The sequence below is a fragment of the Zunongwangia sp. L-65 genome (assembly GCF_056859415.1).
Genome location: NZ_JBSXOK010000064.1, coordinates 115,344 through 230,686 on the forward strand (window position 1 = coordinate 115,344; position 115,343 = coordinate 230,686).

105 protein-coding genes, 1 pseudogene and 2 riboswitches (2 of these 108 cut by a window edge) are annotated in these 115,343 nt (G+C 35.7%); of the genes and pseudogenes, 55 read left to right on the top strand and 51 right to left on the bottom strand.

All coding sequences use genetic code 11. From position 1 onward, the window contains the following. The 4 genes from AC13DP_RS12060 to AC13DP_RS12075 form a co-directional block, all read left to right on the top strand. Positions 1–1,967, top strand: partial view of a SusC/RagA family TonB-linked outer membrane protein gene (locus AC13DP_RS12060; protein ID WP_483067882.1) — the 3' portion only. Its footprint begins 1,060 nt before the window's first position; the window shows 1,967 of its 3,027 coding nt (coding positions 1,061–3,027); its start codon lies off the left edge, out of view; it ends in the stop codon at positions 1,965–1,967. An 18-nt stretch (positions 1,968–1,985) separates the two neighbouring features. Next, entirely contained in the window at positions 1,986–3,794 is a 1,809-nt protein-coding gene (locus tag AC13DP_RS12065; protein ID WP_273299885.1) for a RagB/SusD family nutrient uptake outer membrane protein, read from the top strand. Between the two features lie 70 nt (positions 3,795–3,864). Continuing rightward, positions 3,865–4,980: an alkaline phosphatase gene (locus tag AC13DP_RS12070; RefSeq protein WP_483067883.1), complete on the top strand. Its 1,116-nt coding sequence runs from the start codon at positions 3,865–3,867 to the stop codon at positions 4,978–4,980. Next, the gene (locus AC13DP_RS12075; protein WP_483067884.1) at positions 4,970–6,739 is read left to right on the top strand and encodes an alkaline phosphatase; all 1,770 of its coding nucleotides are present in this window, start codon (positions 4,970–4,972) and stop codon (positions 6,737–6,739) included. Before AC13DP_RS12070 ends, AC13DP_RS12075 begins: the two co-directional genes overlap by 11 nt. A 400-nt stretch (positions 6,740–7,139) precedes the next feature. Here the strand turns inward: AC13DP_RS12075 and AC13DP_RS12080 are convergent, their stop codons facing one another. Beyond that, a complete protein-coding gene (locus tag AC13DP_RS12080; protein ID WP_483067885.1) occupies positions 7,140–8,909 on the bottom strand; it encodes a metallophosphoesterase family protein in 1,770 nt (589 codons plus the stop codon). A gap of 74 nt (positions 8,910–8,983) precedes the next feature. After that, positions 8,984–10,060: a glycosyltransferase gene (locus AC13DP_RS12085; protein ID WP_228251089.1), complete on the bottom strand. Its 1,077-nt coding sequence runs from the start codon at positions 10,058–10,060 to the stop codon at positions 8,984–8,986. Positions 10,061–10,470: 410 nt separating this feature from the next. On the opposite strand from AC13DP_RS12085, the gene AC13DP_RS12090 reads away from it, so the two are divergent. Both AC13DP_RS12090 and AC13DP_RS12095 read left to right on the top strand, forming a co-directional pair. After that, positions 10,471–11,493, top strand: a complete 1,023-nt coding sequence (locus AC13DP_RS12090) for a helix-turn-helix transcriptional regulator (RefSeq protein WP_347407586.1) — start codon at positions 10,471–10,473, stop codon at positions 11,491–11,493. A 77-nt stretch (positions 11,494–11,570) separates the two neighbouring features. Beyond that, positions 11,571–12,422, top strand: a complete 852-nt coding sequence (locus tag AC13DP_RS12095; RefSeq protein ID WP_013071400.1) for a universal stress protein — start codon at positions 11,571–11,573, stop codon at positions 12,420–12,422. Here AC13DP_RS12095 and tenA read toward each other — a convergent pair whose 3' ends face one another. Genes tenA through thiM form a run of 4 tightly spaced genes read right to left on the bottom strand, consistent with a single transcriptional unit; the run spans position 12,423 to position 15,318 of the window. Continuing rightward, complete coding sequence (gene tenA, locus AC13DP_RS12100) at positions 12,423–13,070, bottom strand: thiaminase II (protein WP_347407585.1); 648 nt, start codon at positions 13,068–13,070, stop codon at positions 12,423–12,425. After that, positions 13,057–13,890, bottom strand: a complete 834-nt coding sequence (thiD, locus tag AC13DP_RS12105; protein WP_013071402.1) for a bifunctional hydroxymethylpyrimidine kinase/phosphomethylpyrimidine kinase — start codon at positions 13,888–13,890, stop codon at positions 13,057–13,059. Before thiD ends, tenA begins: the two co-directional genes overlap by 14 nt. Beyond that, a complete protein-coding gene (gene thiE, locus AC13DP_RS12110; protein ID WP_347407584.1) occupies positions 13,877–14,524 on the bottom strand; it encodes a thiamine phosphate synthase in 648 nt (215 codons plus the stop codon). Before thiE ends, thiD begins: the two co-directional genes overlap by 14 nt. Beyond that, positions 14,524–15,318 carry a hydroxyethylthiazole kinase gene (gene thiM / locus AC13DP_RS12115; RefSeq protein WP_347407583.1) on the bottom strand — a complete coding sequence of 265 codons (795 nt, stop codon included), beginning with the start codon at positions 15,316–15,318 and terminating at the stop codon, positions 14,524–14,526. The genes thiE and thiM overlap by 1 nt, the downstream gene beginning before the upstream one ends. A gap of 54 nt (positions 15,319–15,372) precedes the next feature. After that, positions 15,373–15,465, bottom strand: a riboswitch (TPP riboswitch). Positions 15,466–15,671: 206 nt separating this feature from the next. On the opposite strand from thiM, the gene AC13DP_RS12120 reads away from it, so the two are divergent. Beyond that, positions 15,672–16,556 carry a sugar phosphate isomerase/epimerase family protein gene (locus AC13DP_RS12120; protein WP_347407582.1) on the top strand — a complete coding sequence of 295 codons (885 nt, stop codon included), beginning with the start codon at positions 15,672–15,674 and terminating at the stop codon, positions 16,554–16,556. Positions 16,557–16,668: 112 nt separating this feature from the next. On the opposite strand, the gene AC13DP_RS12125 is transcribed toward AC13DP_RS12120, so the two are convergent. Then, on the bottom strand, positions 16,669–17,316 hold the full coding sequence (locus AC13DP_RS12125) for a DUF2652 domain-containing protein (RefSeq protein ID WP_347407581.1): 648 nt from the start codon (positions 17,314–17,316) through the stop codon (positions 16,669–16,671). Between the two features lie 202 nt (positions 17,317–17,518). Here AC13DP_RS12125 and AC13DP_RS12130 point away from each other — a divergent pair, with 202 nt between their 5' ends. From AC13DP_RS12130 to AC13DP_RS12170, 9 genes are all read left to right on the top strand, one after another. Then, positions 17,519–17,869, top strand: a complete 351-nt coding sequence (locus AC13DP_RS12130) for a winged helix-turn-helix transcriptional regulator (protein ID WP_013071407.1) — start codon at positions 17,519–17,521, stop codon at positions 17,867–17,869. Positions 17,870–18,481: 612 nt separating this feature from the next. Further along, positions 18,482–20,158 carry an arylsulfatase gene (locus tag AC13DP_RS12135; protein ID WP_347407580.1) on the top strand — a complete coding sequence of 559 codons (1,677 nt, stop codon included), beginning with the start codon at positions 18,482–18,484 and terminating at the stop codon, positions 20,156–20,158. Positions 20,159–20,265: 107 nt separating this feature from the next. Then, a complete protein-coding gene (locus tag AC13DP_RS12140; RefSeq protein ID WP_347407579.1) occupies positions 20,266–22,338 on the top strand; it encodes a glycoside hydrolase domain-containing protein in 2,073 nt (690 codons plus the stop codon). A 216-nt stretch (positions 22,339–22,554) separates the two neighbouring features. Continuing rightward, positions 22,555–23,199, top strand: a complete 645-nt coding sequence (locus AC13DP_RS12145) for an HD domain-containing protein (RefSeq protein ID WP_083759756.1) — start codon at positions 22,555–22,557, stop codon at positions 23,197–23,199. Between the two features lie 70 nt (positions 23,200–23,269). Further along, positions 23,270–23,902: a Crp/Fnr family transcriptional regulator gene (locus AC13DP_RS12150; RefSeq protein WP_013071411.1), complete on the top strand. Its 633-nt coding sequence runs from the start codon at positions 23,270–23,272 to the stop codon at positions 23,900–23,902. 89 nt (positions 23,903–23,991) lie between these two features. Then, a complete protein-coding gene (locus AC13DP_RS12155; protein ID WP_347407578.1) occupies positions 23,992–24,807 on the top strand; it encodes a sulfite exporter TauE/SafE family protein in 816 nt (271 codons plus the stop codon). Positions 24,808–25,016: 209 nt separating this feature from the next. Continuing rightward, the gene (locus AC13DP_RS12160) at positions 25,017–26,318 is read left to right on the top strand and encodes a cytochrome ubiquinol oxidase subunit I (protein ID WP_272958589.1); all 1,302 of its coding nucleotides are present in this window, start codon (positions 25,017–25,019) and stop codon (positions 26,316–26,318) included. 2 nt (positions 26,319–26,320) lie between these two features. Next, on the top strand, positions 26,321–27,361 hold the full coding sequence (locus tag AC13DP_RS12165; protein ID WP_347407577.1) for a cytochrome d ubiquinol oxidase subunit II: 1,041 nt from the start codon (positions 26,321–26,323) through the stop codon (positions 27,359–27,361). A gap of 80 nt (positions 27,362–27,441) precedes the next feature. Beyond that, on the top strand, positions 27,442–28,497 hold the full coding sequence (locus tag AC13DP_RS12170; RefSeq protein WP_347407576.1) for a glycoside hydrolase family 43 protein: 1,056 nt from the start codon (positions 27,442–27,444) through the stop codon (positions 28,495–28,497). A 47-nt stretch (positions 28,498–28,544) separates the two neighbouring features. Here the strand turns inward: AC13DP_RS12170 and AC13DP_RS12175 are convergent, their stop codons facing one another. Both AC13DP_RS12175 and AC13DP_RS12180 read right to left on the bottom strand, forming a co-directional pair. Next, the gene (locus tag AC13DP_RS12175) at positions 28,545–28,739 is read right to left on the bottom strand and encodes a helix-turn-helix transcriptional regulator (protein WP_013071416.1); all 195 of its coding nucleotides are present in this window, start codon (positions 28,737–28,739) and stop codon (positions 28,545–28,547) included. Next, the gene (locus AC13DP_RS12180) at positions 28,736–29,149 is read right to left on the bottom strand and encodes a hypothetical protein (protein WP_013071417.1); all 414 of its coding nucleotides are present in this window, start codon (positions 29,147–29,149) and stop codon (positions 28,736–28,738) included. Before AC13DP_RS12180 ends, AC13DP_RS12175 begins: the two co-directional genes overlap by 4 nt. A gap of 175 nt (positions 29,150–29,324) precedes the next feature. Here AC13DP_RS12180 and AC13DP_RS12185 point away from each other — a divergent pair, with 175 nt between their 5' ends. Then, positions 29,325–30,356, top strand: coding sequence for an MBL fold metallo-hydrolase (locus AC13DP_RS12185; RefSeq protein ID WP_347407575.1), 1,032 nt, complete (start codon positions 29,325–29,327; stop codon positions 30,354–30,356). A gap of 171 nt (positions 30,357–30,527) precedes the next feature. After that, entirely contained in the window at positions 30,528–31,133 is a 606-nt protein-coding gene (locus tag AC13DP_RS12190; RefSeq protein ID WP_483067886.1) for a hypothetical protein, read from the top strand. 178 nt (positions 31,134–31,311) lie between these two features. Here the strand turns inward: AC13DP_RS12190 and AC13DP_RS12195 are convergent, their stop codons facing one another. Further along, complete coding sequence (locus AC13DP_RS12195) at positions 31,312–32,874, bottom strand: M1 family metallopeptidase (protein ID WP_347407574.1); 1,563 nt, start codon at positions 32,872–32,874, stop codon at positions 31,312–31,314. A 316-nt stretch (positions 32,875–33,190) separates the two neighbouring features. Between AC13DP_RS12195 and AC13DP_RS12200 the strand changes: the two genes are divergently transcribed. Then, positions 33,191–33,589: a hypothetical protein gene (locus AC13DP_RS12200; RefSeq protein ID WP_347407573.1), complete on the top strand. Its 399-nt coding sequence runs from the start codon at positions 33,191–33,193 to the stop codon at positions 33,587–33,589. A 50-nt stretch (positions 33,590–33,639) separates the two neighbouring features. Here the strand turns inward: AC13DP_RS12200 and AC13DP_RS12205 are convergent, their stop codons facing one another. Next, positions 33,640–34,632, bottom strand: coding sequence for an aldo/keto reductase (locus tag AC13DP_RS12205; RefSeq protein ID WP_347407572.1), 993 nt, complete (start codon positions 34,630–34,632; stop codon positions 33,640–33,642). 210 nt (positions 34,633–34,842) lie between these two features. On the opposite strand from AC13DP_RS12205, the gene AC13DP_RS12210 reads away from it, so the two are divergent. The 8 genes from AC13DP_RS12210 (at position 34,843) to AC13DP_RS12245 (ending at position 44,307) form a co-directional block, all read left to right on the top strand. Continuing rightward, complete coding sequence (locus AC13DP_RS12210) at positions 34,843–35,712, top strand: sterol desaturase family protein (RefSeq protein WP_272957332.1); 870 nt, start codon at positions 34,843–34,845, stop codon at positions 35,710–35,712. A gap of 30 nt (positions 35,713–35,742) precedes the next feature. Continuing rightward, positions 35,743–37,080, top strand: coding sequence for an MBL fold metallo-hydrolase (locus tag AC13DP_RS12215; RefSeq protein WP_228251108.1), 1,338 nt, complete (start codon positions 35,743–35,745; stop codon positions 37,078–37,080). 202 nt (positions 37,081–37,282) lie between these two features. After that, entirely contained in the window at positions 37,283–37,768 is a 486-nt protein-coding gene (locus tag AC13DP_RS12220) for an acetyl-CoA carboxylase biotin carboxyl carrier protein subunit (RefSeq protein WP_272958398.1), read from the top strand. Positions 37,769–37,795: 27 nt separating this feature from the next. Further along, positions 37,796–39,250, top strand: a complete 1,455-nt coding sequence (gene accC, locus AC13DP_RS12225) for an acetyl-CoA carboxylase biotin carboxylase subunit (protein WP_483067887.1) — start codon at positions 37,796–37,798, stop codon at positions 39,248–39,250. 501 nt (positions 39,251–39,751) lie between these two features. After that, positions 39,752–41,296 carry an acyl-CoA carboxylase subunit beta gene (locus AC13DP_RS12230; RefSeq protein WP_483067888.1) on the top strand — a complete coding sequence of 515 codons (1,545 nt, stop codon included), beginning with the start codon at positions 39,752–39,754 and terminating at the stop codon, positions 41,294–41,296. Positions 41,297–42,278: 982 nt separating this feature from the next. Next, positions 42,279–43,034: an imidazole glycerol phosphate synthase subunit HisF gene (gene hisF, locus AC13DP_RS12235; RefSeq protein ID WP_347407567.1), complete on the top strand. Its 756-nt coding sequence runs from the start codon at positions 42,279–42,281 to the stop codon at positions 43,032–43,034. 10 nt (positions 43,035–43,044) lie between these two features. Beyond that, a complete protein-coding gene (gene hisIE / locus AC13DP_RS12240) occupies positions 43,045–43,662 on the top strand; it encodes a bifunctional phosphoribosyl-AMP cyclohydrolase/phosphoribosyl-ATP diphosphatase HisIE (protein ID WP_347407566.1) in 618 nt (205 codons plus the stop codon). Continuing rightward, complete coding sequence (locus AC13DP_RS12245; protein WP_013071430.1) at positions 43,663–44,307, top strand: thiamine diphosphokinase; 645 nt, start codon at positions 43,663–43,665, stop codon at positions 44,305–44,307. Positions 44,308–44,392: 85 nt separating this feature from the next. Here AC13DP_RS12245 and AC13DP_RS12250 read toward each other — a convergent pair whose 3' ends face one another. Continuing rightward, positions 44,393–45,247, bottom strand: a complete 855-nt coding sequence (locus AC13DP_RS12250) for a pirin family protein (protein ID WP_013071431.1) — start codon at positions 45,245–45,247, stop codon at positions 44,393–44,395. An 81-nt stretch (positions 45,248–45,328) separates the two neighbouring features. Continuing rightward, on the bottom strand, positions 45,329–46,069 hold the full coding sequence (locus AC13DP_RS12255; RefSeq protein WP_013071432.1) for an NYN domain-containing protein: 741 nt from the start codon (positions 46,067–46,069) through the stop codon (positions 45,329–45,331). 372 nt (positions 46,070–46,441) lie between these two features. Between AC13DP_RS12255 and AC13DP_RS12260 the strand changes: the two genes are divergently transcribed. Continuing rightward, entirely contained in the window at positions 46,442–46,849 is a 408-nt protein-coding gene (locus tag AC13DP_RS12260; protein WP_347407565.1) for a tautomerase family protein, read from the top strand. Positions 46,850–46,947: 98 nt separating this feature from the next. Here AC13DP_RS12260 and AC13DP_RS12265 read toward each other — a convergent pair whose 3' ends face one another. Both AC13DP_RS12265 and AC13DP_RS12270 read right to left on the bottom strand, forming a co-directional pair. Beyond that, complete coding sequence (locus AC13DP_RS12265; RefSeq protein WP_041578818.1) at positions 46,948–47,835, bottom strand: cation diffusion facilitator family transporter; 888 nt, start codon at positions 47,833–47,835, stop codon at positions 46,948–46,950. A gap of 384 nt (positions 47,836–48,219) precedes the next feature. Continuing rightward, positions 48,220–49,092 (bottom strand): DUF1853 family protein, encoded by an 873-nt coding sequence (locus AC13DP_RS12270; RefSeq protein ID WP_347407564.1) that lies wholly within the window; start codon positions 49,090–49,092, stop codon positions 48,220–48,222. Positions 49,093–49,264: 172 nt separating this feature from the next. On the opposite strand from AC13DP_RS12270, the gene truA reads away from it, so the two are divergent. After that, entirely contained in the window at positions 49,265–50,053 is a 789-nt protein-coding gene (gene truA, locus AC13DP_RS12275; RefSeq protein WP_272958869.1) for a tRNA pseudouridine(38-40) synthase TruA, read from the top strand. 2 nt (positions 50,054–50,055) lie between these two features. Here truA and recQ read toward each other — a convergent pair whose 3' ends face one another. Continuing rightward, positions 50,056–52,164: a DNA helicase RecQ gene (gene recQ, locus AC13DP_RS12280; protein WP_347407563.1), complete on the bottom strand. Its 2,109-nt coding sequence runs from the start codon at positions 52,162–52,164 to the stop codon at positions 50,056–50,058. A gap of 99 nt (positions 52,165–52,263) precedes the next feature. On the opposite strand from recQ, the gene corA reads away from it, so the two are divergent. From corA to AC13DP_RS12315, 7 genes are all read left to right on the top strand, one after another. Further along, complete coding sequence (gene corA, locus AC13DP_RS12285) at positions 52,264–53,352, top strand: magnesium/cobalt transporter CorA (protein WP_347407562.1); 1,089 nt, start codon at positions 52,264–52,266, stop codon at positions 53,350–53,352. Positions 53,353–53,383: 31 nt separating this feature from the next. Next, the gene (locus AC13DP_RS12290) at positions 53,384–54,559 is read left to right on the top strand and encodes a lactonase family protein (RefSeq protein WP_347407561.1); all 1,176 of its coding nucleotides are present in this window, start codon (positions 53,384–53,386) and stop codon (positions 54,557–54,559) included. 9 nt (positions 54,560–54,568) lie between these two features. Beyond that, a complete protein-coding gene (locus AC13DP_RS12295; RefSeq protein ID WP_013071440.1) occupies positions 54,569–54,733 on the top strand; it encodes a hypothetical protein in 165 nt (54 codons plus the stop codon). 929 nt (positions 54,734–55,662) lie between these two features. Continuing rightward, the gene (locus AC13DP_RS12300; protein ID WP_013071441.1) at positions 55,663–56,100 is read left to right on the top strand and encodes a cold-shock protein; all 438 of its coding nucleotides are present in this window, start codon (positions 55,663–55,665) and stop codon (positions 56,098–56,100) included. A 161-nt stretch (positions 56,101–56,261) separates the two neighbouring features. Continuing rightward, entirely contained in the window at positions 56,262–57,485 is a 1,224-nt protein-coding gene (locus AC13DP_RS12305; RefSeq protein WP_347407560.1) for a PAS domain-containing sensor histidine kinase, read from the top strand. Positions 57,486–57,619: 134 nt separating this feature from the next. After that, positions 57,620–58,666 (top strand): response regulator, encoded by a 1,047-nt coding sequence (locus tag AC13DP_RS12310; RefSeq protein ID WP_347407559.1) that lies wholly within the window; start codon positions 57,620–57,622, stop codon positions 58,664–58,666. Positions 58,667–58,827: 161 nt separating this feature from the next. Beyond that, positions 58,828–59,628, top strand: coding sequence for a universal stress protein (locus tag AC13DP_RS12315; RefSeq protein ID WP_272957138.1), 801 nt, complete (start codon positions 58,828–58,830; stop codon positions 59,626–59,628). A 138-nt stretch (positions 59,629–59,766) separates the two neighbouring features. On the opposite strand, the gene AC13DP_RS12320 is transcribed toward AC13DP_RS12315, so the two are convergent. The 5 genes from AC13DP_RS12320 to AC13DP_RS12340 form a co-directional block, all read right to left on the bottom strand. Continuing rightward, positions 59,767–61,581: a mechanosensitive ion channel family protein gene (locus tag AC13DP_RS12320; protein ID WP_273299581.1), complete on the bottom strand. Its 1,815-nt coding sequence runs from the start codon at positions 61,579–61,581 to the stop codon at positions 59,767–59,769. A 334-nt stretch (positions 61,582–61,915) separates the two neighbouring features. Further along, the gene (locus AC13DP_RS12325) at positions 61,916–62,953 is read right to left on the bottom strand and encodes an agmatine deiminase family protein (RefSeq protein WP_272957136.1); all 1,038 of its coding nucleotides are present in this window, start codon (positions 62,951–62,953) and stop codon (positions 61,916–61,918) included. A gap of 3 nt (positions 62,954–62,956) precedes the next feature. Beyond that, positions 62,957–63,844, bottom strand: a complete 888-nt coding sequence (locus AC13DP_RS12330; RefSeq protein WP_273299579.1) for a carbon-nitrogen hydrolase — start codon at positions 63,842–63,844, stop codon at positions 62,957–62,959. Positions 63,845–64,161: 317 nt separating this feature from the next. Further along, positions 64,162–64,623 (bottom strand): FKBP-type peptidyl-prolyl cis-trans isomerase, encoded by a 462-nt coding sequence (locus tag AC13DP_RS12335; protein WP_228251126.1) that lies wholly within the window; start codon positions 64,621–64,623, stop codon positions 64,162–64,164. A 298-nt stretch (positions 64,624–64,921) separates the two neighbouring features. Further along, a complete protein-coding gene (locus AC13DP_RS12340) occupies positions 64,922–65,284 on the bottom strand; it encodes a hypothetical protein (RefSeq protein ID WP_228251127.1) in 363 nt (120 codons plus the stop codon). 125 nt (positions 65,285–65,409) lie between these two features. Here AC13DP_RS12340 and AC13DP_RS12345 point away from each other — a divergent pair, with 125 nt between their 5' ends. Then, positions 65,410–65,676 carry a hypothetical protein gene (locus AC13DP_RS12345; RefSeq protein WP_272957595.1) on the top strand — a complete coding sequence of 89 codons (267 nt, stop codon included), beginning with the start codon at positions 65,410–65,412 and terminating at the stop codon, positions 65,674–65,676. Positions 65,677–66,334: 658 nt separating this feature from the next. Here the strand turns inward: AC13DP_RS12345 and AC13DP_RS12350 are convergent. Then, positions 66,335–67,570, bottom strand: a complete 1,236-nt coding sequence (locus AC13DP_RS12350; RefSeq protein WP_272957594.1) for an RsmB/NOP family class I SAM-dependent RNA methyltransferase — start codon at positions 67,568–67,570, stop codon at positions 66,335–66,337. A gap of 82 nt (positions 67,571–67,652) precedes the next feature. Here AC13DP_RS12350 and AC13DP_RS12355 point away from each other — a divergent pair, with 82 nt between their 5' ends. Then, positions 67,653–68,729, top strand: a complete 1,077-nt coding sequence (locus AC13DP_RS12355; RefSeq protein WP_272959599.1) for a WD40/YVTN/BNR-like repeat-containing protein — start codon at positions 67,653–67,655, stop codon at positions 68,727–68,729. Between the two features lie 146 nt (positions 68,730–68,875). Here the strand turns inward: AC13DP_RS12355 and AC13DP_RS12360 are convergent, their stop codons facing one another. The 7 genes from AC13DP_RS12360 to AC13DP_RS12390 form a co-directional block, all read right to left on the bottom strand. Continuing rightward, on the bottom strand, positions 68,876–69,328 hold the full coding sequence (locus AC13DP_RS12360; protein ID WP_272957592.1) for a hypothetical protein: 453 nt from the start codon (positions 69,326–69,328) through the stop codon (positions 68,876–68,878). A 5-nt stretch (positions 69,329–69,333) separates the two neighbouring features. Beyond that, on the bottom strand, positions 69,334–69,864 hold the full coding sequence (locus AC13DP_RS12365) for a hypothetical protein (RefSeq protein WP_272957591.1): 531 nt from the start codon (positions 69,862–69,864) through the stop codon (positions 69,334–69,336). A 33-nt stretch (positions 69,865–69,897) separates the two neighbouring features. Then, positions 69,898–70,443, bottom strand: a complete 546-nt coding sequence (locus AC13DP_RS12370) for an RNA polymerase sigma factor (RefSeq protein ID WP_013071456.1) — start codon at positions 70,441–70,443, stop codon at positions 69,898–69,900. Between the two features lie 399 nt (positions 70,444–70,842). Continuing rightward, positions 70,843–72,672, bottom strand: a complete 1,830-nt coding sequence (locus AC13DP_RS12375; RefSeq protein ID WP_273299573.1) for an ABC transporter ATP-binding protein — start codon at positions 72,670–72,672, stop codon at positions 70,843–70,845. Positions 72,673–72,687: 15 nt separating this feature from the next. Next, positions 72,688–74,418, bottom strand: coding sequence for a phospho-sugar mutase (locus AC13DP_RS12380; RefSeq protein WP_272957522.1), 1,731 nt, complete (start codon positions 74,416–74,418; stop codon positions 72,688–72,690). A 67-nt stretch (positions 74,419–74,485) separates the two neighbouring features. Then, the gene (locus tag AC13DP_RS12385; RefSeq protein WP_272957521.1) at positions 74,486–75,445 is read right to left on the bottom strand and encodes a glycosyltransferase family 2 protein; all 960 of its coding nucleotides are present in this window, start codon (positions 75,443–75,445) and stop codon (positions 74,486–74,488) included. Between the two features lie 6 nt (positions 75,446–75,451). Beyond that, on the bottom strand, positions 75,452–75,991 hold the full coding sequence (locus AC13DP_RS12390; RefSeq protein ID WP_272957520.1) for a DUF4199 domain-containing protein: 540 nt from the start codon (positions 75,989–75,991) through the stop codon (positions 75,452–75,454). 148 nt (positions 75,992–76,139) lie between these two features. On the opposite strand from AC13DP_RS12390, the gene AC13DP_RS12395 reads away from it, so the two are divergent. Both AC13DP_RS12395 and AC13DP_RS12400 read left to right on the top strand, forming a co-directional pair. After that, positions 76,140–76,397: a type B 50S ribosomal protein L31 gene (locus AC13DP_RS12395; protein WP_013071461.1), complete on the top strand. Its 258-nt coding sequence runs from the start codon at positions 76,140–76,142 to the stop codon at positions 76,395–76,397. Between the two features lie 142 nt (positions 76,398–76,539). Next, on the top strand, positions 76,540–77,712 hold the full coding sequence (locus tag AC13DP_RS12400; RefSeq protein ID WP_273299570.1) for a GlmU family protein: 1,173 nt from the start codon (positions 76,540–76,542) through the stop codon (positions 77,710–77,712). 467 nt (positions 77,713–78,179) lie between these two features. Here the strand turns inward: AC13DP_RS12400 and AC13DP_RS12405 are convergent, their stop codons facing one another. Together AC13DP_RS12405 and AC13DP_RS12410 are read right to left on the bottom strand one after the other, a co-directional pair. Next, complete coding sequence (locus tag AC13DP_RS12405; protein WP_228250142.1) at positions 78,180–78,563, bottom strand: DUF3037 domain-containing protein; 384 nt, start codon at positions 78,561–78,563, stop codon at positions 78,180–78,182. After that, the gene (locus AC13DP_RS12410; protein WP_272957248.1) at positions 78,541–79,338 is read right to left on the bottom strand and encodes a HipA family kinase; all 798 of its coding nucleotides are present in this window, start codon (positions 79,336–79,338) and stop codon (positions 78,541–78,543) included. Before AC13DP_RS12410 ends, AC13DP_RS12405 begins: the two co-directional genes overlap by 23 nt. 316 nt (positions 79,339–79,654) lie before the next feature. Here AC13DP_RS12410 and mtaB point away from each other — a divergent pair, with 316 nt between their 5' ends. Next, positions 79,655–80,992, top strand: coding sequence for a tRNA (N(6)-L-threonylcarbamoyladenosine(37)-C(2))-methylthiotransferase MtaB (gene mtaB / locus AC13DP_RS12415; RefSeq protein ID WP_272959086.1), 1,338 nt, complete (start codon positions 79,655–79,657; stop codon positions 80,990–80,992). On the opposite strand, the gene AC13DP_RS12420 is transcribed toward mtaB, so the two are convergent. Both AC13DP_RS12420 and AC13DP_RS12425 read right to left on the bottom strand, forming a co-directional pair. Next, positions 80,989–81,294, bottom strand: a complete 306-nt coding sequence (locus AC13DP_RS12420) for a hypothetical protein (RefSeq protein WP_013071467.1) — start codon at positions 81,292–81,294, stop codon at positions 80,989–80,991. The two genes, mtaB and AC13DP_RS12420, sit on opposite strands and share 4 nt — an antisense overlap. Before the next feature lie 59 nt (positions 81,295–81,353). Further along, entirely contained in the window at positions 81,354–82,070 is a 717-nt protein-coding gene (locus AC13DP_RS12425) for a pirin family protein (RefSeq protein WP_347407557.1), read from the bottom strand. 214 nt (positions 82,071–82,284) lie between these two features. On the opposite strand from AC13DP_RS12425, the gene AC13DP_RS12430 reads away from it, so the two are divergent. From AC13DP_RS12430 to AC13DP_RS12440, 3 genes are read left to right on the top strand one after another with little or no spacing between them, the layout of a single operon-like run. Beyond that, entirely contained in the window at positions 82,285–82,998 is a 714-nt protein-coding gene (locus AC13DP_RS12430; RefSeq protein WP_148211699.1) for an alpha/beta fold hydrolase, read from the top strand. Between the two features lies 1 nt (position 82,999). Beyond that, positions 83,000–83,944 (top strand): lytic transglycosylase domain-containing protein, encoded by a 945-nt coding sequence (locus AC13DP_RS12435; protein ID WP_272957237.1) that lies wholly within the window; start codon positions 83,000–83,002, stop codon positions 83,942–83,944. A gap of 26 nt (positions 83,945–83,970) precedes the next feature. Further along, positions 83,971–84,894 carry a M28 family metallopeptidase gene (locus AC13DP_RS12440; RefSeq protein ID WP_272959085.1) on the top strand — a complete coding sequence of 308 codons (924 nt, stop codon included), beginning with the start codon at positions 83,971–83,973 and terminating at the stop codon, positions 84,892–84,894. A gap of 70 nt (positions 84,895–84,964) precedes the next feature. Here AC13DP_RS12440 and AC13DP_RS12445 read toward each other — a convergent pair whose 3' ends face one another. Further along, positions 84,965–85,708: a TlpA family protein disulfide reductase gene (locus AC13DP_RS12445; RefSeq protein WP_339811605.1), complete on the bottom strand. Its 744-nt coding sequence runs from the start codon at positions 85,706–85,708 to the stop codon at positions 84,965–84,967. Positions 85,709–85,827: 119 nt separating this feature from the next. Next, positions 85,828–86,343 carry a DUF2892 domain-containing protein gene (locus AC13DP_RS12450; RefSeq protein WP_228250148.1) on the bottom strand — a complete coding sequence of 172 codons (516 nt, stop codon included), beginning with the start codon at positions 86,341–86,343 and terminating at the stop codon, positions 85,828–85,830. Positions 86,344–86,496: 153 nt separating this feature from the next. On the opposite strand from AC13DP_RS12450, the gene rpmH reads away from it, so the two are divergent. The 3 genes from rpmH (at position 86,497) to AC13DP_RS12465 (ending at position 90,168) form a co-directional block, all read left to right on the top strand. Beyond that, entirely contained in the window at positions 86,497–86,655 is a 159-nt protein-coding gene (rpmH, locus tag AC13DP_RS12455; RefSeq protein ID WP_013071475.1) for a 50S ribosomal protein L34, read from the top strand. 103 nt (positions 86,656–86,758) lie between these two features. Then, positions 86,759–89,611 carry a carbamoyl-phosphate synthase large subunit gene (gene carB / locus AC13DP_RS12460; protein WP_013071476.1) on the top strand — a complete coding sequence of 951 codons (2,853 nt, stop codon included), beginning with the start codon at positions 86,759–86,761 and terminating at the stop codon, positions 89,609–89,611. A gap of 152 nt (positions 89,612–89,763) precedes the next feature. Next, complete coding sequence (locus AC13DP_RS12465) at positions 89,764–90,168, top strand: DUF423 domain-containing protein (protein ID WP_347407556.1); 405 nt, start codon at positions 89,764–89,766, stop codon at positions 90,166–90,168. A 10-nt stretch (positions 90,169–90,178) separates the two neighbouring features. Here the strand turns inward: AC13DP_RS12465 and AC13DP_RS12470 are convergent, their stop codons facing one another. From AC13DP_RS12470 to AC13DP_RS12510, 9 genes are all read right to left on the bottom strand, one after another. Further along, positions 90,179–90,637, bottom strand: coding sequence for a hypothetical protein (locus AC13DP_RS12470; RefSeq protein ID WP_347407555.1), 459 nt, complete (start codon positions 90,635–90,637; stop codon positions 90,179–90,181). 181 nt (positions 90,638–90,818) lie between these two features. After that, positions 90,819–91,781: a bile acid:sodium symporter family protein gene (locus AC13DP_RS12475; protein WP_272957240.1), complete on the bottom strand. Its 963-nt coding sequence runs from the start codon at positions 91,779–91,781 to the stop codon at positions 90,819–90,821. A 2-nt stretch (positions 91,782–91,783) separates the two neighbouring features. Beyond that, a complete protein-coding gene (locus AC13DP_RS12480) occupies positions 91,784–92,335 on the bottom strand; it encodes an acyl-CoA thioesterase (RefSeq protein ID WP_228250150.1) in 552 nt (183 codons plus the stop codon). Next, positions 92,332–92,700: a hypothetical protein gene (locus AC13DP_RS12485; protein WP_013071482.1), complete on the bottom strand. Its 369-nt coding sequence runs from the start codon at positions 92,698–92,700 to the stop codon at positions 92,332–92,334. The genes AC13DP_RS12480 and AC13DP_RS12485 overlap by 4 nt, the downstream gene beginning before the upstream one ends. Position 92,701: 1 nt before the next feature. Further along, positions 92,702–93,844 (bottom strand): serine hydrolase domain-containing protein, encoded by a 1,143-nt coding sequence (locus AC13DP_RS12490; RefSeq protein WP_483067890.1) that lies wholly within the window; start codon positions 93,842–93,844, stop codon positions 92,702–92,704. Then, positions 93,841–95,241 carry a DNA recombination protein RmuC gene (locus tag AC13DP_RS12495; RefSeq protein ID WP_347407553.1) on the bottom strand — a complete coding sequence of 467 codons (1,401 nt, stop codon included), beginning with the start codon at positions 95,239–95,241 and terminating at the stop codon, positions 93,841–93,843. The genes AC13DP_RS12490 and AC13DP_RS12495 overlap by 4 nt, the downstream gene beginning before the upstream one ends. A 311-nt stretch (positions 95,242–95,552) precedes the next feature. Beyond that, entirely contained in the window at positions 95,553–96,353 is an 801-nt protein-coding gene (locus AC13DP_RS12500) for an ABC transporter ATP-binding protein (protein WP_228250153.1), read from the bottom strand. After that, positions 96,354–97,385, bottom strand: a complete 1,032-nt coding sequence (locus AC13DP_RS12505) for an iron ABC transporter permease (protein ID WP_272957244.1) — start codon at positions 97,383–97,385, stop codon at positions 96,354–96,356. Continuing rightward, a complete protein-coding gene (locus AC13DP_RS12510; RefSeq protein WP_347407552.1) occupies positions 97,385–98,524 on the bottom strand; it encodes an ABC transporter substrate-binding protein in 1,140 nt (379 codons plus the stop codon). The genes AC13DP_RS12505 and AC13DP_RS12510 overlap by 1 nt, the downstream gene beginning before the upstream one ends. A gap of 69 nt (positions 98,525–98,593) precedes the next feature. Further along, positions 98,594–98,851, top strand: a riboswitch (cobalamin riboswitch). Positions 98,852–98,883: 32 nt separating this feature from the next. Between AC13DP_RS12510 and AC13DP_RS12515 the strand changes: the two genes are divergently transcribed. Together AC13DP_RS12515 and AC13DP_RS12520 are read left to right on the top strand one after the other, a co-directional pair. Then, entirely contained in the window at positions 98,884–100,719 is a 1,836-nt protein-coding gene (locus AC13DP_RS12515; RefSeq protein ID WP_483067891.1) for a TonB-dependent receptor plug domain-containing protein, read from the top strand. Between the two features lie 10 nt (positions 100,720–100,729). Next, on the top strand, positions 100,730–101,821 hold the full coding sequence (locus tag AC13DP_RS12520) for a YncE family protein (RefSeq protein ID WP_483067892.1): 1,092 nt from the start codon (positions 100,730–100,732) through the stop codon (positions 101,819–101,821). A 169-nt stretch (positions 101,822–101,990) separates the two neighbouring features. Here the strand turns inward: AC13DP_RS12520 and AC13DP_RS12525 are convergent, their stop codons facing one another. Beyond that, positions 101,991–103,448, bottom strand: a complete 1,458-nt coding sequence (locus AC13DP_RS12525) for a S41 family peptidase (RefSeq protein WP_483067893.1) — start codon at positions 103,446–103,448, stop codon at positions 101,991–101,993. 142 nt (positions 103,449–103,590) lie between these two features. Here AC13DP_RS12525 and AC13DP_RS12530 point away from each other — a divergent pair, with 142 nt between their 5' ends. From AC13DP_RS12530 to AC13DP_RS12545, 4 genes are read left to right on the top strand one after another with little or no spacing between them, the layout of a single operon-like run. Then, a complete protein-coding gene (locus tag AC13DP_RS12530; protein ID WP_228250159.1) occupies positions 103,591–104,100 on the top strand; it encodes an RNA polymerase sigma factor in 510 nt (169 codons plus the stop codon). Next, positions 104,087–104,548, top strand: a complete 462-nt coding sequence (locus tag AC13DP_RS12535; RefSeq protein ID WP_228250160.1) for a hypothetical protein — start codon at positions 104,087–104,089, stop codon at positions 104,546–104,548. Before AC13DP_RS12530 ends, AC13DP_RS12535 begins: the two co-directional genes overlap by 14 nt. A 7-nt stretch (positions 104,549–104,555) precedes the next feature. Further along, on the top strand, positions 104,556–105,086 hold the full coding sequence (locus AC13DP_RS12540; RefSeq protein ID WP_041578826.1) for a DUF4252 domain-containing protein: 531 nt from the start codon (positions 104,556–104,558) through the stop codon (positions 105,084–105,086). A gap of 5 nt (positions 105,087–105,091) precedes the next feature. Then, complete coding sequence (locus AC13DP_RS12545) at positions 105,092–105,718, top strand: DUF4252 domain-containing protein (protein WP_013071495.1); 627 nt, start codon at positions 105,092–105,094, stop codon at positions 105,716–105,718. 66 nt (positions 105,719–105,784) lie between these two features. Here AC13DP_RS12545 and AC13DP_RS12550 read toward each other — a convergent pair whose 3' ends face one another. The 6 genes and pseudogenes from AC13DP_RS12550 to AC13DP_RS12575 form a co-directional block, all read right to left on the bottom strand. Beyond that, a complete protein-coding gene (locus AC13DP_RS12550; RefSeq protein WP_483067894.1) occupies positions 105,785–106,429 on the bottom strand; it encodes a helix-turn-helix domain-containing protein in 645 nt (214 codons plus the stop codon). 210 nt (positions 106,430–106,639) lie between these two features. Next, positions 106,640–108,046: an amidohydrolase family protein gene (locus tag AC13DP_RS12555; RefSeq protein ID WP_483067895.1), complete on the bottom strand. Its 1,407-nt coding sequence runs from the start codon at positions 108,044–108,046 to the stop codon at positions 106,640–106,642. Between the two features lie 86 nt (positions 108,047–108,132). Continuing rightward, the gene (locus AC13DP_RS12560) at positions 108,133–108,717 is read right to left on the bottom strand and encodes a GrpB family protein (RefSeq protein ID WP_483067896.1); all 585 of its coding nucleotides are present in this window, start codon (positions 108,715–108,717) and stop codon (positions 108,133–108,135) included. Positions 108,718–108,720: 3 nt separating this feature from the next. Further along, positions 108,721–109,491: an RDD family protein gene (locus tag AC13DP_RS12565; RefSeq protein ID WP_483067897.1), complete on the bottom strand. Its 771-nt coding sequence runs from the start codon at positions 109,489–109,491 to the stop codon at positions 108,721–108,723. Between the two features lie 225 nt (positions 109,492–109,716). Beyond that, entirely contained in the window at positions 109,717–111,588 is a 1,872-nt protein-coding gene (locus AC13DP_RS12570) for a DUF4139 domain-containing protein (RefSeq protein ID WP_483067898.1), read from the bottom strand. Between the two features lie 153 nt (positions 111,589–111,741). After that, positions 111,742–113,569 (bottom strand): annotated as a pseudogene (locus AC13DP_RS12575) (Xaa-Pro dipeptidyl-peptidase). Positions 113,570–113,759: 190 nt separating this feature from the next. Here AC13DP_RS12575 and epsC point away from each other — a divergent pair. Continuing rightward, positions 113,760–114,554 carry a serine O-acetyltransferase EpsC gene (epsC, locus tag AC13DP_RS12580; protein ID WP_272957540.1) on the top strand — a complete coding sequence of 265 codons (795 nt, stop codon included), beginning with the start codon at positions 113,760–113,762 and terminating at the stop codon, positions 114,552–114,554. Further along, positions 114,547–115,343, top strand: the 5' portion of a protein-coding gene (gene cysM, locus AC13DP_RS12585; RefSeq protein WP_273299554.1) for a cysteine synthase CysM. Its footprint extends 91 nt past the window's final position; only the first 797 of its 888 coding nucleotides appear in the window; its start codon is at positions 114,547–114,549; its stop codon lies off the right edge, out of view. Before epsC ends, cysM begins: the two co-directional genes overlap by 8 nt.

Consider the following 115,343-nt stretch of genomic DNA (forward strand, 5'->3'; position numbering starts at 1 on the left):
TAAAACGTTATTCGGGTAGAGTAAATGTCACCCAAAAAGGATTAAATGATCGTTTAAAGGTAGATGTAAACTTATCTGCTACCAGAACCGAAAATGAACGCCCGGATATCCAGACTATGGTGAGTAATATGTTGTCATTAAACCCAACAACACCTGCGTATACTGATGGGGAGCCCACAATTTTCGGTACAGGAATCAATCCGTTGATTATCGAAGATATATATGGGGATTATGCTTTCAATAATAGAATGATTGCGAATATTTCTCCTTCTCTAGAGATCATTGATGGCTTAACTTACAAATTAAACTTAGGGGTGGATTATTCCAAAACAGATAGAGATGAACAATTAATACCTTACTCTGCAGATCCGGATTATGCAGAGGGCTCTATAAGATCTTCGTTTACTACTAATCGAAATACCTTAGTTGAAAATACCTTAAATTATGAAACAGCTTTTGGGGATCATGATTTAGGTCTTTTAGCAGGACATTCTTATCAGAAGTTCTACGTTCATAATAAAAGCTTCTATTTTACAAATTTTCCTGATAATGGTATCGAGCCTAGATATCAACTTGGAGAAGCAAGAGGAGAAGATAATACTCAATCTTCAGATGCTGTCCAAAATGAGTTACAGTCTTTCTTTGGAAGGGTAAATTACGAGTATGCCGATAAATATTTGGTAACGGCAACAGTACGTTCTGATGGTTCTACCAAATTTGGTAAAAATAATGAGTATGCCGTATTTCCATCTTTCGCCTTAGGTTGGAATATCTACAAAGAAGATTTTATGGATGATTCAGTTTTCAGCAACTTAAAGCTAAGAGCAAGTTGGGGAAAATCAGGTAACCAGGAAATTCCTTCTAAGCAAACCAATTTGAGTTACGGCGAAAGTTTCCAGGACAATGATATTTACCCCATAAATGGAAACGAAACGACCAGAGAAGATTATCCTTATGGTTTAGTTTTCGCACGTACCGCAAATCCAGACCTACAATGGGAAGAAACTGCACAAACAAATATCGGGATCGATTTTGGACTTTTTGATCAAAAATTAACAGGAACAGTAGATTATTTCCTAAAGGAAACCACAGATGTTTTGCTTTATTTCTCTACGCAGGATCCTATCGATGAGGTTGGATATACCTGGCAAAATATTCCTAATATGAAAATTGAAAATTCAGGATTAGAATTTTCTTTAGATTACCAGAGCGATCAAACAAAAGATTTCTCTTATAATATAGGAGGGAATTTCTCTTATATCAAAAACGAAATTACCGATTCTCCATTTACGATTGTAACTACGGGTACTGCACAAGGCTCGGGGCAAACAGGCGCAACCATTAATGGGTATATGAACAATCAACCAATTGGTAACTTTTTTGTAAGACAGTTTGAAGGTATTGGCCCAGACGGCTTAAACCAGTTTAAAGATATTAATGGTGACGGTCAGATCGATGATAGTGATCGTGTATCTTCAGGAAGTGCCGTTCCAGATTTTCTTTATGCTTTCTACACGAAATTTAATTATAAAAATTTCTATTTAGGTTTAAATTTTAATGGTGTTAGCGGTAACAAAATTTATAACCATACCAGAATGAGTTTGTTTAATATGACGCAAATTTCAAACTCCCTTAATACAACAGATCAGGCGATCCAATTTCCTAATGAGGACGCCACAAACAGTAATACGGTGTCTACAAGGTATCTTGAAGATGGTAGCTTTTTACGTCTAAATAATGCTACTTTGGCTTACGATTTAGATCCAACTGCAGTTGGGCTGGGAGATTGGATAAAGAACTTCAGATTATCGGTAACCGGGCAGAACTTATTCGTAATTACCGATTATAGCGGATTTGATCCCGAATTAAATACAGGAAGTAGTAGTGATTCAAAATCTTATGGTATCGATTATTACACCTATCCTAAAGCCAGAACGGTTGTTTTTGGTTTAAATGTATCCTTTTAATTTTAAAAGTAGTAAAAAATGAAACATAGAATTCTAACTGTATTTGCAGGACTTAGCGTATTGGCATTTACAAATTGTACAGATTTAGAAGAAGAAATATTAGACGAATCATTAACAGGATCTGAAGACCTCGTACAACCAGTTTCGGGTTCGATGGCCGCAGCCTACGGAATTCTTCCACAAACCTTTAGACATACCCGTTATTTTGGTTTACAGGAAATCCCGTCAGACGAAGCAATTTTACCTCCCAGAACAGGTTTAGGCGGTACACAATGGGCAGATAACGATACCTATACTACAGCACACAGGCATCTAATGTCTTCAAGCAATAGTCTGGTAACCGAATCCTGGAGCTATTTAACTACTGCATTATTTAGAACGGTGGCTGCAATAGATGTAATAACTCCTCTTGCTGAAACCGGTGACGCTGAGGCGGTACAAGCTTTAGCTGAAATGAGAGCTTTAAGGGCCTATGAAAACTTGTTATTTTTAGATAGTTGGGGACTGGCTTTTAAAAAAGAAACAACTTCTGAAACCTCTGAAATTTTAAGGGGAGAAGAAGCAGTGGCTTATATCGAATCTGAATTTTTAACCGCACTTGCGAATATCAATAATGAACATGGTCCCGGTAGGATGACTGAAGATGCGATTTACGGATTTTTAGCGAAACTTTATCTAAATGCCGCGGTGTATAGAGATCCTTATGGAACGCCTAATTTTACTGATGCTGATATGCAAAAAGTGGTAGAATACACCGATAATATTATTAATGATGGCGGGTATTCATTATCCTCAGAATATTTTGATCTTTTTAATGATGAAAATCATGATAATTCAGAGTTGATTTTTGCTTTGGATTTACGCGGTGTTCTTAATAATGATCATAATCGTTGGGCATATTGGTCCATGTCTGGTTCGCTTTTTCCAAGACCTGGTGATTTTTACTTAAGTATGGATGGGACCGATGGTCCTGCAATGACCTCAGATTTTTATCAAACCTGGGTTGATGCTTATGGTAATGAGGATCCTGCAGATGCAGATGCAAGATTCTATAAAAAAAATGCGCAAGTACCGGCTGAGCTGGAAGATATTTCGGGATTAACACCTTATAAAAACGATACTTTAGGAAAGCTAAGTGATAAAGACCATTATTTTATAGCAGGATCTGACTTTGAAATCGACCGCGGAATTATTCGTGGAACGATGTGGGCACCTAGAAAGCAAAATTTCAGATCGGGTAGTTTTATGACAGGAACCGATGCTAATGGAAATTCGGGTTATAGAATTTATCCTCTGGCTGAAGCTCGTGAAAATGGATCTGATCCTGAGGATATTACTTATTACGTCGATCATACTTTAAATATAAGCCTGGATGGTAGTGCTGGTTATGCAAGTGGTTATCGTTTTGCTAAATGGCAGTTTAGTAAAACTTCAGACGATGGTAACAACTACAGTAGTGTAGACCTTATATTATTACGTTTGGCCGATGTGTATTTAATGAGAGCTGAAGCGAAATTAAGAATGGGTAATAATGCTGGTGCTCTACAAGATGTAAATACGGTAAGAACTTCTCGTGATGCAAGGCCAGATCAAACTCCGGCTGCATTATCATCGATAGATCTTGAAACTTTATATAGAGAATTAGGGTTCGAATTCTATTGGGAAATGCACCGTCGTCAGGATCAAATTAGATTTGGAACGTATGAAGATTCGTGGACTTCAAAGTCAGATAGTGACCCACAACACAGACTTTTTCCAATTCCGCAGGAAGCGATCGATGGAGCTTCTAATGTAGAAGGCTACTTGGTACAGAATCCGGGATATTAATTTGAATGTAGTTTAATTTCTAAGCGGTAGGAGATGTAAGATCTTCTGCCGCTATTTTTATAAAAACAGTGTGAAAAATATAAAAAAGATTATCGCATTATCTGTAATTTCAGTAACAATGAGCTGCGGAAAAACTTCCGAAGAAAAGCAAAATAATACAACTAAAGTTACCGAAAAAGAACCGCTGAATATCATCTTTATGGTTGGGGACGGGATGGGAATTCCGCAAGTTTCCAGTGCTTTTTATTTTGGTGAACATACGCCCAATTTTAAGCAATTTGAAAGTATAGGTCTTAGCCGTACTTCTAGTACCAGTCATTTAATTACAGATTCTGCCGCCGGGGCTACGGCTTTTTCTACCGGAGAGAAAACCTATAAAAGAGGAATCGGAGTTTCCTCAGATACGATTGCGCTGCCAACCATTTTAGAGCAATTAAAAGAAAAAGGCTATCAAACAGGACTAATTAGTTTAACCTCTATTACCCATGCCACTCCCGCTGCTTATTATGCGCATGTAGAAGATCGCGATATGCACGAAGAAATTGCAAAACAACTGGTAGAAGCTGAGGTTGATTTTTTTGCCGGTGGTGGTAAAAAGTATTTTCAAAATAGGGAAGATGGGCTACATCTTTACGATAGCTTAAAGGCGAAAAATTATAAATTAGATACTTTAGAATTAAGTAAACCAGACACTGCACGTCGTAATGCATATTTATTAGCAGAGGAAGGTTTGCCCTCTAAAACCGAAGGTCGTGGAGATTTTCTGGCAGAAGCTTCACAAGCTGGCTTCGATTATTTCCAAGCCAATAAGAAACCATTTTTTATGATGATTGAAGGTTCTTATATCGATTGGGGTGGTCACGCCAAAGATGATGAGATGATGATTCAGGAAGTTCTGGATTTCGATAAAACCATTGGTGTGGTCCTCGATTTTGTAAAAAAACACCCAAACACATTGTTGGTCGTTACTGCAGATCATGAAACCGGAGGTGTTAGCATTGGTAAAGCCTATGACGAAAGTGGGAAAGAAATTCCGCAGCAGGTACAGGTATATTTTAATACCGATCAGCATAGTACAGAGCTGGTTCCTGTTTTTGCAAAAGGTCAGGGCGAAGAATTGTTTAGAGGCATTTACGAAAACAACGAAATTTATCACAAATTAATGCAGGCTATCAATGAAAATTAATTTTTATAGAACAATACAGGTTGTTTTAACCACTATTTTTTTCTGTGGAAACCTATTGGCGCAAAGCAATTATAAATTTCATTCGCATAATGATTATGCTCAGGATTTCCCATTTTGGAAGGCCTATATTCATGGTGCATCTTCAATAGAAGCCGACATTTTTCTAAAAAATGATGAATTATATGTTACGCATTCTGAAGATGAAATTCAAGCTGATTTTACACTGGAAAATCTTTATCTAAAACCATTAGCTGATTTGGCTAAAGCCGGGAAGCTTAGAAACCTTCAGTTCTTGATCGATTTAAAATCTGAATCGAAAACGAGTCTTAAAAAGCTGGTAGAAGTTTTAAATTCATATCCTGAATTAACCCAAAGTGATAAGATTTCTTTTGTCATTTCTGGGAATAGGCCAAGGCCCAATGAATATAAAGACTATCCCGATTTTATCGAATTTGATCATCAGGACTTGTCGGATTTAGAGAAAGCCGATTTAACTAAGGTTACATTGATTAGTCAGAATTTTAGAGATTATTCGGTTTGGAATGGATTGGGAAGGATCACAGCACCAGAACTTAAAAAAGTGGAAACAGCAATTAAAAAGGCTCATGATGCCGGCAAGCTTTTTCGTTTTTGGGGAGCTCCAGATACCAAGACAGCCTGGAGCCGATTTGCAGAAATGGGTGTAGATTTTATCAATATCGATAAACCGGCTGAAGCTTCAAAGTATTTGGAAACTTTAGAAACCCGAAAATTTGAGTTGAAAACGCCAATTTCAGTATACCAGCCAAAATTTAACTATGATAAAAATACCAGTCCAAAAAATATTATTTTAATGATTGGTGATGGTAATGGTTTGAGTCAGATTTCTTCCGCAGTATTCGCAAATCGAGGCGAATTAACGCTTACGCAATTAAAAAATATTGGTTTGGTAAAAACCTCTAGTTTCGACGATCTGGTAACCGATTCTGCTGCCGGAGGGACGGCGATGGCAACGGGAAAGAAGACAAATAACCGAGCTATAGGGACCGATAAAGATGGGAAAGATTTATCAAATCTAACCGAGATTCTTGCTAAAAAAGGTTTTTTAAACGGAATTATAACCACAGATTTTGTAACCGGAGCTACACCTTCTTCGTTTTTTGCACATGTAGTGGAGCGTGATGATAGCGAGAGCATTTTAGAAGATTTAAATAAAAGCAAAATCGACTTTTTTATGGCAGCCGGAGCTAGAGATTTTGAAAAAATCAAGGATAATTTTATTCAAGAAGATTTTTCAGACTTTAATGATCTGGAAAATCGAACTGCCGTTTTTCTTTCTGAGAATACGCTAGCTGATGCATCGGTTCGTGGCGATCAATTTCCAAAGTATGTGAAGAAAGCACTTCAGAATTTAGAACGTCAGGATAAACCATATTTTTTGATGATCGAAGCAGCCAAAATTGATAAAAATGGGCATACCAATAATGCGAGCGGAATCATAGAGGAGATGCTGGACTTCGATAAAACCATTGCTGAAGTGCTAAAAGTCGCCGATAAGAATAAAAATACCCTGGTGGTAATTACGGCAGATCATGAAACCTCTGGATTTGGAATTATGCAGGGCGATCTTGAAAAAGGAAAAATAGAAGGCGGATTTTTAACCCATGATCATACCGGTGCTATGATTCCATTATTTTCCTATGGCCCAGGATCTGAATTGTTTAATGGCGTTTACGAAAATACAGCGGTTTTTCATAGAATTTTGAAAGCATTAGAGTAGAGTTTAGGTCGCTTCGCTGTTAGAAGTTAGAAGTCAGACTTGAGACTGCTTCGCTTTTAGATATTAGAATTTAAACATGCGAAATTATGATAAATGTTGAATGCTGAATTTTGAATGTTTAAAGGTATGTCATCTCGACCTTGCGGAGAGATCTCTTTTGAACTTATGATGAATCTTCAATTTGAGTGATTTTGACGTAGCGTTAGCGGAATTAAAATTGTATCGAGAACTATTGAATTTCAGATTGCTAATTAGAATTGAAAAAGACTTCTCGATACAACAAATTTCTCCGTTCCACTCCAAAATTTGCCACTCGAAGTAACACTTTATGTAAATTGATAATTGTTTATTGATTCTTGCTCTCGCCCACTGCGACTGGCCACTGTCTATTGATAATTGTTTACTGTTTATTGTTTATTGAAAAGACTTCTCCTGTTTCAAGATCAATTCTGAAATGATTTGCGGGGAGACCATTTAAAAACTTATCGAAAATGCCTAAAAACTGACTCAGTTTTTGGGCATTTTTGTTTTGGGGTTTTGATAATTGATGTTGTTTTTTAGCTTCGATAATCTTTTTATAATCCGATAACCGTTGTGAGGGAATATCCTGAAAAGCTAGTTTATCAGCATTTCTAATTTTATAAAAATCTAAAATCATATCCCGACCTTTCCATTCTGAAAATTCAGTTTCAGTTTGAGGGTTTTCGGCAACAATTTTATATAAATCACTAGCAGTGAGGCCCGATACATATGCTTCGAATTCTGGATCCCAATCATTTGGCAGGAATCTTAAGTCTACTAGGTTTTCAAGATGATATTGAGTAAAATCATGATAATTTTTACTGTTCAGAATATCGATATTCCAGGTTTTAAGATTCGATTTTTTTAGATAATCATGTTCTGTTTTATAAAGAGGAAACAATTCGTCAAACCTGGGAACTTCTTTGATAGCAACGGTTTCTACTTCTGCGGTGTTTTTGTCTAACTTCAGGATTTTATAACCGGGAATATAGGCGGCCAAAGAAGGCGTTTGGATATTTACCAGAAAATGGCCGTTTTTGTAATCTCGTTTTCCGGTATCATTAATATGCATGTGTCCAGCAAAATGCAATTTTATTCCGGCCTCGATTAGGATTTTTGCGATACGTTCTTCAGGAACCCGTTCTAATTGCCATTTCTTCTCTCCAAGGAAAATTTTAAGCTGTGGAGAGGCATCATCATTAAAATCTACAGCAGGATAATGACTAAAAGCAATCAGTTTTTTATTTAATTTTTGGGCATTTTGAGCCGCTTTTTTTATCCAACTAAACAGATGCTTTTTATGATCGACCGTTTGATTATAGCCAATGCTTGCACTGCTAAACCCCCCGTTTTTACGGGGTAAATATGAGTTTCCATCAATAGCCAAAAGCCACAAACCTTTTACGGGTTCTACTAAATACGAGGCATCGGGTATTTCTAGGCTGTCATTTATAGCATAGGTTCTATTTGCCAGTGTAGCTTCTTTTTCGGCTTTTCTGAAAGAATAATCCTGGTAACTATACGATGAAAATGGTGTTTCCCAGTAGCTGTATTTTTGTTTTGGGAAGAACCCAAATTCACTTAAACTATGCAGTATAAACTTATAGCCTGCTTTTTCTAGTTTAGGCTCTACAAGCACATCATTTCGCTCTTCTAGCGGTAATGATAAAACATTACTGAAAATGGCTTGTTCTTTCCCATTTTTGCCTAAAAAATCAGGTTTACCGCCTGAAGTGTTATAGGGGGCAACGGGGTCATGATTGCCGGTGGTGATAAAAAATGAAATCCCGTATTGCTGTTCGTATTTTTTTAGAATTTTTGCAAGGCCTTCTATATTTAGCGGTTGGCCGTCGTCGGTATAATCACCAGGAAATGCCACCAGTTTAATTCCGCGTTGCGCAATATCATCGAGCACAGCCTTTAGTACAAAGTAATTTTCATTAAATAAGCGTGTAGAATGTAATTGGGCCTGCATGGTCCTTATTTTAGCTTTTTGAGATTGCCCGGGCACCGGTAGCCCCTCAAAATTTTCATAATCGGCATAGATATCCAGTAAATGAATATCTGCTACAAAAGCTATTGTATGCGTATTGTTTTGTGCGATCATCAGGTTGCACATTAAAATCAATAGTAGCGAAATTCGCTTCATTTTAATTCAATTTTGATGCGAGTATACAACCAAAAGCCGAACATTCTATTACCTGAAAGTTAATTTGTGATGGATTAGTAAACCTCTGTATTTTCTTCGATAAGACTTTCATAAAACTCAATATATTCAGCAATCATATTGTTGATATTACATTGTTCTTCAGCATATTTTCTACAGGTTTTGCGATCAAATTTATCTATATTTTTTAGGGCATCGGCCATCGCATTGGTATCTATGGGATCACAAATCTGCCCCACCTTTTCGGTTAAAATTTCTGAAGCTACACCTTTATCCCAGCTCAAAACGGGCGTTCCTGAAGCCAGGCTTTCAGAAATTGCCAATGCCGAAGGTTCGTCCCAAACACTGGTAAACAATAAAGCAGACGCATTACGTAACAATCGGTTTATTTGAGAACGGTCTTGCTCACCTACGTAAGAAACCAGCGGATTTTTTAGCAGGGGTGCCACAAACCTTTCAAAATATTCGTTATTCTTACCACGGCCCGCAAGGATAATAGGTTTATTGGCTTTGATGGCAACTTCTATTGCCAGATGAGGAGCTTTTTCTTTGCACATAGAACCGTACCACATGCAATACTCGTTATTGGTTTCAAAATTGGGTTGCCAGTCGTTCAAGTCTATCGCGTTACGAATTACTTTAGGAAAGTTTAAAAACCGGGAATATTGATCTCTTAAGGATTCACTTACCACTATAAATTCCTGATTGGATTGTTTTTTGATATAATCTAAAGCAAATTTTATTTCAGGAAATGCCATGGTATGTAAGGTGGTTATAAATCGTGTTTTTAGCCGATTTCCTAATATTATGGGCAGATAATGTACTGAGTGGTTATGAACGATATCGTATTCGTTACGTTCCAGATCCTGAAAAATTTCAGCATAAATAATTGAGTTCTTTATTGCTGTAGGATTATAATTTTCAGAATAGATACAGGAGAATGGATTGCCTTCTGAAAAGTGTTCGTCTAAATTATGTAGGTTATCACATTCAGATCCAGACTTGGCATAAACATCTACCTGAATCCCCTGTTCAGATAATTTCTGTACGATTTTATGGGTTACCATGGCAAGACCACCTGCATACGGTTTTTTTAGTGCATGGCGATGATCGGCAATAATAGCGATTTTCATAATTGGTAGGTTTTAATAATTATTAGTTGCTGCCAGATTTATTGTAATGTTATAGTGATATCGCTTAGTTTATGGTTGGTAAACTTTATTTTTTGATATCCCGAGGATTAGGCACGCTTAACAAATCAGCCATATTGGCCAGTTATGTATAAGTACTACTTGGCAGATAGTTCTAAATCTCGATACTTAGGTCAAATTTATTTCTTTAATTTAATTAAATTTAATGGAACATTCTCTGTACAAGTTGTAAAAAATAAAAAGTGAGAATGTGCTTTATTCGTAAGAGATTGGTAACTATTGATTTTTTTAATAAAGAATTAACAGTTTATTCGGAGCCTAAAAAGAAATATTTTAGAGCATCTAGAAAAAAATGATGTTTTTTAGTGCGTTTTTAAAAACCCATAATAACAATGAATACGTATCATTTAAGGTTGAATGATGTCGACGATTTTGTGCCGCAGTTTGCAGAGAAGCTGGGAATAGGATTTAAGAGTAAATTAGGAGAGTTTACGGTAAATATTCCTTCAGATATAGGAAGTGGTAAAGTAGCTTGTGTAAATTTTCCCAATGGTATTGGCTTATACACATTTAATTTTACATTTCACGACGATACCTGTCTAAGGATTTATCATCCCAGTGTAAATCCTATACGTTTTATCTATTGTGTAGAAGGAACGCTAAACGCATATTTTAAAGATGAGAAAAGTTGTGAGCTTAAAAACCATCAACACCTCATTGCGGCAACAACAGCAAATGGAACCCAGTGTTTTCAGTTTAATGCCGGGGAGAAAGTAAGAATTTGCTATTTAGAAGTTAACCGTAGAAAATTTCAAAGCTATCTTTCATTTGAACTTCATGAGATTGAAGAAAATTATTTTAGACTTTTCGCAGATATCGATGCAGAGAACGAGATCTTTCAAACAGGTAGTTATGGGCTAAGAACGATGGATACCATTCGCGAAATTGAAGATTGCGGTGTAGAAGGTTTTCCCCGAATTAATTACCTGGGAGGTAAATCTTTAGAGGTGTTGTCACACATGTTGCTGCAGTTTAGGGAAGGCCCAGAAATGCATGAGCCCAAATTAAAAAAACGTGATTTAAGGGCAATAGAAAGAGCGGTTACTCATATTAATCAAAACATAGCTAATACCGGTACCGTACAGGAACTAGCCAAAGTGAGCGGTATAAATGTGAATAAACTACAGGATGGCTTTCAGGAAGTATATGGTAAAACGGTGAATGCTTATATTAGGGATGTACGTTTAACCCATGCCATGAATATGCTCCTAAGCGGGGAGAAAGGAGTTGGGGAAGTAGTGTATGAACTGGGCTTATCCAGCCGAAGTTATTTCTCGAAAATATTTAAACGTCGATACGGCGTTTTACCTAAAGACGTTTTAAACAATAAGAATTTAACCGAAGCTTCGGAATAACTAAAATTCTTTAAAATCTTTTATCGGTTATTTATTTGAAATTCTTCTTTGTAAATTGGTCGTAAAATTGAGAAGCTATGGAAAAGCAAATTTTGGTGCCTACCAATTTTTCAAAACATGCATGGAATGCTTTAGTGTTTGGTTTAAAATTATATAAAAGCATTTCATGTAATTTTATTTTGTTGAATGTTTACGACGATGGCCGTGGCATTAGTGATCGCATTCCAGGGATCAAACCAGAGGAGGATATCGATGCTAAAAAAACCTCCAAAGAAGGCCTGGATCGAATAATGCAGGGTTTAAGTTTTAGAAAAGAGAATCAAAATCACGAATTTGAAACTTTATCTTTAGAAGGTGACCTTGAAGAGGTGGTACAGGAAATTGTAAATACCAGATCTATCGATCTTATCCTATTAGGGACTGAAGGAGCAAATGTAAATATTCATAGTTCTTACAAGTCGAAATTATCTAAACTGGCTGATGTTTTACAAAATTGCGCCATGTTGTTTATTCCTGAGGATTTTGAGCTTACCGATCAATCAGTCAACGAAATTGTATTTCCTTCGACCCTAAGATTTCCTTTTCAGGAAAAAGAACTGGATCCTTTAAAAGATCTGGCTTCAAATTCGGCTTCTCCCATCAGAGTGCTGTATATCGATAGTGATGGTAAAGGATTAAGCGAAGAGCAGGAGCGTTTAAAGGAAAATCTTGAGGAGCATTTTTCAGCAATAAAAAATACGTTTCACCGGCTTACTAAAACCACGGCTTCAACTGGTATTCATTTATTTATAGAAAGCAGGCAAAGTACGATGCTGGCGTTATACAAAAGAAAACAGGGATTTTTCTCCAAACTTTTTTTGCAGTCTAAAGGTGATGGAATTGAATTTGATCCCAGTGTCCCTGTTTTGCTGTTAAAAGAACTAGATTAATTACCAGCTTCTTAAGCTATAACCTGCATCCCAAAATTGATATTCCAAATGGGAAGCACTTACAAAAGCTTCGGTCATTTTCGTGCGTATTTGTGGAGTGGTGTTGATGGCATGATCATCACAAATCGAAATTGCTTTTTGTACCGCTTCGCCAAATTCTTCCCCGGCATAAGTATCAATCCAGGCCTGATAAGGATTATTTCCAGATTTTTGGTTTCTGTAAATATAGTCACCAACTTCTTTATAAATCCAAAAACAAGGAAGAACCGCAGCCATAGCAACTTCGAGATTCTCTAGTGCAGCCATACTTTTTAAAAAATGAATATAATGGTGACATGCCGGTTGAATAATGGCCTTTTCTGAAACACCAAATTCTTTAAAATAAGATTCGTGTAAGACATTTTCAACAATAATAGCATTTTCTGCAAATTGAAGAAAAGCCAGTGTATTTTCAGTATCGTAAGCGCGTGCCGCAATTAGAGCTAATGCTCTCCCAAAATTTTCCAGATAAGCCGAATCCTGACTCATATAAAACTGAAATTTTTCTAATGGCAAATCACCGTCCATTAATTCGGTTATAAAAGGCATTTCAATAATTCGATTATAAATTGGCCGTATAGTTTGCCAGGTTTCTTTACTCCAACTCATTTTTTATTAATTTTAGTGGGTTAAAAAAGTGATTTAAAGGGCCATTTCCTTTTCCGGTTTTTACATTTTTTCCGTGATAGATAGCACTATGTGCAAATTCCTGTCCCAGTTTTACCGCTTCAATTAGGTTTTTACCTGTGGCTAGATAAGCAGCAATTGCAGAGGATAAGGTGCATCCAGAACCATGAGTGTTATTGGTGTTGAACTTCTCGAACTCATAATCGTAAACTTTCCCATCTGGCGTAAAGTAAAGCGAGGTTATTTTATCGCTCCTTAGATGTCCTCCTTTCATCAAAACAGATTTGCAGCCAAGATTCATTATTTTCTCACCTGCTTTTTTCATATCAGCCAAATTTTCGACTTTCATTTTAGCTAACACCGCAGCTTCATCCATGTTGGGAGTGATTACATCGGCTAATGGAAATAACTTTTCAATAATTGTTTCAATCGTTTGGTCTTCAATTAATTTATGCCCGCTTGTCGCAACCATTACCGGATCAAAAACCAAAGGTGTTTTTGGATATTTTTGTAGTGCCGAAACAATGCTTTCAACTAGTTCTGGCGTATGTACCATTCCTATTTTTACGGCATTAGGGAATATATCTTCAAAAATACTGTCAATTTGTTCAGACACCGCCTGGTAGGGAATGGGGAAAATATTTTTTACTCCGGTCGTATTCTGGACGGGAAGTGCTGTTAAAACAGAAGTGGCATAACAGCCCAAAGCCGAAAAAGTTTTAATATCGGCCTGTATTCCGGCACCGCCACTACCATCAAAACCTGCGATGGTTAAAGCTGAAGCATACTTATATGTTTTCATTCCGATGTTTATAAATTTGAGTTTTAATATTTTTAGCCGTTTTTTCAGGGTATTTTGAAGCGCAAATCGCTGAAACTACCGCAATACAGTCGGCACCTGCTTTTATAATTTCACCGGCGTTACCGGCATCCATACGACCAATGGCAATTAGCGGTTTGGTGGTTAATGTGCGTATTTTTTTGATCCCTTCAATGCCCCATTCAGTTACCGTATCGGTTTTGGTGGCGGTGCTGTAAACTGGACTAATTCCCAGGTGATTGGCCACTTCCGTTTGCTCATTTTTAAGTTGTTCCAAATATTCTATAGAGTAACCAATTGCTTTATGCTTATCCCATTGCTGCTTAATTTGGGTGGGAGGAATATCATTATTACCTACATGTATTCCAAAAGCATCTACCGCTTTTGCCACCTCAAGATTATCATTGATGATCAGCGGAATTTTATATTGATCCGTTAGTTGTTTAAGCGCTTCGGCTTTTTTTATAAATACCGAAGTACTTAAATTTTTCTCGCGTAGTTGTATAATGTCTACGCCGCCCTCAATAGCCATTTTAGCAACCTGAAGCAGCGGATAATGAACACAGCTTTCTTCTGCAATAACCAGATATAATTGATAGGGAAAATCTGGATGCATTATTCGCCTATTTTAAGATGAGAACGAAATTCCTCTTCGGTAATATTATATAATTTATCGAGTAAAGTTAGTTGCAGACTTCCCGGTCCTGAGGAACTTTTAGCAGCAATTTCACCACAAACGCCTATTAAGGCCATAGCCGCCACAGTGGCTTCAAATTTATTTTCTAGTATTGCGGCAAAAGCAGCGGTAAGCGCCGAAGCCGAGCAACCCATACCGGTAACTTTAGCCATAAGAGCATTACCATTTTTAAGGGAAAGCTTTTGGTCCTTACCAATAATAATGTCGGTTTCACCCGAAATACAAATTACAGCACCAAACTCTTTCTGTAAAGAAGTAGCTGCTTCTATAGCTTCATCACTTTCGGCAGTACTATCTACACCTTTGGTAGCGATATTAGTAGCTTTGGCTAAAGCCATAATTTCAGAAGCATTGGCTCTGATAATTGTAGGTTTCAATTCCAGCAATTTAGCTATGATTTCATTGCGATAGGATGTTGCTCCTGCACCAACAGGATCTAAAACCCAGGGTTTGCTCAGTTCATTAGCTTTTTTAGCAGCATTGATCATACTTGTACTCCAGTATTCATCTAAAGTTCCGATATTAACCACAAGAGCCTGACAAATGTTTACCATATCTTCAATTTCAGACTGGGCATGGGCCATTATAGGAGAAGCACCTGCTGCCAATAAGGCATTAGCGGTATTATTCATCACCACATAATTGGTGATATTGTGAATTAAAGGGATTGATGTTTTTAAGCGCTGAATATGTGGCCACAGAATATTTTCCATATTAATTTAGTTTTTTGGCTTTGGAAAAATATTCAAATAAAAAGTATAGGAGTATGCACCCACAAAACTTTTCCCTACGACGGTCTAAACCGCATCAGGTTCAAAGGGACTCTCTCAATTCTTTTCAGAATACCCCCAAAGCGATATAAAAGTAATTTAAATTTTAGGGCTGATGAAATTTTTAAGGAAATAATGCCATTACCCCTCAAATTTTATTGATTATTGTTTCTCATTGAAACATTAATTATTGTATATTTAGCAAAAATTGAATCAAAATATTAAGAATGACGGAGTATTATTTAGCTATTCTTTAGATACTGTTAAATAGTCTCTGGTATTAATTTAGACAAGTAATGACAGGTTTAAAGAATTTATGTAAGGCAGGAGTGTTTTTTATAGTACTCACTTCATTTTCAATGTTTGGACAGCGCCAGTTTGGTGGAGCGACTTTGTACACGGTAAGAGATGAAATGGCTAGAGCACCAGAAGAAACGATAGATGAGGTTTCTGAAATTGGTTATTTATATATCGAAGCTGCCGGATATAGTGATGGGAAGTTCTATGGAATGACTCCTAAAGAATTTAAAAAATTACTTTCTAAATACCATACAAAACCATTAAGTAGTCATCAGGGTGGGGTGACTATGGAAAATGTGGATCAAATGATTAAAGATGTAAAAAAGGCCGGCTTCAAATATTTTGTGATCCCAGTGCCACCCATGGGTAGATTTACTTTTGATCCTGAAACCCAAACTATGGGAATGGATGATGATCTGGATTTTTTAGTAGAAACTTTTAATACCATAGGTGAGAAATGTAAAAAAGCTGGATTAGCGCTTTTGTATCATAATCATGATTTTGAGTTTAAGGAAAATGAGAACGGGATTGTACCTATAGAATACTTCCTGGAAAATACAGATCCCGAATTGGTGAATTTTCAAATGGATTTGTTTTGGGTAACCAAAGCAGGTGCAGATCCTGTGACATATTTTAAAAAGTATCCTGGGCGCTTTAAATTATGGCATGTAAAGGATATGGATGAAGAAGGCAAATTTGCTCCGGTAGGAGAGGGAACTATAGATTTTGATAGAATCCTGAAAGAAAGAAAAGCATCCGGAATGAAATATTATATCGTTGAGCAGGATATGACTTTTGACCTGAAACCGCTTGAAGCTATTAAAATTAGTCACGATAACCTTAAAGATTTCGGTTTTGATAAAGTGAAATACAAAAAATAAACCTAGGAAATATAAGCTTTTAACATCTTCCAAGTTGTAATAGAAAACCCTCTAAAGTTTTGGCTAAAGAGGGTTTTTATGTATAAATAACTTTAAAACTTAAAATGCTTTCTTAAGCAAGGCATTTTTTACAGAGATCATTTTCAAAATCAAAAAATGTATAGCATATTTTTTTAATGCCATCGTAAACTTCACAAATGGTATTTTCAACAAATTTGTTGAGATTCTTTAATTCAGAATTTACTTCAGCATCCAATAAAGCATCGGTGAGCAATACATAAGTATTACTTGCAACCGAATTTTTTAGTAAATGATGTGCTTCAATGACTGTTTGTCCATAAAGCTTTTCGAATTTACCAATATTATATTGCGCCAGGGCGCCATAATGCGCTATTAGTTTTAAGGAAAGATCAATATTTAGCTCAAATTCTTCTTCTAAAAAATTCACTTCCTGGTTAAAAACCTCTTTCATTAAACAAAACTGGTGAAGAATATCTTTTGCCGATATTCTTTTTCCATATTTGAAAAACAATACCGCGTCACCTTCAATTTCTGAAATCTGAAGGTCTAATACATTACTCTTTATAATGGCATTGAGTAATTTAGATATAACCAGTTTGCCGGTAGCGACATCTGTAGTCTCTACAAATCGACTAAAACCACTAATATCGGGTATAATAATGGTGCCTTCAACTACTTTGGATTCATATATATTTTGATTGATAAGGAAGGGAAGCTGTCTGGTAGTTGTTCTATTCATAGCAATTTTTATTAGATCATTATAACAGATAATCGTAACAAGAGCGATGTATCCAAGTAGCGTAATTTTAAGTTTTAGTCTTATTTAAAACCTTTTACTTACGCTGTTTTTTAATTTCTTTTTTAAAAATATGTATATTTGGTATACAAAAGTTAGTAATAAACTAAATGTAAGTGATATACAATTTGTTAGTCTTACAAGGATGAAAGAATTATTAGAAAAAAAAGCTTGTGAAAGTAAATTAGGGGCTATCGATGATGCGCTGTACGCCATAGGTGGAAAGTGGAAGCTTAAAATAATCATCGCCCTTAAAGAAGGAAATAAACGTTTCAACGAGCTGCAACGCGCTTTGGATATTTCGGCAAGAATGTTATCCAGGGAATTAAAAGACCTGGAACTTAATGGTTTTGTAGAACGCAAAGTCTATACCGATACTCCTGTAATTATAGAATACGAACTTACCGATTATAGTAATTCTTTATCTGATATTTTAGAAGCTTTAAGTTCCTGGGGTATTAAACATCGTAAAAAATTAATAGAAGAGCGATCTTAAAATTTTAGAAGCGACTTCGTAGCATAAAGCCTTTATTGGCACCGCCAAAGGGTTTAATACCCCGAGGCTTGCCTCGGAATTGAAATCTTGTATTTATCGAATGCCCCGAGGTAGTTTACTAAACAAAAATTTTCATTTCCGGACATCCCAACCCTGATAGCTATCAAAACTGGACCATAACATTTAATCCCGATTCACGGATAAAAAATACAATTTTAGAAAATAAAGTATATGGCTAAACGTTATAATTAGGACGAATCTTTTAAAAGAGATTTTCGTTATTTCGATAAAACTGCATTACACCTAACCTAATGCAATTTAAAAGCCTTTCTTAACGGAGAGGCTTTTTTTATTGGCACCGCCAAAAAGGTATAATATCCCAAGTCTTGCTTTGAAATTCTAAAAGGTTAATCCTGTACATATTTGATGGGCGGACCCGTGGTTCTTGATTTATAAAACACTCAGGCATTCTCTTATGGATATTGTTCTCGTTTTCAATATATTTCTTTTTTTATAATTAAGATTTTTTTCTATTTTTAACCCAATCCGAAAATTAGTTATCTAAATATGTATTATTTAAATTTTTTTACATCCAAAAAGCTAAATCGATTTATGTCGTTAGGGCTCTGTAGTGCGTTAGCTTTAAACTTCAGCTGTAAAAATTCAACTGAAAATGTTGAAAATCAGGAAGATGAACGTCCGAACATTGTGGTGATTATGGCTGACGATCTTGGCTTTTCAGATCTTGGTAGTTATGGTGGTGAGATTAATACGCCAAGTTTAGATCGTTTAGCAGAAAACGGACTTCGTTTTAACTCTTTTTATAATACATCACGCTGTTGCCCAAGTAGGGCGGCTTTGTTAACGGGACAATATCCACACCAGGCCGGGATCGGTAGAATGACAATGGATATGGGGAAACCCGGTTATCGTGGCACCTTAGATTCTAATACCGTTACGATTGCTGAAGCTTTAAAACAAGCCGGTTATCAAACCGCTATGGCGGGAAAATGGCATGTTTCCGAAACCAATGCCTTAAATAACGAAGCGCAGTTAAAATGGCTTAGTCATCAGGAAGAACATGGGGCGTTTTCAGATACACTTAGTTATCCTACCTCAAGAGGTTTTGATAAATACTATGGAAATATTTGGGGGGTGGTAGATTATTTCGATCCGTTTAGTTTAGTGAACGGAACAGCGCAGGTTAAAGATGTTCCAGAAGATTTTTATTATACAGATGCCATTGGCGATACAGCTGTTGCGTATATAGAGGATTTTGTACAGAAAAAGGATCCATTCTTTCTGTATGTTGCTCATTGTGCACCACACTGGCCGCTTATGGCCCCAGAAGAAGAAATAGCCAAATATAAAGATACCTTCACTAAAGGTTGGCGTCAAACCCGTGAAGATCGATATAAAAGACTGGTAGAGAAAGGTATCTTACAGGGAGATATCGCCAAATTATCAGAATTCATGTTTAAGGATCTTAACTGGGAAGAAAATCCAAACGAAAAATGGGACAGCCAGGCGATGGCGGTACATGCCGCAATGGTAGATCGTATGGATCAAAACATTGGTAAACTTATTGATAAATTAGAAGAAACAGGCGAGCTGGAAAATACGGTGATCTTCTTTATGTCTGATAACGGAGCAAGTTCAGAGCGACCTTCGCAGTACGGTCCCGGTTTTGATCGTGCCGGTCAAACCAGGGATGGTAGAGCAGTAGCATTTCCGGTAGATAAAAGTGAAGAAGCTCTACCAGGATCGCAGGTGGTACATGCGGGTATTGGTCCACAATGGGCAAATACGGCAAACACACCTTTTAGATATTGGAAAGCCAGAGTGTATGAAGGCGGAATAACTTCTCCGTTTATTGTGCACTGGCCCAAAGGAATTAAAGAGAGAGGTACTGTAAAATCTCAAACTGCTCATATTATCGATATGATGCCTACGATTTTAGATCTTGCCAGGGTGGATTATCCTGAAAAATATAAGGGAAGAAATATTACGCCTACTGAAGGAAAATCAATGCTCCCCGTAATTACAGGTGCTTCTGAGGAGGATGTGAATGATGTTCTTTTTTGGGAACATTTTGGATCCAGAGCGCTTAGAAAAGGGGATTGGAAAGCCGTAAAACTTGATGGGAATGCTGACTGGGAACTATATAATCTAGCGGAAGATCGTACAGAGCTTAATGATCTTGCCGAAACTCATCCTGATAAGTTGGAAGAATTAAAAACAGAATGGGATAAACTCGCACAAAAAACTGATGTTTTCCCTATGCCCTAGGTACATATTTGTATAGTTTTGATAATAGTTAATTTTTAGGAAACCTTGCTTTGCGAGGTTTCCTTTAATTTTATCCCCAATTTCGAAAAATTTAAATGACCCTAATTATGAAAAGAATGATTGCTGCAATTGCTGTAGCACTATGTGTGGCCTGCCAGCCTAAATCTCAAGAAAAAACATCGAAATCGGCCAATATTACGGATAAGGTGAATGTTTTTTTAGGATCTTCTGGTGATCATGGCCAAATGTCCCCATCAGCATCAACCCCTTTTAACATGATGAGCATCGGTCCACATACCAATCCGCATAACCATACCGGTTACGAGCATTACGCTAAAGAGTTTGATGGTTTTACCCATACACATTTAGAAGGTGTGGGGTGTACTGGTAGTGGCGGTAATATCCTTATTAAACCCATTTTAAACGATAATAAGGAAACCGAATTACGCAAAGTAACAGAGCATGCAAAACCTGGGTTTTATGAAGTAAGTTTTGAAAATGGGATCGATGCTGCGATGAGTGTAACACACAATTTTGGGATCCATCAGTATAACTTTAATGGTGAAAAAGGTGGATTGTTTATTGATCTCTCATTTGCGCTTTCCAATAGATTTGTTTCAGAAGAACACGAAATTAAGGATAATAAAATAAGCGGGGTTATAGCTACCAAAACAACCTGTCACGCTGGTACCTATCGTTTTTATTATGAAATTCAGCTAAAAAATATGGCTGAGATAGCTCAAATTTCAGATCACGAGATAATGGCAAAAGCAGAAGATAATTCTAAAGAAGTACAGGTGTTAATAGGCTTTTCTTCGGTTTCTAAAGAATATGCTTCTCAGAAAATTGAAAATATCTCTTATGAAAACCTAAAAAAAGAAGCCAGCGCAGCATGGGAAAAAGCTTTAAGCCGAATTAGTGTTGAAGGTGAAGAAGATCGGGAAGATCTTTTTTATTCATTATTATATCGCGGATTGCAATCTCCTTATATCGTTTCTGAGGAAGATGGAACATATCCTGCGATCGATGGTACTTTGCAAAAAACCGAAGGTACTATTTATAGTGGTTGGGCCATTTGGGATAATTACCGTGAGCAATTACCCATGCTTTCTATGGCTTATCCTGATCGTTATAGAGATATAGTAAAGTCCATAGAGAATTTATATGCCTTCGGAAAGAAGAATTGGGCAACAGATTACGAGCCTGCACCAACCGTTAGGACAGAGCATGCCATGGTGGTTTTACTGGATGCCTATAATAAGGGGTATGAAGTAGATATTAAAAGAATTAAAGATTCCCTGATTAAAGATGCTGAAAGTTTGGATTATGGAGCACCAGATAAGGCTTTAGAATCCTCTTATGATAATTGGGCCATGGCGCAGTTAATGAAGATTGATGGCGATACTACATTGTACAATAAATACATAACAAAATCACTAGATTATAAGGAATACTGGAACAAAGATTTTAAAGATATCACACGTAATGATGTAGATCGCATGCAGGCAAGAGGCTTATATCAGGGAACTATCTGGCAGTACCGCTGGTTTGTTCCTTTTGATTTGAACGGACTTAAACAGTTGGCCGGTGGGGAAGACCAGTTTTTGGAAGAATTGGATACTTTTTTCAGAAATCATAATTACAATCATGCAAATCAACCAGATTTGCAGGTTCCTGGAATGTATAATGCTACTAAAGAGCCATGGAAGTCTCAGGAATTGTATCGTAAAATATTGCTGGATACTATGGTACAGGCTTATTTTAATGATAATAGTAAAGGTATTGATCCTTATGTAGGCCGAATTTATCAGAATAAACCTAAAGCCTACCTAAGAACAATGGATGATGATGCAGGCACCATGTCTTCCTGGTTTGTTATGCGAAGTTTAGGGCTTTCCCCTGCCAATATAGGAGATCCTGTTTATTACCTAACCGCACCTATATTCAAAGAAATAAGTATAAATTATCCTAAAGGTAAAGCGTTTAAAATAAGTGTGACTAACTATAATAAAGATCATTATTACGTGGAAAGTGCGACATTAAATGGAAAACCTTTAAACCGAAACTGGCTAACACAGCAGGAAATTTTAGAAGGGGGGGAGCTGGTGATCAAAACATCAGATACCCCGAATAAAGAATGGGGTGTTAAGGAAGCTTGGGTTTCCTCAATAAGACAGTAGCTATAATCTAAAAACGAAAAGCCTGATTATTTTATCAGGCTTTTTTTATGAATTTATCTTAAAGTATTCCTCAAATTTTTTATTTGTGTTTTGTTTTTTGGCAATTTTATTTAATTTAAGCCTCGAAATTGACTTTTAAGGTCTTTGCTACAATATCCTGGCAGAATACTTGTTATTAAGCAGAATACTTGTTATTAATAAGTCCCAAAAAGTGCGATGATGTTGCTAGAAATGCTAAATTATAGATATCAAGAACATACGTCTGTAATCAGATTGGCGATGGATCATTGCCATAGTTTACTAAATAATAGTAGGTGTGGTAAATTACCATATCATAATATACAGCATACCTTTGAGGTATATCAGTACGTACAGCGAATTGCAGATTACGAGAACCTAACTCCGCATGAAAAGGAAATAGTTGTTTTAGCCTCTCTTTTTCACGATACCGGAAATAGCAATACCTATAAAGGACATGAAAAAGTTAGTGCAGAAAATGCCTTTAGGTTTTTATCGAATATTGGTTACCCTCAGGATGATATAGAAAAAGTATGTTCCTGTATTGAGGCAACGCAAATGCCGCAAGCACCAAAAACTAAGCTTGAAGAAATTGTTTGTGATGCAGACTTGGCGCATTTAGGGACTAATGGTTTCAGGACAAAAAATAAATTACTAAGGTCAGAGTGGTTTAAGTGTCTTAATAAAAATTATACCGATAAAGAATGGTTAGAGAATAATATATGTTTTCTAGAATCTCATACCTACTTTACCAGGTATGGCCAAGATATCTTATTTCCTAAGAAACAAAAAAACCTACAGTTACTTAAACAGGCTTATCACAGACTTTTAGCAAAAGAATAGCTTATATTTTTCGAAAATCGAAGTTAAGTCGGTTGCTTTTTTTAATTTAGAAGCTTAATTCTTCATCCCCATGTTAGAAAAATTAAAAGAAGCCTATCATTTTATTTTTGAAGACGAACTTTTAAACGAAATTCACAAATCTGGACAGCTTAAAGAATTTAAAGCTGGCGAGATTATTATAGATTTTGGAGATTATGTAAAATCTATGCCGTTACTTTTAGAAGGTGCGATAAAAGTATTACGAGAAGATAGTGAAGGGGATGAATTACTACTTTATTTTCTGGAACGAGGAGATACCTGTGCCATGACCTTAAATTGTTGCATGGGGACGACAAAAAGTGAAATTAGAGCAGTCGCAGAGAGGGACACTCGTTTAATTATGATCCCCATCGAAAAAATGGAGGAGTGGACGGCGCAGTATAAAAGCTGGAGAAATTTTGTTTTTGAAAGTTATCATACGCGTTTAACCGAAATGTTGGATACCATCGATACGATTGCATTTTTGAACATGGACGAGCGCATAATGAAATATCTTCAGGATAAAGCAAAAATTAATCAGGATGAGTTTGTAAGCAGCACACACCAGCAAATCGCCTATGATTTGCATACCTCCAGAGTTGTGGTTTCCAGAATTCTTAAAAAGCTTGAAATCGAAGGAAAGATAAAATTGAACCGCAACCAGGTTGAAGTTTTAAATTTGTGATCACTAAATTTAGTATAAGAAAGCTTGTGTAACGAAAGTTACTGTCATATTTAATAAAGCCCGATATATTTGTTCCAGAAATTGTAAGAATGGAGATAACTCAGATTTTAGGATTTGTAGGTGCATTAATTATCGGCTTGGTACTAGGCTTAACCGGCGGTGGAGGATCGATTCTTACCGTTCCTGTTTTTGTATATATATTGCATATTAATCCGGTTACCGCTACTGCTTATTCGCTTTTTGTTGTTGGATCGAGTTCGGCTGTAGGGGCGATAGATAATTTTAACAAGGGAAGGATAGATTTTAAAAGTTCTTTAATTTTTGCCCTTCCGGCGGTTATTAGCATTTTTTCTACACGTAAATATTTATTACCGGCAATTCCGCATCATATTGCGAATTTTGGAAGTTTTGAGCTTACCAAAGATCTAATGATTATGAGCTTTTTTGCTATTTTAATGCTGGTAGCATCGGCTTCAATGATTTTAAAAAAGAAAAAAGAATGTGTAGACTGTGAAAATGAACCTAACGAATCTAATAATGGATTAATGATCCTACTAGGTGCTTTAACTGGTTTGGTTACCGGGCTGGTTGGTGCTGGAGGCGGCTTTATCATTGTTCCCATACTGGTATTTTTGGCCGGCTTAAATATGAAGGAAGCGGTTGGGACGTCCCTTTTTATCATTGCAATAAACTCTATTATTGGTTTTTTAGGCGATCTTGGCCATCTTAATGTAGACTGGTTTTTCCTACTTCTTTTTACTATAATTTCTATAGTGGGAATTTTCTTTGGAATTTATTTGAGCCGGTTTATCAATTCACAGAAACTTAAGAAAGCTTTTGGTTGGATGGTATTGATCATGGGGATCTATATTTTGTATATGGAACTTTCAGGAAGTGGAATTTAATAGTTACGCACAGAGATTAGCTTTTTAACGAAAGATTCTCAATTATTCTTTAAGGAGAAGTAAAAAATCGTATTTAACAAAAGTTAAGGTTAATTTTCCCGATTTTACTAAGCTCCAGACTTCATTATTGCTTAAATTTAAAGGTAATTATAACGTTTTTCCTCATAATGATAATACGCTTATAAACAGTGTGTTTCAAAACCAAATAAATGGAAAATTTAGATTACGCCCGCCTTCAAATGGCCTTTACATTAGGCTTTCATATTATTTTTGCCTGTATTGGTATGGTGATGCCATTTTTTATGGTGGTTTCTCACCATAAATGGTTAAAAACCAGAAACCCCGTTTACTTAAAACTTACAAAAGCCTGGCTTAAAGGAGTCGCCATTTTTTTCGTGACGGGTGCAGTTTCGGGTACCGCACTTTCTTTTGAATTAGGAATGCTATGGCCAGAATTTATGAAACATGCAGGTCCTATTATTGGAATGCCATTTTCGTTAGAAGGAGCAGCCTTTTTTGTGGAAGCGATAGCTTTAGGATTTTACCTCTATGGGTGGAATAAGCTTCCGGAGAAATTTCACTGGTTTACCGGAGTGATCATAGGAGTTTCTGGCGTTCTTTCGGGAATTTTAGTGGTCGCAGCAAATGGTTGGATGAATGCCCCCAGTGGTTTTGACTATGTTAACGGCCAATTTACTAATGTGGATCCTATACAGGCGCTACTCAACCCGGCCTGGTTTTCACAAGCACTGCATATGACGCTGGCTGCTTTCGTAGCGACAAGTTTTGGTGTTGCCGGAATTCATGCTTTTCAGATCTTAAGAGGGAAAGCCGTAGCGGTTCATAAAAGTGCATTTAAGATCGCTATTTCTTTTGGAGCGATTGCTGCGCTCTTACAACCTATAAGTGGGGATATTTCTGCTAAAGATGTGGCTGAACGACAACCCGTAAAATTGGCCGCGATGGAAGCGCATTTTGAAACCGAAAAAGGAGCTCCATTATTTATAGGAGGAATAGTAGATGAAGAAAAAAAAGAAGTGAATTATAAAATCGAAATCCCGAAGGCGCTTTCTTTTCTAGCTTTTGGTGATTTTGATGCTGAAGTAAAAGGATTAAATGAATTTCCAGAAGAGGAAATTCCGCCTGTAGCTATTGTACATTATGCATTTCAGGTGATGGTTGGGATTGGTACTTTACTTGCTTTAGCCGGAATCCTGTTTTTTATAAGCCTTAAAAAGAGGTCCTGGATGGATAGTAAAAAATACTGGTGGTTTTTTATGTTATTGGCTCCGCTTGGTTTTCTGGCCCTGGAAGCCGGCTGGGTAGTGACCGAGGTTGGTCGCCAACCCTGGATCATCTATCAGATCATGAGAACCAGTGATGCGGTTACACCAATGCCGGGAATAAAATTTAGCTTCTTTATGTATGTTGGTGTTTATATCCTTTTAGCCCTTACGGTAACCTGGTTAATGCAGAGACAAATAAAAGCCCTAAACACCCAAAAAGATTAATTATGTTATACGTAGTGTTATTTTTCTTACTGTTTTCGTTACTGCTTTACGTGCTTTTGGGTGGAGCTGATTTTGGTGCCGGCATAGTCGAATTGTTTTCATCCAGAGAAAATAAAAAAGTAAATCGCGATACTATTTATCGTGTGATGGGGCCAATTTGGGAAGCTAACCATATTTGGTTAATCATCCTGATCGTTATTTTATGGATCGCTTTTCCTGTATACTTTAATATCATAATTATTTATTTACACGTGCCGCTAACTCTGGTACTTCTGGGAATAACTATGCGTGGGGTATCTTTTGTTTTTAGGCATTATGATGCCTTTCAGGATAAATCACAATTAGTGTACAATGGCTTATTTAGATTTTCCAGCTTTATCACCCCCATTTTTTTGGGAATGTGTTTTGCATCTCTGGTTGGTGGAAAATTAGTGGTTACCGAAGATTACACCAATTACGGGTTCTACGATTTGTTTATGGCACCGTGGTTTAATGGATTTAGTATTCTAATGGGACTATTTTATGCCTCCCTATGTGCATTCTTAGCGTCTACCTTATTAATAGGGGAGAGTGAAGGTAATATTCGAAATATGTATATCCGAAAATCTAAGATTTCAACAGCGGTTTTAGTTGTACTTGGATTTGTATTAATCGCGTATGGATTTTTTAGTGAAATAGCATTTATCAGAGATTTCGTCACCAATCCTATTTCCATAATCTGCATTATTCTTTCAGGAATTCTTTTGATTCCACTTTGGAAGTTTATACGTGCCGGTCGCCGAATTTTAAGTCGGTATTTCGCTGGCTTGCAAGTGGTCTTAGTGCTTTTTGCAGCATTAGTTGCCCATTTTCCTTATGTAATTATAACCTCATCACAAGAAATTAGTCTTTTAGAAGATATTTCGCCAGATAGTGTAATTATGGTTTTGGGGATATCTTTAATTATTGGTGGCGGAATTATTTTACCTGGCTTATTCCACTTAATGAAGTCATTTAAAATGATAAAGATCTTTGATAGGGACGAGCAGCAATTTCAGAAATAATTTTAAGTGTAAATTTCGCACTTATCTTTTATTTTTTGTCAAAATGTTAGATATTAGACATCAAATTTATAATCTTTCAAATGACGACAAAATTCTATCGCTTAAAACACATTCTACTTTATGTAATGTTGATCATAATTTTCAGTTGCAATACAGCTGAAAGTAACGACCGAGAAAAAGCTATTTCTGAAGAGCCATCTAAAGAAATCACTTATCATAATCCTATCGTAGCTCAGCGTGCCGATCCCTGGGTTTTTAAAGATGAAGATGGCAAGTATTATTTTATTGCGACTGCGCCAGAATACGATCGCATAGAAATGCGTCAATCTAAAACAATAAATGGTCTTGGAACGGCCGAACCAAAAGTAATTTGGAATAAGCATGAAAACGGGTTGATGAGTCATCACATCTGGGCGCCTGAATTACACAAAATCGATGGAAAATGGTATGTTTATTTTGCTGCAGGACAAGCTGAAGATATTTGGAAAATAAGGATGTTCGTACTATCCAATGAAGCTGAAGATCCTATGACGGGAGAATGGAAGGAAGAAGGTCAAATTGAAACCAATAGAGATTCTTTCTCTTTAGATGCTACAACTTTTAAGCATAATGGCGAACAATATCTTGCCTGGGCGCAAGCGGTTAGGGAAGAGGGTGGAACTTCGATTTTATTATCTAAAATGGAAACACCAACCAGTTTAAAAGGTGAAGAAATTGAGATTACACATCCAGAATACGACTGGGAACGTATAGGTTATTTTGTAAATGAAGGTCCGGCGGTGATTAAAAGAAATGGTAAAATTTTTATGACCTATTCGGCTAGTGCTACCGATTCAAATTATGCGATGGGATTATTATGGGCAGATGAGGATTCCGATTTAATGAATCCGGAATCATGGCATAAATCTGAAAAACCAGTATTCACTACTAATGCAGAATTGAGAAGATTTGGTCCCGGACATAACTCATTTACAATTGCGGAGGATGGAGAAACCGATGTTTTAATCTATCATGCTCGCGTTTACGAAAAAATAAGAGGCAACTCTCTTTATGACTTTAATCGCCACACAAGAGCAAAAACCTTTACTTGGGATGAAAAAGGTTTCCCGGATTTTGGTCAGGATATCGCCGATTAACCTGTAAAAATATTTTATCAATAAAAAAGCGCCAATCGGCGCTTTTTCTATTCTTCATCCTGAAAGATGTCTTCAATTTTCAGGTTAAATAACCTGGCAATCTTAAACGCCAAAGGTAAACTGGGATCAAATTTGCCTTTTTCGATAGCGTTTATCGTTTGCCTGGAAACTTCAACGCGATTGGCGAGTTCTGCCTGCGTGATGTTCTTTTCAGCTCGTAATACTTTAATCCTATTTTTCATTTGTAACGAGCATTTCCTATTAGCATTGCGATTAAATAGGTGATTCCCATAATGAAAACCAAATGTGAAATTTCTGCATTAAAAGTAATTAAATTAGTTATATCCAACATAGAATAACTAATTCCTAAAATTAATGTAATACCTAAAGTTATAGCCATAGCATCCATAGTTATTTTACGTTGCAAAGGATCCTGGCTGTTTAGATGTTTGCGATTAATTAAAATCATGCCTACCCCTACAAGTGTGTTTACAATGATCATCACTATTGTGATGATTTTATTATCATTCCAGATAAATTTTGGGCCAAATGCAACAAATGCTAATGTGAAAACCCACAAAAAAGTCCACATGGCCAGCGCTTTAGTATTCTTTTTTAGTTCGCTTTGCCAATTATTTTTCTCTGCTTTCATAAGTAAAATGTATTTAACTAAAAGTAAAGTTTGTTTTACACAATATAATTATCTTTTTACAAATGTCAAGTTTTGTTTACATTTTTATTTTTTACAAATAATTATTAACCCAATTAATCGTTAATAGATATATTTATAAATCAACATTTAAAAATGTTGATATACCTCAACAATTATGATGAAACAATTTGGAAAAGCCCCATCTGGTAAACGATTAGAAAGAATTAAGCAGTGTGAAAATTATAAAGACGGAAGTTTTAAAAATATAGAAGAAACATCGGTAAACCCCAATAATGTATCGATGTTTAAGATGATGAAAGATATGCGTAATCGGCCAAAATCTGTAAAACCTGCAAAAAAAATACCCTTTGTAAAGACCAACCTTAATGGTATTGAAGTAGGAAAACCTGCTTTTGTATGGTTTGGACATTCTTCTTATTTCCTCAAAATAAAGGACTATACTATTTTGGTAGATCCTGTATTTAGTGGATATGCTTCGCCGGTTTCTTTCTTTGGAAAAGCTTATGATGGCGCTAATGAATACGGTGTAGACGATATGCCTGAAATAGATATGTTGATACTTACCCACGACCATTATGATCACTTGGATTATCCAACCATTACAAAACTCAAAAACAAAGTAAAACGGATAGTTTGTTCTTTGGGCGTTGGTGCTCATTTAGAACATTGGGGATATGCTGAAGCAATGATAACCGAGTTAAACTGGTGGGAATCGTTAGAAATCATGAACGATTTTAAAATAACCGCCACACCTGCAAGACATTTTTCGGGACGTTTGTTTAAACGAGGAAACACGCTTTGGTCTTCTTTTGTTTTAGAAGTTTTTGGTTACAAATTATATTTGGGTGGCGACTCTGGTTATAGTCCTCAATTTAAGGAGATCGGTGATACATTTGGACCATTTGATCTGGCGATTTTGGAATGTGGGCAATACGGTGAAAACTGGCCACAAATTCATAATTTTCCCGAAGAAATGGTGAAAGCTGCCAAGGATTTAAAAGCCAAAAGAGTAATCCCTGTTCACTGGGCAAAATTTACGTTAGCGATGCATCCCTGGAATCAACCTATAAAACGCTTTAAAAAAGCTGCCGACGAAGAAGGACTTCCTTATGTAAGCCCTAAGATTGGTGAGTTATATCAACTAAATCAAGAATTTAAGCAGGAAATATGGTGGGATTTTGAATAAACAAAAATGTTTATGAACTGCTCTCAATAATTAGTGATATCTTGAAATTGTAAATTTTTTTTAAGTTCATACTTTATGGGTTTGTCCAAAAGGTCTTATTTAATATAATACGATCTTTAAGTAGCTAGTATTAATTACTTTTTTAATTTAAAAGATATTTATATTCGAAACTTGCTAAAAAAAAGACATTTTATTGGGTTTTTACTCCTGTTTGTTGGTTTTTTAATCAAGATGTTATTCACCCATTTGGTATATTACTATGCTTTTGTAAAAGGTATAAGTCTGCTTTTTATTTTCTTAGGCCTGTCTATTTTTCTTTTAGGGATCATCATTAGATCTGAAGAAGTAGACAAAGGCTCTTTTAAAAAAGATCCAATCACTTACATTTTGGTGAGTGTAATGCAGCTTATTCTGGTGGTCGGGATTACCGGTTTTGCCATTGTTTTAGAGCATTTTGCTGAAGGAGGAAATCACCAGTTAGCCAAAATTCTTATTCAAGATTCACATAAGGAAACAATCGCAGTGGTTAGTGAAGAACGTCGGGTAACACAGGTTTTTACCACTAATGGCTACGAAGATTTTGCAATTTTTCATTACCAGAATAATTACGGAACTTACGAAGAACAGGGGAAAAAGATTGATCCTTATTTTCGCGAAACATTATTGAGAAAATCGATTAATTATAAGGGCAGAAGAATAACGGTAAAACTCGATGGTCTACAGTTTAAAATTCGATATTCTACCCGTTTTCCTTCAATGTTTATGATTGTGGACTAATAACCTGAGTTCGATCTAAGAAAATTTCGGAGACTGAGTGAAATCTTGGCAAAAGATTTTGTATCGAAGTTTCCATTTTGGTAGCATTTCGATACAAATTTTTCTTTAAAATTCACTCAATGAACCAAAATGCCTGCACAAACTTTTATATCGAAATCAGGTTAATATTGAACTTAGCTTATAAAGCTTCTTTGAACAATAGATTGGTATTTGGGTCTAAGTCTATGGAAATCGGTTTTTCTGAGGTTTCAATCTCAAAAGTTTCTTTCTTTTTTGTGATGTTAAAATCGATAATTTCAGCATCTTTTGTAGTATAATTTAACTGAAGTTCTATTGGGAATTCAAAATCATTTTTTTGAAGTTGTTGAACGGTGATTTTTAATTTTCCGTTTTTATAGGAATATTCTAGTTTTATCTTTGGCTGCCCATATTGTGTTAACCATTGCTTGAAAAACTGGTTTAAATTAATGCCTGAAACTGCTTCGAATTCAACTTTTAAATCTTCTGAAGTTGCATTGCTGAATTTATATTTTTGATAGTATTGCTGTATAGCCTTCCAGAAATTTTTATCCCCCACTTTTCTACGTAACATGTGCAAAATCCAGGCTCCCTTTTGATAGGAGTTAGGATTAAGTAATTCCATTAAATTCGTACGAGAACTATCGATTACTGCTGTTTTAGTACTCTGGCTAAACCCAATTACCTGGCGACGTTCTTCCTGTAATTTTTCGTCTAATTTTGATTTTCCATATTGATACTCGGCATATAAATCGGTAAAATAAGTAGCAAAACCTTCACTTAACCAAAGATGTGACCAGTCAATTTCTGAAGCTGAATCTCCAAACCACTGATGTGCGATCTCATGGGCCAGTAGAAACTCAGAAGAACGTTTACCATCAACCGAATTTTCGAAATAGAAGATATTTCCGGCATTTTCCATTCCTCCATAACGTGTTGTGGATTGTACGTTAGCTAATTTTGTAAAAGGGAAAGGGGCTATTTTTTCAGTAAAAAACTGTAAAATATCTTCAGCCTGTGCATAATCGTAAAAACCAGCTTCTTTATTTTCAGGATATACCCAGGAAGATAGTGGAATTTCAGTAATCTCGCCTAAATGTTGAACGGCAAATTCAGCTACACCAATCACCATCACTTTAGTAGGTAATTCTAGCAGGGTTGCATATACATAAAGAGAATTTTCATCATCAATATTGGTAATTTCCTGAAGTGTTCCTGTAGCCACTACCTGATATTTTGAAGGCGCCGTAACGTAAAAAGAAACTTTCGCTTTATCTGAAGGGTGATCAATTAAGGGGAGCCAAAGGTGAGCACGATTAGGCCAGTTATCACCAAAAAAAGTACGATCTCCGTATTTATTTTCACTAATGATGAGTCCATCTTCAGGAACTCCATGATAAAAAATTGAAATGTCATCTTCGGAAGAGGTATTGATATTTAATTTTTCCTGTGAATGCTGAAACTTTAATTGTTTTCCATTTTGAAGAATACTGTCGATAATCATTCCTTTGCCGTTTTCTTCGGCAGCAAAATCAAGTTCTAAAACATCTGCATCTTCATTGTATTGAAAATCGATAATTGCATTTCCTTTAATCACATCGTTTTCATCATTTAGTTTAAGATGAAATTCATACTCCAGAATATCTACTTTTGGGTTTTGTGCCAATAATAAGACAGGAGCAAGAAAATTCAGTAAACAGAAAAGAGAAAAGTTACGTTTCATACGATCGATTTTAGAACGTTAAAATTAAGGCTTTTGTGCCGTTGAAAAAACTTTGGTAAATTTAAAATGTTTTTAAATTTAATTTGAATTCTAAAGCGTTGACGTTGAGAGTATTTAAGTTTTTTGTGTTTTTTTGGTGATTTCTATATGTTTAACTTCTTGAGGAACAAAATATAACTATAATTTCGATCGTGGAAAAGCAATCGATTTTTCTAAAGGAAAATGGATTTTAAATCAAAATTTTACGAATCTAGACTCTAAAGCACATGTTCAAAGCGTTACCAAAGATTGTTTTTTAGAAGTAATAGCAGATTCTTTGCTCTATGATTCCTTTCGTTTAAACTTAAAGAATAAACTTAAAACTAAAGATTTTCCATTACATCCTTCTAAAAAAGAGTTAGCGCATATCAGGGAGTTTACTGAATGTGACTTTTTGATTAATGTAATTACGTTGAAGCTTAAAAATAACGCTGGATCTTTTACTTTTTCCAGAGACTATGGAACTAGTATAAAAAAGAATGAATCTGTTACTAAAATTTGGATTTACGATTTAAATACTTTAGAATTAATTTCTAAATCCCAGTCTACGGCTACCAATGAAGTTAAAGAAACTGAGGATTCAGGTTTTGGAATTGTAACTTCAAGCTATGGTTTAGCTTTTTCTTCTTTAAGAAGATTAATTAAGAAATATGATAAGTATAGAAAGGATAAATAAAAAGCCGCTTCTAATTAAAAAGCGGCTTTTTCAGTATAAAATTTAAAAGATTAGAATTGCGGAGTTTCGCAACGCTCGTCAATTAATCCTTCGTTTTTAAGCTCAACCCAAAAGTCGCTAGGGATATCTACATCAAAAGCTTGCTCATTCTCAATGGGTTGATAAGGTTTACTTGCGCCTACTAAAACAGTATCGACAACTTTTGGTGCATAAGAGAATTGTATAGCAGCTTTAGCCAGATCTACCTTGTATTTATCGGCCACTTTGATGATTTTTTTATAGCGTGAATCCACATCTTCAGGCATTTCTCCCGCATAGTTGTAACGTTTTTGTCCGCTTAATAAACCAGCATTAAAAGGAGCAGCAACGATTAACCCAACACCGCTTTCTTCAACTTTTGGAAATAAGCGATCTAAAGAATCTTTATGGTCGATCATAGAATATTGAATTGCGGAGACAAACAAATCTGGATCGGCATAATCAATTGTCCTTATAATTGGTTCTACGGTATTTACACCAAGTCCCCAACCTTTAATAAGGCCTTCTTCTCGCATTTTGGTAAGTTCTGGCATCGCTCCTTTTTTAGCGATGTCAAAATGTTTTTCCCAGTCACCAAGATCAGCATTGTTATCTGGAGAAAGATCATGGATAAAAGCATAATCGATACTTTCTACACCAAGACGCTGCAAACTATCTTCTACAGATCTTCGAACGCCTGCTGCTGTATAATCATAACGATAATCAAATGGAGAAGGATCTACCCATTGCGTTTCAGGAATGTTTTTAGTGGGAGTAAACAATCGTCCCACTTTTGTTGATAGGATGTACTTTTCTCTTTTTTTATTTTTAAGAAAATGACCCATTCTGCGCTCACTTAAGCCTAAACCATACCAGGGAGAAGTATCGTATTGTCTTATTCCGCATTCCCACGCCGCTTCTAAGGTTTCTTCAGATTGTTTATCATTTACTTTTTCGAAACCGGTACCTAGGGCTACACCGCCAAATGCAAGTTTCTCTAATTTTAAATTTTTCTTACTACTCATATTTTTCTTTTTCTGAATTTTAGAATGAAAATAAAAAAGTATTGATAGATGATTAGGGTATTTAACGCCTTATAACATTCGTTTTAAACTAAAGGGTTGCAATTGTTAAAGGATATTTAGTTTTTAGTAAATATGTACATAGGAGGACTGTAACAAAAGTTACTGGTCTAACCATAGCTTTTGGTTACTTTTGTCCTGAACAAATTAGCAATGGAGAAATACCTAAAAATAATTCAGGATTCGTTTACCGGATATTTTAATTATCTGGTGCAGGAGATTACAACTCCTTCCTGGACCAATTATTTTTACTGGCTTATTGCCATTTCATTAGTTGTTTGGATTTTAGAGATTGCATTGCCCTGGCGTAAAAGTCAGCCGATTTTTAGAAAAGGTTTTTGGCTTGATGGTTTTTATATTCTTTTCAATTTCTTCCTGTTTTCATTGATTGGCTACAATGCGTTATCAAATGTAGGCGTGGCGCTTTTCAATGATTTTTTGGGAGTTTTTGGAATCGAAAATTTGGTAGCCATAAACATACAGAACTTACCGGTGTGGACACAATTACTTATTATGTTTGTAATTGCCGATTTTATACAGTGGAATGTTCATCGACAATTACATAAACGCCCGTGGTTGTGGCAATTTCATAAAGTTCACCACAGCGTGAAAGAAATGGGTTTTGCTGCCCAGTTCAGATTTCATTTCATGGAAACCATAGTGTATAAAACCGCGCAGTATATACCACTTGCTATGATTGGTTTTGGCATTCAGGAGTTTTTTATCATACATATGTTTAGTGTGCTAGTTGGGCATCTTAACCATGCCAATGTGGGGTGGAATTATGGATTTTTAGGATATATTTTTAATAATCCTAAAATGCATATCTGGCATCATTCCAAAGAATTACCCGAAGCTTATCCCTACGGAATGAACTTTGGACTCAGTTTAAGTATTTGGGATTATATTTTTAAAACAGCCTATATTCCAAAGAGTGGAAAAAGCATCGAACTAGGGTTTGAGGGAGACGAAGATTTTCCGAAAAATTTTAAAGACCAGATGACTTTTCCGTTTAAAAAATAATAAAGAATCAAATTAATAAAAGATAGAGAAATGATCATAGAACAGTTTAATGACGAAGCTTTAGCTCATTATTCGTATGCTATTGTAAGTGAAGGCCAAATGGCAATTGTAGATCCATCAAGAAACCCAATGCCATACTATGTCTTTGCTGAAGCACATAACGCAAAGATCGTTGCGGTTTTCGAAACGCATCCACATGCCGATTTTATAAGTAGTCATTTACAAATTCATGAAGAGACTACAGCAACGATTTTTGTGAGCAAATTGGTGGGAGCAGATTATGATCATAAAAGTTTTGATGAAGGTGATAGCTTTCAATTAGGGAAAGTAAACTTCAGCGCTTTAAATACGCCGGGGCATAGTCCAGATAGTATAACCGTGGTGGCCAAAGAAGGAGAAGAAACCGCACTTTTTACCGGGGATACCTTATTTATTGGTAATGTTGGCCGTCCCGATCTTCGAGAAAATGCAGGAAATATGAAAGCCAAACGTATCGAGCTCGCTAAAGATATGTACAATACGATGCAAACTAAATTTAATGATTTGCCGGATGATGCTTTAGTATATCCTGCACACGGAGCAGGTTCATTGTGTGGTAAAAATATGAGCAGTGATTCTTCAAGTACGCTAGGAAATGAGCGTATGGGAAACTGGGCTTTTAAAGAACAAAGTGAAGAAGAATTTGTAGAAGAGATTTTAAAAGATCAGCCGTTTATTCCTTCTTATTTTGGTTTTGATGTAGATGTGAATAAAACCGGAGCTTTAAACGTGCAAAAAGCAAAATATAATGTTCCGATTTTTCTAAATGTCGATGAAGTTGAAGAAGGATTAATGATTGTAGATACCAGAGGGGGGGACGATTTTAAAAAATCGCATTTACCTGGAAGTATCAACATAATGGCAACTTCACCCAAGCAAAAGTTTGAAACCTGGCTGGGAGCGATTATTCAGCCTGAAGAATATTATTATTTAGTAGTTCCTTCCGTAGAAAATATCGATGCACTTTTAGAGCGTGTAGCTAAAATTGGTTATGAAAAGCAGCTAAAAGCAGTAATCACCGTTGCTGAAAACCTGAAAGGATCTATGGAATTTCTAGAAGTAGAAGATTTTAAAGAGCATCCTTCAGAATACACCATTGTGGATATAAGAAATGCTTCAGAAGTTGCCGAAGGAAAGTTTTTCGAAAGAGCGATTCCGATTCCGTTAAACGAATTAAGAAATCGTACCGATGAAATTCCTACCGATAAACCAATTGTTGTGCATTGTGCCGGCGGATATCGATCAGCAGCCGGAAGCAGTATCATCGATAAACAATTAAGCCTAGCTACTGTTTTTGATCTTAGTGATGCGGTAAAAGATTTTAAATAAGTCTTATCAAGATTTATTTTTTATAATTTTTGGAGAAATCCCAATTTCTAAAGGAAGTTGGGATTTTTCTTTTTACTGGAATTCGATCATTTTAAAATAAATTTTTAGAATATTAATAAATTATTAATCCTTCAGTAAAAGCTTTATTAATTTTCTATATTTACAAGGTTTGTTAGGGAAAACAGGTCAAAATTGCTCAAATATGGAGAAAATATTTAAGGTTAAAGTGAATGATACATCTGAATTTGAATTTTCCGAAAATCAAATTATGGAGTTGGATATTCAGACAAATGAAAATTCAAGTTTTCATATACTTCACCAGCATAAATCTTTTAAAGCTTCCGTAGAGAAAAGCGATTTTCTAAAAAGGCAATATTCGATAAAGATCAATTCAAATATGTATACTATCGATATTGCAAACGATTTAGATCTTTTGATCGAAAAAATGGGACTTTCTTTAGGTTCAGCACAACTTATAAATGATATTAAAGCTCCAATGCCGGGGCTCATTCTCGAGGTGAATGTAGAAAAAGGAAGCCAGGTGAAAGAAGGCGATTTTTTACTGGTTTTGGAAGCTATGAAGATGGAAAATACGATTACGGCGCCCCGAGAAGGCGTGGTAAAAAGTATTCAAATTAAAAAAGGCGAAACCGTAGAGAAAAACCAGTTGCTTATCGAAATGGAATAATCCTTATTCCATAAAAAAGAACAAAACATGAAAAAAATATTAGTGGCTAACCGTGGTGAGATTGCCCTGCGAATAATGAAAAGTATTCAGAAAATGGGTATCAAAACCGTTGCCATTTTTTCTGAAGCCGATAGGAATGCACCCCACGTAAAATTTGCTGATGAAGCGGTTTGCGTTGGACCGGCACCATCAAATCAATCTTATTTATTAGGTAATAAAATCATTGAAGTTTGCAAGCAATTAAATGTAGACGGAATTCATCCCGGATACGGATTTTTAAGTGAGAATGCCGATTTTGCCGAAGCGGTAGAAGAGGCCGGGATCTCGTTTATCGGTCCGCGTAGTAAAGCCATCCGAATTATGGGAAGCAAACTCGCTGCCAAAGATGCGGTGAAAAAATACGATATTCCTATGGTTCCCGGGATCGATGAAGCAATTACCGATACCAAAAAAGCTAAAAAGATCGCTGCAGAAATTGGCTATCCTATTTTGATAAAAGCTTCGGCTGGTGGTGGCGGAAAAGGAATGCGAGTGGTCGAGCAGGAAAAAGATCTGGAAGACCAAATGAAACGAGCAATAAGTGAAGCCAAATCTGCTTTTGGTGATGGCTCAGTTTTTATTGAAAAATATGTGGCTTCGCCGCGACATATCGAGATTCAGGTGTTGGCCGATACCCACGGAAATACATTGCATTTATTTGAACGGGAATGCTCGGTGCAGCGTCGTCATCAAAAAGTAATCGAGGAAGCACCATCAGTGGTTTTAGATGCTAAACTTAGAGAGGAAATGGGTAAAGCGGCAGTACGAGTTGCTGAAGCATGTGATTATGTAGGAGCCGGAACGGTAGAGTTCTTGTTCGATGAAAACCGAAACTTTTATTTCTTAGAGATGAATACTCGACTTCAGGTAGAACATCCCGTAACCGAGTTTATCACTGGGGTTGATTTGGTAGAAGAGCAGATTAAAATTGCAAGGGGAGAGGTGCTTAGCATCAAACAAGAGGATTTAAAAATTAAAGGGCATGCGTTAGAATTACGGGTATATGCCGAAGATCCTATGGATAATTTCCTTCCAAGTGTTGGGAAATTGGAGAAATATCAACTTCCGCACGGAGAGAAAATTCGGGTAGATAATGGATTTGAAGAAGGGATGGATGTCCCAATCTATTATGATCCTATGCTGGCAAAATTAATTACCTACGGAAAAAATCGAGAAGAGGCGATCCAGTTAATGATCAAAGCGATTAATGACTATCAGGTAGAAGGTGTTTCGACGACTTTAAGTTTTGGAAAGTTTGTGTTTGAACATGAAGCCTTTACTTCAGGGAAATTTGATACCCATTTTGTAAAGAACTATTATTCGCCTGAAAAACTTCAAAATGAAGTTGAAGAAGAATCGAAGCTAGCCGCATTGGTTGCCTTAAAGCAATATTTACAAGATCAAAAAAAGCTAAGATTACCAATTACTGAGGCTAGGGATTAGTTGCAATTGACGATTTTCAGTGAGCAGTTGCAATACTCAGTATGCAGTGAAAGTAAAAAATATACAGAATAATCAACTTATTACAAATGTCGGGATTGAACTCAGCGAATAATTATAAAAATATAAATAGTAAAAACTGGATTAAATGGAGTGCAAACATTTTGATTCTGTACACAAACTATTTAACAGTCCTTTGTTTTTTAGAAATTTATTCTATCGGTTTAAACCTAAACAATCCAATTATTTCGAAAGGGTTAATCATTCAGATAATCGCACCTTATGTGAAATTGGGTTTAATTCTTACAATAGGATTATTTCTGATTTTAATCATTAGATTTCTTAAGCAGCAATTAATTTCAGCCATTTTATCTTTATTATTAGTTCTTTTTTATCACACCAACGAGAAAATCCCAAATTTTGAAGGTAATACAGAAATACAAGATAGTACATCAATATCTAATGTAAGTTTTAGCATTTTGCTAAAAGCTTAAAATTATATCTATGAGTAAGAAAAATATAGAGCAACTACACCAAAAAATAAAACAGGCACATCTTGGAGGTGGTGAAAAGCGAATAGCAAAACAGCACGAAAAGAAGAAGCTTACGGCAAGGGAACGAATCGATTATTTACTTGATGAGGGTTCTTTTGAAGAAATCGGGATTTTAGTAACACATCGTACAACCGATTTTGGGATGCAGGAGCAAAAGTATTATGGTGATGGTGTGGTAACTGGGTACGGCACAATCAATGGCCGATTGGTTTATGTTTTTGCTCAGGATTTTACAGTTTTTGGTGGAGCGCTTTCTGAGACTCATGCCGAGAAGATTTGCAAAGTAATGGATCTTGCAGTAAAAACCGGTGCGCCAATGATCGGTTTAAATGATTCTGGTGGAGCCAGAATTCAGGAAGGAGTAAAGTCGCTTGGTGGTTATGCCGATATTTTTCATCGCAATGTAAAAGCATCCGGAGTGATTCCGCAGATATCAGCGATCATGGGGCCTTGTGCCGGTGGTGCCGTGTATTCTCCTGCTATGACCGATTTTACAATCATGGTAGAGGATACCAGCTATATGTTTGTTACCGGACCAAATGTGGTAAAAACCGTTACGAACGAAAATGTAACTTCTGAAGAATTAGGCGGGGCCAGTACACATTCCACAAAATCTGGAGTCACTCATTTAACAGCAAATAGCGATATTACCTGCCTGGAGGACATTAAAAAGCTGGTAAGCTATATGCCTCAAAACAATAAACAAAAAGTTGAAAAATTGCCATTTGAACTGAAGGATGAAATTCGTGAAAAATTAGACGAAATTATTCCCGACAGTTCCAATAAACCTTACGATATGCATTTGGTGATCGAAGGGATTATCGATGAAGGTTCTTTTTTTGAAATTCATAAGAATTACGCTGACAATATTATTGTGGGATTTGCAAGATTAGGCGGAAGAAGTATTGGAATTGTTGCTAATCAGCCTATGAGCTTAGCTGGAGTTTTAGACGTAGATAGTTCTAAAAAAGCAGCTCGTTTCACCCGTTTTTGCGATTGTTTTAATATTCCACTATTAGTTTTAGTCGATGTGCCGGGATTCTTACCAGGAACCGATCAGGAATGGAATGGGATTATTCTAAATGGAGCGAAATTATTGTATGCGCTTAGTGAAGCGACGGTGCCAAAAGTCACCGTGATTACCCGAAAGGCTTATGGTGGCGCTTACGACGTGATGAATAGTAAGCATATTGGTGCCGATATGAATTTTGCCTGGCCAAGTGCTGAAATTGCCGTGATGGGAGCTAAAGGAGCGAGTGAAATTATTTTTAGAAAAGAAATAAAAGAGTCCGAAAATCCTGAACAAAAATTAGCCGAAAAGGAGGCTGAATATGCTGAAAAATTCGCGAATCCTTTTGAAGCCGCCCAACGCGGATTTATAGATGAGGTTATGATGCCAAAGGACACCCGAAGAAAACTTTTGAAAGCTTTTAGTATGCTGGAAAATAAAAGCGTTTTAAGGCCTGATCGTAAACATGGGAATATTCCGTTATAGTATTGAGTATTTAGTATTTAGAGAATAGAAAATAGACTTAAAGAACCAGGGATTAGGAAGTAGGCAATCAATTTTAAATGTTGAATTTTGAATTGCTTTAAACTTGTAAATCGTGAAGTGTATACTGAAAACAGATTTCTCGACACAACAACTTTTAAACCTTGAACCTTTGAACTTTTGAACCTTAAACTTTGAATGCTATTATCATTTCAACAATCCCGAAGTTATAGCGATAGAGCTTTTTTGAATGTAGTAGTTAGTATTGAGAACTTAGTAATTAGAGAATAGGAAATAGACTTAAAGAACCAGGGATTAGGAAGTAGGCAATCAATTTTAAATGTTAAATTTTGAATTGCTTTAAACTTGTAAATCGTGAAGTGTATACTGAAAACAGATTTCTCGACACAACAACTTTTGAACTTTGAACTTTTGAGCCTTGAACTTTTGAACCTTGAACTTTGAATGCTATTATTATTTCAACAATCCCGAAGTTATAGCGATAGAGCTTTCTTGAATGTAGTAGTTAGTATTGAGAACTTAGTAATTAGAGAATAGAAAATAGACTTAAAGAACCAGGGATTAGGAAGTAGGCAATCAATTTTAAATATTGAATTTTGAATTGTTGCAACTGTCAACTTCTCTTTTTAATCTTTTTAAGCGGATGGCTTTTTCTGTTGACTGTAAACTTTAAGCCGTATAGGTAATAATCGATAGTAAAGTAATTTTATTAGTTGCTTGATGATGGGCAGTCCCTCTAAAGTTGTTATTTTTGTTGATATATCCGGTTGTATGGTAAAAACAAATATAAATTAAGCCTAAAATTCCGCCTTTAAAATTATTATGGAAGTTGGTTGATTTGATGTGATGATATGACGAATGAATTTATGAATCAGGAACTAGGATTAATTTTGATTTGAAAACGTTTCACCTTCAGGATTAAGGGGATAAGCTATACCGTACACTGTAAACTTAAAACAAAAGAATGCTAACAAAAAGAATTATTCCCTGTCTGGATATTAAAAACGGAAGAACCGTTAAGGGCGTTAATTTTGTAGACTTAAGAGATGCCGGCGATCCGGTAGAATTGGCTTCGAAATATGCAGAAACCGGAGCAGACGAACTGGTTTTTCTTGATATTTCAGCTACAGAAGAACGTCGTAAAACTTTGGCAAACCTTGTATTACGAGTAGCAGAAAAGGTAAATATACCTTTTACGGTAGGCGGTGGAATTTCTTCTATAGAAGATGTAGATATTTTACTTAAAAACGGTGCCGATAAGGTTTCAGTAAACTCCTCGGCAGTAAAAAATCCAGATTTAATTAACGAACTTTCCCAGAAGTTTGGCGCGCAATGTATCACTGTGGCGATTGATGCCAAGCAAATAAACGGGCAGTGGATTGTTCATCTGGTTGGTGGTAAAGTGCCCACAGAACTTGATTTATTTGAATGGGCCAAAGAAGTGGAACAGCGTGGCGCAGGAGAGATTTTGTTTACATCAATGAATAATGATGGTACTAAAGATGGTTTTGCTAATATTGCACTAAAGAAATTATCTGAAGATCTAAATATCCCAGTTATCGCTTCGGGTGGTGCAGGGAATATTCAGCATTTTGTAGATACATTTAAAGAAGGAAAAGCCGATGCAGCTTTGGCAGCAAGCGTTTTTCATTTTAAAGAAATAGAAATTCCGGAACTTAAAAAAGAACTTAAAAAACAAGGAATTCCGGTAAGAATATAAAATTGAAAAGATGAATATTGATTTTGATAAAAATAACGATGGATTAGTACCCGCCATCATTCAGGATGCAACTACCAAGAAAGTCCTGATGTTGGGATATATGAATGAAGAAGCTTATCTAAAAACCAATGAGACTAAAAAAGTTACTTTTTTTAGTCGTACCAAGAACCGATTATGGACAAAGGGTGAAGAAAGCGGAAACTTTTTACATCTTGTCTCTATAAAAAATGATTGTGATAATGATACGCTTTTAGTAATGGTAAATCCACAGGGACCTACCTGTCATAAAGGAACCGGCACCTGTTGGGGAGAAGAAAACAAGGCTTCATTCGGATTTTTATCAGAATTAGAAGGAATTATCACCCAGCGTAAAAAAATGAGTGAAGTAGAACCTGAATTACGCGAAGATAAAAACTCATATGTAGTGTCACTTTTTGATAAGGGTATTAATAAAATCGCTCAAAAAGTAGGGGAGGAAGCTGTTGAGGTAGTAATTGAAGCGAAAGACGATGATGAAAATCTTTTTCTTAATGAAAGTGCAGATCTACTTTTTCACTACCTAATTCTTTTAAGAGCCAAAGGCTACGAATTAAAGGATATTGCCAAAGTTTTAGAGGAAAGACACTAAATGAAGCTTTACCGGGAAACGCATAGGTTTGAACCCCAGGTTGTTTTATTTATTAACGGTCAATTTCCTAAAACCATGCCTTTGCTGGATGGTTTTAAGAAAATTTATTGTACCGATGGTGCGTATGCTAAACTTTTAGAACATGGAATTCAGCCCGATTTGGTTTCAGGTGATTTTGATTCTTTAGCACTTTCTGAAATCAATGCCGAAACTAAAATTGTAGAAACGCCAGATCAAAACGCCACCGATTTTGAGAAAATTTTAAAGATTATTATCGAAGAAGGCTTCAAAAGTGTCGCTGTTTATGGATGTAGTGGTTTAGAACAGGATCATTTTTTAGGGAATCTGAATTCGATGCTGAAACATAAAAATGAAATCGAGATTCGCTGTTTCGATGATTTCGGTTTCTATTTTTTTGCTGAAAACAGTATGGAAATTACCGGTTTTAAGGATGAAATTATTTCACTCTTTCCATTCCCAGAGGCAAAAAGTGTTTTTTCCAAAGGAGTAAAATATCCATTAGATGACGAAGATTTAAGTATTACGACCAGAATTGGAACCCGAAATACTATTACCGGGAATACTGCTCACATTCGCTTTAAAAGCGGAAACTTATTAGTATTTGTGCAATCTACAAACCTCTAGGAATTTTTATTTTTTTATTTCAGGACGGGACAATAATAAAAGAAAAGCCGCTTTTTAAAAAGCGGCTTTTATCATTAAAATTTTATTACTCTGTCCATCTTCCCATTTTACCTGCCTGGAAATCCTGGTAAGCTTCTTCAATTTCCTGCATACTGTTCATTACAAAAGGACCGCGAGCGACTACAGGTTCTTCAAAAGGTGTCGCGAAACCGAATAAAAGAATACTCTCTTCTTTGGCTGAAATTTGAAGTTTTGGATCGTCATTTTGGAATTCAACCAAATGTCTTTCTGTAATAGCGCTTCCATTTACTTCCAGGTTTCCTTTAATTACATAAAAGAAAATATTCTGGGAAACAGGAATTTCAAGTTCTAAATTTGAATTCGCTTCAAAAAATAAAGTAGAAAGATTAATATCGGTAAAAGTTTCAAAAGCACCTTTTGTACCAAGAAATTCTCCGGAAACGACCTGAGCGCTAACTTTTTTATCTTCTGAAAAAGCCACGGGAATATCTTCTTTCTGTAAACCTATATATTTAGGAGTCTCCATTTTATGTTTGGCTGGAAGATTTACCCAAAGCTGAAGGATTTCGAGATCTCCGCCCTTCTTTTTAAATTCTTCCGAAGAAACCTCTGCATGAATTAGTCCGCTTCCTGCAGTCATCCATTGCACACCACCACTTTCTATTACGCTTTTATGTCCGCCAGAATCTTTATGCGCGATATCGCCATCCAGAATAAACGTAACGGTTTCCATACCTCGATGAGGATGAGGCCCAAATGGGAGTCCGTTATTATTTTCAGGATATACCTGTGGACCGTGGTGATTTAGAAAGATAAAAGGATCAATCATTTGCAAGCTTGCCGTAGGTATTGGTGAATAAGTGATCAAATCACCAATTGGTCGCCATTCTGCCTGATGTATTTTCTTAATGCTTCGCATACTATTTTTGCTCTAAATTAGAAAAAGCTCTGGATTTTTAAGCAATTTCGATTTTCAAATTAGCTAACATAAAAGTTAGCGCTACTCCTTATTACGAACAAAAATAAGTTTGAATTTGCTGTTATTGTTGTTTTCGCGGGATTCTATTTCAAACTGGTCTATAGAAGCAATCATAGGAGTAAGTTTTTGATAACCGTAGTTACGTGAATCAAAATTAGGTTGCTTTTTTTGCAATAAACTTCCTACATCACCCATAAATGCCCATCCGTCATCATCAGCAACATCTGAAATGGTATTAGCGATAAAATTGATTACTCTAGGAGTTAAACGATCTACGCTTTGTTTTTTATTGGGTTTGCCTTTAACTACTTCAGGCTGCTCTTCTTTGTCTTTGGTTTTTAGAATTTCAAGATAGATAAACCGGTCACAGGCAACAATAAATGGATCGGGTGTTTTCTTTTCACCAATGCCTATAACCCTTTTCCCGGCTTCTCTTAATCGCGTTGCCAATCTGGTAAAATCACTATCACTGCTTACCAGGCAAAAACCATCTACTTTATTAGAATATAGAATATCCATGGCATCGATAATCATAGCAGAATCTGTAGCATTTTTACCTTGCGTGTAACCGTATTGTTGAATTGGGCTAATAGCATTTTCTAGTAATACAGACTTCCATTTAGAAAGATGGGGATTGGTCCAGTCACCATAAATTCTTTTAATGGTAGGATTGCCGTGTTTGGCGATTTCTTCCATCATTTCTTTTACGTATGCTGAAGGTATATTGTCCCCGTCAATAAGGACAGCTAAATTATGATCCATGAAATAAATTTTAGGTAAAGATAAAGTTTTAAAAGAAAGGTAAATTTGATTTCAATATTACATGGATAATTTTAGAAACTTTTAACGGTAGGAGGTCTTAACATGGCAAGTTGAGTTATTGGGTAATCCTATACTTGCGATTAATTACTCAGTTTACGGTTTCTGAAATTACAGTTTTTCAATTAAATACATTGTTTGAAGAACCCATGATATTGCCGGTTTTATCAATTCAATTAAAGCTGAATTAAAAGTGTTTAACAAAAAATTACCTGTACATATTAAGTGTTTTGTTTTAATTCCTATTATTTTGCGTAGGTTATTTGGTTAAAATAGAAAATAGGCTTCAATATAGTAATTTAATACATAGTTAAAATGCCACTCATAAGAATAGACTTGACTGAAGGAAGATCAGACAAAGAGATTAAAAATATTATGGATACAGTTCAGGATTGTTCTGTTGAGGCTTTTAGTGTTCCGATCAGGGATCGATACCAAATAGTTACTGAGCATAAACCAGGAAGGATGATTTTGCTTGATACGGGTTTAGGTTTTGAACGTAGTGAAGAAGCTATCGTAATTCAGGTATTTACAAGTCCCAGGGCTACGATCAATAAAAATAAATTCTATAAATTATTATCGCAAAAATTACAAGAAAATTGCAATTTAGATCCTAAAGATCTCTTGATTTCAGTTATGACCAATACAGATGTAGATTGGAGTTTTGGCTTTGGAGAAACCCAATATTTGTCTGGAGAGTTACCCAAAGATGACAAATCCTAATTGAAAATAGTTTAAATTATACTGTTCTATTATCAAATAGCTTTTTTTGAAGCATAATTTATGTACTGGAAAGTTGTAAAAAATTCCTACAAAAGATTTTAAAGGATTAGATTTGGATCCAGCGGTTCTACGTGAATCAATACATCTGCAATTTCAGGCAAGTCATGTAGCATTTGATCTTTCACCTGATGTGCTATATCATGGCCTTCTTTTACTGTTTTTGCTCCGTCTACGTTAATATGAAGGTCGACATGAAAGGTCATTCCTGTTTTACGTACAAAACATTTTTCAGTATCTAAAACTCCTTTTACACTATATGCCGATTTGCGAATGTCTTCTATAAGGTCGTCATACATATGTTCATCCATAATCTCACCCAGGGCGGGTCTTAATATAAGATAGGCATTGAATAAAATAAATCCTGAAGCTAGCAAGGCTGCCCAATCGTCAGCACTTTCATAACCATCCCCCATAACTAAAGCGATGGAAATACCAACAAAAGCGGTAAAAGAAGTAATAGCATCGCTGCGATGATGCCAGGCATCTGCTTTTAAAGAAGAGCTATTGGTCTCATCACTTTTTTTAGAAACAAATCGGTAGAAAAACTCTTTAATACCAATAATAATTACCAGGACGATTAAAGTATAAGGCTCTGGAATCTGATGGGGAGTGCGTATATTTTCAATACTTTCGTAAGCGATTACTGTGGCCGAAACGATCAAAAACCCAACAACGGCAAAAGTGATAAGCGGTTCTACACGGCCATGACCGTAGGGATGATTTTCATCTGCTGGTTTTGCAGCATATCGAAGTCCCACAAGTACTAGGAATGAAGAAAAAACATCTGCGGTAGATTCTATGGCATCAGCGATTAACGCATAAGAATTACCAAAAAAACCAGCCAGAAATTTTCCTAAAGCAAGAAAACCATTACCGGCTATACTTAAATATGATGTTTTTATGGCCTCTTTTACTTTTTCGCGCATTTCTGAAAAATAGGATGGCAAAGTTACAAGCTAGCGGAAAAATTAATACGCTTTTTTTGATTTTTTTTCAGTGAGGAAGGGATTGCTAGTAATTGGAAAATGTATTCATTTAAAAATGAAATAATACAACTTTCTAACTTGAACTTTTAACTGCCAGTGGCTGAGTGCTTACGACAAAAAATAAATTTAACGAAGCTAGACTGAAGTTACAATCTATAGAAGAGACTCTAGGTGCTAGAATCAAAAAACAGTAAACGTAGAGCAAGAAGTTAAAATGAATTGATTCAAAAATTGATTTCCCCTTTTCATCGAACCGTAAAATCTTAAATCTTGAACTTTCAAACTTTCAAACTTTCAACTTTCAAACTTTGAACACACAACTCTCTACCACCACACAATAAAAAACTTTTCATATTGTTCACCTGATTTCATCCACACCAGCGGAGATCTTTGTTGCTGGATAAAGGATTCGATTTGTGGAAATATTTTGCAATACGAAAACCAAAGCTCATTTTTGGAGGGATCTACCGGCCAAAACTGTTTGCTGGGACTATAAAATTGAGCCTGATCAAATTGTTTTGCCGTAAACTCTTCAAAATGAATCCAGAATCCAACAATGCAATCATTATTTATTGATACGAAGTTTTTGTTTTTTAAATTTCTGGGAATAAATAAGCTGGCTTTATAACAAACCTGCTGTTCTATCGATGTTGTAGAAATATGATAACCATTTAAAATTTGCTGAGTAGCTTTTTTTTGAAGTAGGGGGAGTTGTTTAGTTTTAAGCCTATTTACTTTTTCAAGTAATGAATCTTTGCGATTAGGGCCAATCCATCTGGCCAATTCTTCTTTAAAACCAGGGTCATAAACATAGAATTTGTATACCAGTTCTATATGAATAAGTTGTCTGGTATTTTTTTCTTCCACAATAAAATCCAGTTCCCCCAGGGTTTGCTTATTTGCAATCACCTGTAGGTTGCTAATTTTTAAGTCATAATGCTCTGAATGCCGAATTTGGTACTCAAAAAACCGTTCTACCCGCTTACCCAGCACAAAAATATGCTCCAGATTTTCCTGAAGCAAGATCTCGTTTTTAATAATTGTGATCTTAGCCGGCAGCTCAAAAGCCTCCAAATCGAATAGATTTTTTGACCACCATAAATTTGGCGTATTTAGGAATCCGGTTATTTCGTCTAATATTGTAATAGTACTACGGTTTTTAGCTGAATTCTTAGAAAAGTTGAATACAGAAGACATAAAAAGTCCATGTTTCCCTAAAAATAGGAATAATTTAGTAAAGCTTGTGCGTAGCTGTAATCATACGCTTTAAATACTTTCCAGCCTGCAAAATAAGAGAATTGCTCGTTGTTTTAAAATCAATTCTTAGGCTAATCTGGGAAACTCTGCTATTTTTGGGCAAAATCAAAAAATGCAGAGAGTACGTTATTACTATCTTATAAAAGTTCAATATTTAGGTTATCGCTTACATGGTTGGCAAAAGCAGCCTAACTTTAAAACGGTTGAGGGATTGATTACCAAAACCTTGCGCTATGTGATGCCAGAGGCAAGGTATAAAGTTTTGGGTTGTAGCCGTACTGATGCCATGGTTTCTTCCAACGGATCTGCATTCGAACTTTTTGTAGATGAGCAGCCTTTAGAGAATCTTGAGGATTTCTTAGCGCTTTTTAATCTGAATTTACCACAGGATATACGGGTTACCGATATTGAAGAGGTGGGGGCAAATTTCAATATCATTCAGCATTCCAAAATTAAAGAATACGCCTATTTATTTTCTTTTGGAAGTAAAAACCATCCGTTTTGTGCGCCGTTTATGGCAAATTTTCAGTTCGATTTGGATATTGATAAGATGAAAAAAGGGGCACAGCTCTTTAACGGTACCCATAATTTCAGGAATTATTGCGTTCGTGTTTCAGAAAAAAGCACATTTGAACGTGAAATTTTAAAAGCTGAAATTGTAGAAAATAAACTGTATACCGCAAATTTCTTTCCGAAGAAATCATATATTTTTCATGTACATGGGAAAGGCTTTTTACGCCATCAGGTACGTTTAATGATGGGTGCAATGATTCAGCTAGGGCGTGGTGAATTTTCGTTAGGGGATATCGAGCAGAGCCTTAAAGAAGGGAATGAGCATCTGCAAATGGATTACAGTGCTCCCGCAAGCGGATTAATACTTAACGATATCCATTTTGACTAAGATTACTGTTCATTTTCGATAATTTTAAGTGCGATTTTTATGGCGTTGTACGGAATCGCTTCTTCAAAATGCTCGAAATAAGACTTTAATTTATCAGGATCACCAAGTGTTTTTTTAGCTTTCCTAACTGCTTCAAGATCGGCTTTTCCAATAAATTGATTTAAATCTATAGACTCCCCTTCATCATAGAGTTTTAGCAGGTGCGACATAATCGTTATTTCAGAAAGTTCCCGCTCTTTGGCAATTTCTTCGGGTGTTTTGCCTTTAGCATACATTTCGCCCGTAATTTTATAAGTTTTTCCTTTTTTCTGCTTTTTGCGGGTTCTTTTTTGCTTTGAAAATGCAATGATCTCTTTGATAAAGCGATAACCATATTCTTCCATTTTCTTTCGTCCCACTCCGTTAATCAGCATAAAATCATCATCGGTCATGGGGCGTGCGCGCTCCATCTCTTTTAGTGTAGCATCATTAAAAATAAGATAAGCCGGTATTTCTTCTTCCCTTGCGATATCAAGCCTAAGTTGCCTTAATTTTTCGAAAAGTGAATTTTCAACAGCAACCTTTTCTGAAGCGTTATTTTCGGCTGCTGCTTGCAATTTACGGTCGGGAACTTTAGCTAAATGTACCTTTTTTCCTTCAAAAAGTACGTCTTTAGCGTGTTTGGTTAATTTCAAGGCATTTCCCTGATGAAAAGCAATTTCAGCATATCCTAAATTAATAAGCTGTAGGATATATTGCTGCCAGTTATTCCAAGAGATATCCTTACCAATACCATAGGTTTTTAGACGGTTATAATTTTTGGACAGTGTTTGTTCATTCTGGCTACCGCGTAAAACATCTACGACGGTAGTGATGGGCTCTTTTCCTTTTAAGCGGTAGATGCAGGATAAGGCTTTTTGGGAGGCAACAGTACCATCGAAAAACTGAGGCGGATTTTTACAAATATCACAATTGCCACAATTCTCTTGTTTAATTTCACCAAAATAACTTAGTAAAATTTTTCGGCGGCAGGTAAGCGCCTCCGCATACTGTTTCATGCGGTCTAACTTGGCTACCTGAATGTCTTTATTTTTCGTGTTTTCGGCAAAACGTTGTAATTGTACCACATCAGCATAACTATGAAATAGTAAGGTGTCTGAGGGCAGCCCATCACGCCCGGCACGGCCAATTTCCTGATAATAGCCCTCCAGGTTTTTTGGCATATTGTAATGAATAACCCAACGAATATTCGATTTATCAATACCCATCCCAAAGGCCACGGTTGCACAAATAATTTCGGTCTTATCGTTGATGAAATCGTCCTGTATGCTTTCCCGTTCTTCATGTTTTAGACCTGCATGATAGGCTTTTGCATCTAAACCTTTTTGCTGAAGTTTTTCGGCGAGTTCTTCAGTGTTTTTTCGGCTAAGGCAATAAATGATTCCACTTTCGCTAGGTCTGCTTTTTATGAATTTTATAATCTGTTCGAATCGTTTGATGCCCTGACGAACTTCGAGACTTAAATTTTTACGGTCGAAAGAAGAAATATGTTTTTTGGCATCAGGGATATTTAATTGCTGGCAAATATCGTGTCTGGTGGCTTTATCGGCCGTGGCGGTTAATGCTATTATGGGAGTATTAGAAAACCTTTTTTTTAAATACCCAAGTTGTGTATAGGCCGGTCTAAAATCGTGCCCCCAGCTAGAAATACAGTGAGCTTCGTCGATGGCTATTAAACTTATATTTTCTTCGGTTAAAAATCGATCTAAGATCTGTAAACTCTCAGGAGCCACATACAGTAATTTCAGTTCGTTTTTATCGATTTTCTGAAAAATACTTTCCTGATCTGCTACCTGCTGACTACTATTTAAAAATTCGGCTTTAATGCCATTAGCTTTTAATCCGTCTACCTGGTCTTTCATTAAAGCGATGAGCGGAGAGATAACAATCGTTAGTTTGGGCAAAAGGATTGCCGGTAATTGATAGCATATAGATTTACCGCCACCGGTTGGCATAATTACAAGATTGTCTTTCCCGTCGAAAATAGACTGGATAATCTTTTCCTGTAAAGGTCTAAAACTATCGTAACCAAAATATTCTTTAAGTGTATTAAGCAACTGTTGTTTCTCCATATTGCAAAGTTAAAAAAGAAAGCAGTCTGTAAAAGCTGAAAATGAAATTAAGCAAGGGTATTAAATGATTATTATTACATTTAACCTTAAAAACTTTTTATGGCTAAAACCAAAAGAAAACGACTTTCCCTGCGACGTCCTAAGTCTAGCAAGGCGCTTAACCAAATCCCGGGAACCGTTACCTATATTGGTAATAAGGAGTCTACAGAAACTTTATTAGATGTTATCGATTATAACGCCGAACATTATGAGCGTTTTAAATCTAAAAATCCCCAGGATGCTTTAGAGTTTGAAGATGAATCCAAAGTTACCTGGATTAATATCGACGGGCTTAATAATACCGAAGAAATCGAAAAGCTTGGTAAATATTTTGATCTTCACCCGCTAATTTTGGAAGATATAGCCAATACTAACCAGCGGCCCAAAATCGACGAATATCAGGATTATTTTTTCATCGTTGCCAAAATGCTGTATTATAATGGCGACGGTACGTTACAAATAGAACATATAAGTTTGGTTGTTGGCGATGATTATATATTAACCTTTCAGGAAGCCGGCGGCGATGTTTTTGACGGGGTAAGGGAGCGAATTGAACATAAAAAAGGCCGAATCAGAAACCGAAAGGCAGATTATCTGATGTTTGCCTTATTGGATGCAATCATCGATAATTATTTTGTCGTAGTAGAGGAAATTAGCGAAAAGATTGAAGGTTTCGAAGATCAGATTTTCCTAAACGATCAGGACGAAAATCTGGTGAGAGAAATACAGGAATTAAAGCGCGCGATTGTAAGAATAAGACGTGCTGTTTTTCCGTTACGCGAAGTCTTAGGAAGGTTAGAAAAACTTAACCACCCCATAATCGAAGAAATTACCGGTAATTATTTAAGGGACCTTGTAGATCATATCATTCAGATCTCTGAAAATATCGATATCTATCGAGAGATGATATGGAGTTTAATGGATATGTATATGACGACAATAAGCAATAAGATGAATGAAGTAATGAAGGTTTTAACCATTATGGCTTCAATTTTTATCCCTCTTACTTTTATAGCGGGTATCTATGGAATGAATTTCGAATACATTCCAGAATTACAATGGAAATACAGCTATTTTGTGCTTTGGGGAGTGATGATTATCGTTTTCTTTGTCATGCTATATTATTTTAAACGTAAAAAATGGCTATAAGCCAAAATCTATAATCTAAATCAAACATAAAATGATCAATCGAAAATTGGCTGTAGCAATTGTAATTGCTGGTCTTTCGTTTACTAGTTGTAAAAATGAAAAGGATGAAAACGCTGAGGGGGATGCTTCAGAAAATACGGAAAATATGCCAAATATGAATACCGCGTTTATAGGAACCTACACGAAGAAAGAAGGCCATGTTGATGGAAAAGCTGATGGAATTTTAACGATACAGCAGAATCCTGAAACCGGGAAAATTCGTTTAGGAAGAACAGTAGCAGAAGTGATTAATCCCTCATTTGTAAAACTTACCAGTGATGGTAAATATTTATATGCGGTAAGTGAATTAGGTGATAAAGATGCAGCATCTGGATTTATTCATAGTTTTCAGGTTAAAGAGAATAATAGTTTGGTAGAAGTAGACAAGGTATCTACAGAGGCTTTTGCTCCCTGTCATATCGAAATTGATAAGACGAATAAATTTGCTTTCGTATCTAATTACATGGGTGGAGTAGTCGTGATGTACCGCATACAACAGGATGGAAGTTTAGAAAAACACCAACAACTTGATATGCCAAATCCAAAGGAGTCGCATACCCATTCGGTTTCAATTTCTGCAGATAATAAACACGTTTATATTTGCGATCTGGGGGCAGATAAAATTTGGATTTATAATTTTGATGCTAAAGGAAAAACACTTGAGAAAAACCAGCAGGAATCGGTTTCTTTACCTGAAGGTTCCGGTCCAAGACATTTTACATTTAGTAAAGATCAGAAATTTGCATATAGTATTAATGAACTGAACAGTACGATAAGCATTTTTAAAGTAGAAGAAAATGGGGGACTAAATTTACAAAATTCCGTTTCCAGTATTCCTGAAGATTTTACAGAAAATAATAGTGGCGCTGATATTCATATTTCTCCTTCAGGAGATTATTTATATGCTTCCAACCGGGGTCACAATAGTATTGCAATTTTCAAAATAGATAAGAAAAGTGGTGGGTTGGAAAACAAAGGCTATGCCAGTACCAATGGTAAAACACCACGTAATTTTGCAATTTCCGAAGACGGCAGATATTTATATGCGGCAAACCAGGATTCAGGAAATATACAAGCTTATAAAGTAAATTCAGCAACCGGAGAGTTGGATGCTATTGGAAAACCCACCGCTGTACCCACCCCGGTATGTATTGAATTTTTAAAATAGTCCCTTACAATGAATAAAATTAGAATTGTTGGAGTTATTTTTTTAATTGTAGGACTGGTGCTTACCTTTTTTTTACGACATACTGAAGTCTATTTTTTCGCAGGAATTTTAATGGGAATAGGTTTGCTTTGGGCGATCACCGGTAAAACTAAGCGCACTAAAACAAGAGATTAAAATAAAACCGGCCAATTGCCGGTTTTTTGTTCAATTTAGTCAAGTAATAAAGCATGATATCTCATCATCCAACCCCAACCCGGTATGAGATCCGTATACATAGATCTTCTAAAAAGCTTTTTTATTAAAAAATGGTATGGTATTGGCAATAAAATTTTTAAAATGGAGTTATTTTAAAATTACTTTTATGCTGGATTTTTATAAAACTCATTGAAAAAATTAGGTTGATTTTATGGTCGCGATTAACCAAACCTTATAATTTCCAACTTAAAGCGACACAGAAAAAGCCTTAGCTAACCACTAAGGCTTTTTTGTTTTCCTTTCTATTTAATGCGATTTTTAATTTTATGTATTTAATAATTTAGAAATGAATTATTATTAATTTGTTAATATTGGATAGGTTATAAAATATAATTCATAAATTTATATTTGTCGTAAATAATTGATATGAAAAAGAGGGGGCAATTCTGAAATGATAGTCACACCCCCTTTTTAATTTTACCAAGAAAGAATTAGCCTAGGATGGAGTTGTAAGGAACTGCATCCTTTCTTTTTTATAACCCTATACCTAACTTTTTAATGGATATTACTTATCCGGATTATCATCCTCATAGTTAATAAAGATCCTCAAAAGACTGCTTTTCTCGATAATTTATCGTAAATTTGTACATATTTCGATGGTTTTTGCCCGATTTTTTCTAACCTATTTACTTTTATTTTAGCACAACGGGCAATTACAGATTAATCAATAATCAAGATTTTAAATCGATCACAGAAAGTTTCTTAGCGCTGTAAAGCCTTTGTTTATTATTATTTGCGACCGATTTTAATAGAATATGATCGAATGATTATTGATTAATAACTTCAGAAAGTTTTGCTGATGTTTTAATTATTTCAGCAGTAAAAAGAATAATAATCTAAATTAATATATGGCAGACACTTTTTCTAAAAGACAAAAAGAAAAAAAGAAATTATTAAAAAAGAAATTAAAAGCACAACGCAGAGAAGAGCGCAAACAGGAAAATGATAAGGGTAAAAGCTTTGAAGATATGATTGCGTATGTTGATGCGAATGGAAACCTTACGGATACGCCGCCGGACGAGCAGCACAAAGTTGAGGTTAGTGCAGAGGATATTGATCTGAATTATCAAAGAGAGACTAAAACAGATACAAGGGATACCGGAGTGGTAATCTCGTTTTTTGAAAATAAAGGCTTTGGTTTTATAAAGGATGATATTTCTGGGGATAATATTTTTGTACATCATCAGGATTCCGTTAAACCTTTATCAGAACGAATGAAAGTGAGTTATAGAAAAGAACGTTCTCCAAAAGGATTTCAGGCTACTTCAGTAGAAGTTTTAGACTAAAGTAGCATAAACATATAATTTTAAATGGCTTTGCGATTTTTTGTAAAGCCATTTTTTTTGGTAATACTGAAGCAGGTTTTATTTCATGAAATTGATGCCTATCTGCGCTGGTTTTATTAGTATATGCGAGTATTCTTCCTATGAAATACTTATTTTTGGGTATGAAGAATTTCGAAGCGATAAACAAGCAAACGTTTGGTGTTTTATTTAATGCGGTTTCCGAAGGGATTATAGTTGTAGATACCAATCAGATTATTGTGGCCTCCAATGAATCAGCTAATACTATTTTTGGTTATGATGAAGGAGAATTAAAAGGAAAACATCTTGATATTTTAATTCCAAAGAAAAAACATGCGATTCATCATGTACACATGGAGAAATTCATGCAGCATGTGAGTCCGCGACAAATGGGGCAGGGTAGGGACCTTTTTGGAACAAGAAAAGATGGAACCAATTTTCCTGTAGAGGTAGGGCTTAATCCTTTTAAGTTAGAGGATGATCACTATGTAATGGCTATGGTAATTGATATTACACTTCGTAAAAATCAGGAACGTGAAATTTTAATGCTTAATACCCAGTTAGAGTCGAGGATTGAGCAGCGTACTAGCGAATTACAAAAAGCGGTAGAAGATTTAGAGGATGAAGTGATTAAAAGAAAAGCTGCCGAAAATAAGATAAAAGAATCCTTACGTAAAGAGCGGGAATTAAACGAATTAAAGACCAAATTCCTCTCGATGGTATCACATGAGTTTAAAACTCCTTTAACCGGGATATTAACCTCTACCACTCTTATTGGAAAATATACCGAGAGCGAGCAACAGCAGAAGAGAGAAAAGCATTTAAAAACCATCACAGGGAAAGTAAAGTACCTTAATAATATTTTAGATGATTTTTTATCTGTAGAGCGTTTGGAGACCGGAAAAGTAACCTATAAATATTCCTATTTTCCACTTACCAAAACCCTTAACGAAGTAATTTATGATGCTAATATGTTACTAAAGGAAGGGCAGGAAATCCTGTATCCAAAGCAAATTGATGATATCCTTTTATATTTTGATGAAAAGATTTTAGAGCTTATTTTAAGTAACCTTATCAATAACGCCATAAAATATTCACCAGAGCATTCCGTTATTGAAGTTGAAGCCTATGAGGAAGGTGAAATGGTTCACGTTTGTATAAAGGATCAGGGAATAGGGATTCCTGAAAACGAACAAAAATATATTTTTAATCGTTATTTTAGAGCAGAGAATGCGCTAACTAATCAAGGTACAGGTATTGGTTTAAACATCATCAAAAGTCATTTGGAAAACGTGGGAGGAAGCATTAGTTTTAAAAGTAGACAGCACCTGGGAAGTACCTTTCATATACAAATTCCAAAAAAGTAAACTACCTCAAAACAAGTCTATGAGGCATTTATTAGAAAATTATTTTTATTTTGAGGTCTCCCGATCCCGTTGGCTATTGTGATGGAACTTAAATATTGAATCTCGATTATCAAGAAAAATAAACCCCAAAAACTATGATACTTCTTATAGAAGATGATATGGTGTTACGTGAGAATACCGCTGAAATTTTAGAATTACAGGACTACGAAGTCATTACTGCACCAAACGGTAAAATAGGAATTGAAAAGGCCATAGAGCATATTCCTGATATTATTATTTGTGATATTATGATGCCAGAGGTAGATGGTTATGGTGTATTGCAAAGTTTATCCTCTAATACCAAAACGCATCATATTCCTTTTATATTTCTTTCCGCGAAAACAGAGCATAAGGAAATAAGAATGGGAATGAATATGGGAGCAGACGATTATCTTACCAAACCTTTTGATGAGAATGAACTGGTTGAGGTGATAGAAACCAGATTGAAAAAGGCCAATTTGGTATCTCAGGTTTTTGTTGCAGAGTCTTCTAAAAAAGATCCTGGCGAAGGCGATATTCGTAATTTAAACGAACTGAAGAATTTCTTTGATGATGAGGGGGAAGTTGAAGAATTCAAAGCAAAGGATAGCGTTTTTGAAGTGGGAGACCATTCCAATTACGTTTATCTTATACTGGAAGGAACCATAAAAACTTTTCAGAGGGACGAAGAGGGAAAAGAGCTGGTTACAGGATTATATAAACCGGATGATTTTCTGGGCTTTACCTCTTTAGCCGAGAATTACCCGCATCAGGAATCGGCTGTAGCTGTAAAAGACACTAAGCTTGTAAAGATTTTAAAATATAAGCTAAAAGAGATTTTAGAGCAAAATCGCAATGTGTCTTTAGAGTTAATAAATATGCTTACCGATAACTTATCGGTAATAAAACAGCAATTACTGATTATGGCTTATAGTACGGTACGAAAAAAGACCGCACAAACGATTCTTCAGTTTGCTGAAATTTTGGGCAAGAAATCACAGGAAGATATAAGAATTACCAGATCAGATTTAGCCAGTGTTGCCGGGATCGCTATTGAGACTTTAATAAGAACACTTTCTGCTTTTAAAAAAGAAGGCTTAATCGAGATTGAAGGTAGGGTTATTAGGGTTTTAGACCTTCATAGGTTAGAATTAGTAGACTAAAAAAATCCCTTAAAATGACCAATTTACACTTTTGATAAAGTTTTGGCTATATCACTAAAAAAAGAGGTTTAAGTTGTTGATTATTAAGGAGTTTCCATAAAACTGACGCTAGTCATATTTTTGCGGGTTAAACAATATTAACATTGCAAAAAAATGGAGCGATGATTAATATTCTTTTACCAACAGATTTTTCAGAAAATTCCTGGAATGCAATGGTTTATGGCGTTAATTTTTTCAGTCAGAGTGAAGTTCATTTTCACGTTTCCCATATTTTAGATGAAACTGGAACAGATGTAGAATTTAATAATAAAAAGGCTCTAACTGAAGTTCAGGCCTTTTTAACCCGACTACGGAAAATAGCCCATCCTAAATTTCATAAATTTTCCTTTTCTATACAGCAAACCTCATTTATTTCGGGGATAAGAAAAATAATTGAAGACGGTAAAATTCATCTTGTCATTATGGGAACCCGTGGCGCTAATTTAAATCAGCAATCCCTGGTTGGAAAAAATAGTACAGCCGTAATTTCACGTATAAAATGCCCAATTTTAGTAGTTCCAGAAGAAGCTACTTATAAAAAACCTGAAAATATAGCTTTCCCCACCGATTTTTATGTTACCTATAAAACCAAAATTTTACGAGGCCTAAAGCTTATAAGCAATTGCCAACAGTCTAAACTTAAAGTACTTTACTATGCTAAGAAACCCGAAGCCCTTACAGATTCGCAAAAATCAAACAGGGATTTTTTAAAGGAACAATTGTCTGATATTCATCATGGCTTTTATTACAGTATTAATGATTCTCTAGAAGATGCCCTGCAGCTATTTATAAAAAGCAAGGAAGTACAGCTTATAATGATGATGGGAAAGAATCTTAATTTTTTTGATCAATTATTATTTTATCCCGTTTCTGAAGCCCCAAAGTATTTCAAGAAGATTCCGTTTTTTGTACTGCATGAATAAGTGTACTCGACGATCGATATTAAATGCTGTGTCGTTGTCCCGATAAGAGCTATCGGGATCACGATATTTCGAAATTATAAAATATATGGCGGCAGGGGCTTTTCAATTTATACCGCCGTCTACATTTTCTTAAAATTTTTAATTATCGGGGGTATGTGAAGTCCCGGCAGGAGGATAAGTAAGACTATCTTTTAACTCTTCTATTTTTTCTGAAGTAAATTTAGGGATCTGTAAATCATTTTTGATTTTCCAGTCTTCTACGGTTTTCGCTGCTTCCTCTGATTTTTCTTTGGATAAACCTTTGTCCCTTGATAAGTATACCGTTTGAGACGGGAAAGCAAAACCAGAGCCACTGGTTTCCACAACATCCATCATTCTAAGAAGGATATCTTCCTGTACCTCCAGAAAATCATTGTATTCTGGCACCATAATAAATGCAAAGATTTCAATATTGATAGAATGCGCTGCTAAAGTGGTAAAACGTACTCTTGCAGGATCGGGATTTACTTTTGGATGCGCATAAAGTATCTTTCTAAGCTCTACCAGTAGATAGCGTATTTGATCTGGAGTAGTTTCGTATCTTAATTCAAAAACATGATAAAACCTAAAGCGGTCGCGATGCGCATAATTTTCTATTTCACTAGAAGAAAACTGTCCATTGGGAATGGTAACTATTGTTCGGTTTAACGTTCTAATTCGTGTAGATCGCATACCAATATTTTCTATGGTTCCTATAGTATTCCCAACTTTACAAAAATCGCCAACTCTTACCGGTTGATCTGCAATTACCGTTACACTACCTACAAAATTTTCAACTGTTTTTTGTGCTCCCAAAGCTAAAGCAATACCACCAATACCCAAAGCGGCAAGTCCAGTAGTCACATCTACGCCAACGGCATCTAAAATGGCAATGATACCAAAAACGACGATTGCAATTTTTGCAGCCCTATTTAAAAAGAGGATCACAGAAACACCAGATACATTTCCTCTTAGATTCATTTTCTTTTGGCTAAAATCAGTTAAAAACTGTGTGACCCGCCAAAGTATAAGTGAAAGGGCTATAATACTGCATATCACCGGTAACCAGCTAAATTTTTGCCGTACTACGATAGAGATGCCCAGTTGATTAGATGCATACACCAGTAACCATACGGCTAAGAAAAGTTGTACCGGGAAAGCAATCACTTTGAGGATATTAGAAACCGGTTCTTCATTTGCCGATTTCCAGAAGACCTTTATAATTTTATCGGTTATAAATACCACTGCCCATGCGATGAGATAGGATAAAATACCTATTAAAAGCATGGCAATCCAGTGGCCAATCACGGCACCTCCATAACTCCATCGCTTTAAGAAACTTGGTAATAAGGCTTCGATAGTACCCGAGGTATTGGTAGAACGTATGTCAATTTCCTGTAGAAGTTTAACGGTGTTTTTTGAAAATAACCAAATAGGAGCTCTTTCGTTTCCTTCAATCTTTTCTACAGTAAGATCCATTTCTTCTCCATTAATAGATAACATTCCTACGCGATCGATAGAAGGCGGTAAGCCATCATTAGCTTTTCCTGTGTTATCGCTGCTAATGGACGAATAAGGATATAAATAGCCATTTTGATTAAGTAGACTTTCTAAAGTTTTAACGATCGCTATGTGATCCTCTGGATTTTCTACAGCTTCAAAATTTAAATAGGCTTCTGCTTTTTGGTAATTTTTATCGGCCACAGCATTAATAAAACCTGAGGCTGTACCACGTGGGGTTTGTCTTCCAAGAGGATCTTCAGACCAGGAAGAGGATTCAGGTTTACTCTCCTGTGCATTTAAGTGATAATAGTTACTCTTAATTAAAGTTACTGGCAAATTCAGGCTTAAAAATAAAAAGATCCAAATCGCCAATGGACGTTTTAAAGTAGGACTAATCATAGCAATGTCATTGTGCTGGGCAAAGATAGCCATTAAGTAAAAAGGCAAAAACCAAAACTCCAGTAACAATTAGATTTAACAAAATTTAATCCCTAATAAGAGGGACTGCCGTGAAGCCGATTCAGATAGATTATGTGAAGCCACAAGCGCTTTAACTAATGCTATAAAAAGTCGATTTTCGTCAACCTGTTCTCATGACTATCGAAATAGAATGCGGTCCTCATATAGATTGGTAAATCAAAGTATAATGAGATTCTGAAACGAGTTAAACATTACGCCTTTAAATACTTTTAGCAAGCAACTTGTATACGATAGTTTTTAAGAAGGTGATGGATAGTAATATCATTAAGAAGAATTGGTTAGCGTTTTAATAGATTTGCTGACTAAGGCAATGCAGGGTTCCAAACCCCCAAATAAGGTCTATAGCACTAATACCAATAATATCTCTTTTAGGAAAGCAGTCGGCCAAAATATTTAAAGCAATCCTGTCGTTAGGATCATTGAAAACAGGAACTAAAACAGCACCGTTAATAATTAAAAAGTTAGCATAACTGGCTGGCAAGCGTAAATCTTCAAACATCAGCTTTTGGGGCATAGGGAGTTCAACAATATTTGGGGACTTACCAGTTTCCAGCTTCGCATTTTTTAATCGTTCCAGATTGTCTTTCAAAGCTTTATAATTCTTATCTTTCTTATTCGATTCTGTCACAGTGATAATGGTATCTGGATTTACAAATCGGCAAAGATCGTCAATATGCCCATGGGTATCGTCGCCTAAAATGCCGTTGCCAAGCCAAATAATATTAGACACTCCAAGATATTCCTGAAAGACGGCTTCATAATCGGTTTTAGTAAACCCGGGATTTCTTACCTGTACACTAGGATGAAGTAAACACTCTTCAGAAGTTAGGAGGGAACCTTTTCCATTAGAATCTATTGCACCGCCTTCTAAGATCACGGGCTTTCCTTTATAGGTAGCTACGGTTAAAGGAATACCTAATTTTTGCGAGATCATTCCTGGTATCGCTTTATCCAGATGATAGTTTTTATACTTTGCCCAGCCATTAAAATTAAAATTAATAGCTTCAGTTGTTTTATCAGCAGATTCAACAATTATTGGGCCTGAATCCCTCATCCAGCTTCGGTTGGTTTTCTGAATAATAAATTGAATATTTTCCAGGTGCACATGGGCTCTTTCCAGCCTATCCGATACCTTTTCTTTAAGCTTATTATTAGCAACCACAAGATAAACAATCTCGTATTGTGCTACTTTTTTAATAAATTCTACAAATACCCATTGGATAGCATGATATTTTCCGGGCCAGTCATTACCATTTTCAGGAAAACAAAGTAATATACCTTCTTGTTTTTCCCATTCGGCGGGAAATCTACGTGTAGCTTCCATAGGTTATTTATCGATAGCTCTTTTGGTGATATTGCCATAAAAGTCAATTCTTCTGTCTCGGAAAAATGGCCAGTTTTGTCTTACGTTTTCCTGATGATCCAAATCGACTTCTGCAATTAAAATTTCTTCTTTATCGTGAGAGGCTTGTGCCAGGATTTCCCCTTGTGGGCCAGCGATAAATGAAGCTCCCCAAAATTCAATACCATCAGTATTAGGGACATATTTTTCCAGACCAATCCGGTTCGCGGCGGCAACATAGGTGCCGTTAGCAACTGCATGGCCTTTCATTACATTCATCCAGGCTCCGTACTGATGATCGCCATATTTATTTTTTTCAGAAGGATGCCAGCCTATAGCTGTTGGATAGAAGAGAACTTCGGCGCCCTGTAAAGCGGTAAGTCGTGCAGCTTCGGGATACCATTGATCCCAACAAATTAACGTCCCTATTTGCCCAACCTTTGTAGTTATTGTTTTAAAGCCCAAATCTCCCGGTGTGAAATAGAATTTTTCGTAAAAATGGGGATCATCGGGAATATGCATTTTCCTGTATAGTCCGGCTTCAGATCCATCATTATCAATTATATAGGCGCTGTTATGATAAATCCCGGCCATTCTTTTTTCAAAAAACGGGACGATAATAACCACTCCTAATTCTTTTGCTAAACTACTAAAAGCAGTAAAGGAGGTGCTATAAAGTGGCTCGGCCAGCGCAAAATTATCTACATCTTCGCTTTGACAAAAATAGTGGCTGCTGTATAGTTCAGGTAAGCAAATAACCTGCGCCCCTTCTTTAGCAGCCTTTTTTACCCAATCTTTACATTTAGTAAGATTATTGGTCGCATTGTCGTTAAGGTTGAGTTGTATAACCGCGATAGAATACGTTCTACTCATAGAAATTTAGTATGTGGGATAAATTAAATATTAGATTAAATTCACTATTCGTATTAAGGTAAAATTGATCTTCTTTTTTAAACAATTGGAGTGCATCTAGAATTGTTATTATGATGCTAAAACTTGCTTCTAAATATATAAAATAATGGTCTGGAAATAGCCTGCTAAATTATCAAAAAACAGCTATAGTTTTTATCAATATTCGCTTTGTAAAGAAATAAAGTAGATAATAGCCATAGCAGCATCAAAAAAGCCGAATCTAAAAAAGATTCGGCCTGGATACTATAGGATTTTTAATATGATGGTTTAGACCGTAACTAATTGGCTACATCCAGCAGTTCGATATCAAAAATTAAAACCGATCCTCCGGGGATGCCGTTGTAATTGTAAGAACCATAAGCAAGATGAGAAGGAATAAACAGTTGGCCACTGCCCCCTTCTTTAAAATAAGGTATTCCTTCTGTCCATCCCGGGATGACTTGTTGTAAACCAAAGGTAGCGCCCGAAGCATTACTTCGATCAAAAACATTACCGTTTAAAAAATATCCTTTATAGGCTACGGTTACTCTACTTTTGGCTGTAGGCTGAGCGCCCGTACCTTCTTCCTCAATAATATAATATAAACCGGACTCCGATTTTTGTGCCTCTATATTATTGGCTTCTAAATAGTTTTGAATTTCCTGATCATTGATCTCCCGGTAATCTTTAATTTGTGGTTCATCGTCATTTCCGCAGGAAATTAAAAAAAGGCTTAATAGAACAAAATAAAAAGTTTTCATTTTAAATTATAAAATAGGTTAAGTACTACGAGTTAATAGATACGCACAAAAATGCTGATAAAATTCGATATTTAGAGATTAAATTTTTTAAAAAGAATTTGTTTTAGAACCTGTGAGGAAAATTGCGAAGTTTGCTAGAGACACGAGATGTATTTATGTAACCTATAATTAGAAAACTAATTTGTAACTAAATTAGTTTTCATAATTACGATATAAGCTTTTCTTTAGGTGGTTATTTTTTATCTATAACTTTTTAAGAGGAATGATTTAAGATATCCGGTTTAAAGTATTGCTTGTCCTACTTTTTTTTATCGTTGACCAGTTTTAGTATTTTTTCTTTGACCGTCTTTTTTTCCAGATATTCTAAGAGCAGGCTTTCAAAATAATCCTCCTCACCGTAATGTTTTTTAGGTTCTTGAGAAATGAATTGTTCATTACTATTTGCATCCCTTAACATTTCACCTTCTTCAAATATCAACCATTGCGGACTTAAATTTGTATAGGTACGTAGTATAGTCTCTAGAATATCAGAACCTATAGAAGCTTCGCTTCTTATTTGCTTTCCAATATATCCAGCCGGCCTCCCGATACTTTTATCGAAGCTGTTCAGACTAATGTCCATATAGTCTATAAAGGCTTTAATTCGGTGAATAGTTTTCAAAACACTTATTTTTTAGGTAAAATAGTTGCCAGTAAGTAAAATAGTTTGTAAATTGCAATATTCTTATGTTACCACTGTGTTACAAATGTAAGATAAAAGCCATAACTTATACATAATAGATAAGCATGATTACAAACAAGCATAGAAAACTATTAGAAGAAGAGTTGGGAAAGCGTGGCCATATTGCCTATGTGATGGGTCTGGCAAAAGCTGAAGGAATAACCAAAGAAAATGGGATGCCATATTCCCGGCCTTTTTTCTCCCTGGTTTATACCGGCAAAAAGGAACACAAGCAAATTGAAAATCTTTTCTGGGCTGCTGCTATTAAAAAGAAAAATGAGCGCTTAGAACTTGAAGCCATACGAAAAAAAGAGCTACAACAAACCGGGTGAGAGACGTTGACAGGAAAATAGCGCAACTGGACAAGCAGCAAAAACAGCTGGAAAAAGAAATACGGTCTTTTAATCTAAAAATCCGAATAGTGATTTTTATTCTTCTTGTTTTTTTTGGCTGGATTCTTCATCGTGAGTTCATTAATACCTATGCTGAGCATGAGGAAACAAAAATCACCGAGTGATATTTTGAAAACAGATCATACTATAATTGTGTTTTTTGGATTCAGGAGGTGCTCTTAAAAGTGGTGTAGATATTGATTTTGCAGGTTTAGTTATAATAGCCTGTAATGAAAGTAAGCAATGAAACGGGCAAGGATAGAAAAGAGGATTAAGAAACGTGAATATAACCTGGCTTCAAAAATTTTCACCAAGACCGTTATGGTGTTTTAGGATTTTATTTGGGAATAAAAAGGACTGCCACAAGGCATTAAAAATTGTAAAGCTACACTTTTTTGTCCATCCCTACCAATTTCTCTGGTAAAGACATTTCGGTAGAATATGCTTTCCTTACAAAGCGAATTTGGCCTTGTCGAAATGTCTACCAGGGTAGGGGATGATTAGTTTATTAAATAATTTCATGTTTACTCCTAATCCTGTAACAACTATCAAGCTATCAGGATCCTCAAGCTTGTATAAGTTATTTAGTTGTTACCTTTTAGACTTGTTCCGATGTTTTTGAATCCGATTTTTCCAGCAATGCCATATAAAATCCGTCATAACCAGTTTCTGAAGATAGGATTTTGCGATCTTCAATTAATTTAAAATCTTTTCCTTCTTCTGAAGCTAAAAAGTCTTTTACCTGCAATTGATTTTCGGAAGGTAAGACAGAACAGGTAGCATAAACCATTTTACCTCCTTTTTTGACGATTTTGGAATACTGCCGTATAATTTCCTGTTGTGTTTTTCGAATTCGGTCTAAGAATTCTGGTTCCAACTTCCATTTTGCATCTGGATTACGGCTTAAAACTCCCAATCCGCTACAAGGTGCATCAATCAAAACTTTATCGGCTTTACCGTGTAATTTTTTTATGACCTTGTTATTATCGATTACACGAGTTTCGATGTTGTGGGCACCGGCACGTTTGGCACGACGTTTTAGTTCTTTTAATTTATTTCCGTAGATATCTAAAGCGATTACCTGTCCTTTATTTTCCATTAAAGCGGCAAGGTGTAAGGATTTGCCACCAGCCCCAGCGCAGGTATCCACCACTCGATCACCAGGCTTAACATCAAGAAAATCGGCTACAAGCTGCGAAGACGCATCCTGAACTTCAAATAATCCATTTTGAAAACTTTCTGTTTTAAAAATATTAGCACGTTCTACCAGTTGTAATGCGTAAGGATAATCCTTAAGATTTATGGTTTCAAAACCTTCATCCTTTAGTTTTTGTTGTAGCGTTTGGATATCGGTTTTAAGCGTATTTACACGAATAATAACCGGAGCCTGTTTGTTTAAGGCACCAATTTCTTTTTCCCAGATGTCTTCACCAAGTTCTGCTACACCAAGTTCGTCTAACCAATCCGGGATTGATTCCCTAAACTTTCTGATTTTACTAAGTGCATCAAAACGGCCTTTAATTCGCCGAGTTGGGGTTTCTTCAATTTGTTTCCAATCGGGTAAAGCAATACCCCTTAATGTGGCCCAAACAGCAAACAATCTAAAGGCATTTTCTCTTGAAAAAGGTTCTTTTACTTCAGCAATTTCGGCGTATAATCGCTTCCATCTAACAATATCATAGGTGGTTTCAGCAATAAAACTGCGATCGCGAGCACCCCAACGTTTATCTCGTTTTAGGGTTTTCTCGATTACTTTATCGGCATATTGCCCCTCATTAAAAATTTCTAAAAGGGCATCAACTGTTGCAAAAACTAAATTTCTGTGTAAACGCATTGCTAAAATTTAAGGGCACAAAGGTAATCTTTTTTATCGCTGAAACATTTATATTTGAAGGAAATCCATGAAAACCATTGAAATGAAAAAAGTCTGGATCATAGCCTTACTGGCTTTTGCGGCCTGTAAAAATGATACGAAATCGAACGATAAGACCACTACGGAAGTACCAAAAGTTTCTACGCATCAAACTTTTGAACAGGTAGACATCGAGCCTATTTTAGAAAACGATTCTTTAAGCATAAGAGCTATTGAAGTTATTGGAAACAATCTGGCCTTTGCAGCCAATTTTGGTACATATGGCTTATATAATTCGGCTAACCAAAAATGGAAATTATCACAGCAAAAATTTGATAGTATCACTCCAGAATTTAGAGCGGTAGGAAGTACAGCAAACGATTTTTTTATGCTAAGTGTGGGTAATCCCGCATTATTGTATAAAACAGGTGATGATGGAAAAATGAAATTGGTTTATAAAGAAGAAGACGAAAAAGTTTTTTATGATGCCCTTGCCTTTTGGAATGATCAGGAAGGCATCGCTATGGGAGATCCAACCGAAGATTGTTTGTCTATTATTATTACCAGAGACGGCGGAAACAGCTGGAATAAAATCGACTGCTCAAAATTACCAAAAGCGACTGAAGGGGAAGCGGCTTTTGCCGCCAGTAATTCGAATATCGCTATTGAAGGTGACCAGGTATGGATATTAAGTGGGGGAATGAAGTCCAGAGTATTCCACTCAGCTAATAAAGGAGAAACCTGGGAAGTTGTAGATACACCCTTATTGCAGGGAAAGCCTACATTGGGAGGTTATAGCATGGATTTTTATGATGCTAAGAACGGAATCATCATAGGAGGTAACTACGAAGAGCCTGATGGTAATACAGGAAATAAAGCCATCACAACAGATGCCGGTAAATCATGGAAACTGATAGCTGATGGGCAGGAGCCTAATTATAAGAGTAGCGTGCGTTATGTTCCTAATGGAAATGGCGAAGAGATCGTGGCGGTAGGCTTTACCGGAATTTCCTATACGAAAGATGCTGGTGAAACCTGGGAAAAACTGAGTGAAGAAGGATTTTTTACATTAAGATTTTTAAATGATTCTACTGCTTATGCAGCAGGCTCTAAAAGAATTGCAAAATTACATTTTAAGTAATTTAGCCTGAACTGTAAATAGTTTATATAAAAAGAATTCCGGAGGACAATTAAATGTCAACCGGAATTCTTACTACTAACTAACCAAAAAACTAAACCTTATATATTTTTGATCCCATGCTGAGATGAATCACAATGGTTCTTAATTTATTTTTCTTCATTATTTTTTTCGCGCTCTTTGTGTTGCCGGGCGCGGTATTCTCTTATCAATTTTCTGTGAAAGTCTTCTTCTAGCTGATGGAGTTTAATAATGTCTTTTGAAGACAAAATACTCTTCAAGTCGGCAAAATATTGCTTTTTAAGTTCGTAATCTTCTTTTTCGATTTCTACGAATTCCTTTAAAAGATCATCTGCTTTACTTTCAGAAATACATTCTACATCGTTTATATCCCTATGTTCCCTACGATAAAGTTCGCGGCGTTTTTGTTCGTATTTATCATAAATAGGCCAAAATTTTTGAGCTACTTTATTATCAAGGTTAAGTTCCTGGGTTATAAAAGCCGTTTTTAAAGATTTTATGCGCTCTCTTTCCTTATCGTCCTGTGCATGAGCTTCCGAGAAGCCTAAAATCAACACTAATAGTATTACAATCTTTTTCATAGCAATTATTCTAAAATAAAAGAGGGATCTTCAACATTCTCATCCAGATACTCAAAAACCGCTTCACTACTCATTGTTGCGAAATCTGATTCTTCTACAATGTAACCGTCTTCGATGATCATATTAGAAAATTCTGTATCAGAAAGATCAATATATCCGTCATCAATATACTGTTCTATAGCAGAAAGTTCTACATCATCCCAACTAGCAGATTGTTCGTTACCCAAGGTAAAAACAGTGGTATATAATCCCACAAAAATAGCGGCAACAGCTGCAGCATAATAGAAAGTTTTTCTAAAGTTTATTTTGATTAATCGGGGTTGTTTATGTGCTATTTTTTCAACCAGAACATCTTCAAGATGATCAAAATAAGCTTCAGGAACTTTAAATCCGGCCTTTGTGGGTACTGCTATTTTATCTAACTGCTTTTCTTCATTAAAAACCTTATCACATAAATGATCCTCCAGATTATCGAAATATCCGGAAGGCACTTTAAAGCCAGAGGCGCCATGATATGGTATTTTCTCTTCCTTCATTATGATTATTTGACTTGTATAAACTAGAAAGGTTTAATTTGTTTTTAAAAATTCTTCAATTTTTTTTACAGCAATATGATAAGATGCTTTTAATGCACCTTCACTGGTTTCTAAAATATCTGCAATTTCCCGATACTTTAATTCTTCAAAATACTTCATATTAAAAACCTGTTGTTGCTTTCTAGGTAAGCTGGCAATGGCTTTTTGAAGTTTTAACTGAATCTCGGTTCCTTCAAAATAAACATCACTTTCAAGATTATTGATGATGGAATCCTGAAGCTCGTCTGAGGAAATTTGTAAACGCTTCGTCTTTTTATTCAGAAAAGTGATCGATTCGTTGGTGGCGATTCTATACATCCAGGAAAATAATTTGCTGTCTCCTTTGAACTGATCTATGTTTCTGAAAATTTTTATGAACGTATTCTGTAAAATATCGTGGGCATCGTCATGATTTTTTACAATATTTCGTATATGCCAATACAAGCGTTCCTTGTATAAAGATACAAGTTCTCTAAAGGCCTGCTGTGAAGTTTTACTATCCTTTAACTGTTGTACAAGTAAATTTTCGGTTTTTTCCAAGGGAAAAAATTTAGATTAACTATCCCTTTAAGATGGTTCGGCTAAAATATAGAAAACTTTAAAGCTGAGTAATTATTGTGTTATAAATTTAATGCGTAGCCATGCTTGTCGCATCGTATCCGCTGGTAGAATTAAGCCCGAAACCTATTATTATGCTCAATTATTTTTTGACTTAAGCTTATAGGTTAATACTGAGTGGTTTGGAGAAACAGTGAAGTTCTCTTCAGCAATAATCGAGATTAAGTTTTGCGGTCTCAAGAGCTATTGGGGATGCCTCAAAAAGAAAAAAATTAATAAATAACATGGATCTGCCCCTAAGGCATTTTACTTAAAATCATAAAAAGCAACGAACGTACTACTGTGCTCATTACTTTATATAACTAATTTAGAAATTGCGGCTTAAGCGAAAGATTGCATTTCTACAAGCTTTTGGTACGTTCCTCTTTTGGCGAGCAGTTCTTCATGTTTTCCCTGTTCTACAATTTCCCCACGCTGCATAACGATAATATTATCAGCATTCTGAATAGTGCTTAATCGGTGCGCAATCACTATGGACGTTCGATTACGCATCATATTTTCTAAGGCTTGCTGTACTAATTTTTCACTTTCTGTATCTAAAGCAGAGGTTGCTTCGTCCAGAATCATGATCGGCGGGTTTTTAAGTACCGCTCTGGCAATCGAAAGACGTTGTTTTTGCCCACCACTTAATTTGTTTCCGGAATCACCAATATTGGCATCTAAGCCTTCTGGCATTTGCGAAATAAATTCCCAGGCATTGGCAATTTTTAATGCTGCGATAATTTCTTCTTCGGTAGCATCATCTTTTCCTAAGGCTATATTATTGCGAATGCTGTCGTTAAATAGAATAGAATCCTGAGTAACCAATCCCATTAAGTTTCGCAAGGATTGCTTGGAAATTTCACGAATATCGGTACCGTCAATTTTGATATGTCCCTGGTTAACGTCGTAAAAACGGGTAATTAGATTGGCGATAGTCGATTTTCCACTACCAGATTGTCCTACAAGGGCTATAGTTTGTCCTTTAGGAACACTCATACTAAAGTTCTTTAGTACTCGCTCTTTTTCATATTTAAAATCGATATTTTCAACTTCAATTTTGGTGTCGAAACTTACTTTATTAATAGCATTAGGTGCATCTTTTAAAGTAGTTTCTGTTTCGATGATCTCTAAAATACGCTCTGAACTGGCATTTCCTCGTTGTACGCTATAAGTTGCTTTTGAAATTGCTTTTGCCGGTGTAAGAATGTTATAGGTTAATACCAGAAAACCTATAAAAGTAGCCGCATCCATGGTATTGTCTATCAGAACCATGTTTCCGCCAAACCAAAGCACAATTGTAATGACTAAAACTCCTAAAAACTCACTCATAGGAGAAGCCAGGTTTTGACGGTGTAATAATGTATTTAATGTACGGTTTAACCTGCCGGTGCTTGCCTGAAATTTGTCTCTAAACTTGCCTTCTGCATTAAAACCTTTAATAATTTTTAAACTCGACAGGGTTTCTTCAACAACCGATAAAAAGTAGGCATTTTCCTGCTGCGCAATAGTCGATTTCGCTTTCAGTTTTTTTCCGATAGAAGAAATGATTAAACCAGAAATCGGTAAGAAAATAAGTACAAATATGGTAAGTTTCCAGCTTAAGGCTAACATTCCTACTAGAGTAAATAGTAATGTTAAAGGTTCTTTTACGAACATTTCTAACATACTAAGAAATGAAGATTGAATTTCCTGTACATCGCTGGTAATTCTTGAGATGATATCTCCTTTACGTTTTTCAGAAAAGTAGGAAACGGGTAATTCTACAATTTTATCATATATCTTATCGCGTATATCTTTAAGCATTCCGTTTCTTAAAGTAGCGATAAAATACATTGCCAGATAATTAAACAGGTTTTTTACAAAAAACAGGATAATTATTACAATACAGATAGTAATAAGGGCAGAGATCTGCCCATATTCTTCTATCCGTTGATTTAAAAAAAAGTTCGCGTACTGCTCAGCAAAATCTTTTAGGCTTCTCCATTCTCCATTCCACACTGGTTGTGTAGTAATAGGTTTATTTACCTGAAATAGCACCTGTAGCATTGGTATAAATGCCAGGAATGATAAGGTGCTAAAAAGGGCATAAAAAACATTGCTAATAATATTCAATATTGCGTAGCGTTTGTAGGGCTTTGCAAATTGAAGAACTTTTTTTAAGTAACTCATATAATAACTAAGGCCTTAACCTAATTGCAGTTCAGCTTTGATCCGGCTGATTTTCTCTTTTAACTCTTTATTCTTTTCTTCAAAATCACTCACGCTATCTAAAGAAGTATTTACACTGAAGTAGAATTTGATCTTAGGCTCAGTTCCACTTGGGCGAGCTGCGATCTTTGTTCCGTCTTCAGTATAGTAAATAAGTACATTAGATTTTGGAATGGTAATTTCTGTTTTCGTATGGTCATTTTGGTTTTTAGCGATAGAAGATTGATAATCTTCAACGAGCACCACTTTTTCACCATCTATGGTTTCCCATGGCTTCTCTCTAAGGTCGATAAGCATTTGCTTAATTTCCTGTTCCCCTTCAATTCCTTTTTTAACCAAAGAAATCAATTCTTCTTTATATAAACCGTAAGTGGTATAAAGTTCTAATAGTTTTTCGTAGAAAGAACTTCCCTGAGCTTTTAAGAATGCTGAAATTTCACAAGCCAACAGGGTAGAGGTTACGGCATCTTTATCGCGAACAAAGTCGCCCACCATATAACCAAAGCTTTCTTCACCACCACCTATAAAATCTAGTTCTGGATGATCTTTGATTAGTTTAGCGATCCATTTAAATCCGGTTAGCACCTCTTTATATTCAACTCCGTATGCTTCAGAAAGGTTTTTAAGCATTGGTGTAGAGACGATGGTAGAAGCGATAAACTCGTTTCCATCTATTTTATCGGCTTTCTTCCATTGCTCTAAAAGGAACCAGGTCATTACCACCATGGTTTGGTTTCCGTTTAAAAGCTCTAATTTGTTTTCACTGTTTCTAACCGCAATTCCTAATCGATCACAATCAGGATCTGTACCTATCACGATATCGGCACCTTTTTCTTCGGCAATATCAAGGGCCATTTTTAGAGCTTCCGGTTCTTCAGGATTTGGAGATTTTACCGTAGGGAAATTACCATCTGGTTCGCGTTGCTCTTCAACGATCGTTACATTGGTAAATCCGGCTTTTTCTAATACCGGCGGAACCATGGTTATTGAAGTACCGTGTAAAGAAGTGAAAACAATACCTAAATTGGCTTTTGCTTCTGCTGAAGTGTCAAAGCTTCCGTTCTTTACTGAGGCGTTGATAAATTTTTCATCAACCTCTTTATCTATTTTATGAATTAGATCGGTATTCGCGTCAAAATTAATTGCTTCATACTCTAATCCGTTAATTTCTTCAACCAAAGCTTTGTCTTGTGGTGGTACTAACTGGCCACCGTCCTGCCAGTATACTTTGTAACCATTGTACTCTGGTGGGTTGTGGCTGGCGGTTAAAACAATTCCGCAGTGACAATCAAGATCTTTTACCGCAAAAGAAAGTTCTGGAGTAGGTCGTAAGTCTGAAAATAAAAATACTTCAATATCATTAGCTGAAAATACATCAGCAACCACCTGTGCCAGTTCTTTACTGTTGTTTCTGCAATCATAAGCAATTGCAACTTTTAAAGTTTCTCCTGAAAATTCTCTTTTTAGGAAGTTCGAAAGTCCCTGTGTATTTTTACCCAAGGTATATTTGTTGATTCGGTTGGTGCCCACACCCATCACTCCGCGCATTCCACCTGTACCGAAAGCCGCATTTTTATAGAAACTATCTTCTAGTTCAGACGGATCATTTTCTATAAGATTGTTGATTTCTTTTTTAGTTTCTTCATCAAAAACATCGGTAAGCCATGATTGGGCCTTCGCTAAAATTTCAGGTTTAGGTTGTGACATAATTTTGGTTTTAGTTTAGTAGTTCACACAAAATAGAATTCAAAAATACTATTTTCTATATTTAAACTTAATAATTCTCTGTAGTTTTAGTAATAAGATAACGTTCTTTATCCCGTTTACTTCGTAAGATTAATTCTCCAACAAATCCTGCAAGAAAAAGTTGAGAGCCTATAATCATCACAGTGAGTGCAATGTAGAACCATGGATTTAGCGCGACTAAAATATTAGGCTCGTTATGGTACATTTTAAAAAGTTTGGAAAAGCCTACAAATCCCGCCGTAAAAAAACCAATGATAAACATTAAAACGCCCAAAGATCCAAATAAATGCATGGGTCTTCGCCCAAATTTAGATAAAAACCAGATGGTCAATAAATCCAGAAAACCAAAAATAAAGCGCTCTGGTCCAAATTTAGTTTTCCCGTATTTTCTGGCCTGGTGTTTAACCTCTTTTTCGGTAATTCTATAAAATCCGGCGTTTTTTGCCAAAACCGGGATATAACGGTGCATTTCTCCATACACATCTATATTCTTTACCACGGCTTTGGTATAGGCTTTTAAACCACAGTTAAAATCGTGCAATTTTAATCCTGATGTTTTTCTTGCCGCAGCATTAAATAATTTTGAGGGTAAGTTTTTGGCTATTACCGAGTCGTACCGTTTCTTTTTCCACCCAGAAACCAATTGATATTGTTCCTGGGTGATCATTTTGTATAATTCGGGGATTTCATCAGGATTGTCCTGAAGGTCGGCATCCATGGTAATTACCACATCACCTTCTGCTTTTAAAAAGCCGGCATGTAGTGCCTGAGATTTGCCGTAATTACGATTAAATTTTATGCCTTTAACCGCTTTATCCTTATCGGCAATAGCGGCGATCGTGTTCCAAGAACCATCGGTACTCCCATCATCGATAAAAATGATCTCGTAAGAAAAGGAATTGGATCGCATAACTTTTGCGATCCAATGATATAATTCTGCTAAAGATTGTTCTTCGTTAAGAAGAGGTATAACTACGGAAATCTGCATTAATTATTAAATTGTTTGCGGATCTTTTTTTCTGAAAATCAGCGCTAAAATTAAACTGATAGCAGCCCAAAATGCTAATTGAAATATATAACTTTTAAGCTGATTTAGAAGCGTAAATTGATTACTCTCAAGTACTTCTGCAACAGCTTTTTCTATCTCAGCTTCGGGAAGACCAAATCTTTCCATCATATTTCTACTCATTTCAGCAGTCAATTCGATAACTGTTTGAGCAGCTTCAGGATCGACAAAGTTAAAGATAATTATAGATACTATTGTACTTATTAATAATCCAATTGCAATTGGAATAAAAGAAGCGATAAATGCATCTTTAAAGGAGAAGGCCGGATTTGCAACGGCTTTTCTTGTTTTAATTTCTGAAATGATTAGAAATATAATTATGATAATAAAATTAAAGACACCAAGGTACCAACTTGTAAAAAGCTTTAAATTAAATGTATAGGCTAAAATAGTAATTAGTGAGAGTATAATTCCTAAATAAATACCGAAAGGTGACGCAACCGATTTAACTGAAGTAGAGTTTTCCATTTTTTTGATTAATTTTGTTGTTTATCGGTTAGTAAGCAAATATAGTAAAACGTTACATAGCGGATAAATAAAAAAATATTTTTAATTGTTATTGGATTAATCAATAAAATGTTTAAATTTGCAGCCTGAAAATTAAAAGATCAAAGCGATGAAGCAAGGAATCCATCCGGAAAATTATAGATTGGTAGCATTTAAAGATATGTCTAACGACGATGTATTCATTACAAAATCTACCGCAAAGACAAGAGAAACTATTGAAGTAGAAGGTACTGAATATCCATTGATCAAATTGGAGATCTCCAGAACTTCTCATCCATACTATACCGGGCAGACTAAGCTTGTGGATAGTGCTGGTAGAATTGATAAATTCAAGAACAAATATGCTAAATTCAAGAAGAAGAAATAATTCTTCTGGATTTTAGATTATAATATATAAAGGCTGCTTTTTGCAGCCTTTTTTTTGTTTGTATATTTTTTAAATTGATTTTAACTTCATTTTCTTTAAACTTATCCAATTCCCTTTAACTTTATAAAAATTTTGTGCGGAAATGAATTATATACTTTTTGATGGTTCGGTAAGAAACCAGTTACTCCCTTTTACATTTACCCGTCCGGTAGCCGATATTAGGTTTGGAATATTGACCATGCGAGAGCGCTGGGAATATATTTTAGGCAATACGACTTCTACAATTACCGAGGATTATTTAAGTGAAAAGTGGCCGTTGGTAGAGTTTGAGGAAAATATTATGATTAATGCCGCCTATTTTCCTTCTTCGGCATTGATCGATCAGGTGATGAATTTAAAAAAGAATGAAGCAATCTTTGATGGAGAAGATATCGTTGCTTTCTATGCCGAAGAAGATCAGGAGGTAGATTTTGAAGTATTTAAGCAATTAGAAATTGCAGGCGAAGTGCTTAAGCTAGCGCATACCTGGGATATCTTTTCAAAAAACGATTTTGCCATTAATTTTGATTTTAAATTAATTACGGAAGATCGTGAATCTGAACCTATAAACTCTTCGAACTTTGTAAAAAATCCAGAGAACATTTTTATTGAAGAAGGAGCTGTAGTTGAAAATTGCTCTTTAAATGCGAGTACCGGCCCGATTTATATAGGAAAAGATGCTTTAGTGATGGAAGGTTGTTTTTTTCGTGGCCCTATAGCGATTGGTGAAGAAGCAGTCGTTAAAATGGGCGCTAAAATATATGGAGCAACAACCATAGGCCCCGGCAGTAGAGCAGGAGGCGAGATCAATAATTCAGTATTATTCCAAAACTCCAATAAAGGCCATGAAGGATATTTAGGAAATTCGGTACTTGGAGAATGGTGTAATCTGGGAGCAGATACCAATAATTCAAATCTTAAAAATAATTATGCTGAAGTTCGCCTTTGGGATTACGAGACGGAGGGTTTTGCAAAAACCGGACTTCAATTTTGTGGGTTGATGATGGGCGATCATAGTAAATGCGGAATCAATTCGATGTTTAATACCGGTACAGTGGTTGGAGTAAGTTGTAATATCTTTGGAACGGGATATCCACGAAATTTTGTACCAAGTTTTAGTTGGGGTGGAAGTTCGGGAATGACAACCTACCAGACCAAAAAGGTTTTTGAAGTAGCCCGCCTTGTTTTAGAACGCCGTAAAATGGAATTTACCAAGGAAGATGAAGCAATTTTAGAACATGTCTTTGAAGAAACTTCTAAGTACCGTAGATATTAAAATTAGATGTTAGATTGCTTCGCTTCTAGATATTAGAATTTTAATACCGAAATTTTTGAATATCAAAGATGCTTGAAGGTTAAAACATAAAATACCAGAAGATAGAAGTAACAATAATCATAATTACAGCGGTAAGGGCGATAACTCTTTGCCGCTTTTTGTTGTTTTCAGCTTTAATTTTTTGGCCCAGCCGATTTAATTCGGTAGCAGTAAGTTTATCCTGATCACTAAGTTTCCCAAGTTTAGATCCTGTTTTTTGGGCATAACGATCTAATTGAGAAGTTCTTTTTCTCCTGTTGTTACGCTAACTAACAATGGCTGCTATGGCACTACCAAAACTCATATTGTAAATATAGATATAAGAAAATAGAATCTGGAGCATAGATTTTTACTTACCATTAATTTTTAAGTAGGTAAAACCAAAGAAAATTTTGTCCAGTATTTATAGTTTTTAATCTTCTAGTCTCTTATAAAACCATTTCTTCAAATAAAGAGTTCAATGTTTTTTCTAAATCCTTGCTAAATCCGGGATGTGTCTGGGAGGTTTGTATCACAGAGCTGCGAGTGGCGGTTAACCATCTAAATCTAGAGGCAGCATCCATTTGCCCAATGGGTCCGGCATCTTTTTCTCCTGCACAAATACGTTTAAAAGACTCTAAATTTTTTTCTATTTCTTCAGGATCACAATCTGGACATACTGCTTTTAATTTGTTTTTATCCAAATGATAGCGCATGTTGATAAAGCGGGTACTTTTCGAAAAAATGCCCACGCCAACATTTATAAATTCTTCCCGTTCCACTTTCGGGACGATCCTAATTACGGCATACTCATATAAGTGATTCTCTTGCATCTTGCGCTTGTTTTGTGAAAATTTCAGAATGAGTTAATCGTATTTTTAAAAACTTAAGATAAACTTCTCTAATCTCTGCAGGTGATTCATCGGTTCCTTCCCAAATTAACCAATCTTCAGGAATTAAATTAACGATGTCTTCTAAGACTTCTGGGGTAAGTTTTTTTTTGAGTTCGCTATTCGCTTTTTCCAATTCGCTTGCCTGGGGCAGTAATACATGATCTTTTATAAAAGCGAAGGGTGTTTTTGCTGTTTTCTCCCAATTGATCCAGGAATGATGAAAGTATAATGAAGCACCGTGATCGATAAGCCAGAGTTCCTTGTGCCAACTTAACATATTGGTGTTTCTAAACGTGCGATCGATATTGGTTAAATAGGCATCTAACCATACGATTCTGGAGGCGGTTTCGGGATCAATTTCGGTAACTACAGGATCATAATTAATTGCTCCAGATAAAAAATGAAGCCCTAAGTTTAAGCCCTGACTTCCTTTTAGTAAATCCTGAATTTCTTCGTCACCTTCAGTTCTGCCAAAAGCCTCGTCTAAATGAGCAAAAACAATTTCAGGAACCTTAAAACCTAAAAAACGTGCGATTTCACCACCAATCAAATCGGCAATCAAAGCTTTACTGCCATGCCCGGCACCTCTAAATTTTATAACGTATTTAAAATCATCGTCGGCATCGGCAAGCGCAGGTAAAGAACCACCTTCTCGCAATGGTGTGATGTATCGCATAACATTTACCCTTCGTAATTTAAAAGCATCATTGCTCATCCCGTTTATTTTTAGCAAATATAAATCTTTATACATGCCGGAAAAACCAGGATTATTGAAAACTAGAAAACTTGTTATGTTTTTAAGTGCCTTGGCCTTTATGCTTAAATTATAGAATTTTGCATATTATTTTTTGAACTTTTCTACTACTATAGTTTGATTATTATCCTAATTGTTTAAAATCTGTGAGTAATATTTTAAGGGATTGATTTACAAAGACTAAAACAAGACAGCCAATTTTAGTAAACCAATTTTAGATAGTATATTTGCACCCCAAAATAAAGTAAAATGTGTTTTTGCTAAAAAGAGCAGGAAAATGATGGATAAAAAAGTTGCTTTTTATACACTAGGTTGTAAACTAAATTTCTCGGAAACATCAACAATTGCAAGATCGTTCCAGGAGGAAGGATTTGAGAAAGTGGAATTTAACGAGTATGCAGATATTTATGTAATAAATACCTGTTCTGTGACCGAGAATGCAGATAAGCGCTTTAAAACCATCGTAAAACAGGCTCAAAAAGCAAACGAAGCGGCTTTTATTATTGGTGTAGGTTGTTACGCGCAATTAAAGCCGGAAGAACTGGCAGCTGTAGATGGTGTAGACCTTGTTTTGGGAGCTACCGAAAAATTTAAGATCACCGATTACCTTCATGATCTTTCTAAAAACGATTTTGGAGAAGTACATAGTTGCGAAATTCAGGAAGCCGATTTTTATGTAGGATCATATTCTATTGGAGATCGTACCCGGGCTTTCCTTAAAGTTCAGGATGGTTGTGATTATAAATGCACATATTGTACTATTCCCTTAGCACGCGGAATTTCCCGTAGTGATAAACTGGAAAATGTTTTAAAAAATGCTGCTGAAATTTCTGAACAGGGCATTAAAGAAATAGTCCTTACCGGAGTTAATATTGGCGATTATGGGAAAGGCGAGTTTGGAAATAAAAAGCATGAGCATACTTTTTTAGATCTGGTAAAAGCGCTGGATGAAGTTAAGGGCATTGAAAGACTTCGAATTTCTTCTATCGAACCGAATTTGCTTAAAAATGAGACGATTGATTTTGTTTCAGATAGCAGTACTTTTGTGCCGCATTTTCATATTCCGTTACAAAGTGGTAGCAACGATATTCTTAAATTAATGCGACGCCGTTATTTGCGTGAGTTGTATGTAGATCGAGTTGCACAAATTAAAAGGGTAATGCCTCATGCATGTATTGGCGTAGATGTGATTGTTGGGTTTCCCGGAGAAACCGATGAGCGCTTTCTGGAAACCTATACCTTTTTAACCGAACTGGATATTTCTTATTTACATGTTTTTACGTATTCTGAACGTGATAACACTCCGGCAGCCGAAATGGATGGTGTAGTTTCTAATAAGGTTCGTAAAAAACGTAGTAAAATGTTACGAGGACTTTCTGCAAAAAAGCGAAGAGCTTTTTATGAGAGTCAACTAGGCACAACGCATACTGTTCTTTTTGAAGGTGAAAATAAAGAAGGTTATATTCATGGGTTTACAGAAAATTATGTAAAAGTAAAAGCTCCGTGGAATCCGGAGCTTGTAAATACGCTTCATCAAATTCAACTTACAGAAATAGACGAAGATGGTATGGTAAGATTTGAATACGTAAAGGAAGCGGAAGCGATAAGCGCTTAAATATTAATCCCTACTGGTAAAAGGTCTTTATATTTTCTGCGATTACGCCGCATAAATTTAGCAATATCGGGATGTGTTGGCATCACTCTGCAATTAGTATTCTCTTTAATTTCAGCTAAAACAGCCTCGATAAATTTGTTGGTAGTTTCTTCAGCTACATCTTTAGGCATTCTAAGCTTGGTGAGGAAAATTTTACGCTCCTGGTCAGCATACTCAATAATGGCCAACTCGCCATTTACAGTCGTTTCGAATTGTCTTAAAAATTCATTGTTGGTAATTTTAAAATCCTCTTCATTCATCATATAAATATTTGATTCTGAATTCGGTAAATTTTAGTTTCACCGAATTCAGAAAGTTTTTGCTATTCCATAGGTACTTCAATCAGTAGTATTTTGCTATTCTCACTGAAAGAAACCTCGAAAGTTTCAGTTTCAGAAATGCCCATAGCATCTCTTTTATTTAGCTTCTCGCCATCGATGCTGGCCTCTCCTTCAATTAAAAAGACATAAACACCACTATTTTTCCCTTTTATAGTATAAGCAAAATTTGTGCCTTGTTCAAAATTTCCAAGGGATAGATATGCTTGTTGATGAATCCAAAGGGCATTTTCTTCATTATTTTCTTTAGGACCAACAACGGTTACCAGGATATTGGGAATTAATAATTCAGAAAAATTTTTCTGGTCATATCGCGGTTCCACATTTTCTTTTTCAGGAAAGATCCAGATTTGTAAAAGATTGAGTGTTTCTGAAGAATTGGGGTTAAATTCACTATGTTCTACTCCGGTTCCTGCACTCATTACCTGTACTTCCCCGGCATTGATTGTTGAAGCATTCCCCATGGAATCTTTATGAGCTATAGCGCCCTGTAGAGGGATGCTTATTATTTCCATATTCTGGTGAGGATGCGTTCCAAAACCCATTCCTCCTTTTACTAAATCATCGTTTAAAACCCGTAAAAGTCCAAAATGTACATTGTTGGGATTAAAATAATTAGCAAAGCTAAAAGAGTAGCGGGCATTAAGCCACCCAAAGTCTGCTTTTCCTCTTAAATCTGCTGGATAAATTGTATTTCTCATTTTTCTCTTTCTTTTATGTAAGCCAATAATTAAGTCTTATTTTTGATCATAAACTACCTTTTAAGGTAAGCCCTTGAGGCATTTATTAAAAAATTATATTTATTTCGGGGTATTCTGATCCCAGTAACTATGGGGAAGATCCCGGATTGGAGTATTTAATCTCGATTATTGAGTAAAATTACAATTTCTAAACCTTAAAAGCTGCCTTACTAACATGAGTGATAGCGCTAACAACTTGATTCACGTATACTTTATGCCGGGAATGGCAGCTAACCCATCTATTTTTGAGTTTATTCAACTACCCGAAGATCAATTTAAAATTCACTGGTTAACATGGCTTATTCCTACTTCAAACGAAAGTATGCAGGATTACTCCAAACGGTTGATTGAAAATATTCATCATGAAAATATAGTGTTGATAGGCGTGTCTTTTGGCGGAGTTATTGTACAGGAAATAGCAAAATACATTAAGGTTAGGCGATTGATCATTATTTCTAGTGTGAAGTGTAGGGATGAATTGCCTAAAAAGATGAAGTTTGCCAGTAAAACCGGAGTGTATAAAATACTTCCTATAGGTTTATTAGATTATATAGATCATTTAGAAAAGATTGCCGTAAACGATTATCTTAAAAAAAGAGCAAAATTATACCGTCAGTATTTGTCGGTTCGTGATAAATATTATCTTTCGTGGGCAATTCAGAATATGGTAAACTGGGATTGTAGTACCATAAACCCGGAGATTATTCATATTCATGGTGATAAGGATGTTGTTTTTCCTATTAAGTATATCAACGATGCGATAGTTATAAAAGGAGGAACCCATGTCATGATAATTAACCGGTTTAGGTGGTTTAATAACTACCTGCCCCAATTAATTCTGAAAGGAAAAGAAGCAGTAGAGAATAATCCGAAAATTATTAAAATATAACATGAAAATATTAAAAACAGGACTAATAGTAGTTGGAGCCGCAACAGTATTTTTTGCAATAACTGAGGCTGTTCAGAGTCCGGATATTCAGGAAGAGCATAAAGAAGCTTATCAGGAAACTTTTGATAAGAATGTGGCTAAGGTATATACCATAAAAGCATTAAGTATTCCAGAAAATATTGATTTTGCAGGAGAATCTGTGCCCTTAACAGATCCCGATATTCACGAACGCCTGGATCGTGAATTACTGGTAAATACCTACTGGCAATCTAATGCACTACTTTTAATGAAGCGTGCTAATAAATACTTCCCTGTTATAGAACCTATTTTGAAAGAAGAAGGAGTGCCTGATGATTTTAAGTATTTAGCGGTTATAGAAAGTGGGTTAACCCAGGCGGTAAGCCCGGCAAACGCAGTTGGGTTCTGGCAGTTATTAAAAGGAACAGGGCGGGATTTAGGTCTGGAAATTAACAGCAATGTAGATGAACGTTATCATATTGAAAAATCAACCAGAGCAGCATGCCAGTACCTGAAAGAATCTAAAAGAGATTTTGGAAGCTGGACCTTGGCTGCTGCGGCTTATAATGCTGGAAGGGCCGGAATTGCAAGGCAGCAGGAACGTCAAAAGGTGAAGGATTATTATGATTTATTACTGGGAGAAGAGACCGGTCGTTATGTATTTAGAATTCTGGCTTTAAAAGAGATTATGTCTAATCCATACGAATATGGATTTAAATTTGAGGAATCAGATCTTTACAAACACATTCCTACCAAAAAGGTAAAAGTAGATACTGCGGTAGATGACTTTCCGGATTTTGCTGCAAAATACGGCATTAACTATAAGATTTTAAAAATTCATAATCCATGGTTACGCGAAGCACACTTAAATAATGCTTCCGGGAAAGCCTATTATGTAGATATACCTGAAGAAGGGTATTACCAATAGTTCATCGATTTATCATTCTAATTATTATGATTTCAAAAATAAATTCCTCAATTACTCTAATTATTTTATTCATTATAAGTCCGGTTGGCTATATTTTTTCTCAAGAAGAAATAACCAGACAGGAATTGAAATATCATATTCAGTTTTTAGCAAATGATTCACTAAATGGCAGATTTCCTGGAACTGTAGAAAATAAAATGGTAGTAGATTACTTAAAAAATGATTTTACTGCTAACGGAATTTTTTATGACCTTCAGGAGTTTACAGCACGCTTAAAAGGTGATAATTCTGAAGTGAAAACCTGGAATGTCATAGGATTTATTGAAGGTGAAGATCCTAAATTGAAAAATGAAATTATTGTTTTAGGTGCTCATTATGATCATTTAGGAGTAAAAGAAGGATCAATTTACAATGGTGCAGATGATAATGCTAGCGGTACTGCCGCGTTATTAGAAATAGCAGAAAAGGTTAAAGCTAATCAAAAATTATTAAAAAGAAGCATCTTATTGATCGCTTTTGGGGCTGAAGAACAGGGCTTGCTAGGTAGTGCCTACTTTGTAGATCATCCAACGATACCTTTGGATAGTATTAAGTTGATGATAAATATGGACATGGTTGGGCATTTAAATGAAGAAAATCATGTTTATATGGGCGGCGCCGGTACTTTTCCCGGTGGCATGCAATTAATGGATAGTTTAGGTATACCTAATCAGGTTAAGCCAATAGTTCATGCAGGCTCTGTTGCAGGATCAGATCATGTTTCTTTTTATAATAAAGGGATATCTGTTTTGGGAATTCATACTGGGGGGCATGATCATTATCATAAGCCTACAGACGATATCGAAAATTTAAATCTGGACGGTGAAGTGAAGGTCTTAAATTATATCTATAGTGCTTTAATGGCAATTGCGACATCTAAACGGGAAATGAAATTTATACCTCAAGATTAAAAATAGGCGGTAATAGCGTGTGTTTTCATCTATGAATAGATTCATCATTCATCAAGTTCATGATAAAAAATTATTCTTTCTTATCTTTCCCAGAAGCAAGTTGTGATTTCATTACTTTGGTATCCTCAGAATTCATAAGATGGCTTGTGATGCCTTCATCAATCTGATTGAAATTTTTCTTTAAAGCATTTTCTATGGGAGTTCCATAAGCTACGGCAGTGTACCTGGTGATATCTTCAATTCTTTTATCTTTATTTATAAGAAAACAGGTGGGGAGCCCTAATGAATGCTTTAACTGTTTTACTACGTAAGGCGATTTGTTCTGTGTTTCGTCTACATAAACAATGTTTACCGTATTACTAAATTCTTTAGATACCTTTTTTACTTTATCCCGGGTATCCCAAAATAAAATAATGATCTGAATTTGATCTTTATATTTTTTTGCAATCTCGTTGATAGCGGGAATAGCTCCTTTTCCGGGAATACACCAGGAAGCATAAGTAATTAAATAAATTGATTTGTCGAAATCGTAAAGACAGACTTCTTTGCCTCTTAAGTTGTGAAACTTAAAGTTATTAATATACGATCCTGTTAGGTGGTTTGCCGTAATAGAATCAAATAAATGTTGCGCTTTTTTAAAATTCCTCTGCCGGTAGGCAAAATCGGCTTTCTCGTTATAATCGGCTAAATGTAGGGCTAAGGCTTCTGTAAAAAGTACTTTGTCTTTGATGCTATCAGTTTTCTTTTCCTGGGCAGAAATTGAAACGGCATTGAAGAACAAAAAAATCAATAGAATGCATAATAATTGCTTCATTGAAGTTTAGACGAATAGTTAGGTCTTTCAAAAATAATAAATACTTACTACAATGTGAAATAATATCGACCAATAACAAAATTACGGGTCGATAAGTAATAGGAAAATATTGTATGAAGTTATATTTTTTTCATTTGTTGCTTCATCATCCTTATCTGGTCTGTAAGCATACCATGTTTATCTAGCTTTTTAGCTTCGGCCAATAGGTTGGTAGCCTCACGTTTTCTTCTTTTGGTCATCGCAATGCCGGCCAGGTTTAGTTTGGCCATAGCAAGATCATGATCCATAGATAAGCCTAGTTTTATAGCTTTTTTAAAATGTTTCTCGGCCTGGGTCATGTTGGTTTGAGAAACCATTAAACCATGTAAATACCAGTAATATCCCTGTTGCTTTTTAGTAAGTGCAGCTTCTGGTTTTTTTATTTTATCTAACCATTTCTTAGCGCCTGGGAAATCCTGTTTCCGAAGTCTTAAAAAAGCTAAAAGAATAATCTCATTTTTAAAATATAAAAATACAAAGATACCTGCTAATAGGATAAGCATAATCCCATTTCCAATATACCCTTCGATAAATTGCCAAACGGCTGCAGCTAAAACTAATCCTGCTAATACTAACTTTATATTTTTATTGAACATAATGCATTGATTTTTGAGCCGCCAAAGGTAATAAAAAGATTTAAAAATAATTTAATTTTCTATTTGGAAGAGTTAAAAAGCTTTGTATATTTGCACGCAGTTTTAAAAAGAGCAACAAAAAAAGATTTCACAGAAGATTAAAGATACAGTAAAATGAAAAGAACGTTTCAACCATCTAAGAGAAAAAGAAAAAATAAGCACGGATTTAGAGAGCGTATGGCTAGTGTGAACGGTAGAAAAGTCCTTGCCAGAAGAAGAGCAAAAGGTAGAAAGAAATTATCTGTATCTTCTGAAAACAGACATAAACACTAATGATAGTTAGTGATTTAAAATATTAAAGGTGTTACTTTTTTAGTAACGCCTTTTTTTATATCTAATAGCTTCTTACATTTATACCACCACAACACAATTTAAAATGCCCAAAAACAACAATCTTAAAAGTATTTTGATTATTGGTTCTGGACCGATTGTGATCGGACAGGCCTGTGAATTTGATTATTCAGGAACACAGTCACTTAGATCTTTGCGTGAAGACGGTATAGAGACGATTCTTATCAACTCTAACCCGGCTACGATTATGACAGATCCTTCTATGGCAGATCATGTGTATCTTAAGCCGCTTACCACTAAATCTATTATAGAAATTCTTGAGGCTCATCCTAATATTGACGCCGTATTACCTACAATGGGAGGCCAAACGGCATTAAACCTGTGTATTGAAGCTGATGATAAGGGAATCTGGAAGGATTATGATGTAAAACTTATTGGTGTTGATATCGATGCCATTAATATTACAGAAGATAGAGAGCAGTTTAAACAGTTAATGGAGCGTATAGGTATTCCGGTAGCTCCTGCAAAAACAGTAACTTCTTATCTTCAGGGAAAAGAAGTTGCCCAGGAATTTGGTTTTCCGCTAGTGATCAGGGCTTCATTTACTTTAGGAGGTAGTGGAGCAGGTTTTGTTCATAAAGCTGAGGATTTTGACGAGATGCTTACTCGTGGTCTCGAAGCTTCTCCTATTCATGAAGTCCTTATCGATAAAGCACTTCTTGGTTGGAAAGAATACGAATTAGAATTGCTTCGAGATAAGAATGATAATGTTGTAATTATCTGTACTATCGAGAATATGGATCCTATGGGAATCCATACCGGAGATTCGATAACTGTTGCTCCTGCAATGACACTTAGTGATAGTGCGTTCCAGAGAATGCGTGATCTTGCTATAAAAATGATGCGCAGTATCGGGGATTTTGCCGGTGGATGTAATGTACAGTTTGCGGTAAGCCCGGATGAAAAAGAAGAAATTTACGCGATCGAAATTAACCCGCGTGTATCCAGATCTTCGGCATTGGCATCTAAAGCAACCGGGTATCCTATTGCAAAAATAGCTACTAAGTTGGCTCTAGGTTATACATTAGATGAACTAGATAACCAAATTACACAATCTACATCAGCTTTATTTGAGCCATCTTTAGATTATGTAATCGTAAAAATACCTCGATGGAACTTTGATAAGTTTGAAGGTTCAGACAGAACTTTAGGACTTCAAATGAAAGCGGTTGGTGAAGTTATGGGAATTGGTCGTTCTTTTCAGGAAGCTCTACATAAAGCAACGCAATCTCTAGAGATTAAGAGAAATGGCCTTGGAGCAGATGGTAAGGGATATACCAAGTATGATGAAATTATCGAGAAACTTACTTATGCCAGCTGGGATAGGGTATTTGTAATTTATGATGCCATTCAGGCAGGAATTCCGTTAAGCCGAATTCATGAAATTACTAAAATCGATATGTGGTTCCTTAAGCAGTATGAGGAACTTTATATGCTGGAAAAAGAAATTAGTACTTACGATATCAATTCTCTTCCAAAAGATTTGATGCTGGAAGCCAAACAAAAAGGTTTTGCAGACAGGCAAATTGCTTATATGGTAAAATGCCTTGAAAGTGAAGTTTATAATAAGCGCAGTGAGTTAGATATAAACCGTGTATATAAACTTGTAGATACCTGTGCAGCAGAGTTTAAGGCAGAGACGCCTTATTATTACTCTACTTTTGAAGCAGCTATAGAAACTGCAGATGGTAAGAAATATACCGCAAACGAGAGTGTGGTTACCGATCGTAAAAAGATTGTGGTATTAGGATCTGGGCCAAACAGAATAGGGCAGGGAATCGAGTTTGATTACAGTTGTGTACATGGAGTTTTGGCCGCAGCGGAATGTGGTTACGAAACCATTATGATTAACTGTAACCCAGAAACGGTTTCTACAGATTTCGACGTAGCAGATAAACTTTATTTCGAGCCGGTATTCTGGGAACATATTTACGATATCATTAGGCATGAAAAGCCGGAAGGAGTAATTGTTCAGCTTGGAGGGCAAACCGCTCTAAAACTTGCTGAAAAATTAGAGCGTTACGGCATTAAGATTATAGGTACCAGCTTTGAAGCGCTGGATCTTGCTGAAGATCGCGGTAGCTTCTCGACATTACTTCAGAAAAATGATATTCCTTATCCTGAATTCGGAACTGCAGAGAACGCTGAAGAGGCGCTAAAATTAGCAGATCAGTTAGATTTCCCAATTTTGGTTCGTCCTTCTTATGTTCTTGGTGGGCAGGGAATGAAAATCGTAATTAATAAGCAGGAGTTAGAAGAAACCGTAGTAGATCTTCTACGCAAGATTCCAAATAACAAATTATTACTGGATCATTATTTAGACGGAGCTATTGAAGCTGAAGCTGATGCGATTTGCGATGGCGAAGATGTGTATATTATTGGTATCATGGAGCATATTGAGCCTTGTGGTATTCACTCTGGAGATTCGAATGCACTGCTTCCTCCTTTTACTTTGGGAGATTTGGTACTACAACAGATAAAAGATCACACCAGAAAAATTGCTCTTGCTTTAAACACTGTTGGATTAATCAATATCCAGTTTGCGATAAAAGAGGATAAGGTCTACATTATTGAAGCAAACCCAAGAGCATCCAGAACGGTACCGTTTATAGCTAAAGCTTATAAAGAGCCTTATGTAAACTATGCTACCAAAGTGATGTTAGGCGATAAAAAGATTAAAGATTTTACCTTTAACCCGCAGTTGGATGGTTATGCGATAAAACAACCGGTATTCTCTTTTGAAAAATTCCATAAAGTAAATAAACAATTGGGACCAGAGATGAAGAGTACAGGTGAAAGTATCTTATTTATCAAAGACCTTAAAGATGATGATTTCTACAATCTCTATACACGTAGAAAAATGTATTTAAGCAAATAAAATAGCGTAATTACTATTAATAAGAGATCCTCTGTAGATTTTAGGCATTTGTTAAGCTGAATTTTACAGAGGATTTTTTATTTTAAATAGCTAACCAACGTCATAACTTAGCATTTCGAAATTCAATTAAATCTGAATCAATTTTATAAAGAATGAAAGAGCTTTTTTTAGTAATAGGTGGTATTTACGGATGTCTAGCAGTGATCTTTGGTGCTTTTGGCGCACATGCCTTAAAAAAGAAATTATCTGAAGAGCAACAAAAAAGTTTTGAAACCGGTGTAAGATACCAAATGTACCATGCTTTGATTCTTATAATGGCCGCTATCGCATTTCCTTTTCGGGAAGTTTCTCAGGAAATTACCGGCTGGTGTTTCGTAATTGGGGTACTGTTATTTTCCTTTAGTATTTATGGTTTGGTATTAAGTGATGCACAAGGAAAGAAAATGCGCTTTTTAGGGCCTGTAACTCCGCTAGGCGGACTTACACTGGTGATTGGATGGGTTTTATTTATAATTAATATTGCTAAAATTGCTACTTATTTAAATCCTGCCCAATAAATGGAATTGCTTAATTAACACCACAATTGGTTCGGGTTAAGGCGAAATCTTCATTGAATTTGTAAGCGGTACTATCCTGCCCAGAGGCGTAACCTTCTATTAATTGATTACCTTTTTGAAGGAACATAATGGGCCGAACTGAATTTTTTCCTTCGCTCATAAATTCATAATCTGCAAAAAGGGTGTCTCCCTTCATAATTCCTGAAATTTCCCCTCGGTTTACATCTTTTTGATAGAGCATATAAACAAGACTTCCGGAAACATTCTTATTTAATTTTTCAATATTAAGACTAATGGTATCGGTTTCTGAAGCATATAAATAGCACATTTTTACCGGAATTTCTTCTTCATCTTCTGGCTGTTGCGATTGCACGACAGATTCACTTTTTTTAGCCTCCTGATTTTCGTTGTTTTTGCAGGAAATCATTAAAATTCCACCTAAGCTCAGGATAAGTAGTCCGGTTTTCATGTCTTAATTTTTTATAAAGGTAAAAGGTCTTTCTATAAACGCCAATGGCTTAACAAAATTTTATTGGCCGCCGCAACAGGTGTATTATCTATGTCTCAATCATTATCAGGAAGCATTGAAATTTTAAAAATATGGTTAGGTTTATACCAAATTGTTCTGCCTTTAGCTTCTTGAATCAAAATTATATTTTTGCCATCTCCGGCTTTCTTTTTCTATATTTTTCTGCGAAGTAAGCAATCAAAATAAGTTGAGAAGAGTGAAAAAGCATAATAGGGAGTAATAATAAGCCTGTATTTGCAGAATTACCGAAGATTACATTTACCATAACCGAGCCGTGAACCAGGGATTTTTTGGTACCGCAAAACTGGGCAGTAATTTTATCTTCTAAAGTTAGCTTGAGCAGGTTACTAGCAAGTGCTGTGAGGTAATACACCACAAAAAACAACACTAAAACACCTACTATCAACAATAAGAATCCGCTTAGATCGATAGCATCAAATAAGTTAGAAGTAAAGGAATTGCTAAAACTGCTATACACGATAATCAGGATAATTCCTTTATCAAAAAGGGCAAGCTGTTTACTATGTTTTCTGGCCCAATTTCCAAAAATTCGCTGCAGGATGAGGCCCACAATCAAAGGCGCCAAGATTTGCCAGCCTAATTTTAATAAGACATCTAAAAACTGAAAATCGGCGCTTTTTCCCAAAATGATACTCAGCCAAATAGGAGTTGCAAAAATACCTATAAGTCCCGATAAACTGGCATTAAAAATAGCGGCAGGTAAATTTCCCTTGGCTAAAGCTACCATTACAATCGAGGAGCTTACGGTAGAAGGAAGTGTGGCTAAAAAGAAAATAGCCGTCCATAATTCAGAGTCTTTTCCTTGCTCGAACAAAGGTAAATAGGCGAGTGCTAAGAGCGGAAAAACTATAAACGTGGTGAGTTGTACAATTAGGTGTACTTTGTAGTTTAAAAGCCCCTGTTTAATTTCCTGTGGTGCCAATTTTAATCCATAGAAAAAGAATATAAAACCTATTCCAATATCGGTGATAGTTTTTAAAGGCAATATTTCATTTCCTTGCGGAAGCAGGTACGCTAATAAAATAACACCAAAAAGCGAAACGATAAAACCGTTAAACTTCACAACTATCGGTCTATTTTTACCTTATAATCTTCCAGCATGTGCAGGTAATTTTCGGATACAAAATCGGTTTCCTTAAATTCGTTAACCCTTTTGCTCTTCATTTTATTCCTCTTTATACTTTTGGTAAATCTTCTAATATCATGATCATTATCTAAAATAAGGCCGGGAACACTAATAGATTTTCCTTCTTTATCTTTAGCCACCATGGTAAAGTAAGACGAATTACAATGCTTTTTTTCACCGGTCTGTATATTTTCGGATTCTACGCGTATACCAATAACCATAGAACTTCTACCTACGTAATTCACCGATGCTTTCATGGTTAAAAGTTCTCCAACTTCTATAGGAGCAAGAAAATCTACAGTGTCTACGCTAGCCGTTACGCAATAGGTGCCAGAATGTTTGGAGGCACAGGCAAAAGCTATTTGGTCTAGCAGTGACAAAACATAACCACCGTGAATTTTGCCGTTAAAATTTGCTCGATTAGGTAACATTAATTCTGAAATGGTTACCTGTGAGTCTTCTACTCGTTTAAATTCTTTTGAATTGGTCATCTATCTCTAAAATGTGGGGATTGTGCTTCTTCTACTCTGGTGACAAAATATTTGGTGTCACCCCAAAAAACAAAGGTTGCATAGCGTTCTACATAATAAAGTTTTACATAGTTACCTTCGTTTTTCTGTAACGCCTTTACAACGTCTTTATCTTCTTTTAATACGGAAAAGCTAAAAATCTGCGCACCGCTAATTCCCTGGCTAATTTCGCCTTCCCAGGTTTTAAAAACAACACCTTTTTTACTGAATTTTATAAGTTCACCGGTTCTAGTGCCTTCACTATAGGTTGCAAAATAGGCAAATGCAAAATACAGCAAAAACAACAGGAAAATACCGCCAAGAATGTAGTAAAGGACTTTTTTCATTCTAAATATTCTTATACACAAGGTTTAAAAAATCTTCGATTTTCGAAGGTTCCAACCATCTGGTTACAATAACGAGATTTTCTTTTTGATCTACAACGATAAAATTACCACCAAATCCTGCAGCATAAAAAATATGAGCGCCAATTTTTTCCCATTTTTGAGATTTTTCAGGGTTTAACCACCACATATAGCCATAATTTGGATTAGGTTTGGAAGGTTGTATGGCTTCTTTTATAATTTTAGAAGAAATAAGTGATTTGCCATTCCAGCTCCCGTTATTCATAAATAACAAACCAAATCGAGCCATATCTTCAGTATTAATAAACATCCCGCCACCTGAATGTCCACCACCACTAACAGATTGCATCTGGAGCCCGTCAATAGTTACCCAGGAATTATCGTAACCATACCAGCGCCAGGTTGTAGAAGCGCCAATAGGATCCATTATTTTAGATTTTAGTATTTTGGGCAAAGGTTGTCTAAAAACATTTAAGAGGGAGTAAGCCAATACGTTTACACGAACATCATTGTATTTAAAATATGATCCTGGCTCGTGTAATTCTCTGGATCGCCAGCTATCAATATTCCCATCGCTAGGAGGCCTGTCGGCCCAATCATAAGAATCCCAAAGTTCACCACTCCAATCCGAATTTTGTTGCAATAAATTTTTCCAGGTAATTTTAGCATTATGCTCTCCGTCAAAAGTACCGTCCCAAACATAATCTTTCACTGGATCTTCAGGAGCAATCAAAGTACTATCAATAGCCAGTAGGGCAGTGGCTGCTAAAAAGCTTTTAGTAACGCTAAAGGTCATATCTACTTTTTTGGTATCTCCCCATTTAGAAATAATATAGCCATTTTTTAAAATAATTCCGGCAGGTCCGCCACGACGTCTTACCGGTCCTAAAAGTTGATGAAAAGGTTCCTGCATAAATCCCTTTAAAATCGCCTGTCGCAGATCACGGGATTCGCTATACTCGTGATCTTTAGCAAATTGTATGGCTTCAGTAAAGTCATAACTATATGCTGAAGCTTCTTTTTCCTGCCATGTTCCAAATTCTGGAAAATAGATACTCTGCGCGTTTAAAGAGTACAACATTAAAGTGAAACTCAGAATGGCATAAATTTGAAATAACTTTATCATGGATTTAAATTAGAAAGATCGTTAGATGATTTCTTTACAAGATTCGTATCAATTTGTTTACTGGCTTTAGCACCCAATCTTTTTAGTTTTTCTACCCGGGAAATCAAATTCCCTTTGCCGGTTAGTTTTTTCATGGCACCATCATAACTATTTTGAACAGTGCTAAGTTGTTTACCTACTTTTAAAAGTTCATCGGTAAGATTGGTGAATTGGTCATATAACTTTCCCGCCTGTGTAGCAATCTCGATAGCATTTTCCTTTTGCTTTTCGTTTTGCCACATACTATCGATAGTCCTAAGTACCGCTAAAAGCGTTGTGGGGGTTACTAAAATGATATTTTTATCGAAAGCCTCACTGTATAAATTGGGATAATTATTCGATGCAATGGCAAAAGCAGCTTCAATAGGAATAAAAAGTAACACAAAATCCGGACTTTCTACACCGTATAATTGATGGTAGTTTTTATGGCTGAGTTCGTTGATACGGTTTCTAAGTGCAATAAGGTGGTTTTTAAGATGTGTAGGTTTTTCATCTTCATCAGTCGCGTTTACATAACGTTCATAAGCATTTAAAGAAACTTTAGAATCTATAATCATTTTCTTATCACCGGGAAGATTAATGATTACATCGGGTAAAACGCGTTTTCCATCGTCATTAGTAAACGATTGTTGTACGCTATATTCACGATCTTTTTGCAAGCCGCTTTTTTCCAATACTCTTTCTAAAACCATCTCTCCCCAGTTACCTTGCATTTTGGCGTCTCCCTTTAAAGCTTTGGTAAGATTATTGGCTTCTTTACTCATTTGTAAGTTCAGGTCTTTTAAACCAATAATCTGTTCCCTAAGCATCGCATGCCTATTGATACTTTCCTTTTGACCCTCTTCGATTTTCTTTTCAAATAGCTGAATTTTTTCCTGTAGAGGAAAGAGGATGTTTTGAATATTTTCTTTGTTTAAATTGGTGAATTTTTCGGACTTATTTTCGAGGATTTTATTGGCTAAATTTTCAAACTGAATACTGAATTTTTCCTGTAGCTTTTCGAGCTCTTTTTTCTGTTCGCTTTGGCGTGCTAAAAGATGTTCGTAATCGGCATTTTTTCGGGTAAGTTCGTTATATAAGAAATCTTTTTCCTTACGTAGGCCCTCACGTTCGGTTTTTACCTCTGCTAATTTTATTAGCAGCTCATCTTTAGTAGTTTGGATGCTATTTTTGTATTCATTTAAATTTTTGTTTTCCAGATCATTAAGTTTTTCTATCTCAAGTAAAAGTTGACTATTTTTCTCTTCCTGAATCGCTATTTTATTATTGGATTTTAATCCTGAAATAAGATTTCCAAGAAGAAATCCTACGGCCAAAGCAATAATGAAAACAACTAAAAACGGCAAAATTTGATCCATGTAACAAGTGGGTTTATTTCAAATATAACTATAACTTTTTTAATACTTAAAATCAGTAAAAAATAGTGGTTTTTTTTACTAAAATAAGGTTGCGTTTTTTGCGTAATTTTTGCTACAAATATAGCCAGGAAATTCGCTCTTTAAATATTTAAAAATGACAAAAAATAGATGTCATCCCTGAAGTTGATACAGGGTTTTATCCTCAAGTTTTTTCTTAAGATTTTAGATTAAATCTGTCTGAGTTCTGAGATGAAAAATAGTGTAATTTGACCTTTGAGTTTTGATAAAAAAGACTGTATTTTCATTAAATTTTAGTCTTCATTCTTAATGCGGAAAGCTCTGGAAATTTTATCAAAATGAATTAGATCTTTTGGAAATAAATCTTGAAAAGCTCTGGTAGAAATTAAATTTTCGGGAGTATTAATTTGACATTTATCAGGCTGCATTAAAATTATTTTATCACAAATTTGGATGGCCAGATTAATCTCATGAGACGCAAAAATGATTGTTTTCTGTGTTTGTTTTGCAAGTTTCTTCAGTAGCTTTACCACATAGGCTTTGTGGTACATATCTAGATGTGTTGTAGGTTCGTCCAGAATGATGATAGGTGTATCCTGGGCAATGGCTCTAGCAATTAAAACGCGTTGCAACTGGCCGTCGCTGAGTTCATAACATTTACGATCTTTTAGTGACTCAATCGAAGTAAGTGCAATAGCATTTTCGATTTTTTCAGCATCATTTTTAGAAAGTTTTCCAAGCCAGTTGGTATAAGGTTGCCGGCCCAGTGCGATCAATTCAAAAACACTAAGGTTCTTAGAAATTGGCTGATTGGTAAGTACTAAGCTAATTCGTGCTGCACGTTGTAAATCACTTAGCTCTTGCAGATTTTTGTTTTCAATTTCAATGCTACCCGAAATAGGTTTCTGAATACCGGAGATGCTACGTAGTAGCGTGGATTTACCGATACCATTTATACCAATTACCGCAATTAATTCTGAAGCTTGTACTTCAATATTGATCTTCTCAGCAATAGATTTTATGCCATTTTTATCCTGGTAGCCAATCTCAAGATTGGATGTTTTTAAGGTGATATGTAGAGGATTTGATTTCATCTAAAACAGGAATTTTTGTTTTCTAATGAGTAACCAAATCACTACGGGCGCACCAATTATAGATGTTATTGCATTTATAGGTAAGGTAAACTCCATTCCCGGTAATTGAGACACAATATCACAGATAAGCATTAAAATCGCCCCGCCTAAAATTACAGCAGGCATTAAAATAAGGTGGTTGTTCACCGGTAGCACCTGCCGAATTAAATGTGGCACCGCCAGGCCTATAAAAGCGATTGGCCCGCAAAATGCGGTAATACTGCCGGCAAGTAAGCTTGTAGCGAGTATGATAAGCATTCGGTTTCTGCGAATATTAACCCCCAGACTTCTGGCATATGCTTCGCCAAGTAATAAACTGTTTAGGTTTTTAATGCAGAAAATCGCCAAACTAATGCCCAGGAACCAGAAAATGGTAAGGATACCCACTTCTTCCCAGGATAGGTCGCCAAGACTACCAAATGACCAGAAAATATATTGCTGTAGTTGCGCTGCCGGGCTAAAGTAACTTAATATGCTTACCACTGCTCCCGTTAAACTGGCAAACATTAAACCCACAATCAAAATGGCCATAGTATCCCGTAATCGTACAGAAGCTAAAACAACAGCAAAAAGCACCATTAAACTCCCTAAACTAGAGGCGATCACTAAAGTCCATTTAGAGAGAGCCAAAGCAACAAAGCTTCCTCCAATTAAAGTGGCTCCCATAATTACGATGGCAACTCCTAAACTTGCTCCACTGCTTAAACCTAAAACATAAGGCCCCGCAAGAGGATTTCTAAACATGGTTTGCATTAACAATCCGCTAATGGCGAGTCCGGAGCCGGCGATTATTGCTGTAAATGCCTTAGGAAGTCGATAATCTAAAATGATATAGCGGTAGGTTTCTTTAGAAACTTCAGCATTCATAAAAGAGGAAAAGATATCGTTGAAAGGGATATTTACCGATCCCAGACTGATATTAAGCAGTGTTAGGGCAATCAGCATAAGACTCAAAATCGCCAATATCGAGACATGTTTTCCTGCTTGTTGCATTAATCGTTTAAGGCTTTGTAAAATGTAGGTTGATAATTTTCCAAAAGCTGTGGATGGAATATAGAAATGAGATCTTTAAGAATAAGATCCGGACGGTTGGGACCCAATTCGTAAAAAATCACGCCACCGGTTTCCCCTTTGCTCATACTTACCGAAAATACTTTTTTATCCTGAACTGCTTTAAACTGTGAATAATGTTGCGATTGCTCCAGCATTCCGCTATACGATGTAAACTGCCCCGCACTTATCCAAAAATCAGCATCTTGTGCTTTATCCAAAACCGACTCAAACGATAGGGAAAGACTACCCGAGCCTTTGGTGTCTGCCCAAAGATATTCCGCATTAGCATCTTTTATCATTTGTGCCTGCCAACTATTACCATAAGGAAGATACCATTGATCTTTGTACATAGCACCGCTAAGCACTTTAGGTTTATTTTCAGCAGTTTCGGCCAGTTTTTTAGCCGATTGATAATTAGATTCAATACGTTGAAAAATCGAATCTGCTGCTTTAGATTTGTCGTAAAGCGCCCCAAAAAATTTAATCCATTCAGCCTTTCCCAATGCCGAGGATTCTGTCCATTCTCCATTGTAAACAACAGGGATTCCTGTTTTTTGAATGGTGCTAAAACTTTTATTATCAGCGTTAATAGCAAATCCTATTACAACATCTGGTTGAAGATCGATTAAAACTTCGGTATTTAAGCTTTCGTTTTTACCAACCTCTTTTATGGCTCCGGAATCGATTAAATTTCTTGTTTGTTCTGAAGAAATATAATCCAGTCCCGGGAAACCTTTTAAGGTACTGGTTTCGTTTAAAGCTTCCAAAGCCGGAATATGGGTAGTAGAAGTCACCACCATTTTTTGAACCGGAATCGTCACTTTTTGATCATAAGTTACATTTTTAGGAATTTTTGCCTCCTTTTTAGCCAGCAGATATTTAAAAGACTTTTCAGCTTCCGGCCATGGAGAATTTACTTCGATGATGCTGTAATCCTTAAATTCAGTTATAGAAAAACCATTAGCATATTCGATAGCAATTTCCTTTCCTTCTGGATTTTCAGCTAAAGTTTTTGACTTTTCCGCTTCTTTGCAGGCAAGACTTAAAAGGAAAATAAAAAGAATTCCGATTTTTTTCACAAGAATATAATTTGACTTCAAAAGTAATATTATTTAGAAATTAAGTCGCTTTCCTACAAGAAATGATTATTTTCGCATCGAAATTTTGGTTCGCTAATACCGATTAAAAGGGAATCAGGAAAAGTTAGAAGCGCTAAATTAGAACTACGAAGTATAAGTAGGTAATTGAAATCTTTTAATTAATAAAACCTGAGCTGTTCCCGCAACTGTAAGCTTTGTTCCTATTGGAATGCTTGTAAAAAACTTCAAATACCACTGTCTGCAATAAGATGGGAAGGTAATTTACAGGACGCTAGCCAGGAGACCTGCCAGAAATAATAAAAACACGGATTGACTTTCGGGATAAAAGTCGCTGGCACATGAAGAAAAAACTACTTTTTATACTAGTAGCCTTAGGGCTTTTTGGATCTAAGCTATTTTCACAATCGGGTGAAATTACGGTTTTAGATACCGTTATGCTAAGTGACGAAAAACTGGTCAAATTCTCGACAGGACAACACGTAGCTCGACTTTCGGATTCTCTGCTACGCTTTAATAATCCTTTGCTTACCGAAGTTTTAAATTTTAATACCCCTATTTATTTTAAGGAAAATGGACTTGGAATGGTTTCCTCACCATCATTTAGAGGGACTTCAGCTTCACAAACCGCGGTCATTTGGAACGGGATTAACATCAATTCCCAGTTTAACGGTCAAATTGATTTTAATACGGTAAATAGTGGTGCCTACGATCAAATTGCGGTTCGCGGTGGCGGCGGAAGCGTGGTTTATGGGACCGGTGCCATTGGGGGAAGCATTCATCTTAATAATACTCTATCATTCAAAAAACAACAGGATCATCGTCTTTTGCTGCGCTACGGTAGTTTTAATACACTGGATGCGCGTTACAATTTTAAAACTGCACGAAAAAAATGGAGCCTAAATCTGGCAGTTTCAAGAAATAGTAGTGATAATGATTACGATTATCCCAATGATCGTGGCAAAAATTTAAATGGAACATTTTATAATAATTCAGCTAATATTGCGCTAGGTTACCGCTTTAATGCTCAAAACACGATTAAGCTTATAAGTGAATTATACGATGGCGAGCGTCTTTTTTCTTTAATTCGACCTTCAGAAAACCGTACAAAATATATTGATCGTTCTTATCGCAATTTGTTAGAATGGAATAGCGAATTTTCCAATTTTATCCAAATAACCAGATTTGCATTTATACAGGAAGAATATCAATATTACGGAAATATCGAAAGTGATAATTTTACCTTCGGAAAGGCCCATAGTTACATAGGGAAATACGATTTGGCCTATGAAGCTTCAAAGGATATCCTGCTAAACGCGGTGATCCAAAATACGTATACGAAAGGTGAGGGGAGTAGCATTGCTGAAAATGATCGAAATATATTTTCGGCAGCAATTTTAATGAAACATGCGCTTACTGATAAATTTCAATATGAAATGGGTTTGCGTAAAGAAGCTACCGATAACTATGATAGTCCGCTTCTATATTCTTTAGGCGCTAATTATGAATTTAGTGATTTTTATAGTTTACAATTTAATGCTTCCAGAAATTTTAGGATTCCCACCTATAATGATTTGTACTGGGCCTCTTCGGGGAATCCAGAATTAAAACCGGAAACTTCAGACCAGGCAGAAATAGGCAATATTTTTAATATCGCAACTTTTGAGTTGGGGCTGACATTTTTTTACAATCAGATAGAAAATATGATTCGCTGGGTACCGGGAGCAGATGGTGTTTGGCGACCAGGTAATGAAGATAAAGTGAAGATCTACGGCATAGAGTCGTACATCAGCTGGCAAAAAAAGCTGGTTAAAGATCAAATTTTAAGTGCCAGTGTTAATTATGCCTATAACGTTTCAGAAAACGATAATAGTAACCGACAATTGATTTATGTGCCATTCCATAAACTGAACGGAAATATTACGTATCAAATAAGTCGGTTTACACCATCTATTCAATTTTTATATAACGGGAAGGTTTTTACCAGAACCGATCATAGTGATCAACTTGATGGATATTTTTTAACCAACCTGGGACTTTCTTATGCTATGGATAAGCAAAGGAACTGGCAGTTAGGCGGAAAAGTAAATAACCTGTTTAATAAGGAGTACCAAAATGTAGAAAACCGGTGGATGCCGGGAGTTAATTTTAATATATATCTGAATTTTAAATTTTAATAGTCAACCCATGAAAATGAACAAATTTTTATTTTTAGGAGCGATTTCAGCTTCTTTATTTTTTAGCTCGTGTAGCAGTGATGATGATAATATTATAGACAATGGAAATGAGGTAGAAACTCCTGAATCCTTTCCATATAAAGAAGGCGTAATTATCTTAAATGAAGGATCACAGGCAGCAGGAACTGTATCTTTTTTAGATTGGGATTTTACAGCTGTAGAAAATGATATTTTTGAAACCGTAAACGAAGAAATGGACTTGGGTAATTATGTTCAATCCATATTTTTTGATGGGGATACGGCTTATATAATTTCTAACGGGTCCAATCTGATTACTGCTGTAGATCGCTATACATTTGAATACAAAGGAATTGTTGATAGCGGTCTAACAGTACCTATGTTTGGTGTCGCTTATAATGGTAAAGCTTATGTGGCCAATCGTAATTTGACTTGGGGAGATGGATATACTACAGATGATTTTTTAACTGTTATTGATTTGGAAACTCTGGAAGTAGAAAAAACTATACAAGCTGGTAAAGTCTTAGGACAAGTATTCGAAAAAGATGGTTTAATTTATGTTGAAAACGCGGCGTTTGGATTAGGGAACAGTATTCTAGTATTTAATCCTGAAACAAATGCATTTGAAGATACATATGAGCTTTTTGTAAATGATGAAGATGAAACCGAAGGTTTAACTTCTATAGAAATCATTGATAACGTAATCTATGCATTGTCGAATCAGAATCTTTATACTTTAAATTTGAGTACTGGGGAAGAATTAACTAAAACAGATCTAAGTAATATTGGATCCACTAATAATCTTGATATTGAAGATGGAATAATTTATTTTACTTCTGGAACTTCTGTTTATACTATTACTGAAGGTGATCTAGAATCGCCAGAATCCCCATTATTCTCATATGAAAGCACTTCAGCTTACGGAAAAATGTACGGATTCAAAGTAGACGATGGTTATATCTATACATCAGATGGTGGAGATTTTGCCTCTGCCGGAACTGTAGAAATTTATACGACCACCGGAGAATTCGTGAAAGAATTTAATGTAGGTGTTGGACCAAACAGCTTCTATTTTAATAAGTAACCTTTTTTGTACCCAATATTTAGAAAACTTTAATATCCTATATAAAATTAGAAGAAATAGTTTTCGTTTTAAAATAGTATCTATAATTAGCGAAAGCTGAGAAGATACTATCACCTATGAAAAAGCCCCGGATTTCCGGGGCTTTTAATTTTTAAAAAAGAAGGTATTTTTAATTTCCTAAGTTTAAGCTAGGTAATTCATCGATATACATTCTTTTGTAATTTGGTTTTAAAGATGCGCTCTCTGCAAACTCCTGGTAATTAAATTCTTTTTGAATTGTCCTGGTTTGTATTTTAGAAGTTTTTCCTGTTATGGCATTGATCGCCGCAGCCAGCATAGGCTCAGAAGGATCTCCTAAAACACCATAGTTAGAAAGTGATTCTTCTATTTCTACATCTGGCTCAATTCCGTCGTAAGGCACAACAATATCATTTGCATTTACAGATTCATATACCAAAGGTTGTATCGCATATTTGTGATCAGGATTTGCATTTGTTCTACCAAAGTTGGGGCTATCGTAAAGTGTTACTGAAGCCTGCGATTTACCGGTAGTTGTATTACCTATTAAATACACATCAATATAAGGTTTTAATCCATTTATAACCAATTCACTGGCCGATGCCGTACTGGAAGTACCTATAACATATAAGCTGGAAAGATTTAATTTATTTATATCTGTTCCACCTTGAATTTTATCTACAAAGTAATTAAACAACTCATCTGGTTCATTGGCCAGAAAGTAATTCTGATAATCTTCATTCCATTGCTTTTTGGCAAAGATTTCTCCGGTATAAGAACCAGTGATCATACTCGCCATAGCGGTAGCAGAAGAAACACGACCTCCACCATTATACCTTAAATCTAATATAAGTTCATCGATATTTTCAGCAGCAAAATAGGCAAAAGCGTCATTTAGTTGAATATCAAAATCGGCTACAAAACTATTATACATTAGATAACCTATTTTTAAACTTTCTACTTCAAGAACATCCTGTATAAGTACAGGGTTCTCTGTAATTTCACTGTTTGCTATGGTAACCTCTTCACCAGTATTCGTAACGGTATTATCATTAATTTCAGCTAAAGAAAAAGTAACTGATGGACTGGCTAGCAGGGAAGCATAATTACTAACAGTTAATGTTTCGCCATTGATTTCGGTAAAAAGATCCCCTCTTTTTATTGCGGTTCCCTCTGCATTACTTCCGGGAATGATATATCTTACGATTCCAAATATATCATTAGAATTAGAGAAGCGATATAACCTGTAATCCACACCAGTGGTCTGCGAAATACCGCTAAAGCTATTTTCTAGAGCAATATAATCATCAGTAATAAAACTAAAGCGATCCTGAGAGGCTACCAGACCTTGATAAAATAAATTTGCCGGCGTATCCCAATCTGCCAGATATGCATAATAATCTTGTTCAGTATCAAAATAATCATCAGCCAATTCTGGGATATCCGACTTGTAAAGATAGATTTCGTCCATCCCACGATAAATGAAGTCTTCAATTTCCACATTGTCAGGATCTGTAAGTACCCCATCATCTACAACATCATCCATATCTTCAGAACAGGACGTCATCAAACTACCACAAAGGAATGTGAATAGTAATAATCTTTTCATTTTCATGCGTTTCATTTAAAGTTATTGTTAAAAAAAGCTAAAATAGGTACAAAACAAATAAATTAAAAAAGTTTTGTAACAAAATAAATTGTGGTTCGTCGTAATGATGAAAGGGTAGTAAAAAAAAACAACCATCAATCAAATGAAAGAACAAACATTCTTAAATATTATCAACCCTTTTAAGGATAAAATTTATCGTTTGGCGCTAAGATTGCTTACCTCTAAAGAAGCGGCACAGGATGCCACTCAGGATGTAATCATAAAACTTTGGAAACAAAGTGATAAAATCAATGATTATGCCAACGTAGAAGCGTTTGCAATGACGGTTACCAAGAATTATTGTTACGATCAATTAAAGCTGAAGCAAAACAATAATCTTAGGATTGTACATACAAATTATGATAATAACGAAATTTCTGGGCAACGACAACTAGAACTGAAAGATGAAATGCAGTGGATTAACGAAATTTTAAAAACACTACCCGAGCAACAGCAGGCCATTTTTCAGTTAAGAGATGTAGAGCAGTACGAATTTGAAGAGATTTGTAAAATCATGAATATGAAAAATACGGCGGTGCGAGTAGCACTTTCCCGTGCAAGAAAAAAAATTAAAGAAAGTCTTATTAAACAACACAGCTATGGAATTGGATAGAATAGACCTGCTTTTAAAAAAATATGATGCTGCGGAAACCAGCCTTACAGAAGAGCAGGAGCTACAGGAGTACTTTAATAGCGGCCAGGTGGCCGGGCGGCATAAGGCCTATCAGATTATGTTTAGTTTTTCAGCTTTTAGCAGAAAGGAAACTTCAGAGGTCATCCCGCAATTGAAATCAAAAAAGCGAAAAACAAAGCTGAAACCACAATCCTGGATGTACGCAGCAGCGATGATCGCTTTGATCTTCAGTATATTTTTCTTTAAAAATCAGGACGCTGATTTAAATTCGGAAGATTTAGGCCAGTTAACTCAGGAAGAAATGGCATATCAGCAAACAAAGCAAACCCTTCAGATGATTTCAAAATTAATGAATGAAGGAAAAGAAGATTTAAAATATTTAAAAGAGTTTAGTAACCCCACACAAAAGATAATCAACAACAAATAACAAAAAAATGAAACGAATAGTAATAATCATAGCCCTTTTTATGGCCCCGTTTTTGGCACAATCGCAGGATTTTGCCAAATATGAAAACATGAAAAACGTCGATGCGATGGTAATGACCAGTAAGATGTTTAAAATGTTATCTAAAGTAGATCTTAGCGAAGGTGATCCTGAAGCTAAAAAATATATGGATATGATCGAAAATCTTAGCGAGATACGATTGTACAAAACAAACACCTCTTCTATAAGAAGTCAAATGGCTAAAGATTTTGAAGCTTACCTAAATAAAGGTTCATTAGACGAATTAATGCGAATTAAGGACTCTGGAAAAAACATTAAATTTTACTCGAAGTCAGATGGAAAAAATGATGATATCGTAAAAGAGCTATTAATGTTTATGGATGGTGACGAAGAAGGAGAACCAATTTCTGTAATCTTAAGGATTACCGGGAAAATCGATCTTACGCAGTTATCCAAATTAACATCAGATCTTAATGTACCAGGAGCAGATCAATTAAAAAATGCAAAATCTAAAAACTAAGAATTATGAGAATCATCAAAACCCTCAGTTTTATAGCAGTAAGTCTTTTGATATTAGCCTGTAATAATGAAAAGACTTTACAGCAATATTATGTAGAAAATCAGGAAGATAGCAAGTTTATTTCTTTAGATATTCCTACCAGTCTTTTTGCTAAATCAGATAATTTAGAACCAGAGCAGCGAAAAACTTTAGAGAGCGTTCGTAAAATAAATGTACTGGCTTATCCTTTAAATGGTGAAAATGACTCTTTTGATGCGGAAAAAGCCGAATTAGAAGAAATTCTTAGTAATGATGAATATCAGTTACTAATGAAATTTGGTAGTAATGATAGAAAGGCGGCACTTTACTTTACCGGTGAAGAAGATGCCATAGATGAAATTGTAGCCTTTGGATATGATCGCGAACGGGGAATGGGAGTCGCCAGAATTTTAGGAAAGGATATGAATCCTCAAAAAATTATGGAGCTTATAAAGTCTCTGGATGGCGAAGATGTTAATGTAGAAGGTTTAAAAGGTTTTGCCGAAATGATGGGAGGAGACTCTGGCAATATTAAAGTAACTACAGACTCGACGAAAGTGCGATCAGGTATCTCTGTAGATGTTGAAGTTGATACGATATCAACAGAAAATTAGTTTGTTGTAATTTAATTAAGTTGAAACAAAAAAGGGAATGCTTAGGCACTCCCTTTTTTAATTTTCTTATCTTATAAAATTGATCTTTATAATATGCCTTAGCTTTTTTTTGGAATGAACTCTAAACGTATTTATTAATACAAGGAATACATTTAAGAAGATTATTCCGCTCCAAATATAATTATTATTGATATCTCTTAAATTTTCAATAGCTATATTTAGCATTTGAATCATTGGTTGTAATATAAACGGAATAAAAATCATATTAATAAATAATGGTATTGCAAAAGCAATAATAGTCCACGTAAGCTGAATATTTATAATCGTTTTTGAGAGCCTATCTATTCCCTCGATTTGATCTTTCTTCCAAACCCACATGATAGCAGGGATAAAGCAACTACAAATAAGAACGATTGGAGATGTAGTTCCCAACCATAAAGCAAAAATTAGCGATGATAAAGCAGAAAGGTTTAGTGCTTTAAGATATTGTAAATCGCTAAGAGATTTGGTATTCTTAGAAAGTTCCTCAATGGAAATTCCTAAAGCCTCTGCTACTTTTTTTAGGGAGTCTGCATTTGGTATACGGTCATTGTTTTCCATTCGCTGTATAGTACGTACAATTAAACCCGAATGTTCTGCCAGTGCTTCCTGAGAAAAGCCTTTTAGGATTCTAAAATTTTTAATACGGTTTGATAAATTTTGATTTTCCATAATTGTTCGATTTTTGATTGATTAAATTTTAATTCGATTATCTGTTTACAAATTTACCAGTCAAAATCACGAAACCGCTGGTCATATTAACGACAACTTACTGCCAATTTTATGTAATATGAATGACAAACGGTTTATTTTAGTCATTTTTGATAATATGGTCGTATACTATTGGAACCTTCGAGATAGGATGAGCTTCGGTGCTTAATTTTAAGGGGTAGTTTTTAATTGCTCTAAAGATTTAAAAACTTTTCCGTTTTTAATGACCAAATTGATATTCTTTGTTTCGTCGATATTCTCTAACGGATTAGCATTTAAGATCACCAGATCTGCTTTGTAATTTTCTTTGATCGACCCTATGTTTTCTTTCTTCAAAAATTTTGCTCCATTTAATGCTGAAGTTTGTAAAGCTTGCAAAGGACTAAGCCCGGCCTTTACCAAAGCTTTTAGTTCTCGGTGCAATGAAATTCCCGGATAAACATAAGAATTGAACGCTCCGCAATCTGATCCTGCAAGAAGTTTAACCTTGTTATCTTGAAGATTTTTCACTAGACTCACAAAAGCTGAATCCAATTGTTTTCTGGTTTTCACAACAGCATCACTTGCATTTAGGGCGCTTTTAATTCGGCCTTCATAGGTCTTGGTGATTCCGTCACCCATGTAATACAAATATTCGTCCTTATCATGATTTTCTTCATCAAGATAGCTAAGGGTGTGGTTAATATGCAAGGTAGGAATTACATATACATCACGTGATTTTAAAGTAGCAAAGGCGGTTTTCGCACTTTCTTTATTATACGTGTGCATTACACGGTCTAAAGATGCCCAAAAACTTGTTTTACCTGCAATGATATCTTTAGTAATGGCGTCTTCTTCTGCAGAACATGCTTTTAAAACATAATAAAGATGCTCGATACCGTCCATTCCCGCTGCTGTGGTTTCCTCTAAAGTTACGCTAAAAGGCATATGGCCGCTACTTATAAGTTTACGTTTTTCGGCGGCTTTAATTGTTTTTAGATATAATTCACCAGTAAATTTACTATCATATAATTTTACAAAATCGGTTTCTAAAAGCTGTAAAGAATCAAGGGCAGGGGCAATATCTTCTTCCGACGCAATTTCCAGCGACCCCTCCCAACGTGCATTTTTACCATCTAATTTTGGTCCAGATGTATAAATTGTTGGTCCGGCAAGTTGTTTATTAGCGATTTTTTGCTGCCAGTCTAATATCGTACTGGTCATATCTCCACCACATTCCCTAAGGGTTGTTATGCCATTGGCTAAAAATAAAGCAAGAAAATTTTTATTTGCTGAAATTAGCGAATCACCTCCTCTAAAATGTACGTGATTATCCCAAAAACCGGGCAAAAGAAATTTACCAGTACCGTCAATAACCTGAGTAGCTGTTGAGGTATTACTTTGGCTATCACTTATTGCAGAAATAAGATCATTTTTTATAAATACAGTTTTGTTTTGTAAAAGATCACCTTTTTCCAGATCGATGATTCCAATATTAGTAATTGCAAGATCGAAATCTGAATCTTTATCCAGGGGCTCTGGTGTATTTTTGCAGCTTAAAATAGCTAATGTGAGCAGTAAGAGAAGCCTTTTTTTCAAACGAAAAAGTTATGATTAGACATTTGCTTTGTTCTTGTAAAGTCGCAGTATCGCGCTTTCATCTCCTAAAAATAGCAAAAATGAAATTAACTGCTTTTAGAAGCTTTCCAAAGCTTAATGATCTTTTTGTTAAATTCGGTTTTACCTAAAACATAGGCGCCTCGATCATTTTTAAACTTGTTGGCAAGCTCAATTTTTAATTTTTCATAAGCTTCGGCCTTCTTAGGATTGGCGATTAAATAATCTCTAAAGCCTAATTGCTCGCACATGGTATTGGACGAGGGACACATATGTATATGGAAAATCTGCTCCTTTTTACCGTCTGCACGATAGCCTTTGGCAAAAGAACTGTAGGCTTCAATATCTTCACGGGCGGGAACCTCAAAATGAAAATACCCTAAATTTTCAAAATCCTTTATTAGTGCTATATCAAATAAATATTCTGAAGGAATAGTGATGAAAATATCGATATATGGCTTAGATTTTATTCCGGGAATAGAGGAGCTGCCAAAATGCTCAATTTTTTGAAGATATTTTGAGTCGATATTCGATAAAATAAGCTTCTTTTCTTTTTCGAAAATAGTTTTCCAGGCTGGATTATGATCTTCCAGATGAATAGGGTATAAGGTATTCCAATCTTCTCGGGTAAATTCGTAGATCGATGATTTCATGATTTAATCTTTAGGATAATATTCTAGATTGATGATTTTCCAGTCTTCTTCGGGCGATTTAGTAAGGTTTACGTTTACTTTTAGATCGTGTTCTTTGCCTAAAACAGTGATTTTTAGCTGCGCTTCTCCAGCACCATTTTGCGTTCTTATCGTCCCGCCGGGAAACATTCCGTAATCTTCAATTCCGCCTGTTTCTTCAATTATAGATGAATTTTGTTCAATTTCGGCAATAGAAATATTATAAGAATCAGAGTTTTTTAGCACTGCGGCTTTAAACAAAAGAATAAATGCAAAGAACGAAATAAAAAAAGTGAGGATAATGGCAATTATAGCCAGCAATTTAGGTTTTTTATTGTGCTGAATTACAACCGCTTTCGCAGCTTTGTCCCCTAATCTTCTTTTTTCGTCGTTAGTGGCTAATATGATTGCTTCTACCGGCCAAATAAGTAAAAAAATGTTCCGCAAAAATAGCTTGTAATAGGCTGGAGTTTTGCTGTGATCGTGTTCGCTTTTAACAGTAATTCCCATCATCCATTTACCCGGGCTGGTTCCTCTTATACTATCTTTTGAAAGATAAATAAGTATTCCTATAGAGCCGCTTGTTATTATTGAAATTGCCAATTTAAGGGTTTGTTTTTCGTTAGTGAAACCGGTGCCTATCACTAAAAAAATAATCGAAACTAAAACAAAAGTGAAAAGGAAATGATCAATAACAAAGGCTGCAAATCGACGTTTTCTACTCGCTAATTTAAAATCTGCTGATGTAGGAAGCATGTGGTTAATTTTAACACGAAAATAGTCTGTTTTTATTCAATAGCGATACCAGTTTCTATACTTTCATGATTTGAATTCTACATGCTTATCATGCTGGATTCTGTATTCTTTATTTATTAGACGGTTATTCTCTTTATTTTGGTAATTGCTATTTGATCTGATGCGTTTGCCAGGTTTAAGAGATCACCTAATTGGGACAAGGAGGTATCAAAGAGGCTTTTAAAATCATTCTAGAATAAGGGTTTTACCTTTAGCATATTTTGCAGTATATTTTAAATTGAATTTAATTTCCTGTTTAGGCTCCAGACTAAAATTCCATTGCACTTCACCATTTTCTTCATTAAGATTTCCGTTCGAAAGGTTTTCAGTCGAGATAGAAATATCCTCTGAAGTCGCCACGGGAACCTGATCTAGTACGATCATGTTTATGGATTCTGTCTTATTATTTTTTACTGAAATCTCCCATTCTCTAATTTCTATTTTTTTATTCCCAATAAATTGTTTTTCGGTAAAGTCCTTGATTTTTTGGCGGTTTACAGATACTTTTTTATCAATACCTAAAGAAACTTTTAGCGTATCGGTAATATATCTTACATCCATTAAAGATTTCCCGATGTAGGTGCCTTCAAAAAAAATATTGGCTTCACCTTCCAGAAGATTATATTGTTCCCAGTTATTAATATGTGCAATTAAGAAGGCATCTTTTTGAATTTTAGGAACTGCGTAATACTGGTATTGTGCCGGTAACTCGTAATTTGTCATTTCAACCACATAATTTTTGTTGTCTGAATTTACGGTATAGGGTATTTCAATTTCAAAATCTACCGTGGTTTGATTTTCTTTTTGAACATTAGGAACAGGAATACTTTCGTTTTTCTTCCTGGAACCTATAGAAACGCCAGCAACTTTTCCTGCCAAAGCTCGACTTACATTTCCATTTTTAGCTCCGTATCCTACTACAACCACTTCGTCCAACGAGTTTACATCTTCATGTAATACCACATTTATGGTACGGCTATTTGCTGGAATCTCCTGAGTTTCGAAACCAACAAATGTAAAACTTAATCTGCTTTCCTCATTAGGTATAGTTATAGAGTAGTAACCATCAAAATCGGTTACGGTGCCAATGGTAGTTCCTTTAACCATAACATTTACACCAGGTATAGGAGTTCCATCTCTATCTACAACTTTACCACTAACTATATTGTTTGAGAGGTTATAAACAGGAGGTAGCGTGTTATAATCTATATAATAGGTTTTTAATTTTGGAGCCATTCCTGAAGTATTAGGATTGGCCGAAGAAAATTTAAGTTTTACATTTTTCCAATCCACTTTTGTGTCCTGTTTTACATTGGCTTTATAAACCAGATTGATAGGTTCGTTTATGTTTTTAGCTCTGATGTCGTAAGACGGAAACCAACCTGCATTTCCCACCAGATAACTAAGTTCTATAGGGAAAGAGGTATTTTGTTTTGCATCGATTTTCACCAAAATTTCACCGTTGGGATATTCTTTTTTACTACTAATTGTATTTATTTGATTTTCAATCCTGGTCTTTTCTTTAACTAATTTTTCAATAGTTCTAACGCGTTCAATTTCATTCAATTTAAGCTCGGTTAATTTTTTTCCGTAGAATTCAGATGCCTGTTGCAAATTAGAAATATTAACCTGTTCACTTTTACCACCAATATCACGGTTGTCCTGAAGAAAAGCGATTTGTTCGCGAATAATGGACAAATAGGTATTCTCCATTTCCAATTGCCGGTTTATATCAGTGATCTTGTTTTCCATATTTTGTAATTCTGTAGATTTCTTTAATTCGTTCAAAAAGTTTTGTTGATGATTTACAGAAAGTACAGTGATGTTTCCTTCAGCCTTAACCTGAACGCTTTTAGCATCAATAAAGGGGGAGAGGTTGGTAAATTTTAGAATAGAAATTCCACTATTAACAGTCACATTTTTATGTCGTACCACCTGGGCGCCTTCCAGGAATACGGTTACTCCACTAACGTCAGTGCTGATTTCTTTTTCGTTATTATTTTGTGCGGTAAGTGGAATAGCCAGAAAAGCTATAAATAAAAGATGGATGATTTTCATAAGTATGATTATATTGACCTATCTAAGATAATAAAATAAGCAAAGGCTAACTGTTCTGGTTAAAACATTTTTTTGGATACACGTTAAGTACTGCTCAAAAAAATAGCCGGAATCTTTCCGGCCATTTTGTATACTGTATACTATGAATATAGATTATTCTAAAGCAGTCTTTAAAGCTGCTTCACCACCAACAACAGGAATACTTATGTAGGTTTCATCCAAGTCTATTGTAAGTTCTGTTCCCGGTTCCGGATGCAATGTGTAGTCCTTGTCACTAGAAAAAATCATTAGCCCAATTTGCTGTCCTTTTGGAATGATTTGATCATCTGGAATTAAGTCGAAACTCATTTCGTAAAATTTCCCCGGTTTTAAAGACTCACTTTCTGTAATCGATTTATAATTTTGAGGATCTGCCCAGCCTCTGGTAATAATATTGTCTGTGATCTTTGAATTTCGACCTTCTGTCCATGGTAAAGAAACCATCCAAACCGAAAGGTTTGCTGCTGGTTTGCTGCTCGCTAGTTTTATTTTTATTGTTGAAATTCCTGAAAGATGAATATTTTCTTTTAAAGGAGGCGTCACAAAAAGTAAACGGTGATCTGTATATTCAGCCTGTGCCAGCGTTTCACCACTAAATGAATAATTATCAATTAGTGTTTCTTTGCCTTGATTATTTTGTTTTTCGAGGCTAAGTCCGCCGGTTTTAGGAGCCCCTTTGCTTAAGTACAAAGTAACATTTTTAGCTTCTGGATTAGGATAGTTAGCATAAGGGGTGGGTTCCAGACGATCATCATTTTCCCTAACAATCCATGCTTTGGGATCGCCTTCAACCCCATTGTCGATACCAAATAAAAAATGTGTAAACCAACGATTCATCATACTTAGAGGTGGTGGCCCGCCGTGACCGTTTTGATGGTAATAGATTTGGGTAGGAAGGCCCATTTCTTCTGCTCTTTTATAGATACGGTAGCTATGTTCTGGCATTACATTCCAATCATTAAATCCGTGAGACATGAGCAAAGCCGCTTTCATGGGTTTCATATCATTTAAATAATCACGACCAGCCCAAAAATCGTTATAATCACCGGTAATTCTATCCAGGTTATTTCTCATTTCGGTATCACGAACAGTTTTGTTACTGTAGGCTCTTTTTGATTCATCACCACTATGAATAAAATCATAAAGTACATCGATGTCTTCACCAAGATAGCCGCCGGGAGACCGTACAAGGCCGTTAGAGCGATAATAATGATAATAGGAAGTATTAGGTGCCACAGGAATTATAGCTTCTAATCCTTCAACTCCGGTTGTAGCGGCAGCAAGTGGGATGGTTCCGTTATAAGAAGTGCCGGTCATTCCAACTTTACCGGTAGACCAGTAAGCTTTTACTTCTTCATTTCCGGTACGCTCGGTATAGCCTTTTGCGCGGCCATTTAACCAATCGATTACTGCTTTTGGGGCCAGGGATTCGTTATCCCCCCCCAACAGTAGGCGAACCATCAGAAAGTCCGGTACCTGGAGAAGACGAATGCACCACGATATAGCCACGTGGTACCCAGGTTTCGATTTGCGAATTAGAGATGATTGGGCGTTCGCCACGTCTTACCACTTCAGGGTGTACACGTTCTTTTGGAGCTTCCCCAAGTTCATGGTTTACATCCCAAAAAATACCTTCAGCAAAACCTGCTGTACCGGCATAGTATGGGCTTGATTCATAAATAACAGGAAGTTTTAAGCCTTCAGTTTCGGTTTGCATTGGACGAGTTACATCTACGTGCATACGGTCTGGTTTTCCATCGCCATCGGTATCAAATTCTGTTTCCACCCAAAGGTCATGTCGAATCCATTTAGAACCATCTTCAAATTCTGGTACGATTTGGGCTTCTCCGTCTTTAAAAATCGGTTTTACTTTTTCCTGCGCCAGCGATAAGCTAGTGATCAAGGAGGCTATCCAGAAAAAAGCGATGTGTTTTTTAATCATTTTACTAAGCTAATTATTTGAGGTTTTTGATGAATTAATTTTTATAAATATAACCATTTAGCTCTTTATGTTATTTTTAATATATAAGCTTAAACCAACAATTCCGATAGGGAATACTGAAAGCTTTAAGATATTCGCTCGACTATTGCAATCTTAATCATTATTTTTGAAGTAAAATTGTGAGACAAAAATGAATCTGGATACTGTAATTAAAGAGATAAAAAACAATAAAAAATTACCGAATCTTAAGTTTGAAATTAAAGAAAGAACAGAAGCTTTTACCAAACATTTGTTCTACACTTTATTTGATGAAGATACTGAAGTAGAGGAAAACATTAAGAAATTAGGACAGGAATTTGAAACACTTGCAGATCTTGTTTGTTGGAAACCTAATACGCCTTGTAGAAATATTTGGGAAGAGTATATAGAAAAACTCCCGGAAATTCTTCAAAAATTAAATGCAGATGCACGTGCTATTGCGGAAAATGATCCTGCTGCAAATTCGGTTGAAGAAGTTTGTCTCTCTTATCCCGGTTTTTTTGCCATCGCCATTTATAGGTTAAGTCACGAGTTTTACCAGTTTGGGTTACCGCTGGTACCCAGATTAATGACCGAGTGTGCGCATAACTTAACAGGAACGGATATTAATCCCGGTGCCAAAATTGGCGTGCCCTTTTTTATTGACCATGCAACCGGAGTAGTCATTGGGGAAACTGCGATTATTAATGACAATGTAAAAATTTATCAGGGAGTAACCCTGGGAGCTTTATATGTAGATCGAAATCTGCGCAAATTAAAACGTCATCCAACCATTGAAGATAATGTGACCATATATGCCAACGCCACTATTCTTGGTGGTGAAACGGTAATTGGTGCGAATAGCGTTATAGGAGGGAATGTTTGGTTAACCAAATCTGTTCCTGCAAATTCCATGGTTTCACATACACCGCAAATTAATATTAAAAATACAGCTCAACATGAGTAAATCAATATTTAGATTAATAGGAAATACACCTTTAGTCGAAGCCAGAACGCTGGTTGAAAATCCGAAAGTAAAATTATATTTTAAGCTAGAAGGACAAAATCCGGGCGGTAGTGTAAAGGATCGTGCAGCTTATAATATGATCAAAAGTGCACTGGATCGAGGAGAAATTAACGAAAATACTAAATTGATTGAAGCAACCAGCGGGAATACAGGAATTGCTTTGGCAATGATTGCTTCGATGTTTAAACTGGATATCGAATTGGTGATGCCAGAAAACGCCACCAAAGAACGGGTGCAAACCATGCGGGCATATGGAGCAAAAGTAACTTTAACCAGTGCTAAGGATGGTATTGAAGGTAGTAGGGATTATGCAGAAGCTAAAGTTGAAAACGAAGGCTATTTTATGTTTAATCAGTTTAGTAATGAGGATAACTGGAAAGCGCATTACAAAACTACAGGTCCAGAAATTTGGAAAGATACCAATCATAAAGTGACTCATTTTGTTTCGAGCATGGGAACTACAGGCACTATTATGGGAACTTCAACCTATTTAAAAGAGCAAAATAAAAATATTCAGATTGTTGGGGTGCAACCTACGGATAATTCCAGTATTCCAGGAATCAGAAAATGGCCCAAAGCCTATCTTCCCAAAATATTTGATGAATCTAAAGTAGATCAGGTGATCGAGGTTAGTGAAACCGAAGCCCGGGAAATGACTAAACGCCTGGCAAAAGAAGAAGGGATTTTTGCTGGAATGAGTAGTGGGGGGGCCACAGCCGCCGCAATAAA

What these genes read in the sequence shown, in the direction of transcription:
- AC13DP_RS12065 (WP_273299885.1), top strand. Translation starts at nt 1,986, where the DNA reads ATGAAACATAGAATTCTAACTGTATTTGCAGGACTTAGCGTATTGGCA.
- AC13DP_RS12075 (WP_483067884.1), top strand. Translation starts at nt 4,970, where the DNA reads ATGAAAATTAATTTTTATAGAACAATACAGGTTGTTTTAACCACTATT.
- AC13DP_RS12080 (WP_483067885.1), bottom strand. Translation starts at nt 8,909, where the DNA reads ATGAAGCGAATTTCGCTACTATTGATTTTAATGTGCAACCTGATGATC.
- AC13DP_RS12085 (WP_228251089.1), bottom strand. Translation starts at nt 10,060, where the DNA reads ATGAAAATCGCTATTATTGCCGATCATCGCCATGCACTAAAAAAACCG.
- AC13DP_RS12090 (WP_347407586.1), top strand. Translation starts at nt 10,471, where the DNA reads ATGAATACGTATCATTTAAGGTTGAATGATGTCGACGATTTTGTGCCG.
- AC13DP_RS12095 (WP_013071400.1), top strand. Translation starts at nt 11,571, where the DNA reads ATGGAAAAGCAAATTTTGGTGCCTACCAATTTTTCAAAACATGCATGG.
- tenA (WP_347407585.1), bottom strand. Translation starts at nt 13,070, where the DNA reads ATGAGTTGGAGTAAAGAAACCTGGCAAACTATACGGCCAATTTATAAT.
- thiD (WP_013071402.1), bottom strand. Translation starts at nt 13,890, where the DNA reads ATGAAAACATATAAGTATGCTTCAGCTTTAACCATCGCAGGTTTTGAT.
- thiE (WP_347407584.1), bottom strand. Translation starts at nt 14,524, where the DNA reads ATGCATCCAGATTTTCCCTATCAATTATATCTGGTTATTGCAGAAGAA.
- thiM (WP_347407583.1), bottom strand. Translation starts at nt 15,318, where the DNA reads ATGGAAAATATTCTGTGGCCACATATTCAGCGCTTAAAAACATCAATC.
- AC13DP_RS12120 (WP_347407582.1), top strand. Translation starts at nt 15,672, where the DNA reads ATGACAGGTTTAAAGAATTTATGTAAGGCAGGAGTGTTTTTTATAGTA.
- AC13DP_RS12125 (WP_347407581.1), bottom strand. Translation starts at nt 17,316, where the DNA reads ATGAATAGAACAACTACCAGACAGCTTCCCTTCCTTATCAATCAAAAT.
- AC13DP_RS12130 (WP_013071407.1), top strand. Translation starts at nt 17,519, where the DNA reads ATGAAAGAATTATTAGAAAAAAAAGCTTGTGAAAGTAAATTAGGGGCT.
- AC13DP_RS12135 (WP_347407580.1), top strand. Translation starts at nt 18,482, where the DNA reads ATGTCGTTAGGGCTCTGTAGTGCGTTAGCTTTAAACTTCAGCTGTAAA.
- AC13DP_RS12140 (WP_347407579.1), top strand. Translation starts at nt 20,266, where the DNA reads ATGAAAAGAATGATTGCTGCAATTGCTGTAGCACTATGTGTGGCCTGC.
- AC13DP_RS12145 (WP_083759756.1), top strand. Translation starts at nt 22,555, where the DNA reads ATGATGTTGCTAGAAATGCTAAATTATAGATATCAAGAACATACGTCT.
- AC13DP_RS12150 (WP_013071411.1), top strand. Translation starts at nt 23,270, where the DNA reads ATGTTAGAAAAATTAAAAGAAGCCTATCATTTTATTTTTGAAGACGAA.
- AC13DP_RS12155 (WP_347407578.1), top strand. Translation starts at nt 23,992, where the DNA reads ATGGAGATAACTCAGATTTTAGGATTTGTAGGTGCATTAATTATCGGC.
- AC13DP_RS12160 (WP_272958589.1), top strand. Translation starts at nt 25,017, where the DNA reads ATGGAAAATTTAGATTACGCCCGCCTTCAAATGGCCTTTACATTAGGC.
- AC13DP_RS12165 (WP_347407577.1), top strand. Translation starts at nt 26,321, where the DNA reads ATGTTATACGTAGTGTTATTTTTCTTACTGTTTTCGTTACTGCTTTAC.
- AC13DP_RS12170 (WP_347407576.1), top strand. Translation starts at nt 27,442, where the DNA reads ATGACGACAAAATTCTATCGCTTAAAACACATTCTACTTTATGTAATG.
- AC13DP_RS12175 (WP_013071416.1), bottom strand. Translation starts at nt 28,739, where the DNA reads ATGAAAAATAGGATTAAAGTATTACGAGCTGAAAAGAACATCACGCAG.
- AC13DP_RS12180 (WP_013071417.1), bottom strand. Translation starts at nt 29,149, where the DNA reads ATGAAAGCAGAGAAAAATAATTGGCAAAGCGAACTAAAAAAGAATACT.
- AC13DP_RS12185 (WP_347407575.1), top strand. Translation starts at nt 29,325, where the DNA reads ATGATGAAACAATTTGGAAAAGCCCCATCTGGTAAACGATTAGAAAGA.
- AC13DP_RS12195 (WP_347407574.1), bottom strand. Translation starts at nt 32,874, where the DNA reads ATGAAACGTAACTTTTCTCTTTTCTGTTTACTGAATTTTCTTGCTCCT.
- AC13DP_RS12205 (WP_347407572.1), bottom strand. Translation starts at nt 34,632, where the DNA reads ATGAGTAGTAAGAAAAATTTAAAATTAGAGAAACTTGCATTTGGCGGT.
- AC13DP_RS12210 (WP_272957332.1), top strand. Translation starts at nt 34,843, where the DNA reads ATGGAGAAATACCTAAAAATAATTCAGGATTCGTTTACCGGATATTTT.
- AC13DP_RS12215 (WP_228251108.1), top strand. Translation starts at nt 35,743, where the DNA reads ATGATCATAGAACAGTTTAATGACGAAGCTTTAGCTCATTATTCGTAT.
- AC13DP_RS12220 (WP_272958398.1), top strand. Translation starts at nt 37,283, where the DNA reads ATGGAGAAAATATTTAAGGTTAAAGTGAATGATACATCTGAATTTGAA.
- accC (WP_483067887.1), top strand. Translation starts at nt 37,796, where the DNA reads ATGAAAAAAATATTAGTGGCTAACCGTGGTGAGATTGCCCTGCGAATA.
- AC13DP_RS12230 (WP_483067888.1), top strand. Translation starts at nt 39,752, where the DNA reads ATGAGTAAGAAAAATATAGAGCAACTACACCAAAAAATAAAACAGGCA.
- hisF (WP_347407567.1), top strand. Translation starts at nt 42,279, where the DNA reads ATGCTAACAAAAAGAATTATTCCCTGTCTGGATATTAAAAACGGAAGA.
- hisIE (WP_347407566.1), top strand. Translation starts at nt 43,045, where the DNA reads ATGAATATTGATTTTGATAAAAATAACGATGGATTAGTACCCGCCATC.
- AC13DP_RS12245 (WP_013071430.1), top strand. Translation starts at nt 43,663, where the DNA reads ATGAAGCTTTACCGGGAAACGCATAGGTTTGAACCCCAGGTTGTTTTA.
- AC13DP_RS12250 (WP_013071431.1), bottom strand. Translation starts at nt 45,247, where the DNA reads ATGCGAAGCATTAAGAAAATACATCAGGCAGAATGGCGACCAATTGGT.
- AC13DP_RS12255 (WP_013071432.1), bottom strand. Translation starts at nt 46,069, where the DNA reads ATGGATCATAATTTAGCTGTCCTTATTGACGGGGACAATATACCTTCA.
- AC13DP_RS12260 (WP_347407565.1), top strand. Translation starts at nt 46,442, where the DNA reads ATGCCACTCATAAGAATAGACTTGACTGAAGGAAGATCAGACAAAGAG.
- AC13DP_RS12265 (WP_041578818.1), bottom strand. Translation starts at nt 47,835, where the DNA reads ATGCGCGAAAAAGTAAAAGAGGCCATAAAAACATCATATTTAAGTATA.
- AC13DP_RS12270 (WP_347407564.1), bottom strand. Translation starts at nt 49,092, where the DNA reads ATGTCTTCTGTATTCAACTTTTCTAAGAATTCAGCTAAAAACCGTAGT.
- truA (WP_272958869.1), top strand. Translation starts at nt 49,265, where the DNA reads ATGCAGAGAGTACGTTATTACTATCTTATAAAAGTTCAATATTTAGGT.
- recQ (WP_347407563.1), bottom strand. Translation starts at nt 52,164, where the DNA reads ATGGAGAAACAACAGTTGCTTAATACACTTAAAGAATATTTTGGTTAC.
- corA (WP_347407562.1), top strand. Translation starts at nt 52,264, where the DNA reads ATGGCTAAAACCAAAAGAAAACGACTTTCCCTGCGACGTCCTAAGTCT.
- AC13DP_RS12290 (WP_347407561.1), top strand. Translation starts at nt 53,384, where the DNA reads ATGATCAATCGAAAATTGGCTGTAGCAATTGTAATTGCTGGTCTTTCG.
- AC13DP_RS12295 (WP_013071440.1), top strand. Translation starts at nt 54,569, where the DNA reads ATGAATAAAATTAGAATTGTTGGAGTTATTTTTTTAATTGTAGGACTG.
- AC13DP_RS12300 (WP_013071441.1), top strand. Translation starts at nt 55,663, where the DNA reads ATGGCAGACACTTTTTCTAAAAGACAAAAAGAAAAAAAGAAATTATTA.
- AC13DP_RS12305 (WP_347407560.1), top strand. Translation starts at nt 56,262, where the DNA reads ATGAAGAATTTCGAAGCGATAAACAAGCAAACGTTTGGTGTTTTATTT.
- AC13DP_RS12310 (WP_347407559.1), top strand. Translation starts at nt 57,620, where the DNA reads ATGATACTTCTTATAGAAGATGATATGGTGTTACGTGAGAATACCGCT.
- AC13DP_RS12315 (WP_272957138.1), top strand. Translation starts at nt 58,828, where the DNA reads ATGATTAATATTCTTTTACCAACAGATTTTTCAGAAAATTCCTGGAAT.
- AC13DP_RS12320 (WP_273299581.1), bottom strand. Translation starts at nt 61,581, where the DNA reads ATGGCTATCTTTGCCCAGCACAATGACATTGCTATGATTAGTCCTACT.
- AC13DP_RS12325 (WP_272957136.1), bottom strand. Translation starts at nt 62,953, where the DNA reads ATGGAAGCTACACGTAGATTTCCCGCCGAATGGGAAAAACAAGAAGGT.
- AC13DP_RS12330 (WP_273299579.1), bottom strand. Translation starts at nt 63,844, where the DNA reads ATGAGTAGAACGTATTCTATCGCGGTTATACAACTCAACCTTAACGAC.
- AC13DP_RS12335 (WP_228251126.1), bottom strand. Translation starts at nt 64,623, where the DNA reads ATGAAAACTTTTTATTTTGTTCTATTAAGCCTTTTTTTAATTTCCTGC.
- AC13DP_RS12345 (WP_272957595.1), top strand. Translation starts at nt 65,410, where the DNA reads ATGATTACAAACAAGCATAGAAAACTATTAGAAGAAGAGTTGGGAAAG.
- AC13DP_RS12350 (WP_272957594.1), bottom strand. Translation starts at nt 67,570, where the DNA reads ATGCGTTTACACAGAAATTTAGTTTTTGCAACAGTTGATGCCCTTTTA.
- AC13DP_RS12355 (WP_272959599.1), top strand. Translation starts at nt 67,653, where the DNA reads ATGAAAAAAGTCTGGATCATAGCCTTACTGGCTTTTGCGGCCTGTAAA.
- AC13DP_RS12360 (WP_272957592.1), bottom strand. Translation starts at nt 69,328, where the DNA reads ATGAAAAAGATTGTAATACTATTAGTGTTGATTTTAGGCTTCTCGGAA.
- AC13DP_RS12365 (WP_272957591.1), bottom strand. Translation starts at nt 69,864, where the DNA reads ATGAAGGAAGAGAAAATACCATATCATGGCGCCTCTGGCTTTAAAGTG.
- AC13DP_RS12375 (WP_273299573.1), bottom strand. Translation starts at nt 72,672, where the DNA reads ATGAGTTACTTAAAAAAAGTTCTTCAATTTGCAAAGCCCTACAAACGC.
- AC13DP_RS12380 (WP_272957522.1), bottom strand. Translation starts at nt 74,418, where the DNA reads ATGTCACAACCTAAACCTGAAATTTTAGCGAAGGCCCAATCATGGCTT.
- AC13DP_RS12385 (WP_272957521.1), bottom strand. Translation starts at nt 75,445, where the DNA reads ATGCAGATTTCCGTAGTTATACCTCTTCTTAACGAAGAACAATCTTTA.
- AC13DP_RS12390 (WP_272957520.1), bottom strand. Translation starts at nt 75,991, where the DNA reads ATGGAAAACTCTACTTCAGTTAAATCGGTTGCGTCACCTTTCGGTATT.
- AC13DP_RS12395 (WP_013071461.1), top strand. Translation starts at nt 76,140, where the DNA reads ATGAAGCAAGGAATCCATCCGGAAAATTATAGATTGGTAGCATTTAAA.
- AC13DP_RS12400 (WP_273299570.1), top strand. Translation starts at nt 76,540, where the DNA reads ATGAATTATATACTTTTTGATGGTTCGGTAAGAAACCAGTTACTCCCT.
- AC13DP_RS12405 (WP_228250142.1), bottom strand. Translation starts at nt 78,563, where the DNA reads ATGCAAGAGAATCACTTATATGAGTATGCCGTAATTAGGATCGTCCCG.
- AC13DP_RS12410 (WP_272957248.1), bottom strand. Translation starts at nt 79,338, where the DNA reads ATGAGCAATGATGCTTTTAAATTACGAAGGGTAAATGTTATGCGATAC.
- mtaB (WP_272959086.1), top strand. Translation starts at nt 79,655, where the DNA reads ATGATGGATAAAAAAGTTGCTTTTTATACACTAGGTTGTAAACTAAAT.
- AC13DP_RS12420 (WP_013071467.1), bottom strand. Translation starts at nt 81,294, where the DNA reads ATGATGAATGAAGAGGATTTTAAAATTACCAACAATGAATTTTTAAGA.
- AC13DP_RS12425 (WP_347407557.1), bottom strand. Translation starts at nt 82,070, where the DNA reads ATGAGAAATACAATTTATCCAGCAGATTTAAGAGGAAAAGCAGACTTT.
- AC13DP_RS12430 (WP_148211699.1), top strand. Translation starts at nt 82,285, where the DNA reads ATGAGTGATAGCGCTAACAACTTGATTCACGTATACTTTATGCCGGGA.
- AC13DP_RS12435 (WP_272957237.1), top strand. Translation starts at nt 83,000, where the DNA reads ATGAAAATATTAAAAACAGGACTAATAGTAGTTGGAGCCGCAACAGTA.
- AC13DP_RS12440 (WP_272959085.1), top strand. Translation starts at nt 83,971, where the DNA reads ATGATTTCAAAAATAAATTCCTCAATTACTCTAATTATTTTATTCATT.
- AC13DP_RS12445 (WP_339811605.1), bottom strand. Translation starts at nt 85,708, where the DNA reads ATGAAGCAATTATTATGCATTCTATTGATTTTTTTGTTCTTCAATGCC.
- AC13DP_RS12450 (WP_228250148.1), bottom strand. Translation starts at nt 86,343, where the DNA reads ATGTTCAATAAAAATATAAAGTTAGTATTAGCAGGATTAGTTTTAGCT.
- rpmH (WP_013071475.1), top strand. Translation starts at nt 86,497, where the DNA reads ATGAAAAGAACGTTTCAACCATCTAAGAGAAAAAGAAAAAATAAGCAC.
- carB (WP_013071476.1), top strand. Translation starts at nt 86,759, where the DNA reads ATGCCCAAAAACAACAATCTTAAAAGTATTTTGATTATTGGTTCTGGA.
- AC13DP_RS12465 (WP_347407556.1), top strand. Translation starts at nt 89,764, where the DNA reads ATGAAAGAGCTTTTTTTAGTAATAGGTGGTATTTACGGATGTCTAGCA.
- AC13DP_RS12470 (WP_347407555.1), bottom strand. Translation starts at nt 90,637, where the DNA reads ATGAAAACCGGACTACTTATCCTGAGCTTAGGTGGAATTTTAATGATT.
- AC13DP_RS12480 (WP_228250150.1), bottom strand. Translation starts at nt 92,335, where the DNA reads ATGACCAATTCAAAAGAATTTAAACGAGTAGAAGACTCACAGGTAACC.
- AC13DP_RS12485 (WP_013071482.1), bottom strand. Translation starts at nt 92,700, where the DNA reads ATGAAAAAAGTCCTTTACTACATTCTTGGCGGTATTTTCCTGTTGTTT.
- AC13DP_RS12490 (WP_483067890.1), bottom strand. Translation starts at nt 93,844, where the DNA reads ATGATAAAGTTATTTCAAATTTATGCCATTCTGAGTTTCACTTTAATG.
- AC13DP_RS12495 (WP_347407553.1), bottom strand. Translation starts at nt 95,241, where the DNA reads ATGGATCAAATTTTGCCGTTTTTAGTTGTTTTCATTATTGCTTTGGCC.
- AC13DP_RS12500 (WP_228250153.1), bottom strand. Translation starts at nt 96,353, where the DNA reads ATGAAATCAAATCCTCTACATATCACCTTAAAAACATCCAATCTTGAG.
- AC13DP_RS12505 (WP_272957244.1), bottom strand. Translation starts at nt 97,385, where the DNA reads ATGCAACAAGCAGGAAAACATGTCTCGATATTGGCGATTTTGAGTCTT.
- AC13DP_RS12515 (WP_483067891.1), top strand. Translation starts at nt 98,884, where the DNA reads ATGAAGAAAAAACTACTTTTTATACTAGTAGCCTTAGGGCTTTTTGGA.
- AC13DP_RS12520 (WP_483067892.1), top strand. Translation starts at nt 100,730, where the DNA reads ATGAAAATGAACAAATTTTTATTTTTAGGAGCGATTTCAGCTTCTTTA.
- AC13DP_RS12525 (WP_483067893.1), bottom strand. Translation starts at nt 103,448, where the DNA reads ATGAAAAGATTATTACTATTCACATTCCTTTGTGGTAGTTTGATGACG.
- AC13DP_RS12530 (WP_228250159.1), top strand. Translation starts at nt 103,591, where the DNA reads ATGAAAGAACAAACATTCTTAAATATTATCAACCCTTTTAAGGATAAA.
- AC13DP_RS12535 (WP_228250160.1), top strand. Translation starts at nt 104,087, where the DNA reads ATGGAATTGGATAGAATAGACCTGCTTTTAAAAAAATATGATGCTGCG.
- AC13DP_RS12540 (WP_041578826.1), top strand. Translation starts at nt 104,556, where the DNA reads ATGAAACGAATAGTAATAATCATAGCCCTTTTTATGGCCCCGTTTTTG.
- AC13DP_RS12545 (WP_013071495.1), top strand. Translation starts at nt 105,092, where the DNA reads ATGAGAATCATCAAAACCCTCAGTTTTATAGCAGTAAGTCTTTTGATA.
- AC13DP_RS12550 (WP_483067894.1), bottom strand. Translation starts at nt 106,429, where the DNA reads ATGGAAAATCAAAATTTATCAAACCGTATTAAAAATTTTAGAATCCTA.
- AC13DP_RS12560 (WP_483067896.1), bottom strand. Translation starts at nt 108,717, where the DNA reads ATGAAATCATCGATCTACGAATTTACCCGAGAAGATTGGAATACCTTA.
- AC13DP_RS12565 (WP_483067897.1), bottom strand. Translation starts at nt 109,491, where the DNA reads ATGCTTCCTACATCAGCAGATTTTAAATTAGCGAGTAGAAAACGTCGA.
- AC13DP_RS12570 (WP_483067898.1), bottom strand. Translation starts at nt 111,588, where the DNA reads ATGAAAATCATCCATCTTTTATTTATAGCTTTTCTGGCTATTCCACTT.
- epsC (WP_272957540.1), top strand. Translation starts at nt 113,760, where the DNA reads ATGAATCTGGATACTGTAATTAAAGAGATAAAAAACAATAAAAAATTA.